110 protein-coding genes, 7 tRNA genes, 1 other RNA gene and 2 pseudogenes (1 of these 120 only partly in view) are annotated in these 115,343 nt (G+C 39.3%); 62 read left to right on the top strand and 58 right to left on the bottom strand.

Annotation, left to right across the window (positions count from 1 at the left end):
- The first annotated feature begins 18 nt into the window (after nucleotides 1-18).
- The gene (fhuF, locus tag EXH44_RS04150; protein WP_162856397.1) at nucleotides 19-807 is read left to right on the top strand and encodes a siderophore-iron reductase FhuF; all 789 of its coding nucleotides are present in this window, start codon (nucleotides 19-21) and stop codon (nucleotides 805-807) included.
- Here the strand turns inward: fhuF and EXH44_RS04145 are convergent.
- On the bottom strand, nucleotides 804-1,292 hold the full coding sequence (locus EXH44_RS04145; protein ID WP_162856396.1) for a SprT family zinc-dependent metalloprotease: 489 nt from the start codon (nucleotides 1,290-1,292) through the stop codon (nucleotides 804-806). The two genes, fhuF and EXH44_RS04145, sit on opposite strands and share 4 nt — an antisense overlap.
- Entirely contained in the window at nucleotides 1,292-2,065 is a 774-nt protein-coding gene (locus tag EXH44_RS04140) for a ribonuclease T2 family protein (protein ID WP_162856395.1), read from the bottom strand. The genes EXH44_RS04145 and EXH44_RS04140 overlap by 1 nt, the downstream gene beginning before the upstream one ends.
- Nucleotides 2,066-2,262: 197 nt before the next feature.
- On the opposite strand from EXH44_RS04140, the gene cysK reads away from it, so the two are divergent.
- Complete coding sequence (cysK, locus tag EXH44_RS04135; protein ID WP_162856394.1) at nucleotides 2,263-3,213, top strand: cysteine synthase A; 951 nt, start codon at nucleotides 2,263-2,265, stop codon at nucleotides 3,211-3,213.
- A 27-nt stretch (nucleotides 3,214-3,240) separates the two neighbouring features.
- On the opposite strand, the gene EXH44_RS04130 is transcribed toward cysK, so the two are convergent.
- The 3 genes from EXH44_RS04130 to hemG all read right to left on the bottom strand — a co-directional run bounded on the left by EXH44_RS04130 (nucleotide 3,241) and on the right by hemG (nucleotide 5,033).
- Complete coding sequence (locus tag EXH44_RS04130) at nucleotides 3,241-3,894, bottom strand: IS1595 family transposase (protein ID WP_162856388.1); 654 nt, start codon at nucleotides 3,892-3,894, stop codon at nucleotides 3,241-3,243.
- A gap of 103 nt (nucleotides 3,895-3,997) precedes the next feature.
- Nucleotides 3,998-4,399 (bottom strand): large-conductance mechanosensitive channel protein MscL, encoded by a 402-nt coding sequence (gene mscL, locus EXH44_RS04125; RefSeq protein WP_162856393.1) that lies wholly within the window; start codon nucleotides 4,397-4,399, stop codon nucleotides 3,998-4,000.
- Between the two features lie 106 nt (nucleotides 4,400-4,505).
- Nucleotides 4,506-5,033: a menaquinone-dependent protoporphyrinogen IX dehydrogenase gene (gene hemG / locus EXH44_RS04120; RefSeq protein WP_162856392.1), complete on the bottom strand. Its 528-nt coding sequence runs from the start codon at nucleotides 5,031-5,033 to the stop codon at nucleotides 4,506-4,508.
- Nucleotides 5,034-5,149: 116 nt separating this feature from the next.
- On the opposite strand from hemG, the gene ubiE reads away from it, so the two are divergent.
- Genes ubiE through ubiB form a run of 3 tightly spaced genes read left to right on the top strand, consistent with a single transcriptional unit; the run spans nucleotide 5,150 to nucleotide 8,177 of the window.
- The gene (gene ubiE, locus EXH44_RS04115) at nucleotides 5,150-5,923 is read left to right on the top strand and encodes a bifunctional demethylmenaquinone methyltransferase/2-methoxy-6-polyprenyl-1,4-benzoquinol methylase UbiE (RefSeq protein WP_005713906.1); all 774 of its coding nucleotides are present in this window, start codon (nucleotides 5,150-5,152) and stop codon (nucleotides 5,921-5,923) included.
- A 2-nt stretch (nucleotides 5,924-5,925) separates the two neighbouring features.
- A complete protein-coding gene (locus EXH44_RS04110; protein WP_162856391.1) occupies nucleotides 5,926-6,549 on the top strand; it encodes a ubiquinone biosynthesis accessory factor UbiJ in 624 nt (207 codons plus the stop codon).
- Nucleotides 6,549-8,177, top strand: coding sequence for a ubiquinone biosynthesis regulatory protein kinase UbiB (gene ubiB, locus EXH44_RS04105; protein WP_162856390.1), 1,629 nt, complete (start codon nucleotides 6,549-6,551; stop codon nucleotides 8,175-8,177). Before EXH44_RS04110 ends, ubiB begins: the two co-directional genes overlap by 1 nt.
- A 32-nt stretch (nucleotides 8,178-8,209) precedes the next feature.
- Here ubiB and EXH44_RS04100 read toward each other — a convergent pair whose 3' ends face one another.
- A complete protein-coding gene (locus EXH44_RS04100; protein ID WP_162856389.1) occupies nucleotides 8,210-8,725 on the bottom strand; it encodes a protein disulfide oxidoreductase in 516 nt (171 codons plus the stop codon).
- A pseudogene (locus tag EXH44_RS04095) lies at nucleotides 8,722-8,904 on the bottom strand (HTH-type transcriptional repressor FabR); the annotation flags it as partial. The gene EXH44_RS04100 and the pseudogene EXH44_RS04095, both read right to left, overlap by 4 nt.
- A gap of 49 nt (nucleotides 8,905-8,953) precedes the next feature.
- On the opposite strand from EXH44_RS04095, the gene EXH44_RS04090 reads away from it, so the two are divergent.
- Nucleotides 8,954-9,607, top strand: a complete 654-nt coding sequence (locus tag EXH44_RS04090; RefSeq protein ID WP_162856388.1) for an IS1595 family transposase — start codon at nucleotides 8,954-8,956, stop codon at nucleotides 9,605-9,607.
- 27 nt (nucleotides 9,608-9,634) lie between these two features.
- Here the strand turns inward: EXH44_RS04090 and fabR are convergent.
- A pseudogene (fabR, locus tag EXH44_RS04085) lies at nucleotides 9,635-10,072 on the bottom strand (HTH-type transcriptional repressor FabR); the annotation flags it as partial.
- Entirely contained in the window at nucleotides 10,069-10,959 is an 891-nt protein-coding gene (gene oxyR / locus EXH44_RS04080; RefSeq protein WP_162856387.1) for a DNA-binding transcriptional regulator OxyR, read from the bottom strand. The gene oxyR and the pseudogene fabR, both read right to left, overlap by 4 nt.
- Nucleotides 10,960-11,049: 90 nt before the next feature.
- Between oxyR and EXH44_RS04075 the strand changes: the two genes are divergently transcribed.
- Nucleotides 11,050-11,790, top strand: coding sequence for a glutathione peroxidase (locus EXH44_RS04075; RefSeq protein ID WP_162856386.1), 741 nt, complete (start codon nucleotides 11,050-11,052; stop codon nucleotides 11,788-11,790).
- A gap of 55 nt (nucleotides 11,791-11,845) precedes the next feature.
- Here EXH44_RS04075 and EXH44_RS04070 read toward each other — a convergent pair whose 3' ends face one another.
- From EXH44_RS04070 to EXH44_RS04060, 3 genes are read right to left on the bottom strand one after another with little or no spacing between them, the layout of a single operon-like run.
- Nucleotides 11,846-12,595 (bottom strand): amino acid ABC transporter ATP-binding protein, encoded by a 750-nt coding sequence (locus EXH44_RS04070; RefSeq protein WP_162856385.1) that lies wholly within the window; start codon nucleotides 12,593-12,595, stop codon nucleotides 11,846-11,848.
- A gap of 2 nt (nucleotides 12,596-12,597) precedes the next feature.
- Nucleotides 12,598-13,314 (bottom strand): amino acid ABC transporter permease, encoded by a 717-nt coding sequence (locus EXH44_RS04065; RefSeq protein ID WP_005711498.1) that lies wholly within the window; start codon nucleotides 13,312-13,314, stop codon nucleotides 12,598-12,600.
- Nucleotides 13,304-14,086, bottom strand: a complete 783-nt coding sequence (locus EXH44_RS04060) for an amino acid ABC transporter substrate-binding protein (RefSeq protein ID WP_162856384.1) — start codon at nucleotides 14,084-14,086, stop codon at nucleotides 13,304-13,306. Before EXH44_RS04060 ends, EXH44_RS04065 begins: the two co-directional genes overlap by 11 nt.
- 174 nt (nucleotides 14,087-14,260) lie before the next feature.
- Between EXH44_RS04060 and EXH44_RS04055 the strand changes: the two genes are divergently transcribed.
- Nucleotides 14,261-14,953: an AzlC family ABC transporter permease gene (locus tag EXH44_RS04055; protein ID WP_135673968.1), complete on the top strand. Its 693-nt coding sequence runs from the start codon at nucleotides 14,261-14,263 to the stop codon at nucleotides 14,951-14,953.
- On the top strand, nucleotides 14,953-15,279 hold the full coding sequence (locus EXH44_RS04050) for an AzlD domain-containing protein (protein WP_162856383.1): 327 nt from the start codon (nucleotides 14,953-14,955) through the stop codon (nucleotides 15,277-15,279). The genes EXH44_RS04055 and EXH44_RS04050 overlap by 1 nt, the downstream gene beginning before the upstream one ends.
- A 128-nt stretch (nucleotides 15,280-15,407) precedes the next feature.
- Here EXH44_RS04050 and rlmB read toward each other — a convergent pair whose 3' ends face one another.
- The 4 genes from rlmB to nadR all read right to left on the bottom strand — a co-directional run bounded on the left by rlmB (nucleotide 15,408) and on the right by nadR (nucleotide 19,875).
- Nucleotides 15,408-16,142 carry a 23S rRNA (guanosine(2251)-2'-O)-methyltransferase RlmB gene (gene rlmB / locus EXH44_RS04045; RefSeq protein WP_162856382.1) on the bottom strand — a complete coding sequence of 245 codons (735 nt, stop codon included), beginning with the start codon at nucleotides 16,140-16,142 and terminating at the stop codon, nucleotides 15,408-15,410.
- A 72-nt stretch (nucleotides 16,143-16,214) separates the two neighbouring features.
- Nucleotides 16,215-17,804 (bottom strand): peptide chain release factor 3, encoded by a 1,590-nt coding sequence (gene prfC, locus EXH44_RS04040; protein WP_162856381.1) that lies wholly within the window; start codon nucleotides 17,802-17,804, stop codon nucleotides 16,215-16,217.
- 128 nt (nucleotides 17,805-17,932) lie between these two features.
- Complete coding sequence (locus EXH44_RS04035) at nucleotides 17,933-18,622, bottom strand: metallophosphoesterase family protein (protein ID WP_162856380.1); 690 nt, start codon at nucleotides 18,620-18,622, stop codon at nucleotides 17,933-17,935.
- Entirely contained in the window at nucleotides 18,619-19,875 is a 1,257-nt protein-coding gene (gene nadR / locus EXH44_RS04030; protein ID WP_162856379.1) for a multifunctional transcriptional regulator/nicotinamide-nucleotide adenylyltransferase/ribosylnicotinamide kinase NadR, read from the bottom strand. Before nadR ends, EXH44_RS04035 begins: the two co-directional genes overlap by 4 nt.
- Nucleotides 19,876-20,055: 180 nt before the next feature.
- On the opposite strand from nadR, the gene EXH44_RS04025 reads away from it, so the two are divergent.
- Nucleotides 20,056-20,316 (top strand): YfhL family 4Fe-4S dicluster ferredoxin, encoded by a 261-nt coding sequence (locus tag EXH44_RS04025; protein WP_111749894.1) that lies wholly within the window; start codon nucleotides 20,056-20,058, stop codon nucleotides 20,314-20,316.
- A gap of 8 nt (nucleotides 20,317-20,324) precedes the next feature.
- Here the strand turns inward: EXH44_RS04025 and xerC are convergent, their stop codons facing one another.
- From xerC to EXH44_RS03965, 12 genes are all read right to left on the bottom strand, one after another.
- Nucleotides 20,325-21,224, bottom strand: a complete 900-nt coding sequence (gene xerC / locus EXH44_RS04020) for a tyrosine recombinase XerC (protein ID WP_162856378.1) — start codon at nucleotides 21,222-21,224, stop codon at nucleotides 20,325-20,327.
- A 6-nt stretch (nucleotides 21,225-21,230) separates the two neighbouring features.
- The gene (locus EXH44_RS04015; RefSeq protein ID WP_162856377.1) at nucleotides 21,231-21,521 is read right to left on the bottom strand and encodes a DUF5377 domain-containing protein; all 291 of its coding nucleotides are present in this window, start codon (nucleotides 21,519-21,521) and stop codon (nucleotides 21,231-21,233) included.
- A 72-nt stretch (nucleotides 21,522-21,593) separates the two neighbouring features.
- Entirely contained in the window at nucleotides 21,594-23,660 is a 2,067-nt protein-coding gene (glyS, locus tag EXH44_RS04010; protein WP_162856376.1) for a glycine--tRNA ligase subunit beta, read from the bottom strand.
- Nucleotides 23,661-23,674: 14 nt separating this feature from the next.
- Nucleotides 23,675-24,154, bottom strand: a complete 480-nt coding sequence (locus EXH44_RS04005; RefSeq protein WP_162856375.1) for a hypothetical protein — start codon at nucleotides 24,152-24,154, stop codon at nucleotides 23,675-23,677.
- Between the two features lie 17 nt (nucleotides 24,155-24,171).
- Complete coding sequence (locus EXH44_RS04000) at nucleotides 24,172-24,576, bottom strand: hypothetical protein (RefSeq protein WP_162856374.1); 405 nt, start codon at nucleotides 24,574-24,576, stop codon at nucleotides 24,172-24,174.
- A gap of 141 nt (nucleotides 24,577-24,717) precedes the next feature.
- A complete protein-coding gene (locus EXH44_RS03995; protein WP_208717167.1) occupies nucleotides 24,718-25,179 on the bottom strand; it encodes a hypothetical protein in 462 nt (153 codons plus the stop codon).
- A 12-nt stretch (nucleotides 25,180-25,191) separates the two neighbouring features.
- Nucleotides 25,192-25,806: a GNAT family N-acetyltransferase gene (locus EXH44_RS03990; protein ID WP_162856373.1), complete on the bottom strand. Its 615-nt coding sequence runs from the start codon at nucleotides 25,804-25,806 to the stop codon at nucleotides 25,192-25,194.
- Between the two features lie 196 nt (nucleotides 25,807-26,002).
- The gene (locus tag EXH44_RS03985; protein WP_162856372.1) at nucleotides 26,003-26,635 is read right to left on the bottom strand and encodes a PIN domain-containing protein; all 633 of its coding nucleotides are present in this window, start codon (nucleotides 26,633-26,635) and stop codon (nucleotides 26,003-26,005) included.
- Nucleotides 26,636-26,755: 120 nt separating this feature from the next.
- Nucleotides 26,756-27,022, bottom strand: coding sequence for a hypothetical protein (locus EXH44_RS03980; protein WP_162856371.1), 267 nt, complete (start codon nucleotides 27,020-27,022; stop codon nucleotides 26,756-26,758).
- Nucleotides 27,023-27,034: 12 nt separating this feature from the next.
- Nucleotides 27,035-27,652 carry a glutathione S-transferase family protein gene (locus EXH44_RS03975; protein ID WP_162856370.1) on the bottom strand — a complete coding sequence of 206 codons (618 nt, stop codon included), beginning with the start codon at nucleotides 27,650-27,652 and terminating at the stop codon, nucleotides 27,035-27,037.
- A gap of 15 nt (nucleotides 27,653-27,667) precedes the next feature.
- The gene (gene glyQ / locus EXH44_RS03970) at nucleotides 27,668-28,576 is read right to left on the bottom strand and encodes a glycine--tRNA ligase subunit alpha (RefSeq protein WP_162856369.1); all 909 of its coding nucleotides are present in this window, start codon (nucleotides 28,574-28,576) and stop codon (nucleotides 27,668-27,670) included.
- A 134-nt stretch (nucleotides 28,577-28,710) separates the two neighbouring features.
- Nucleotides 28,711-30,270 carry an AbgT family transporter gene (locus EXH44_RS03965; RefSeq protein WP_162856368.1) on the bottom strand — a complete coding sequence of 520 codons (1,560 nt, stop codon included), beginning with the start codon at nucleotides 30,268-30,270 and terminating at the stop codon, nucleotides 28,711-28,713.
- 216 nt (nucleotides 30,271-30,486) lie between these two features.
- Here EXH44_RS03965 and EXH44_RS03960 point away from each other — a divergent pair, with 216 nt between their 5' ends.
- Complete coding sequence (locus EXH44_RS03960) at nucleotides 30,487-31,692, top strand: ribosomal protein uL16 3-hydroxylase (protein ID WP_162856367.1); 1,206 nt, start codon at nucleotides 30,487-30,489, stop codon at nucleotides 31,690-31,692.
- Nucleotides 31,693-31,917: 225 nt separating this feature from the next.
- On the opposite strand, the gene ssrA is transcribed toward EXH44_RS03960, so the two are convergent.
- Nucleotides 31,918-32,283, bottom strand: a transfer-messenger RNA (tmRNA) gene (ssrA, locus tag EXH44_RS03955).
- A gap of 95 nt (nucleotides 32,284-32,378) precedes the next feature.
- On the opposite strand from ssrA, the gene rpoH reads away from it, so the two are divergent.
- Entirely contained in the window at nucleotides 32,379-33,335 is a 957-nt protein-coding gene (rpoH, locus tag EXH44_RS03950; RefSeq protein WP_162856366.1) for an RNA polymerase sigma factor RpoH, read from the top strand.
- Nucleotides 33,336-33,369: 34 nt separating this feature from the next.
- On the opposite strand, the gene argS is transcribed toward rpoH, so the two are convergent.
- The gene (gene argS / locus EXH44_RS03945; protein WP_162856365.1) at nucleotides 33,370-35,097 is read right to left on the bottom strand and encodes an arginine--tRNA ligase; all 1,728 of its coding nucleotides are present in this window, start codon (nucleotides 35,095-35,097) and stop codon (nucleotides 33,370-33,372) included.
- Between the two features lie 36 nt (nucleotides 35,098-35,133).
- Between argS and EXH44_RS03940 the strand changes: the two genes are divergently transcribed.
- The 4 genes from EXH44_RS03940 to yccS all read left to right on the top strand — a co-directional run bounded on the left by EXH44_RS03940 (nucleotide 35,134) and on the right by yccS (nucleotide 38,820).
- Nucleotides 35,134-35,751 (top strand): VOC family protein, encoded by a 618-nt coding sequence (locus tag EXH44_RS03940; protein WP_162856364.1) that lies wholly within the window; start codon nucleotides 35,134-35,136, stop codon nucleotides 35,749-35,751.
- 21 nt (nucleotides 35,752-35,772) lie between these two features.
- A complete protein-coding gene (locus EXH44_RS03935; protein ID WP_162856363.1) occupies nucleotides 35,773-36,237 on the top strand; it encodes an outer membrane lipoprotein in 465 nt (154 codons plus the stop codon).
- Between the two features lie 39 nt (nucleotides 36,238-36,276).
- Nucleotides 36,277-36,552, top strand: a complete 276-nt coding sequence (locus tag EXH44_RS03930) for a deoxyribose-phosphate aldolase (protein ID WP_162856362.1) — start codon at nucleotides 36,277-36,279, stop codon at nucleotides 36,550-36,552.
- Nucleotides 36,553-36,648: 96 nt separating this feature from the next.
- Nucleotides 36,649-38,820 (top strand): YccS family putative transporter, encoded by a 2,172-nt coding sequence (gene yccS, locus EXH44_RS03925; protein ID WP_162856361.1) that lies wholly within the window; start codon nucleotides 36,649-36,651, stop codon nucleotides 38,818-38,820.
- A gap of 26 nt (nucleotides 38,821-38,846) precedes the next feature.
- Here the strand turns inward: yccS and ubiD are convergent, their stop codons facing one another.
- Complete coding sequence (ubiD, locus tag EXH44_RS03920; RefSeq protein ID WP_162856360.1) at nucleotides 38,847-40,310, bottom strand: 4-hydroxy-3-polyprenylbenzoate decarboxylase; 1,464 nt, start codon at nucleotides 40,308-40,310, stop codon at nucleotides 38,847-38,849.
- A 172-nt stretch (nucleotides 40,311-40,482) separates the two neighbouring features.
- On the opposite strand from ubiD, the gene znuA reads away from it, so the two are divergent.
- The gene (gene znuA, locus EXH44_RS03915; protein WP_162856359.1) at nucleotides 40,483-41,436 is read left to right on the top strand and encodes a zinc ABC transporter substrate-binding protein ZnuA; all 954 of its coding nucleotides are present in this window, start codon (nucleotides 40,483-40,485) and stop codon (nucleotides 41,434-41,436) included.
- A gap of 33 nt (nucleotides 41,437-41,469) precedes the next feature.
- Here znuA and lpxB read toward each other — a convergent pair whose 3' ends face one another.
- Complete coding sequence (gene lpxB / locus EXH44_RS03910; protein WP_162856358.1) at nucleotides 41,470-42,630, bottom strand: lipid-A-disaccharide synthase; 1,161 nt, start codon at nucleotides 42,628-42,630, stop codon at nucleotides 41,470-41,472.
- Nucleotides 42,631-42,830: 200 nt separating this feature from the next.
- On the opposite strand from lpxB, the gene EXH44_RS03905 reads away from it, so the two are divergent.
- A complete protein-coding gene (locus EXH44_RS03905; protein WP_162856357.1) occupies nucleotides 42,831-43,928 on the top strand; it encodes a porin in 1,098 nt (365 codons plus the stop codon).
- A gap of 111 nt (nucleotides 43,929-44,039) precedes the next feature.
- Here the strand turns inward: EXH44_RS03905 and asd are convergent, their stop codons facing one another.
- Nucleotides 44,040-45,155: an aspartate-semialdehyde dehydrogenase gene (asd, locus tag EXH44_RS03900; protein ID WP_162856356.1), complete on the bottom strand. Its 1,116-nt coding sequence runs from the start codon at nucleotides 45,153-45,155 to the stop codon at nucleotides 44,040-44,042.
- Between the two features lie 332 nt (nucleotides 45,156-45,487).
- Between asd and ptsH the strand changes: the two genes are divergently transcribed.
- The 7 genes from ptsH (at nucleotide 45,488) to EXH44_RS03865 (ending at nucleotide 52,096) form a co-directional block, all read left to right on the top strand.
- Nucleotides 45,488-45,745 carry a phosphocarrier protein Hpr gene (gene ptsH, locus EXH44_RS03895; protein WP_132500377.1) on the top strand — a complete coding sequence of 86 codons (258 nt, stop codon included), beginning with the start codon at nucleotides 45,488-45,490 and terminating at the stop codon, nucleotides 45,743-45,745.
- 84 nt (nucleotides 45,746-45,829) lie between these two features.
- Nucleotides 45,830-47,551, top strand: coding sequence for a phosphoenolpyruvate-protein phosphotransferase PtsI (gene ptsI / locus EXH44_RS03890; RefSeq protein WP_162856355.1), 1,722 nt, complete (start codon nucleotides 45,830-45,832; stop codon nucleotides 47,549-47,551).
- A gap of 73 nt (nucleotides 47,552-47,624) precedes the next feature.
- The gene (gene crr / locus EXH44_RS03885; protein WP_162856354.1) at nucleotides 47,625-48,128 is read left to right on the top strand and encodes a PTS glucose transporter subunit IIA; all 504 of its coding nucleotides are present in this window, start codon (nucleotides 47,625-47,627) and stop codon (nucleotides 48,126-48,128) included.
- A gap of 208 nt (nucleotides 48,129-48,336) precedes the next feature.
- Nucleotides 48,337-49,764 (top strand): tRNA (N6-isopentenyl adenosine(37)-C2)-methylthiotransferase MiaB, encoded by a 1,428-nt coding sequence (gene miaB, locus EXH44_RS03880; protein WP_162856353.1) that lies wholly within the window; start codon nucleotides 48,337-48,339, stop codon nucleotides 49,762-49,764.
- A gap of 58 nt (nucleotides 49,765-49,822) precedes the next feature.
- Entirely contained in the window at nucleotides 49,823-50,281 is a 459-nt protein-coding gene (locus EXH44_RS03875; protein WP_162856352.1) for a DUF986 family protein, read from the top strand.
- On the top strand, nucleotides 50,278-51,486 hold the full coding sequence (gene manA, locus EXH44_RS03870) for a mannose-6-phosphate isomerase, class I (protein WP_162856351.1): 1,209 nt from the start codon (nucleotides 50,278-50,280) through the stop codon (nucleotides 51,484-51,486). Before EXH44_RS03875 ends, manA begins: the two co-directional genes overlap by 4 nt.
- A 97-nt stretch (nucleotides 51,487-51,583) precedes the next feature.
- Complete coding sequence (locus tag EXH44_RS03865) at nucleotides 51,584-52,096, top strand: hypothetical protein (RefSeq protein ID WP_162856350.1); 513 nt, start codon at nucleotides 51,584-51,586, stop codon at nucleotides 52,094-52,096.
- 75 nt (nucleotides 52,097-52,171) lie between these two features.
- Here the strand turns inward: EXH44_RS03865 and EXH44_RS03860 are convergent, their stop codons facing one another.
- From EXH44_RS03860 to EXH44_RS03850, 3 genes are all read right to left on the bottom strand, one after another.
- On the bottom strand, nucleotides 52,172-53,944 hold the full coding sequence (locus EXH44_RS03860) for an AMP-dependent synthetase/ligase (RefSeq protein WP_162856349.1): 1,773 nt from the start codon (nucleotides 53,942-53,944) through the stop codon (nucleotides 52,172-52,174).
- Between the two features lie 176 nt (nucleotides 53,945-54,120).
- The gene (gene bamJ, locus EXH44_RS03855; RefSeq protein ID WP_111749261.1) at nucleotides 54,121-54,750 is read right to left on the bottom strand and encodes a BamJ family beta-barrel-assembly machinery protein; all 630 of its coding nucleotides are present in this window, start codon (nucleotides 54,748-54,750) and stop codon (nucleotides 54,121-54,123) included.
- Nucleotides 54,751-55,252: 502 nt separating this feature from the next.
- Entirely contained in the window at nucleotides 55,253-55,633 is a 381-nt protein-coding gene (locus EXH44_RS03850) for a hypothetical protein (protein WP_162856348.1), read from the bottom strand.
- A 442-nt stretch (nucleotides 55,634-56,075) separates the two neighbouring features.
- On the opposite strand from EXH44_RS03850, the gene EXH44_RS03845 reads away from it, so the two are divergent.
- From EXH44_RS03845 to EXH44_RS03810, 8 genes are all read left to right on the top strand, one after another.
- A complete protein-coding gene (locus EXH44_RS03845; protein WP_162855752.1) occupies nucleotides 56,076-56,279 on the top strand; it encodes a hypothetical protein in 204 nt (67 codons plus the stop codon).
- Between the two features lie 34 nt (nucleotides 56,280-56,313).
- Nucleotides 56,314-57,171 carry a 1,4-dihydroxy-2-naphthoyl-CoA synthase gene (menB, locus tag EXH44_RS03840; protein ID WP_162856347.1) on the top strand — a complete coding sequence of 286 codons (858 nt, stop codon included), beginning with the start codon at nucleotides 56,314-56,316 and terminating at the stop codon, nucleotides 57,169-57,171.
- 357 nt (nucleotides 57,172-57,528) lie between these two features.
- Nucleotides 57,529-59,037, top strand: coding sequence for a sodium/proline symporter PutP (putP, locus tag EXH44_RS03835; protein WP_162856346.1), 1,509 nt, complete (start codon nucleotides 57,529-57,531; stop codon nucleotides 59,035-59,037).
- Between the two features lie 130 nt (nucleotides 59,038-59,167).
- On the top strand, nucleotides 59,168-62,779 hold the full coding sequence (gene putA / locus EXH44_RS03830; RefSeq protein ID WP_162856345.1) for a bifunctional proline dehydrogenase/L-glutamate gamma-semialdehyde dehydrogenase PutA: 3,612 nt from the start codon (nucleotides 59,168-59,170) through the stop codon (nucleotides 62,777-62,779).
- A 273-nt stretch (nucleotides 62,780-63,052) separates the two neighbouring features.
- Nucleotides 63,053-64,030, top strand: a complete 978-nt coding sequence (locus tag EXH44_RS03825; RefSeq protein ID WP_162856344.1) for a ribonucleotide-diphosphate reductase subunit beta — start codon at nucleotides 63,053-63,055, stop codon at nucleotides 64,028-64,030.
- Nucleotides 64,017-65,726: a ribonucleoside-diphosphate reductase subunit alpha gene (locus EXH44_RS03820; protein ID WP_162856343.1), complete on the top strand. Its 1,710-nt coding sequence runs from the start codon at nucleotides 64,017-64,019 to the stop codon at nucleotides 65,724-65,726. Before EXH44_RS03825 ends, EXH44_RS03820 begins: the two co-directional genes overlap by 14 nt.
- Before the next feature lie 240 nt (nucleotides 65,727-65,966).
- Nucleotides 65,967-66,974: an extracellular solute-binding protein gene (locus tag EXH44_RS03815; protein ID WP_162856342.1), complete on the top strand. Its 1,008-nt coding sequence runs from the start codon at nucleotides 65,967-65,969 to the stop codon at nucleotides 66,972-66,974.
- A gap of 13 nt (nucleotides 66,975-66,987) precedes the next feature.
- On the top strand, nucleotides 66,988-67,557 hold the full coding sequence (locus tag EXH44_RS03810) for an acetate uptake transporter (protein ID WP_162856341.1): 570 nt from the start codon (nucleotides 66,988-66,990) through the stop codon (nucleotides 67,555-67,557).
- Between the two features lie 292 nt (nucleotides 67,558-67,849).
- Here EXH44_RS03810 and rpoD read toward each other — a convergent pair whose 3' ends face one another.
- The 3 genes from rpoD to rpsU form a co-directional block, all read right to left on the bottom strand.
- Complete coding sequence (rpoD, locus tag EXH44_RS03805; RefSeq protein ID WP_162856340.1) at nucleotides 67,850-69,718, bottom strand: RNA polymerase sigma factor RpoD; 1,869 nt, start codon at nucleotides 69,716-69,718, stop codon at nucleotides 67,850-67,852.
- 98 nt (nucleotides 69,719-69,816) lie between these two features.
- The gene (gene dnaG, locus EXH44_RS03800; protein ID WP_162856339.1) at nucleotides 69,817-71,565 is read right to left on the bottom strand and encodes a DNA primase; all 1,749 of its coding nucleotides are present in this window, start codon (nucleotides 71,563-71,565) and stop codon (nucleotides 69,817-69,819) included.
- Nucleotides 71,566-71,711: 146 nt separating this feature from the next.
- Nucleotides 71,712-71,927, bottom strand: coding sequence for a 30S ribosomal protein S21 (gene rpsU / locus EXH44_RS03795; RefSeq protein ID WP_005712190.1), 216 nt, complete (start codon nucleotides 71,925-71,927; stop codon nucleotides 71,712-71,714).
- A gap of 207 nt (nucleotides 71,928-72,134) precedes the next feature.
- Here rpsU and EXH44_RS03790 point away from each other — a divergent pair, with 207 nt between their 5' ends.
- A complete protein-coding gene (locus EXH44_RS03790) occupies nucleotides 72,135-73,394 on the top strand; it encodes an O-antigen ligase family protein (protein ID WP_162856338.1) in 1,260 nt (419 codons plus the stop codon).
- Between the two features lie 58 nt (nucleotides 73,395-73,452).
- Here the strand turns inward: EXH44_RS03790 and rfbC are convergent, their stop codons facing one another.
- From rfbC to EXH44_RS03725, 13 genes are all read right to left on the bottom strand, one after another.
- A complete protein-coding gene (rfbC, locus tag EXH44_RS03785) occupies nucleotides 73,453-73,995 on the bottom strand; it encodes a dTDP-4-dehydrorhamnose 3,5-epimerase (RefSeq protein WP_162856337.1) in 543 nt (180 codons plus the stop codon).
- The gene (rfbD, locus tag EXH44_RS03780) at nucleotides 73,992-74,870 is read right to left on the bottom strand and encodes a dTDP-4-dehydrorhamnose reductase (RefSeq protein ID WP_162856336.1); all 879 of its coding nucleotides are present in this window, start codon (nucleotides 74,868-74,870) and stop codon (nucleotides 73,992-73,994) included. Before rfbD ends, rfbC begins: the two co-directional genes overlap by 4 nt.
- Complete coding sequence (gene rfbA / locus EXH44_RS03775; RefSeq protein WP_162856335.1) at nucleotides 74,870-75,748, bottom strand: glucose-1-phosphate thymidylyltransferase RfbA; 879 nt, start codon at nucleotides 75,746-75,748, stop codon at nucleotides 74,870-74,872. The genes rfbD and rfbA overlap by 1 nt, the downstream gene beginning before the upstream one ends.
- Before the next feature lie 3 nt (nucleotides 75,749-75,751).
- Nucleotides 75,752-76,816, bottom strand: coding sequence for a dTDP-glucose 4,6-dehydratase (rfbB, locus tag EXH44_RS03770; RefSeq protein ID WP_162856334.1), 1,065 nt, complete (start codon nucleotides 76,814-76,816; stop codon nucleotides 75,752-75,754).
- 69 nt (nucleotides 76,817-76,885) lie between these two features.
- On the bottom strand, nucleotides 76,886-78,304 hold the full coding sequence (gene wbaP, locus EXH44_RS03765) for an undecaprenyl-phosphate galactose phosphotransferase WbaP (RefSeq protein ID WP_162857522.1): 1,419 nt from the start codon (nucleotides 78,302-78,304) through the stop codon (nucleotides 76,886-76,888).
- A gap of 5 nt (nucleotides 78,305-78,309) precedes the next feature.
- A complete protein-coding gene (locus tag EXH44_RS03760) occupies nucleotides 78,310-79,074 on the bottom strand; it encodes a DUF4422 domain-containing protein (protein ID WP_162856333.1) in 765 nt (254 codons plus the stop codon).
- The gene (locus tag EXH44_RS03755; RefSeq protein WP_162856332.1) at nucleotides 79,071-79,991 is read right to left on the bottom strand and encodes a glycosyltransferase family 2 protein; all 921 of its coding nucleotides are present in this window, start codon (nucleotides 79,989-79,991) and stop codon (nucleotides 79,071-79,073) included. The genes EXH44_RS03760 and EXH44_RS03755 overlap by 4 nt, the downstream gene beginning before the upstream one ends.
- A 4-nt stretch (nucleotides 79,992-79,995) precedes the next feature.
- Nucleotides 79,996-80,562: a nucleotidyltransferase family protein gene (locus tag EXH44_RS03750; RefSeq protein ID WP_162856331.1), complete on the bottom strand. Its 567-nt coding sequence runs from the start codon at nucleotides 80,560-80,562 to the stop codon at nucleotides 79,996-79,998.
- A gap of 57 nt (nucleotides 80,563-80,619) precedes the next feature.
- A complete protein-coding gene (glf, locus tag EXH44_RS03745) occupies nucleotides 80,620-81,771 on the bottom strand; it encodes a UDP-galactopyranose mutase (RefSeq protein WP_162856330.1) in 1,152 nt (383 codons plus the stop codon).
- The gene (locus EXH44_RS03740; protein WP_162856329.1) at nucleotides 81,771-83,684 is read right to left on the bottom strand and encodes an HAD family hydrolase; all 1,914 of its coding nucleotides are present in this window, start codon (nucleotides 83,682-83,684) and stop codon (nucleotides 81,771-81,773) included. Before EXH44_RS03740 ends, glf begins: the two co-directional genes overlap by 1 nt.
- Before the next feature lies 1 nt (nucleotide 83,685).
- Nucleotides 83,686-85,221 (bottom strand): glycosyltransferase, encoded by a 1,536-nt coding sequence (locus EXH44_RS03735; RefSeq protein WP_162856328.1) that lies wholly within the window; start codon nucleotides 85,219-85,221, stop codon nucleotides 83,686-83,688.
- A 24-nt stretch (nucleotides 85,222-85,245) separates the two neighbouring features.
- Nucleotides 85,246-85,974, bottom strand: coding sequence for an ABC transporter ATP-binding protein (locus EXH44_RS03730; RefSeq protein ID WP_162856327.1), 729 nt, complete (start codon nucleotides 85,972-85,974; stop codon nucleotides 85,246-85,248).
- A gap of 5 nt (nucleotides 85,975-85,979) precedes the next feature.
- Nucleotides 85,980-86,768 carry an ABC transporter permease gene (locus tag EXH44_RS03725; RefSeq protein ID WP_162856326.1) on the bottom strand — a complete coding sequence of 263 codons (789 nt, stop codon included), beginning with the start codon at nucleotides 86,766-86,768 and terminating at the stop codon, nucleotides 85,980-85,982.
- 158 nt (nucleotides 86,769-86,926) lie between these two features.
- Here EXH44_RS03725 and erpA point away from each other — a divergent pair, with 158 nt between their 5' ends.
- Nucleotides 86,927-87,268 (top strand): iron-sulfur cluster insertion protein ErpA, encoded by a 342-nt coding sequence (erpA, locus tag EXH44_RS03720; RefSeq protein WP_162856325.1) that lies wholly within the window; start codon nucleotides 86,927-86,929, stop codon nucleotides 87,266-87,268.
- Nucleotides 87,269-87,330: 62 nt separating this feature from the next.
- Here erpA and EXH44_RS03715 read toward each other — a convergent pair whose 3' ends face one another.
- Nucleotides 87,331-88,236, bottom strand: a complete 906-nt coding sequence (locus EXH44_RS03715) for a 1,4-dihydroxy-2-naphthoate polyprenyltransferase (RefSeq protein ID WP_162856324.1) — start codon at nucleotides 88,234-88,236, stop codon at nucleotides 87,331-87,333.
- A gap of 100 nt (nucleotides 88,237-88,336) precedes the next feature.
- Between EXH44_RS03715 and tsaA the strand changes: the two genes are divergently transcribed.
- The 9 genes from tsaA to serA all read left to right on the top strand — a co-directional run bounded on the left by tsaA (nucleotide 88,337) and on the right by serA (nucleotide 96,805).
- A complete protein-coding gene (tsaA, locus tag EXH44_RS03710) occupies nucleotides 88,337-89,071 on the top strand; it encodes a tRNA (N6-threonylcarbamoyladenosine(37)-N6)-methyltransferase TrmO (protein WP_162856323.1) in 735 nt (244 codons plus the stop codon).
- Between the two features lie 282 nt (nucleotides 89,072-89,353).
- Nucleotides 89,354-90,079, top strand: coding sequence for an SIMPL domain-containing protein (locus EXH44_RS03705; protein ID WP_162856322.1), 726 nt, complete (start codon nucleotides 89,354-89,356; stop codon nucleotides 90,077-90,079).
- 99 nt (nucleotides 90,080-90,178) lie between these two features.
- Complete coding sequence (gene aqpZ / locus EXH44_RS03700) at nucleotides 90,179-90,865, top strand: aquaporin Z (RefSeq protein WP_162856321.1); 687 nt, start codon at nucleotides 90,179-90,181, stop codon at nucleotides 90,863-90,865.
- A gap of 54 nt (nucleotides 90,866-90,919) precedes the next feature.
- Nucleotides 90,920-91,081 carry a hypothetical protein gene (locus EXH44_RS03695; protein WP_162856320.1) on the top strand — a complete coding sequence of 54 codons (162 nt, stop codon included), beginning with the start codon at nucleotides 90,920-90,922 and terminating at the stop codon, nucleotides 91,079-91,081.
- A gap of 118 nt (nucleotides 91,082-91,199) precedes the next feature.
- Nucleotides 91,200-91,778, top strand: a complete 579-nt coding sequence (gene slyD / locus EXH44_RS03690; protein WP_162856319.1) for a peptidylprolyl isomerase — start codon at nucleotides 91,200-91,202, stop codon at nucleotides 91,776-91,778.
- An 18-nt stretch (nucleotides 91,779-91,796) separates the two neighbouring features.
- Nucleotides 91,797-93,323 carry a threonine ammonia-lyase, biosynthetic gene (ilvA, locus tag EXH44_RS03685; RefSeq protein WP_162856318.1) on the top strand — a complete coding sequence of 509 codons (1,527 nt, stop codon included), beginning with the start codon at nucleotides 91,797-91,799 and terminating at the stop codon, nucleotides 93,321-93,323.
- A gap of 73 nt (nucleotides 93,324-93,396) precedes the next feature.
- Entirely contained in the window at nucleotides 93,397-94,731 is a 1,335-nt protein-coding gene (gene glmM / locus EXH44_RS03680; RefSeq protein ID WP_162856317.1) for a phosphoglucosamine mutase, read from the top strand.
- A 98-nt stretch (nucleotides 94,732-94,829) separates the two neighbouring features.
- Nucleotides 94,830-95,489, top strand: a complete 660-nt coding sequence (rpiA, locus tag EXH44_RS03675; protein ID WP_162856316.1) for a ribose-5-phosphate isomerase RpiA — start codon at nucleotides 94,830-94,832, stop codon at nucleotides 95,487-95,489.
- A gap of 83 nt (nucleotides 95,490-95,572) precedes the next feature.
- Entirely contained in the window at nucleotides 95,573-96,805 is a 1,233-nt protein-coding gene (serA, locus tag EXH44_RS03670) for a phosphoglycerate dehydrogenase (RefSeq protein ID WP_162856315.1), read from the top strand.
- Between the two features lie 103 nt (nucleotides 96,806-96,908).
- Here the strand turns inward: serA and infA are convergent, their stop codons facing one another.
- A complete protein-coding gene (infA, locus tag EXH44_RS03665; RefSeq protein ID WP_005712424.1) occupies nucleotides 96,909-97,127 on the bottom strand; it encodes a translation initiation factor IF-1 in 219 nt (72 codons plus the stop codon).
- Between the two features lie 97 nt (nucleotides 97,128-97,224).
- Nucleotides 97,225-97,893 carry a YtjB family periplasmic protein gene (locus EXH44_RS03660; protein WP_162856314.1) on the bottom strand — a complete coding sequence of 223 codons (669 nt, stop codon included), beginning with the start codon at nucleotides 97,891-97,893 and terminating at the stop codon, nucleotides 97,225-97,227.
- A gap of 83 nt (nucleotides 97,894-97,976) precedes the next feature.
- On the opposite strand from EXH44_RS03660, the gene serB reads away from it, so the two are divergent.
- The 6 genes from serB to pepT all read left to right on the top strand — a co-directional run bounded on the left by serB (nucleotide 97,977) and on the right by pepT (nucleotide 104,616).
- The gene (serB, locus tag EXH44_RS03655; protein ID WP_162856313.1) at nucleotides 97,977-98,837 is read left to right on the top strand and encodes a phosphoserine phosphatase SerB; all 861 of its coding nucleotides are present in this window, start codon (nucleotides 97,977-97,979) and stop codon (nucleotides 98,835-98,837) included.
- Between the two features lie 11 nt (nucleotides 98,838-98,848).
- The gene (locus EXH44_RS03650) at nucleotides 98,849-99,340 is read left to right on the top strand and encodes a YajQ family cyclic di-GMP-binding protein (RefSeq protein WP_108923497.1); all 492 of its coding nucleotides are present in this window, start codon (nucleotides 98,849-98,851) and stop codon (nucleotides 99,338-99,340) included.
- A gap of 206 nt (nucleotides 99,341-99,546) precedes the next feature.
- Nucleotides 99,547-100,899: a chromosomal replication initiator protein DnaA gene (gene dnaA / locus EXH44_RS03645; protein WP_208717165.1), complete on the top strand. Its 1,353-nt coding sequence runs from the start codon at nucleotides 99,547-99,549 to the stop codon at nucleotides 100,897-100,899.
- 9 nt (nucleotides 100,900-100,908) lie between these two features.
- Complete coding sequence (dnaN, locus tag EXH44_RS03640; protein WP_005711096.1) at nucleotides 100,909-102,012, top strand: DNA polymerase III subunit beta; 1,104 nt, start codon at nucleotides 100,909-100,911, stop codon at nucleotides 102,010-102,012.
- A gap of 243 nt (nucleotides 102,013-102,255) precedes the next feature.
- Nucleotides 102,256-103,347 (top strand): DNA replication/repair protein RecF, encoded by a 1,092-nt coding sequence (recF, locus tag EXH44_RS03635; protein WP_162856311.1) that lies wholly within the window; start codon nucleotides 102,256-102,258, stop codon nucleotides 103,345-103,347.
- Nucleotides 103,348-103,371: 24 nt separating this feature from the next.
- Nucleotides 103,372-104,616, top strand: coding sequence for a peptidase T (pepT, locus tag EXH44_RS03630; RefSeq protein WP_162856310.1), 1,245 nt, complete (start codon nucleotides 103,372-103,374; stop codon nucleotides 104,614-104,616).
- Between the two features lie 73 nt (nucleotides 104,617-104,689).
- Here the strand turns inward: pepT and EXH44_RS03625 are convergent, their stop codons facing one another.
- Nucleotides 104,690-105,760, bottom strand: a complete 1,071-nt coding sequence (locus EXH44_RS03625) for an MFS transporter (RefSeq protein ID WP_162856309.1) — start codon at nucleotides 105,758-105,760, stop codon at nucleotides 104,690-104,692.
- A 67-nt stretch (nucleotides 105,761-105,827) separates the two neighbouring features.
- Here EXH44_RS03625 and EXH44_RS03620 point away from each other — a divergent pair, with 67 nt between their 5' ends.
- The 12 genes from EXH44_RS03620 (at nucleotide 105,828) to nrfD (ending at nucleotide 114,598) form a co-directional block, all read left to right on the top strand.
- Complete coding sequence (locus EXH44_RS03620) at nucleotides 105,828-106,292, top strand: nuclear transport factor 2 family protein (RefSeq protein ID WP_162856308.1); 465 nt, start codon at nucleotides 105,828-105,830, stop codon at nucleotides 106,290-106,292.
- A gap of 105 nt (nucleotides 106,293-106,397) precedes the next feature.
- On the top strand, nucleotides 106,398-109,853 hold the full coding sequence (mfd, locus tag EXH44_RS03615; RefSeq protein ID WP_162856307.1) for a transcription-repair coupling factor: 3,456 nt from the start codon (nucleotides 106,398-106,400) through the stop codon (nucleotides 109,851-109,853).
- 180 nt (nucleotides 109,854-110,033) lie between these two features.
- Nucleotides 110,034-110,109 (top strand) — tRNA-Gly (locus EXH44_RS03610).
- 17 nt (nucleotides 110,110-110,126) lie between these two features.
- Nucleotides 110,127-110,213: transfer RNA gene (locus EXH44_RS03605), tRNA-Leu, on the top strand.
- A 29-nt stretch (nucleotides 110,214-110,242) separates the two neighbouring features.
- Nucleotides 110,243-110,318 (top strand) — tRNA-Gly (locus EXH44_RS03600).
- Nucleotides 110,319-110,336: 18 nt separating this feature from the next.
- Nucleotides 110,337-110,423 (top strand) — tRNA-Leu (locus EXH44_RS03595).
- Between the two features lie 29 nt (nucleotides 110,424-110,452).
- Nucleotides 110,453-110,528: transfer RNA gene (locus EXH44_RS03590), tRNA-Gly, on the top strand.
- A 17-nt stretch (nucleotides 110,529-110,545) separates the two neighbouring features.
- A tRNA-Leu gene (locus EXH44_RS03585) sits at nucleotides 110,546-110,632 on the top strand.
- 243 nt (nucleotides 110,633-110,875) lie between these two features.
- Nucleotides 110,876-112,315 carry an ammonia-forming nitrite reductase cytochrome c552 subunit gene (nrfA, locus tag EXH44_RS03580; RefSeq protein ID WP_244238754.1) on the top strand — a complete coding sequence of 480 codons (1,440 nt, stop codon included), beginning with the start codon at nucleotides 110,876-110,878 and terminating at the stop codon, nucleotides 112,313-112,315.
- Nucleotides 112,316-112,335: 20 nt separating this feature from the next.
- Nucleotides 112,336-112,971, top strand: coding sequence for a cytochrome c nitrite reductase pentaheme subunit (nrfB, locus tag EXH44_RS03575; protein ID WP_162856305.1), 636 nt, complete (start codon nucleotides 112,336-112,338; stop codon nucleotides 112,969-112,971).
- Entirely contained in the window at nucleotides 112,968-113,642 is a 675-nt protein-coding gene (gene nrfC / locus EXH44_RS03570; RefSeq protein ID WP_162856304.1) for a cytochrome c nitrite reductase Fe-S protein, read from the top strand. Before nrfB ends, nrfC begins: the two co-directional genes overlap by 4 nt.
- Before the next feature lie 2 nt (nucleotides 113,643-113,644).
- Complete coding sequence (gene nrfD / locus EXH44_RS03565) at nucleotides 113,645-114,598, top strand: cytochrome c nitrite reductase subunit NrfD (protein WP_162856303.1); 954 nt, start codon at nucleotides 113,645-113,647, stop codon at nucleotides 114,596-114,598.
- 294 nt (nucleotides 114,599-114,892) lie between these two features.
- On the opposite strand, the gene EXH44_RS03560 is transcribed toward nrfD, so the two are convergent.
- A tRNA-Asp gene (locus EXH44_RS03560) sits at nucleotides 114,893-114,969 on the bottom strand.
- A 101-nt stretch (nucleotides 114,970-115,070) separates the two neighbouring features.
- Nucleotides 115,071-115,343, bottom strand: the final stretch of a protein-coding gene (gene dnaQ, locus EXH44_RS03555) for a DNA polymerase III subunit epsilon (RefSeq protein WP_162856302.1). Its footprint extends 498 nt past the window's final position; the window shows 273 of its 771 coding nt (coding positions 499-771); the start codon falls outside the window, past its right edge; the stop codon is at nucleotides 115,071-115,073.

Here is a 115,343-nt window from a genome sequence, read left to right as displayed (position 1 = left end):
CATTTCTTTATGCTATTTATGAATTTACTTTTTAGTTGCTCGGAACTGAACACACTTCGCCAGAACTTATTTTCAGAACGCCTGAAACATTGTCGCTACCTGCTGGCTTTTGTGGAAAAGCCCGAAAAAATCTCCAATGCAATGTTTTTTCAGCAGTTTTATCATTCTGCATTACCAACGCATTTTTCAGCACTGTTAGCCGAACCGCAAAAAGCCACCATTTCAATCTGGCAACGCTATTGGCTTAATGGTTTTATTATGCACTGGGTTTGGTTATTACATAAACACCAGATGCATCTTGTACTGAGCGAGCAAGGAACAGCTTTAGATCTAACAACAAGCGGTAAGATCAAGGGATTTCTTATCAACTTAAGCTACACGCCTGTGCGACAAGTACGCAATCAAAGCGACATTCTCCACGCTTATCAACAGTTAAAACAATTTCTTTCACCGATTTTTAACCGCTTAACTGCAGTCAGCCGTTTAAATGAAGCGGTATTTTGGCATAACTGTGCTAACTTGATTGAATTTAGCTTGAAAGAGTTAGAAGCGGAAGGCATTGATGTGAGTGAAACCTATCGCCAAATTCTGCTTGAAAAGAAATGGACGGAATATGAATGGTCGCCATTTTATAATGCTGTTGAATATATTTCTTTTCCTGAATTGCCTTTTCCACAGCCTGTCCGCTTACGAAAAGTCTGTTGCCACGCCCATTTAGACAGCAAAAATGATTACTGTGGCAACTGCCCGAAATTGAAAAAACTGTCGAAAGAGGAATTATCTGGGCTGGTGAAAAAGTGGGGTTAATCGCAGGCAATTAAAGTCTGTTTGCACTTTTTGCAAATGTAACTGCGACCATGTTTTACGATAGCGTTATGCCGACGTAAAGAGAGTTGATGAGTTTGACATCCGCAACGGTAGGGGAATTGTTGTCCGCTGACATTGGTGGTATCAAAGCAATGATAGGTTTCCGCTGGTACGCCAAGCACCTGTTCCATCATTATTTTCCACTCTTTTCCATGGGGTTGAACTCGCCCGAATCGTTGATAGACTAATAAGTGTGCTAACTCGTGGGGCACGACTTGCGAAACAAATTCAGCCCCATTTTCTTCTAATAAAATCGGATTAAGCCGAATTTCATTTTGTTGCAAATAAGCAACGCCTGCTTTTTGCCCACGTACTGTATAAGTTACCGTAGGCTCAACAAAACAGGTTTGGAAATAGTTATTCGCTTTTTCCAAATCCCGTTTTAGTTGACGTTGAACCTGCATTTTAAGCATTCGAAATTGCATTAACGTGGGCAATCCATCACATTCCAGCTTTTATCGTAACAAATATAGAGTTCGTTTTTACTCGCTCCAAGATAAGCATCTTTTAATTGCGGGTTGAATTTTTTCATCCACGCAAAGAGCTCTTTACGAGAAAGTTCTTGCCCCGGTAGGTTTAGGCTACGGAATAGCTGTTTTTGTTTGGCAAAATAATCGCTGGCGTTATTGAAAGCACAAGCACCGTGTTTTTCCCATTGCCCTTGCAACAGATTTGCCCCCGGTGATTCTGGCATATATTGTTTGATTAGATCTTCAGGCAATTTCGGTAAGTCGCCTTGACAGAATCGTGGGTGATCGGATGCTGAACGAGCATTGGCAGCTTGTGGCCATAATCCGTGAATCACCCAACCTAACTGTGCAGCCTGATTACATTGGAATGCCAGATGTTTCGGGACTTCGCCGTTATTTTTATTACGTTGCGTTTCGCAAAAACTCGGTGACCACGAGAGTGCAAGCATGTAGTAATCGACAGGTGCATTTTTATTTTGCCCCAAATTGTCATTCGCCATTTTGGTATCATAGTTGCCTAATTGATCTGGAATAGAGACATCTGATGATGGTGCAGACTTTGCCTGAGTTTCTGTGGTTTTTGTTGATGTATTTAAAGTCGTTGAAGCTGTGCTTTTATTGGCTTTTTCTTCATTATTTAGCCACGTAAAGACTGCAAAGATAGCAATAACAATTAGCGCAATCAGCTGTTGTAGCGTTCTATTTTTAGGTGAAGTTGTCTTTTTCATGTTTCCATTTTTATTCAGATTAAAAGATAAATCTATCTTAAACGAAGTTGATGACAAGCGGTATGATTTTGGCAAAAATTTGCAAATATATTCTTTTTGGTTATATCAAATAAATTTCTAATCGTTAACTTTCTATTAAAAATTGCTATGCTTAGCTCACTTTTCCAATACAGCTAAAACTAAGAAGGATGAACACAATGACTATCTATGCAGACAACTCAGAAACAATTGGCAACACTCCCCTTGTTCGTTTAAAAAATTTTGGGCAGAACGGAAACTTGTTAGTTAAAGTCGAATCTCGTAACCCAAGTTTTAGTGTGAAATGCCGTATCGGTGCGAACATGGTATGGCAAGCAGAGAAAGACGGTATTTTAACCAAAGATAAAGAAATAGTAGATGCAACCAGCGGTAACACAGGGATCGCTTTAGCTTATGTTGCCGCAGCGCGTGGTTATAAATTAACCTTAACTATGCCTGAGACCATGAGTATTGAACGTCGTCGTTTATTGCGTGGCTTAGGGGCGACCTTAGTGTTAACCGAAGGGGCTAAGGGAATGAAAGGGGCGATTGCAAAAGCGGAAGAAATTATTGCAAGCGATCCAAACCGTTACATTATGCTTAAACAGTTTGAAAACCCAGCAAACCCAGCGATTCACCAACAAACCACAGGCCCAGAAATTTGGAATGCGACGGAAGGCAATATTGATGTTTTCGTTGCAGGTGTGGGCACAGGCGGTACGATCACAGGGGTAAGCCGTTACATTAAACAAGATAAAGGTAAACAGATCATCAGTGTCGCGGTTGAGCCAGCGGAATCACCAGTGATTACCCAAACATTAAATGGCGAAGAAGTAAAACCAGGTCCACATAAAATTCAAGGTATCGGCGCAGGTTTTATCCCGAAAAATTTGGATCTCAGTTTAATTGACCGTGTTGAGCAGGTTGATAGTGAAACAGCTATTGCAACAGCACGTCGCTTACTTGCAGAAGAAGGTATTTTAGTGGGGATTTCTTCTGGTGCAGCGGTGGCGGCTGCCGATCGTTTAGCCAAACTCCCTGAGTTTGCAAATAAAACGATTGTCGCGATTTTACCTTCTGCTTCAGAGCGTTATTTAAGTACCTTACTATTTGAAGGTATTGAAGCTTAAAAATATAGGGGCTGTAGTAGATAAGGTCTAAATCCCACACCATTTTCTCAATATTTTAAGCTGATTAGATGGTGTGCTGTAGTTAAATCTAAACTCACATTCTTTGATAAAAAGATGGAAGTTTTTCTTGTCAATGCCATTGTATTTTCTAAGTACTCGTTTGGCTTGAGACCAGAAATTTTCAATGCCATTGATGTGGTTGTGATCTTTGACAAACTCTTTGGAATGATTGATGCGAAAGTGTTTAAACTCACTCACATCAAGAGCATTATAGCTTCTGTAACCATCTGTGTAAACGATGCTATCTGGCTTGATTTTGCTTGAGATGATAGGCATTAAGGTACTTTGCTTGGTATCTTTTACAACAACAGTATAAACCTTGCCATTACGCTTCAAAAGACCAAATACAGCTGTTTTGCCACCAGCTCCACGACCTCGCTTGCCTTTGCGAATGCCACCGAAGTAGCTTTCATCAAGCTCTACTTCGCCATCAAACAAAGTGTGAGCTTCAAGGTTGAGATTATATTCTATCACAAGTCTGATTTTGCGGTAAAATAAAGCTGCTGAATTGTGCTGAATGCCAAGCAAATCACTTGCTGTTCTAGCAGTAACTTGTGCAACAAAAAATTCAAGCAGTTTTATTTGAACTTTTTTACTTAATTTACAACGAGTTATCTTCATGTTTGTAGTATAGCATAAGTGCTAATCTACTACAGCCCCAAAATATAAACTAGCATATATAAAAAAACGGCATCTTTGGATGCCGTTTTTTTATGTATTAGAATTATTTATTTTTTAATAAATCACGAATTTCAGTTAACAATTTCTCTTCAGCACTTGGTTCTGCTGGTTTTTCTGGCTCTGGAGCAGGTGCTTTTTTCAAGTTGTTAATAATTTTAACCATTGCAAATACCGCCATTGCAATAATTAAGAAATCAAATACGTTTTGTAAAAATGCACCGTATTTTAAAGTTACCGCTTCAGCACCGTTTTGTGCTTCTTTTAATACGACTGCAAGGTCTTTAAAATCTACACCGCCAATTAATAAGCCAATTGGTGGCATAACGACATCGCTCACTAAAGATGAAACGATTTTACCGAAAGCACCACCGATGATCACACCGACAGCTAAATCAACAACGTTACCTTTTACCGCAAATTCACGGAACTCTTTTAAAATACTCATTGGTTTTCCTTAAAATAAAAATAGTATCAATAAAATAACAAACCACCCGATGCGGGGTGGTCTGATTGCGATTATAAACTAACCATTTCAGAAATTTGTAACATTTTTAACTTAATTTACGAATCTGTTCAGCAAATTGGCTAACTTTTTGCCAATCGGTATATTCATACTCTTTGCTGGTATCCGTATCGCCTTTAGTGATTTTCATAATAAAGCGGATCATAAAGCGGTCGAAAAAGGCATAGCGTGGATAGAACAACGCCCCTGCAATCACTTCCACTAAATTCGGTTTCCATTGAATACGGCTGAGTAATTTACGGGTATAAACATTGGTTTCTGGCGTATTGCGATTGGCTTTGCGAGCGGTCAGATTGACGCTAAAAAATGCAGATTTCTTTTGATTGAGTAGAGCATAGTGTTGCTGAATAAAGGGCTCTAAAATCGGATCAAAATGCCCATAACGAATAGAAGCCCCGATGATAATACAGTCAAACTGTGCAAGTTGTTCGGCTGATGGTTGCGGTACATCACGCAAAGAGATAAGCGTTGTGTCACCATTGAGTGCTTGAGCAAGATATTCCGCAATTTTTTTAGTTTGTCCGTCACGGGTAAGATAGAGAATTGCCGTTTTCATTTGAAGTCCTTACGATAAAATTTGTGGCTATATTAACAGATTTTGCAAAATTTTAAGGAAATCTCACCGCTTTTTTGCTATGGTACGCCTTAATTTTTTCTCATGAGAACGAAACAATGAACGACGCTCAACAATCTCAACAACCACAATCAGAAACCACCCATTTTGGCTTTAAAACCGTTGCCAAAGAAGAAAAACAGCAGTTAGTCGCCAATGTATTCCATAGTGTTGCAGGCAAATATGATTTAATGAACGATCTGCTCTCTTTTGGTATTCACCGTGTGTGGAAGCGTTTTACCATTGATTGCAGTGGGGTGCGAAAAGGGCAGAAAGTGTTGGATTTAGCAGGGGGAACGGGGGATTTTACCGCTAAATTTTCTCGTATTGTTGGCGAAACAGGCGAAGTCGTACTTGCCGATATTAACAGCTCAATGTTGGAAGTCGGGCGTGAAAAATTGCGGAATTTGGGCGTTGTCGGCAATGTGAATTATGTGCAAGCGAATGCAGAGTGCCTGCCGTTTGCGGATAACACCTTTGATTGCATTGTGATTAGCTTCGGTTTGCGTAATGTTACTGATAAAGATAAGGCGTTACGTTCAATGTTCCGTGTGTTGAAACCTGGCGGACGTTTGCTAGTGTTGGAATTTTCTAAGCCGATTATCGATCCGATTAGCCAAGTTTATAACTTCTATTCATTTAATATTCTGCCGAAAGTGGGCGAAGTGGTCGTTAATGATGCCGACAGCTATCGCTACCTTGCCGAGTCTATTCGTATGCACCCGAAACAAGACGAGTTAAAGGGAATGATGGAAAATGCAGGGTTTGAAAATGTCGGTTATTACAATTTAAGTGCTGGGATTGTGGCATTGCACCGTGGGTACAAATTTTAAAAATGAAAACGTTATTACAACAGTTGATGTTACCGCAATTTGCGTTAGGGGCATTGGAAACGGCGTTTAATCATTTGATTGAACGTTCACCCCAAACATCGCCGATGTTACGCAAACTTGCAGGGAAAATTCTTAAAATTCAGTTAAATCAACCGAATATTATACTTTTTGTGATTTTCAGTGAAAACCGTGCGGATTGGTTGGCGAATTATGAGGGTGAAGTTGATTGTGCCGTGAGCCTTGATGCGACAGTTCTCCCAAAACTGGCGGATAAAAGTAAACTGAGTGAGTTGATTAATAATAAAGCACTGATTTTGACGGGCGATATTCAAGTATTACAGCATTTTTCACAGTTACTTGACGAGTTGGAAAAAGATCCTGCGGAATTGCTCTCACGTTTTATCGGTGATGTACCGGCTCAGGCTTCAACGGATTTCGCCAAAGGTATTTTTACCAAGGTGAAAAATCAGTTTGTGCAAGACAGTCAGCACCTTGTCGATAACCTGACTACCGAACGCCCTGTGCTTGTTCATCGTTTGCAAGTAGTTGATTTTTGCGATCAGGTAAAAGAGTTGGAACAACAAGCGGTACGATTAGAGCAAAAATTTGCAAAATTGGGAATGTAATGAACATCAAAAACCTGCGTCGTCTTTATCACATTATTCACACTTTTCTCCGCTATGGTATTGATGAGGTGATACCAGATATTCCGCTAACACGGGGGATTCGTTGTGGGCGGAAATCCTTGTTTTGGGTAAAAAATCAATATCCGAACGAGCCTTTTGGCGTGCGTTTACGCCTTGCTTTGCAAGAGCTTGGGCCTGTGTGGATTAAGCTGGGGCAGATGCTTTCTACTCGTCGAGATCTGTTTGAACCTGAATTAGCAGATCAGCTTGCGTTGCTACAAGATTCTGTTGAAGCCTTTGATGGAAAACTAGCTCGTCGTTTAATTGAAGAGACTCTAGGTGATAAGCTGGAAAAATGGTTTGATGATTTTGATGAAACCGCATTGGCTTCTGCGTCTATTGCTCAAGTGCATACAGCAAAATTCAATCAAAACCAACCGCTTGCAGGTAAAGAAGTGGTATTAAAAGTCCTTCGCCCAGAGATTGATTGTGTAATTAAGGACGATTTAGCCTTGATGTACCGTTTGGCGAGTTGGATTCCACGTTTAAATAAAGAAGGCAGACGTTTACGTCCTATGGAAGTGGTGCGTGAGTATGAAAAAACGCTGTTAGACGAACTTGATCTTCGCAAAGAAATGGCGAATGCTATCCGCTTGCGTAATAATTTTGAAAACAGCGAAATGCTCTATGTGCCTGAAATGTATCAAGATTTTTGCCATAGAAATGTGATTGTGATGGAACGGATTTATGGTATTCCTGTGGCAAATATTGATGAACTCAAAGCCAACGGCACAGATATGAAACTGCTTGCCGAACGTGGTGTACAGGTGTTTTTTACGCAGGTTTTCCGTGATAGCTTTTTTCACGCCGATATGCACCCTGGTAACATTTTTGTGAACCCAAATCACCCCGAAAATCCACAATATATCGGGATTGATTGCGGTATTGTTGGCACTTTAAATCAGAACGATAAACGTTACCTTGCCGAAAGTTTTGTTGCTTTTTTCAATCGTGATTATCGCCGAGTTGCGTTGATGCACGTTGAGTCAGGTTGGACACCGTCGGATACCGATATTGATGCTTTTGAGGAAGCCTTCCGAGAAGTCTGTGAACCGATTTTTGCTAAACCCCTTTCGGAAATTTCGTTTGGACACGTTTTATTGAATTTGTTTACCGTTGCTCGTAAATTCAATATGGAAGTACAGCCACAATTGGTGTTATTGCAAAAAACATTGCTTTATATTGAAGGATTAGGCAGACAGGTTTATCCGCAGTTAGATTTATGGCAAACCGCTAAGCCGTTTTTGCAAGATTGGTTGAATGAACAGGTGGGCTTTAAAGCAATGTGGCGAGATCTAAAACAGCGAGCTCCGCAATTTAGAGAGCATTTTGCCGAGTTCCCTGAAGCGATGTTTCAGGCCTTACAACAACAAAAACAGATTAATTTCCGTTTAAATGAAATCAATCAAAGTCTGAAAGCGCAGCGTAATAACACGGGCTTTTCTCGTTTGATGATTTTAGGTGTGGCGATTGCTGGTACGTTTTGGAAGTTTGAAACGTTGCCGTTGTGGGTGAGTGTGCCGTTGCTTGTGGTAGAATTTGGATTATTGATTAAAATGCTTAAATAAGAAGAAAGGGGAGTATAAAAACTCCCCTTTGTTTATCTAACCCAATCCGCTAGCCATAGCCGAGTCTTTATTCCCCAATAGGTTGAGAACCCCGTAGTATGACTTATCATTTTTCCATCTTTTATGATGACTAAGGTTGGTGTAGCCTGAATATCCCAGCTTTTTGAAAATTCCCCTGTTGGATCATTGATAGTGGCGAAACTATATTGATGCTCTTCCATATATTGCTTTACTTCATCATCATTTCCTGATTTGAGTGCGATCGCTAATATATTGGCATTTTCTTGCGTAAGTTGAGAAACAGCGGGTGAGGTAAATTCACAGAACTTACACCAACTGCCCCAGAAATAAAGCAAAAGCGGTTTTTCATGGCTTAGTTGTGCAATAACTTTAGGTCGCTGATGAATATCATAAAGTACTTGTTCTGAAAATTGGGTTGGTGCGGTAGGTTTGCGATACCAATCCATAATCACACTTAAGATAATAAACATACTACCCAAAAGAAGAATATGTTTAATAAATCGGGCAATTAACGTCTGTTTTTTCATACGATTTCTCTATGTGAATTAACATAAGAGCTTGCACCACGAGCTAACATTCTCAGTTGCATAACAACCCGCTGTTTCAATTTTTCACGCTCTTGCATGTTCATGTCCAAAGCATGAGAGCCTGCAGTAAAAACGAGAGTAACTAGGCCTTCTGATTGAATGTAGGCGAGTTCTCGGCTAATTTGTTTAGGGGCTGTAGTAGATTAGCACTTATGCTATACTACAAACATGAAGATAACTCGTTGTAAATTAAGTAAAAAAGTTCAAATAAAACTGCTTGAATTTTTTGTTGCACAAGTTACTGCTAGAACAGCAAGTGATTTGCTTGGCATTCAGCACAATTCAGCAGCTTTATTTTACCGCAAAATCAGACTTGTGATAGAATATAATCTCAACCTTGAAGCTCACACTTTGTTTGATGGCGAAGTAGAGCTTGATGAAAGCTACTTCGGTGGCATTCGCAAAGGCAAGCGAGGTCGTGGAGCTGGTGGCAAAACAGCTGTATTTGGTCTTTTGAAGCGTAATGGCAAGGTTTATACTGTTGTTGTAAAAGATACCAAGCAAAGTACCTTAATGCCTATCATCTCAAGCAAAATCAAGCCAGATAGCATCGTTTACACAGATGGTTACAGAAGCTATAATGCTCTTGATGTGAGTGAGTTTAAACACTTTCGCATCAATCATTCCAAAGAGTTTGTCAAAGATCACAACCACATCAATGGCATTGAAAATTTCTGGTCTCAAGCCAAACGAGTACTTAGAAAATACAATGGCATTGACAAGAAAAACTTCCATCTTTTTATCAAAGAATGTGAGTTTAGATTTAACTACAGCACACCATCTAATCAGCTTAAAATATTGAGAAAATGGTGTGGGATTTAGACCTTATCTACTACAGCCCCTTTGTTTATCTTTCAGCTGTATGTATTCGGCAAGCTCTGCAACAAAATGTTGGATCTCTCTTGAGGCAGCAGTACGAAAAGCTTGGGATGTTCCTGAGCTTTCACGTAGCAGTAAACGAAACATATTTGGTCGATCTTCAATAAATTCGAAGAAAGTATCGACAGAAATTACGACTACACTCCCCCCTTTTTCAAGACGTTTGCGTGCTTGTCGCATAAGCTGACGAAGAATTAGGCCTGATTCATCTACCATTGCCAAACCAAGCTCATCCATATCTTTAAAATGACGATAAAATGAGGTAGGTGCAATACCCGCTTCTCTAGCAACTTCTCGTAAGCTCAAGTTAGAAAAACTTTTTTCTGCGGTTAATTGATTAAAAGCGGCATCAACTAATGCCCTACGTGTTTTTTCTTTTTGAACAGCTCTAACTCCCACTACACTCATTTTCTTTGTTCCACAAGTTGCTTAATTTCTTTTGCTAGACGCTCGTAACGTAGGCGCAATGGCGAACCAGGACGATAAATAAGACCTACTGCACGATATGGCTCAGGCTCACTGAAATGTAAATAGGTTAGATCATTACTACTTCCTGAATGTGCTGCTAACTCAGGTATAAATGCAATACCCACATTAGCTGCAACCATATTACGCAAGGTTTCTAAGCTACTCGCTTTAAAATGAGTATTTTCTGTTGCCCCACTTGAAAAGCAATAATCCATAGTTTGTGTTCTTAAACAATGACCATTATCTAACATAAGCATTTCTTTATCACGTAACTTAGATAACGGGATGATTTCTTCATTTGCCCATTCATGTTCATTAGAAACCGCTAATAACATTTTTTCATGGAACATAGGGACTTCGATAAATGGTTGACTGTCTTTATCAAAAGCTAAAATACCGCAATCTAATTGTCCTGATTCGAGTTGTTCGACCAATGTGGAGGTTTGTAATTCATAAATGTACAATTCCAGTTCAGGAAATAATGATTTGAAGTGCGGTAAAATAATAGGGGATAAATAAGGACCTAGGGTTGGAATAATGCCGATATGTAGCGGACCAGACATTTCCCGACCTTGATTGCTCGCCATTTCTTTAAGTACTTTTACTTCACGTAAGATCACTTTAGCTTGTTCTACTAGCATTAATCCTGCTTGAGTAAACAATACCTTACGGCTCGTTCTTTCTAATAGAATTGTACCTAATTCATCTTCTAATTTACGAATTTGTCCACTTAATGTTGGCTGACTGACATTACAAGCATCCGCTGCTTTTCTAAAATGTTTAAAATCAGCGAGGGCAATTAAATATTCTAAATCTCGAATGTTCATGTATTTTCACTCTATTAATATAATAGGCTGGATTATGTCACATTTATATGTAAAATGGTGAATTCTTTAAAACAGAAGTAGGAGAAAATAATGTCTTTAAAAGATATGACAGGGCAAAAAGTCCCTAGTGTGACTTTCAAAACTCGCCAAGGCGATGCTTGGGTTGATGTTACCACAGATGAGTTGTTTAACAATAAAACGGTAATTGTATTTTCATTACCAGGTGCATTTACGCCAACCTGTTCTTCAACACATCTACCACGCTATAACGAATTAGCAAAAGAGTTCTATGCATTAGGCGTAGATGAAATTGTATGTATGTCGGTTAACGATACATTCGTCATGAATGCGTGGAAAGCAGATCAAGAATCGGAGAATATCACTGTCATTCCAGATGGTAACGGTGAATTTACTGAAGGCATGGGTATGCTTGTTGGTAAAGAAGACCTTGGTTTTGGTAAACGTTCATGGCGTTACTCTATGCTTGTGAAAAACGGCGTAGTAGAAAAAATGTTCGTAGAGCCACAAGAGCCAGGCGATCCGTTCAAAGTGTCTGATGCAGATACGATGATCAAATATTTAGATCCAAATTGGACGGCAAAACCGTCGGTCGCAATCATCACTAAACCTGGCTGTTCATTCTGTGCTAAAGCCAAAGCACTATTAACAGAAAAAGGATTTGCATTTGAAGAGATCGTGTTAGGTCGTGATGCAAGCACTACCTCTGTTCGTGCAATTACAGGCAAAGCAACAGCACCACAAGTCTTTATTGGTGGTCAATACATTGGCGGTAGTGAAGATTTAGAAGCGTATTTTGCAAAAGCTGCATAATTTGCAAAAAAAATGAGAAAAACCGACCGCTTGCGGTCGGTTTTTTTGTTAGGGATTAATCAACTCTAATCTGATGCAAAAACCGCTTCGTCCGTTCGTGTTGAGGATTGCTGAAAAGTTGCTCAGGCGAGCCTTGTTCCACAATTTCACCGCCGTCCATCACGACCACAACATCTGCCACATCTAATGCAAATTTAATTTCGTGTGTAACCACAACCATTGTCCAGCCTTCGTTTGCCAGCTTTTTCATTGTGTTTAACACATCTTGCACTAATTCAGGGTCGAGAGCAGAAGTCGGCTCATCAAACAGCATTAATTCAGGTTGAATGGCTAAAGCACGGGCAATGCCGACACGCTGTTGCTGTCCGCCGGAAAGCTGGAATGGATAGAGATCGACTTTATCTGCTAATCCTACTTTGGCTAACAGTGCTAAGGCTTCTTCCCTAGCTTGTTCAGGCTTTTTACCTTGCACAAACACAGGGCCTTCCATCACATTTTCGATTGCCGTTTTATGTGGAAAGAGATTGTAGTTTTGGAAAACCATACCGGATTTACGGCGTAGGGTAAGGATCTCTTTTTTGGCTGATTTGGTTGCAAAGTCAATGTGCAACGGGGCATTGTTATCAAAGGTTATTGTGCCTTGTTCTGGCATTTCTAACGCATTTAAACAGCGAAGAAAGGTGGTTTTGCCTGAGCCGGATGGCCCTAAAATCACGACCACTTGCCCCTTTTGAATATCTAAATCAATCCCACGCAAAATGGTGTTATTGCCAAAAGTTTTATGAATGTTTCGTACTTTAATCATTGTTATTTCGCCACATATCGATCAAAACGTTTTTCTAAGCGTGCTTGAATAAAGAACAGCACCCAACAGAAACACCAGTAAATCAAACCAGCTTCAATATAGACTGGTAAGAAGTCATAGGACATATTTGCCACTTGTTGAGCCACACGGAACATCTCTGTGACCGTCACAACAGATGCCAAAGAGGTATCTTTGAATAGACCAATAAAGGTATTGCTCAATGGCGGTACGGCAACACGAAACGCTTGTGGTGCAATAATACGGCGGAATGTCTGCATATAGGTCATACCGATGGTATAACCTGCTTCCCATTGACCTTTCGGCACAGAAAGAATGGCAGCACGAATGGTTTCAGAGCCATAAGCTCCGATATTGATCGAAAAACCGATAATTGCCGCTGGGATCGGATCGATAAAAATACCAATCGCAGGCAAACCGTAGAATACAATACAGATTTGCACCAACATCGGCGTACCACGAATGATTGAGATATAGCCTTTGACGAACCAGAGTAATAGACGATGGAACGGGCCATTAACAGGGGTAACACGAACTAACGCGACCCCAACGGCAATCGCCATGCCAATAATAAAGGAAGCAATTGCCAAAGGGATAGAAACTAAAAAGGCCGCTTGTACCATCGGCCAGAAACCATTTATGACCAGCTCAACACGAGCTTCCGTCATAAATGGTAGAGAAAGTAATAAATTATTTAACACTGATGTCTTTACCAAAGAATTGTTCACCTAATTTCTTAAGTGTACCGTCTTTTTTCAATTCTTCAACTGCTTGACTGATTTTTGCAAGGGCTTCGGTGTTGCCTTTGTTCACAATAAAACCAGCTCCCACTTTATCTGTTGCTTCCCAAACTGGTTTTAAGCCTGAATTTGGGTTTTTCTTCAAGTAATCTAACAATGCTAGCGAGTCATTGAAAGTGACATCCGCACGTTTTTGCTGAATTAACAATAACGCTTGAGCCATACCATCAACGGCAACGATTTCTGCGCCATTTTTCTGTGCCAGTTCGCCATAGTTAGAGCTTAAGGTTTGAGCGGCTTTTAAGCCTTTCACATCTTCTGCTTTGCTTACACGGGTTTCATCATTACGAGCTAATAACATTGCACCAGACCAGCTATAAGGCTCAGATTTATCAAAGGTTGCCTGACGTTCTGGGGTCGTTAAGCCTACTTGGTTTGCCACAATATCAAAACGTTCACCTTTTAAACCCGCTAACATTGCGTCCCATTGAGTCTCTTTAAAATCAACTTTTACACCTAATTTTTCAGCCACTGCACGAGTAACTTCCACATCGTAGCCTGTTAATTTACCGCTTGCATCGTGGTAAGTGAAAGGTGCATAAGTCCCTTCCGTCCCCACAGTGATAGTGCCTTTATTGTTGATACGATCGAGTAAAGATTCTTTTGCCAATGTCGTTGTAGAAGTGAAAACAGCAGCTAAAGATAATGCAACAATTGATAATTTTTTAAACATAATAAGTTCCTTTTGATAGGTAAGATTAATTGTTTGCAAATTTAAAGGCAAATCTAACCGCTTGCAAATAACCAAATGGAATATTAAACAACAAAAAGTTTGGATTGATAAAGAGATTGCTAACACTGCAACCTTTTGTATAATCAGGCTTTTCTCAATTTACGTTGGAGCTTTATGTCATTTAATACGGAAAATAGTTGGAAAAGTGCGTTCAAACTCACTATACCAATATTTATGGGATACCTTGCGGCAGGTATTGCCTATGGAATGTTAGCAACTAATGCGGGAATGCCTGCGTGGTTTACTATTGTGATGTGTTTCACCGTTTTTTCCGGCACAGCACAGTATGCAGCAATTCCCTTTTTTGTTTCTGGAGCGGGGGTAGTTTCCGTTTTTCTCAGCACTTTATTGATGAGCTTACGTTTTATTTTTTATACACTTAATATGCATTCATCATTACCCAAAGAAAAACTCAACCGCTTTTTTGCATTAAGCTATCTGACAGATGAAAACTTTGGCGTATTAACCACCTTACCACAAGAAACTCGTCAGGCAATGATGTTCAAAATCAGTATCTTAGGAATGAGTTATTGGACATTTGCAACTATTGTTGGCATTTTACTAGGCGATTCTGTTTCCCAATATATTCCCAATTTAGATTTCGCACTGCCTTGCTTATTCGCCATTTTAGCTTATGAACAATACAGTAGCCAAAAGCAGTGGAAGCCGATTTTTATTGCATTGATTGGATTTTTACTTGCAGGGCAAATCACACAAACAAGCGTCTTGCTTGTGGCAATCATCATCGCCATTATCATTGTCGCTTTCTTGCCCCAATCATTCACTGAGAAAAAAGGACAAGTTTAATGGAAACGCAAAATATTATTTATATGTTGATTGCATTGGCACTAGGTACTCAACTTTGTCGCTTTTTGCCGTTATTTTTGCCAAAAACTGTACTATCTTCGCCAATTTTGCAAAAATTAAATAAAATGTTACCGCTTGTGATTATGGTATTACTGGTACTCACCAGCTTAAGTTTGCCGAAAAGTAATGAAGGTTATACCTTATTTATCGCTCAACTGATCGCACTTATTTTGGTGATCGCTAGCTATAAATGGTTAAAGAATATTTTATTTAGTGTTGGTTTGGGGATTCTGAGTTTAAATTTGATTTTATGGGGTTTAAATTAAAAAGAAGCTAAATAACATAATCGGTTGAATAGCAACGGTATTGACATGGAAAAACGCAGTACAGTTGCTATTAAATATTGATATTTGTGTTATGAATCAATGGGTTAGTTATAGCATTATTGGATATTCTAGGCGAGTTTTTGTCTCACAATCTCAAACAGACAAACCCCTGTTGCCACGGATACATTTAACGACGATACCGATCCTGCCATTGGAATACTCACCAGTTGATCACAATGTTCACGAGTAAGACGACGCATTCCGTCCCCTTCTGCCCCCATCACTAACGCAATCGATCCAGTTAATTTCACTTGATACAGGCTTTTTGTCGCTTCACCTGCTGTGCCGACGATCCAAATATTGCGTTCCTGTAACTCACGCATAGTACGAGCAAGATTGGTTACGCGAATAAGTGGCACGGTTTCCGCTGCACCACAAGCCACTTTGCGAGCCGTTGAGGTGAGCTGTGCTGATTTGTCTTTTGGCACAATCACTGCATCAACCCCTGCCGCATCGGCAGTACGCAAACAAGCCCCTAAGTTATGGGGATCGGTCACACCGTCTAAGATCAATAAGAACGGATTTGCTTTGCGATCTAAAATTTGGTCAAGATCGCCTTCATTTAACTCTTTAGCTGGAATGACTTTGGCGATAATCCCTTGATGTACTTCGCCTTGAGCTTTGTTATCAAGGGCTTGGCGGTTGACCTGTTGAACTTGAATGCCTAAACGTTGTAATTCGTTGAGTAATGGGGTTAATCGTTTATCTTCACGACCTTTTAGTACAAACACTTCGATTAATCGTTCGGGTGCGACATCTAAAAAGGATTTAACGGCGTGAATACCGTAGATTTGTTCGCTCATAATGTAATCTTTTGATTTGAATATGAATTTAATTGTAGGGGCGGACCGGCGTGTCCGCCCCTACGATTTTTTTTAATGTTCTCTCGTTTTAAAGAACTCCACATCAGGATAACGCTCTTGAGCCAAGTTGAGATTTACCATTGTCGGAGCAATATAGGTTAAGTTATCGCCACCGTCTAAGGCTAAATTCTGCTCGTTTTTGCGTTTAAATTCTTCAAACTTTTTCGCATCTTTGCATTCCACCCAACGGGCTGTCGCCACATTGACGGTTTCATAGATCGCTTCGACGTTATATTCGGTTTTCAGGCGTGAAACCACCACATCAAACTGAAGTACACCGACTGCACCAACGATTAAGTCGTTATTCATCAATGGGCGGAACACTTGCACCGCACCTTCCTCCGACAGTTGCACCAAGCCCTTAAGCAACTGTTTCTGCTTGAGCGGATCTTTGAGGCGGATACGGCGGAACAATTCAGGGGCGAAGTTCGGAATACCGGTAAATTTCAAGTTTTCCCCTTGGGTAAAGGTATCGCCGATTTGGATCGTGCCGTGATTATGTAAACCTATAATATCACCTGCATAGGCTTCTTCAGCGTGGGAGCGGTCGCCAGCCATAAAGGTCAAGGCATCGGAAATGATCACATCTTTACCGATACGAACGTGCTTGAGCTTCATTCCTTTCTCATATTTGCCCGATACCACACGCATAAAGGCAACACGGTCGCGGTGTTTTGGATCCATATTCGCTTGGATTTTGAATACAAAACCACTGAATTTTTCTTCGCTCGCATCAACTTTGCGTAAATCAGCTTCACGGGCTTGTGGAGCTGGCGCCCATTCGGTTAAGCCATCTAAGAAGTGATCGACCCCAAAGTTACCCAATGCCGTACCGAAGAAAACAGGGGTTAATTCGCCGTTTAAGAAAGCGTCCAGTTCAAATTCGTGGCTTGCCCCTTGTACAAGTTCTAATTCGTCACGCAGTTGCTGAGCCAAATCATCGCCTACGGCTTGGTCTAACTCTGGATTATTTAGCCCTTTGACAATACGTACTTCCTGAATGGTATGTCCTTGCCCTGTTTGGTAGAGATAGGTTTCGTCTTTATAGAGATGATACACCCCTTTGAACAATTTACCGCAACCTATCGGCCACGTGATCGGCGCACAGTTGATCTTCAACACGTTCTCGACTTCGTCTAACAGTTCCATCGGATCTCGAATATCACGGTCGAGCTTGTTCATAAAGGTTAAAATCGGCGTATCACGCAAGCGGGTGACTTCCATCAATTTAATGGTACGTTCCTCAACCCCTTTAGCACTGTCGATCACCATCAAACAGCTATCCACCGCCGTTAAGGTACGATAGGTATCTTCCGAGAAGTCTTCGTGTCCTGGGGTGTCAAGGAGATTCACCAAGCAATCGTTGTAAGGGAACTGCATTACGGAGGTGGTAATCGAAATCCCACGTTGTTTTTCCATCTCCATCCAGTCGGATTTCGCGTGAGCTTGTGAGCCTTTGCCTTTCACCGAACCGGCGGTTTGAATAGCGTTTCCGTAAAGCAACACCTTTTCGGTGATGGTCGTTTTACCCGCATCGGGGTGAGAAATAATCGCAAAAGTTCGGCGTTTATTGACTTCTTGAGGGTAGTTATTTAATGACATTCTATTCTCGTTTTCTGTTTCAAAAATGGCGGGTATTTTCCCCGATTTACGATGAGATCACAACCAGCAACGGCTGGCTATATTAAGATTTGCAAAATGTTGATACAAACTGACCGCTTGTCAGGTTGTTACTTATCACGATCATCCACGCCAACTAGCAAATAGTTTCCATTAATGTCTGCAAGGCTTCTAAAACCAATATTAAAAATCTCACAGGCTTTATTTCGGTTGATCGGGCGATAATCAAAATTATCATGGTGGTGACCATGAAATATTTTTCTTACTCCCATTTTACGTGCCAGTTGATTAATGACTGCAAAACCTTGTGGGTGTGGTCTTGGGGCTTCGTGAGTAATCAAAATATCTGCTTTTTGCGTTTCTAAGCCTTCAACATCTGACGGAAAAATTGATGAGCGGTGGCGCAGTGGCACTCCACCACGCCAGATACGTTCTTGTGGGCTATATTGGCAATAATGGATAGGATCAAAGAACATAGGGCGATGTGGCGGCATCCAGATATGTCCGCGAAAAACACCGCCTAAGCCTGCAATTCGTTTTCCTTGAATATTCACCACTCTTCCATGAATGTTACGTTCTTTCCACTCACTTCCCCAGATAGCATCAAACGCCGCGACAGTTTTGCTATCGTGGTTGCCATGGATAAACCAAATATCGCAGTGTTGGGCTAGTTTATCCAACTCTGCGGTGGTGGTGAGTTGTAGATCCCCTAAAATCACTAGAGCAACATTCTCTTGTGACTGTACAAAGGGATAAAGGTGGGCGTAGCTCCCGTGTGGATCGCCCGCAAAAAGTATCATTCGTTTTTCTCGTGTGTTAAATCTAGCTCTTCATTTAAAATCGCTTCAACCACTGCTTTGGTTTGATTGTAGCGATCTAAATAACTTGGTGATTCAATTTCAATATAAGGCACATTATATTTTTCTAACAGTTTTTTGAGTAACTGTTGGAAACGTTGGCGCTGTTTCTGTGAACCTAAACTGCGTAAGCCGTCATCGACCCATTTTGTATTGTTTGAGAGCAAAATCGTCACATCAAAAGGGTATTCTTTGATCATCGAATCTAAGAATGGATGTGGCTTGCCTTCATACTGAATACAGAATGCTTGCGTGGTGATGTAATCGGTATCAATAATCGCCACTTTATGTGCATGTTTCATCGCATAATCCACATAACGTTTATGACCTAATGCCATTTGTGGATAGTCTGAATATTGCATCGCCTGTTCATCACCGCCTAGCTGTTCAAAGACAAACTCTCGACCGTATTCCCACGCTGACGTGGTATTAAACACATTGGCTAATTTACTCACCAATACACTCTTACCGCTACTTTCACCACCTAAAATAGCGATAGTTTTCACAAAGAATGGACGCACCTCTTTTGGAATAAAACGCCAGTATTGGAATGGATTATTGCGAATTTTAGTGGCGGAAACATTAAAGGAATTACGCTCAGGATCGACTAAATGCACTTCCAAATTTAAGTATTTCTCGTAAGGTTCTTTATCTTGAATCTCACTACTAAAGACTAATGTTGGCTGAATATGCTTTTCGGCAAACAGCTCTTTCACTCGAGTTGCCCAGCCTTCCCAGCCATTTGGATAACTTGGGATTCCATCTTCTACTAAGTGGTGAATAAAGATCTGCTTTTGTTGATATTTAAAGATCTGTTGCATCCAACGCAGACGATCTTCATTCGTCGGCATACGCTTCATTTTACTGTCACGAAACAGCTGTAAATCACGTTCCGTATCGGTACAGACGATCACATGTAGCATATCAACTTTACTGAATGCTTCGTAGATCATATTAATATGACCCGTATGCACAGGGTAAAACTTCCCGAAAATCACGCCAACACGTTGATTATTTTCTTCAACGATATTCAACACTTTATGTAGTGCATTCAATTTTGTGGCACTTGGATTTTTGATCTTTCCCGTCACTAATTGATTGAAATAAGCCCTTGTTACATTGGCTTGTTCACATACATCATTGACTTTCAGTTTGAGCTGTTTACGTTTCTGTTGAAGATAAGCAAAATCGGTCATAAGTTCGTCCTCGGATTAATGGCAGAATGATAGGCGAAATATGACTTTTTGTCATTTAAAAATGTATAGTCAAGCGGTCAGATTTACACAAAAATTTGCAAAATTATGTATAAAGACTTTCTACTTTTAGCTCATTCTGTATAATCGTCGATCCAAATGATTTAGGAATGTATAAGAACTATGGCGTTATTGATTACTCACAAATGCACTAATTGTGATATGTGCGAACCGGAATGTCCAAACCAGGCCATCTCTATGGGTGATGAGATTTATGTCATCGACCCTGATTTGTGTACGGAATGTGTAGGGCATTATGAAACGCCAACCTGTCAGAAAGTCTGCCCGATTAATAATTGCATTATTACCGATCCTGAGCATATTGAAACCAACGAACAGCTATGGGAACGTTTTGTTCTCATTCATCATGCGGATAAGTTATAACTTATCGCTTATTTCTTTCTTCTTGCTCTTGGGTGAGCAGAATCATAAATTTTCGCAAGATGTTGGAAATCAAGGTGAGTATAAATTTGAGTTGTTGAAAGGCTGCTATGTCCAAGCAGTTCTTGCACTGCTCGCAAGTCTTGGCTTGCTTCTAGCATATGCGTGGCGAAAGAGTGGCGTAATTTATGGGGATGAAGGTGAGTATCTAGAGCTTGCTTTTGCCCCCATTTTTTCATTACTAACTGAATAGAGCGGTGGGAAAGTCGCCCACCTCGCTGATTAAGAAAAACAGCATTGTCTTTTGGTTGAAACTGCTCACGTACTGCAAGCCAATGTTCAATCGCATCTAAAGCTTTAGAACCAATCGGCACAATACGTTCTTTGTTTCCTTTACCAAGTAATCTCACTTCACGGTTAGATAAATCCATATCGCCTAAATCTAGCCCTTGTAATTCAGACAAGCGTAGTCCAGAGCTGTACATCAATTCCATCATTGCCACATCTCGCAGATCAAGCGGTTCGTTACTGTCTATATTTAGCAACTGTCCGATCTGCTCAGCATCAATATTTTTAGGAAGGTGCTTATTGGCTTTAGGCGATTTTATGCCTAAGGTTGGATTTACCTTTAATTCCCCTTGTTTCACCAAAAACGCCAAAAACTGACGTAGTGCCACCAACCGCAAACCAATACTTTTTGCACTTAGCCCTTGTTTATGGCTTTGTGACAAAATCCAACGTACTGTCGATGCATCAAGCTCTTGCCAACGAGTGACTTCTGCTTGCTGTAACATTTCGCAGACCGCTTGTAGCTGACGTTGATAATTGCTGAGCGTATGAGGGCTTGCTTGCTTTTCAATGCGAAGAAAGTCCCAATACGGTTGAGTTTGGTGGTAAAGGGGATGGGTCATAGACAATTACGCTAAGCCTAATTTACCGATTTTGACACCAATATTACCTAGTGCAACAGGCCCAAGATATTCCGCTAAGAATTTAAACAGCTCATCAACATCGTGGAAAATACAATGGGTTTGCACTTCATTTTCAACTTTACGGGTAAATTCGTAGCTGACTTTGTTCGCATCAATGTGAGCGGTTAGGTTCAAATAAACGGTTTCAAAATAATGGCTCATTGCCCCTTCTAACCCTGGATCGCTGATACGTACGTCCCACTGATTACTGAATAACACTTCGCTTTTGACTGACATTTTTTACCTCTTTGTGTTTGCAAATTTTTATTGAAAAAAGACCGCTTGTACAAGCGGTCTGATTGTCTTGTTTTATTGTAACAACGAAATATCCGCTACTTGTAAGAATAAGTTTTGTAGCGTATTTAAAATCGCTAAACGGTTTTGACGTAGTTTTTGATCTTCCGCATTCACCATCACGTTGTCGAAGAAGCTATCGACAGGTTGGCGTAAACTCGCCAATTTGTCGAGAACTGCCGTGTAGTCGCCTTGAGCGATCAACGGTTGCACTTCTTTTTCGAGTGCAATCACCGCTTCCGCCAACGCTTTTTCCGCAGGTTCAACACAAGCGGTAAGATCGATTGCACCAATTGCCACATCAGCTTTGGCAAGAATGTTACTCACACGCTTATTCGCTGCCGCCAATGCTTCTGCACTGTCTAAGGTACGGAAATGCGACACTGCACGCACGCGGGCATCAAAGTCTGCCGGTCGAGTTGGACGGCGAGCAAGAACCGCTTGGATAACGTCCACCGCAATGCCTTCATCTTGATACCACGCACGGAAACGACCGAGCATAAAGTCCACCACCTCTTCTACAACATTGCTGTTGGTGAGCTTGTCGCCAAACAATTTCGCTGAAGTTGCCACTAAATCGCTCAGATCAAGCGGTAAGTTTTTCTCTACAATAATGCGTAACGCACCAAGTGCTGCACGGCGTAAAGCGAATGGATCGGCACTGCCTTTTGGCGCTTGACCGATACCAAAAATACCCGTGAGCGTATCGAATTTATCCGCTAACGCAACAGAACTTGCCACCAACGATTTCGGCAACTCATCGCCTGCAAAACGTGGCATATATTGCTCGTTCAACGCCACCGCCACTTCTTCATCTTCGCCATCGTGACGAGCATAGTGCATACCCATTACGCCTTGCGTATCGGTAAATTCAAACACCATATTAGTCATTAAGTCACATTTCGACAACAAGCCTGCACGTTTCGCTTTGGTTTCATCGGCACCAATTTGTTTTGCAATTTCGCCTGCAAGCTGTTCAATGCGAGCGGTTTTGTCACGCAACGTTCCAAGTTGTTGTTGGAACAACACTGTTTCTAAACGTGGTAACTGATCTTCCAAACGCTGTTTTAAGTCGGTTTTGAAGAAGAATTCCGCATCGGTCAAACGTGGACGCACCACTTTTTCGTTCCCTTCGATGATTTTGCTTGGATCTTCAGGATTGATGTTCGACACAAAGATAAAGTGCGGTAACAATTTGCCCTCTTTATCGTAAATCGGGAAGTATTTTTGGTCGCCTTTCATTGTGTAAACCAAGGCTTCCGCAGGCACGGCAAGGAAACGCTCTTCAAATTTCGCTGCCAACACGTTCGGATATTCCACCAAAGACGTCACTTCGTCTAACAAGTCTTCTTCAATATCCGCCACGCCACCTAAAGCGGTCGCTTTTTCTTGGGCTTTTGCAAGAATTAACGCTTTACGCTCATTGAAGTCCGCAACCACTGAGCCTTTTTCTTTCAACAACGCAGGGTATTGATCCGCGTGGCTGATTTGGAACTCACGCTCGCCTAAGAAACGGTGACCACGAATAGTCTTACCGCTTGCAATACCTAAAATTTCGCCTTCGATCAGCTCATCGCCCAACAATAAGGTCACCGTGTGAACAGGACGCACGAACTGCTCGGTTTTATCGCCCCAACGCATTGTTTTTGGGATAGGCAATTTCGCCAACGCATTGCTAATCATACCAACTAACAAGTTTTTGGTCGGCTGACCTTCAATCACCGCACGGTGAACCAGCCATTCGCCTTTATCGGTAGCAATACGCTCCGCCTGCTCAACGGTAATGCCACAGCCTTTCGCCCAGCCTTCCGCTGCTTTGGTCGGTTTACCTTCCGCATCAAACGCTGCCGACACCGCCGGACCACGTTTTTCCACTTCTTTGCTTGGCTGACTAGTCGCAAGCCCCAATACTTTCACCGCTAAACGGCGTGGTGCCGCAAACCATTCCACTTTGTCAAAGCTCAAACCCGCTTGGTTTAATTCCGCTTCAACATTCTCCGCAAACGCGGTCGCTAATTTTTTGAGTGCCTTCGGTGGCAGCTCTTCTGTGCCGATCTCGGCGAGGAAGTTTTGTGTTGTCATTTTTTCTTTTCTCATTAAAGCTGTCTTATTAAAAAATTTTTTAAATTCTTTAAGTTTAAAGGATATAAATTTATTTTATATTTTTTCTTTTTCTGGAATATTCCATTTTTAAAGAATAATTCATACTTCGGTTCAATAGATAGCTCGTCAGATACATCTATTGTTCCTGTAAAATCTAGTTTGAGATTCAAATTAAAATACCCACACTGGTCGCCAATATCTAAGCCTATCCAATCATATTGATGTATTAAGAAAGACTCTTTAGCTACCACATTATTAAGAGTTGGATAATTCTCTGAATCAATAATCAAATGTCTAAGATAAAGTTGATCATTTAATACGGCATAAAAGCAGAAAAAACTATCAATTTTACTACGGTGTTGAGATAGAATAAATCCATAATTCTCTGGATTAAATATATGACGATTCCATATTCTATATTCATATGTATCATCAACACCAAAAGTAAGTTTTCCGTATGAGTGAATGACCATTTTGATATTTATAATACCTAATTTTCAATGTAAGTTTTTTCGGCGCCGTGACCAAAGTTCAAATCATAGATTTTCTTTTGATATATTCCTAACTCTTTTAACAATGAATCACTATTAGAGATAGAATGGAAACGATATCTCCATCTACCATTCTTTATTTGAAACCTTTCATAGTGAGTAACTTTGTAGGCAGATACAACCAAATTCTCTCCGCCTGTATTTACGCCGATAATATATTGAATTTTATCTGCTTTCTCTTTCGCTAAGATCCAATTTCCTAATGTTCTCGATTTTAAGTTAGTGTCATCAAAATTTTGCAATGTAAAATTAAGGCTATCATTTTTGGATAATTCTAAAGCATTTTTAATTTTAACGACTAAAATTAAACCTGTTGCATTAATTTTGTTTTTAGAAATTTGCATTTTATTTTCTCCACTATTCCCCATACTAACGTATGGGGTTACGCATAGTGCGGTTGCTCCGCAACCTATTTTGTTTGTCGCAGAGCGACAACACTATGCTTAACCTAGTACGTCAGTGCTAAGGTATACTTAAATATAAACTTATAAAATTAAAGCATCTTGCCCTTTAAGAATATATTTTTGTAACTCAGGTAAAATTCCTTTAGGTGCTTTTGATGAGTTATATATTCCATCTTTAATCCAACTTGTTGTATTTAACCAAGGTAATTTATTAGCTATTAATTCCATCAAAATATCGTGTTTTATTAAACACCAGTCAGAATTTACATCTTTTTCATCTAAAGGGAAAAGCATATATAGATCTTTCGAGATATATTTTTTAGCTATTGTAGTTCTTGATTTTAGCTGTACTTTCAAAGTAATTTCATTACTATGAGCTAAAAAATCTGCACCTTCCCAATCATCACTTAACTTAATACAATTAAATCCATAATCAGCTAAAACCGCAGCCTGTTTGTGAAAATTATAGTTTTCTTTCTGTTTAGAAGATAAATTTTTAGGATTTATACGCTTAACCATATTTAATTGTACATTTGAGATCATTTATATTATCCCTTATTCGCGAAATTCCCATCGAAAAGTAAAAAGACTTATCTGTCTTCCATTAACTTCTTCAATTTGTCCTATAAATGGATTAAAACCAAAGTCAGAGAAAAAGTCTGAGATTTCTATATCTATCCAAACTGCAATATCTTTTGCGGGATAAGTTCTATCACAAAAAGCTATAGTTTGAGCTAATAGATGTGTTGCAACTCCTTGTAGCCTTAATGCTTTTTTTACTGAAAGATAATTAATGTTAATCATACCCAAATCATTGCTATCTTCTATAACTTGAATATAAGCAATAACCTCATTATTTTGTATAAAGAATAGACTATATCCATTTTCTTCAATTTCTAAGTTATGCTCCCATATAAATATGTTTTTGTTATCTTCTTGCTTCAAGAATTTTACAATAGAAGATCTTTCAATCTCATTTAATTCACTATTTTTCTTAATCTCAAAAACATAATTCAAATTGAAATTATTAACTATCTCTTTGTAGTTATATTTCAATCTAAACCCTTCCATAAGTGAAGTAGAAAACTCACTCATAGTCTCTGTTTTTTCTTCATATTTTTTCTTAAAAAAGAAGATAAAATATTTCTTAAATATATCTTTAAGTAACATACTTATTTTTTATTAGGCAATCCGCAATTGTGAAATTTCTTAAATTATGTAAAAGTTATTGCTAGATTATATCATTTGTTACTTCCCCCATACTAACGTATGAGGTTACGCATAGTGAGGTTGCTCCGCAACCTATTTTACTTGTCGCAGAGCAACAATACTATGCTTAACCTAGTACGTCAGTGCTAGGGGTAACTCAAAGATAACTCACTTTATTTTCATTTACCTTAATCAACTTTTTCTGAGCTAATTGCTCAATAATTTTAGGGAGCAATTTTTCTGCTTCTTTTTTATCAACGCCTCTCAGACAGGTTTGACTACGAATATGATTTTTTAGTTTTTCTATTGTTGCCGGTAAATGACGCTTTTCAATTTTTACCACAAATGACTTAAATTCTTGAGCTACCTGAATAATCTTTTCTTTTTCTGCATTATTGACATTCGTTACTTGGCTAGGCAATAACGGCAAAGCGATCTTTTCTTCAGTTTGGTTAATCGCTTTTCTAAAACAAATTCTCGGTTCTCGTTGGTGTTGAATAAATTGGCAAATACCATCAAAACCTTTGTCATTCGATAAAATATGAAACTCAATATTTTTATCGGTGCTTATATCTAACTTGCCTAAATAATAAGTAAGATGAAAATCTACATTATTTTTTGAAATATCTTTTACAGTAATTAAGGTAATGTTTATTTCATCATTAAATTTTTCGGTTAAACGCAATTGGTTATTTACCGAACCGATAAATAAAAAAGTGCGGTCATATTCTTGTAAATTTAAACCGTCTAATGAATTTACATTTTCATAATCAATAAAAGCGTATTTCATTAGATTTACTCCTTTACTTTATTATTCATCCATCAAATCAATTATGCACGCAGTGCGTGCACAATTAAAAATTGCCATAACCTATTTTACTTGTCGCAGAGCGACAACACTATATTTAACCTAGTACGTCAGTGCTAGGGGTAACTCAGCTAAATCCAACACCACTCTCTCACCTTCCAACACCAACGCAGGAATGCCGATATAGCCATTGGCTTTGGCGTTATCAAACGCAGGGTGACGGTCACGCAATCTGAGAAATGGTTTGAAATTTGCACCACTTTGGGTAATATCCACCGCTTCGTAATCCACACCTAGACGTTGTAACTCAGCGACAAACGGTGCAGTATCAGGACACCAGTGGGCGAAATATAAAATCGGTTTGCTCATTATTATTCCTTGTTATAAAGTCGGTTTAGTGGCTTGCAACACAGGATATTTCTCATTCATCATTTCTGCCCAAGCGGTCAGATTTGGGAAATCTTTTGCTAAATCATAGCCTGTATTATCTGGGCGGAACTGCCACCAATCAATTAAGCAAACGGCGGTTAATGTGCCGATATTTAATTCATCGCCAAATTCTGCCAGCTTCTCTTCAAGTTGTTTAAAGCTACGAATATTTCGATCCATCAACTGCTGATGACGTGCTTTCCACCACTCATTTTCTGGGCGAAAACGGCGTTCGGTAACAATAGTTGGCGTGGTATTTTCTAAAATACCTTCAACCAATGCGTGCAAACTTAATACACGCCAACGCTTTTCGTCTTTTGGAAATAACGTTGGTTGTGAACCCATTTCATCTAAATACTGGCTGATTAGAAAACTGCCAAACAGCCATTCACCGTTTTCCATTTGTAACGCAGGAATACGCCCTAACGGATTATCTTTGTTATGTGGCGAGTCGGGGTCAAATGAGTTGGTAATACGCAATAGCTCAACTTGATTTTCCAGTTGATGATATTTCAATGTCGCCACCGCTTTGCGAGCAAACGAGCTAGTTGTTGAGTACCAAAGTTTCATTTTCTCCCTCCTTCCTTATTTTTTACAACCCGGGAACCCTAATGCTTCACGACTTGCATAGTAGGCTTCCGCTACGCCTTTGGTTAAGGTGCGAATGCGTAAAATGTAGCGTTGGCGTTCGGTGACAGAGATCGCTTTGCGAGCGTCAAGTAAGTTAAAGCTGTGTGCTGCTTTTAAGATACGCTCATAGGCTGGTAACGGTAACGGCTTTTCTAATGCTAATAACTCTTGCGCTTCTTTTTCGTATTGATCGAAACAGTAGAATAAGAAATCGGTATTTGCATATTCAAAGTTGTAAGTCGATTGTTCCACTTCATTTTGGTGGAATACATCGCCGTAGGTGGTTTTGCCAAGCGGACCGTCAGACCAAACAAGATCGTACACGCTATCCACGCCTTGAATGTACATTGCTAAACGCTCTAAGCCGTAAGTAATTTCGCCAGTTACTGGTTTACACTCTAAGCCGCCCACTTGTTGGAAATAGGTAAATTGGGTCACTTCCATACCGTTTAGCCACACTTCCCAACCTAAGCCCCACGCACCTAGTGTTGGGTTTTCCCAGTTGTCTTCCACAAAACGAATATCGTTTTGCGTTGGGTCGAAGCCTAACATTTTTAAGCTGTCGAGATAGAGTTCTTGAATATTATCTGGTGACGGTTTGATTACCACTTGGAACTGATAATAGTGTTGTAAACGGTTCGGGTTTTCGCCATAGCGACCGTCAGTCGGACGGCGTGAAGGCTGAACGTAAGCAAACGCCATCGGCTCAGGGCCAAGCGCACGCAAACAAGTCATTGGGTGAGATGTTCCTGCACCGACTTCCATATCGAATGGTTGAACCACAGTACAACCTTGGCTTGCCCAGTAATCTTGTAGGGCTAAAATCATACCTTGGAAAGTTTTAACGTTAAATTTCGCTGTCATTGTCTTTTTCCTAAAAATTCATTCAAAAATGTTGGCTATTATAGCTGACAAGCGGTGAGATGTTGGGAATTTTTTGCAAATTTATCGAGAAAAAGAGCAAGGTTTTTTTACCTTGCTCTTAAATAGACATGAAATTATGGCGCTGGATAGAAGGTATTTGAACCTGGACCGACCGGTAAACCTAACACAAATACCCAAACAAAGAAGAGTAATGTCCATCCGACGATAAAGATGAATGAATATGGAATCATCATCGCCATCAATGTTCCCACGCCAGTATCTTTCTTATAACGTACCGCAACTGCCATAATTAAACCGAAATAGCTCATCATTGGTGTAATGATGTTCGTCGTTGAATCTCCAATACGATAGGCTGTTTGAATGATTTCAGGCGCATAGCCGACAAGCATTAGCATTGGTACAAAAATAGGTGCGGTTAATGCCCATTGTGCAGAGGCAGATGAAATCATTAGGTTGATAAAGGCACAAATTAGAATAAAGCCCACAAAGAGTAATGGCCCTGTTAATCCTAAATCTGTTAACAGTTGAGCGCCTTTTACCGCAACGATAGATCCTAAGTTTGTCCAACCAAAGAATGCAACAAATTGTGCAGCAAAGAAGACAAGCACAATATACATTCCCATTGAACCCATACTGGTTGACATTGCTTTTACCACATCTTGACTGCCTTTCATGGTGCCAGCCACTCGACCGTAGATATAGCCTGGAATTGCAAAGAAAATAAAGATAAAGACCACGATACCATGTAGGAATGGAGAACCTGCGACTAATCCTGTTTTAGGATTACGTAAAATACCATCGGCAGGTACGATTGACCAAGCCAATAAAATTGAGAAAATTAACATGGCAAAGCTGGCCCACATAAGCCCTTTTTTCTCTTGTGCAGTAAGTTTCTCAATTTTATTCTCAAGCACAGAAGTATCGGAGGCATCAGAGGCATTATATTTGCCTAATTGTGGTTCAACGATTTTTTCTGTAACAAAATAACCTAAACCAGCGACTAGGAAGGTACTAATAAACATAAAGTACCAGTTTGCTTCAGGTCCAACGACATAGTTTGGGTCGATCAATTTAGCGGCTTCTTGTGTAATCCCTGAAAGTAATGGGTCAACCGTACCTAATAATAAGTTTGCACTATAGCCACCAGAAACCCCTGCAAATGCAGCAGCAAGTCCTGCTAATGGATGGCGACCTAACGCATGGAAAATCATTGCTGCTAATGGAATTAAGACGACATAACCTAATTCTGCCGCTGTATTTGATAAAACCCCTGCTAAAACAACGGTAAATGTCACTAATTTTTTAGGTGCACCAATCACTAACCCACGAAGAGCTGCAGATATCATGCCTGAGGCTTCCGCAATACCTACACCAAGCATTGCCACAAGTACAGTCCCTAAAGGTGCAAAACCAGTAAAGTTTTTCACAAGACTACTTACCATGTAAGCAACCCCTTCGGCACTTAATAGATTTCGCACTTCAATCGCGCCTTTAGCCGCAGGACGAGGGTCTTGAACACTCACCCCCATAGAAGACAAAATAGCTGAAACGATGATTAAGATACAGCACATAATCATAAAGAGAATAATTGGATGTGGCAGTAGATTACCTAGCCACTCAACTCCTTTTAAAAATCGCTGAATGCGACCTTCTTTTTGTAGTTTTTCTGACATAAATTTTCCTTCTTTAATTTATTTGACATTTTGAGCGACGGCGATTATTTCACATTTTTTTAACTTAAATCAAAAAAGAACCAAAAATACATTAAAATTTACACAAAAATGTGATCTAGGTAACAAAATTTATGGATCCATCTCTTCTCTGATTTGGCAATAGGAAAGGGGATTGATAGAATAAGCCTTTAAATCATGCCAAAGAAGGAGCTGACTATGAATATCCCGTTCTGCTTACCTGAAAATATTACCTCTGAAGATTTTTTGCAAAATTATTGGCAAAAACGACCGCTTGTGATCCGTAACGGGTTACCACAAATTGTGGGGCTATTTGAGCCACAAGATATTATTGAATTGGCTCAGGAAGAAGAGGTAACTTCTCGTTTGATCCAAACACATCAAACGGCAGAAGGTGAGAAATGGTCGCTCAAACGTAGTCCTTTATCAGCTAAAGATTTTGAAAATTTGCCTGAGCAGTGGTCTGTGTTAGTGCAAAATCTTGAACAGTGGTCGCCAGAGCTAGGCGCTTTATGGCAGGCATTTGGCTATATTCCACAATGGCAACGTGACGATATTATGGTCTCTTATGCCCCAGCTGGTGGTTCTGTTGGCAGACACTATGATGAATATGATGTTTTCCTTGTGCAAGGCTACGGTCATCGTCGTTGGCAGCTAGGCAAATGGTGTGACCCAAGCACTGAATTTAAAGCAAACCAACCGATCCGTATTTTTGATGATATGGGTGAATTGATTTTTGATGAGGTGCTTGCACCTGGTGATGTGCTTTATGTACCTTCACGTCTTTCTCATTATGGCGTAGCACAAGATGATTGCTTAACCTTCTCTTTTGGTTTACGTTTCCCAAATGCCACAGATTTACTCGAAAATCTATGTAAAACCATTGAACACCAAGGAGAAATCATTCCAAATTCACAATTTGCAATCCCATTCCGTTTATCGCCAAATGTGCAACCAAATGCACTACTTGATCCACGAATGGTTAGTACATTAAAAGCACGCTTGATCGATTTACTGCAAAATTCAACGCAATTTGATGAAATCTTCACGCATAGCGTTGCTACTGCCGTTAGTACTCGTCGTTATGAACAATTAACAGAAGATAACGAGTTTTATCCTGATGAAGTGCAGGAAGTGCTAGAAGCGGGTGGTTGGGTTCAACAAGATGCAAATGTTAAAATTCTTTATACTGAGAACCCGTTACGCGTTTATGTCAATGGTGAATGGATTGATGAACTGAACGAAGCAGAAGCAAATCTATTAATCCGCATTGCGAATGGTGATGCAATTTCATGGAATAAACTGGCATCTAAAACAGAAAATCAAGATGAACTTGAACTCTTGCTTGATACACTCTGTGACTGGTTAGACAGTGGATGGGTGGTTTTAGAGGATGGTGAATAAGAATAAAACATAGTCCCCAAAGATTTTACTGAATATCTAGAGATGCATTTAAAAAATAGCCAAGCAATTTCGAGATACTTTGTAATTTTTGCTTTGTATCATCTAGGTACTTATTTAGGTATCTAAATCGTGTGATATTGAGTTATGTTGATAAATAAAAAAGCCTTGAAAACGTTTGTTTTCAAGGCTTTGTCGGTCTCGATTGAACCGTATCGGATTAGAATTTGGTGGAGCTGGGGGGATTTGAACCCCCGTCCGAAATTACTCCATCTTCAGCACTACACGTTTAGTCTAGTCTTTGATTTCGCTTACCCCCAGCGGACAGACACGCAAAGAATAAGCTAGTTTGATTTAATTTAGTGTTTCGATCCTCAAACGGCGGCGTCCACACGATCTCGTTTTGGGTGACTTATCGAACTCCTCGTCTTACGAGCGGAAGCTGAGGCGATAAGGCTATGAGCAGGTTATTAAGCTGCTAAAGCGTATTGTTCGTCGTTTGCGACTATTTTTTTGCGGTTTGTTTACGAGGCCTACCGCACCTCGACGTGCACCTTGGACTTCGCTAATCCCGTCGAATCCAAGATCAGCCCCAAAAAGTTTGGCGATTTTAGCAGAAAGCGGTAAGATCTGTAAACTTTTTTGCAATTTAGTTTTCAAACTAATTGTATGACTAATGAGAGAAAAATATGACTATACAGCCTAAAATGGATATTGATGATACAGAGATCGAAGATGCGGAAATTATAGAGCCAGATGAGGTTGAGCTAATCGAAGATAATGATGATAACTCCCATCCTGCTCTTGCGAATAATATGCTTGTGCCACAAGGTGGAAGTCTTGATAGCTATATTCGTATGGCGAATCAATATCCTATTTTAACCGCAGAGCAAGAAAAAGAACTCGCAGAACGTTTTTACTACGATGAGGACTTGGATGCGGCAAAACAGTTGATTATGTCGCATTTACGTTTTGTGGTGCACATTGCACGAGGTTATATGGGCTATGGTTTGCCGTTAGCTGACTTAATTCAGGAAGGTAATATTGGCTTAATGAAAGCGGTAAAACGCTTTAATCCTGAAGTTGGCGTTCGTTTAGTCTCGTTTGCGGTACATTGGGTGAAAGCAGAAATTCATGAGTATGTGCTGAAAAACTGGCGTATTGTGAAAGTGGCAACCACCAAAGCTCAACGCAAGTTATTCTTTAACCTACGTAAAAATAAACAACGTCTTGCATGGTTTAGTGAAGATGAAATTCAAAAAGTCGCTGAAGACTTAGGCGTATCTCCCGAAGATGTAAAAGAGATGGAATCACGAATGACGGGGCAAGATATGGGCTTTGATTTACCTGTCGGTGATGATAGTGACGAAGCTTATGTCCCATCCATGTATATTGAAGATGATCGTTCTAACTTTGCTGATGAATTGGAGGATGAAGAGCATAATGGCCAAGCTACAGCGCAACTTGCATATGCTCTGGCGCAACTTGATGAACGTAGCCAAGATATTATCAAAACGCGTTGGTTAGATGAAAATAAAGCTACTTTGCATGATTTAGCTGCAAAATATAATATTTCCGCAGAGCGTGTTCGACAGCTAGAAAATCAAGCGCTTAAGAAAATTAAAGACGCGATTACCTTTGAATAAGAAAATGCCCTTTCGATAGAAAGGGCATTTAAAATTACATTTTCTCTACGGTTTTAATACCTAATAAATCCAACCCTTGTTTTAAGGTTTTTGCTGTTAAGTGAGCCAGTTTTAAGCGACTTTGTTTAATGCTTTCTTCGGCATTAAGTATTGGGCAGGCTTCGTAGAAGCTAGAGAAAATGCCTGCTAATTCATAGAGATATTGACAGAGAACGTGCGGTGTACCGTCTTTAGCAACGACAGTCACGGCTTCTTCAAACTGCAATAATTTAATCGCAAGGTTGCGTTCTTTTTCGTCAGTTAAAACGATATTGCCTGTTAAGCTGTTCGGGTCGATCCCCGCACGACTGAAGATCGAACGCACACGGGTATAGGCATATTGCATATAAGGTGCGGTGTTGCCTTCAAAGCTCAACATATTATCCCAGTCAAATACATAGTCTGTGGTGCGGTTTTTGCTGAGATCGGAATACTTCACCGCCCCGATTGCTACCGCTTCCACCACAGCTTGTTTTTCGCAAGCGGTCAGATCTGGATTTTTTTCTGCAATTAATTTTTCTGCACGCTCAACGGCTTCGTCAAGTAAATCGGCTAATTTAACCGTGCCACCCGTACGGGTTTTAAACGGTTTGCCATCTTTGCCTAACATCATTCCGAAGTTGTGATGTTCAAGGCTGAAGCAGTCTGGCACATAACCTGCTTTACGAGTGATTAACCACGCTTGTTGCATATGTTGGCTTTGGCGAGTGTCGGAAAAGACTAACGCACGATCTGCTTTTAAGGTTTCGTAGCGATATTTGGCAGCTGCAATGTCTGTGGTGGTATAAAGGAAACCGCCATCTTTTTTCTGCACGATCACGCCCATTGGGTCGCCGTCTTTATTTTTAAATTCCTCAAGGAAAACCACTAACGCCCCATCATCTTCAACGGCTAAACCTTGAGCTTTTAGATCCGCCACAATTTCAGGTAGCATTGGGTTGTAAAGGCTCTCGCCCATTACATCGTTTTCAGTAAGCGTCACGTTTAAGCGGTTGTAGTTTTGTTGGCATTGATCCATGGTGATATGGACTAACTTTTTCCACATTGCTAAACAATATTCATCGCCACTTTGCAATTTCACTACGTAATTACGTGATTTTTCAGCGAATGCCTCATCTTCATCATAATGGCGTTTTGCTTCACGATAGAAAGCCTCAATATCACTTAACTCCATTTCAGAAGCGTGTTCGTTTTCCATTTTTTCTAGGTAAGCAATCAGCATACCGAATTGCGTTCCCCAGTCACCAACGTGGTTGGCACGAATAACTTTGTTGCCTAAAAATTCTAAGGCGCGCACCACACCATCGCCGATAATCGTTGAACGTAAATGCCCAACGTGCATTTCTTTAGCGACATTGGGTGACGAATAATCGACCACCACAGTTTGAGCTTGATTTAAGTGAATGCCTAATTTATCGTCACTGAATGCGTTTTCTGTTTGTTGAGCTAACCAAGTTGGGTCTAAGAAAATGTTGATAAAACCTGGACCTGCGATTTCTAATTTTTCTGCAATGCCGTTTAAATCAACGTTATCCACCACTTTTTGAGCAAATTCACGTGGGTTTAAGCCTAATTTTTTTGCTACTCCCATGATGCCGTTTGCTTGATAATCACCGAATTGAACTTTGCCTGATTGACGCACCAACGGCTCAACATTTTGTTCTGCCCCTGCAACAATCATTGCTTGCTTGATTTTTTCCGATAGAATGTGTTGAATATTCACGCTTATACCTATTTTCAATACTAAAAAATGTGTGCAATGATACTAAAAAATACTGATAAATGCTCCGAATTTGCAAACTTTTTCACAAATTTGACCGCTTGTTTTGGTGATCTTGCTGAATTTGAGCGAAAAATAGTACAGATCGCTGGGATTGCTCAGATTGATTTAAGCCAATTTCAGATCGACCATCTGGCGGTGCGAATGAATAGCGATGAAATCGCTCACCAATGGAAAATAATGTTACTGACGGGTTCAACCTTATTAAAAGAGAGCGAAGTTAATGGTCGCCCGATAGGTTTGTTTACCCTAAATCAGTCTGTGCGTTTTTGCGGACAGGTGGTTTCCGTGATTGAGTTGCCGTTCCCTAAAGGAAAAACTTACCCAGAAGAAGGCTGGGAGCATATTGAGATTGTTATTCCAATGCAGGAAAACGAGAGCGTTGAGCAATGGTGTAAGCGGGTAGATGAGCAATTTGCTTTGCAAAATAATCCCGAATTAAAGATTAAAATCAGCCAACCACAAGTCGAGGGTGAGCGTTTGCCAAATCCAAGTGTGTCAATTTCGTTAAAAAATGCAACTTATCGTAATTTTTGCTGTCTTAAATTGCATCCTTATGATATAAATACAGTCGTTTGTTCAGAGTATAGCCTTTGAACTTTTTTATTGGAGAACAATATGAAAAAATTTGGATTAGCGGCAGCATTGATGGCTGGTTTAACACTTGTGGGTTGTGCAAATACAGATGTCTATAGCGGTAGCGTTTACCGTGGTGAACAAGCCAAAGAAGCTCGTTCAATCAGCTATGGTACCATTTTATCTGTACGCGATGTTAAAATCCAAGCTGACAACCAAGGCGTAATTGGAACTGTTGGTGGTGGCGTACTCGGTGGTATTGCAGGTTCAACAATTGGTGGTGGTTCAGGTCAGGCAGTTGCAACGGCAATTGGAGCAATTGCAGGTTCAATGATCGGAAGCACTGTTGAAGAAAAAGCGAGTCAAGTTTCTTCATTAGAAATGGTGATTCATAAAGATGATGGGAAAGAAATCGTCGTAGTTCAGAAGAAAGAAGACGGTTTTGTACCAGGTAAACGTGTAAGAATCGTGGGTTCTAGCTCAGATCTAAACGTTTCACTTTTATAATTTTTTAATTTATTTTGTTTATATCTTAAGGACATAAAAATGAAAAAATTTTCACTTATCGTATTAATGAGTGCAGTGTTAGCAGCTTGTACTGCTGATGTTTACTCTGATAAAGGTAATGCAACTGTGGTAAGTAGCAAATATTTATCTGAGAATGTTGTTGAACTTGTTGTTAAAAAGGACAACGGTGAATTAGTCACAATGACTCGTGAGTACGATGCTCATGCAGCAGTTGGTGCAAGAGTAAATGTCACTGACAGCTACAACCACGAAGATCCTGATTTAAAAACAATTCGTCGTTACGAATTCAAATAATTTAGGCTAAAAGTAAAACCTCGATATTTATCGAGGTTTTTTTATGTCTAAAATTGGCATAAAATGTAAAAAATTCACCAAATCTACCCGCTTGTTATGCGTAATTTCTTTAAAAAAATCTCATCTAGTTGGTTGAATGCAAATATTGTTGGCGCATTGCCGATATTTTTTGCGACGAATATCGCTGTATTATTGGTTTGGAAATTTAATATCTCCGAACAAACCATGCCGTTAGTCTTAGGGATTATTGCTGCAGGCTTGTCTGATTTGGATAATCGTTTAACTGGGCGTTTAACCAATCTCTTTTTTACCTTAATTGCATTTGCTATTTCAGCGTTAAGCTCTCAGCTTGCATTAAGCCACGGTTGGCTATTTATTCCGTTAATTACCATTATTACCTTTATTGTGATTATGTTAGGTGCCATCGGGCAGCGGTATAGCACGATAGCTTTTGGTACGCTATTAGTTTCCGTTTATACCACCTTAACTTATACAGAAAGCGCATCTTGGTATGGCAATACGCTGATGATTCTTGCTGGAACCTTGCTTTACGGAACGGTGGCGGTAGTAGTGTACCTGCTTTTCCCAAATCGTACGGTGCAAGAAAATATGGCGTTGTATTTCGAAGCCTTGGGAAAATATCTGCAAGCCAAATCTGATTTTTTTGATCCTGATGATACGGAGTGCTTACCTGCAAAACAATTTGCGTTAGCCAAAGCGAATATTGATGTCATGACGACGTTTGATAAAGCACGTGTTTCCTTGTTCTATCGTTTACGAGGGCAACATCGTCATTTACGTACTCAAAAAATGTTGCGCTATTATTTTACAGGGCAAGATATTTGGGAAAGAGCGAGTTCAAGCCATACTCAATACGAAAGCTTATTTCAAAGCCTGAAAAATACCGATTTGATTTTCCGTTTCCAACGATTATTAGAATTACAAGCAATGGCTTGTCAGCAAATTGCCCACAGTTTGCGCCATAACGAATCTTATCAACATAATAATCGTGGTGAGCGTGTATTAACTGGACTTGCTTCATCCTTATCTTATCATCAAGCGCAAGGTGTTTCTCATTTTTCTACGTTGCAGTCTATAACTGAAAATCTACGCAATATTGAAGGTCAATTAGCGCAATTATCAGATGAAAAAAGAGAAACGGAACATCGTAAAACTCAGCCCAAAACTGCCCGCTTGATCGCAGAGAATGTCTCTGGATTGAGTAATATGTTGAAAGCGGTTAAAAGCCAATGCCATTTTGGCTCACAGCTTTTCCGCCATGCGGTGCGTTTGTCGATTGTGGTCTGCTTGTGTAGTACTTTGGTTGAAATATTTCAGATCAAAGAAGGTTATTGGATTTTATTAACCGCCGTTTTAGTTTGCCAACCCAACTATTCTGCGACCAAAAAACGTTTAGTTCAGCGTGTTATTGGTACAGTATTAGGTGTGATCGTAGGGATGTCTTTTCGCTATCTTTCCCCAACCCTTGAAGCACAATTAGGGATCATTGTCGCATCAAGTAGTTTGTTCTTTTTCTTTAGAACGAATAATTACAGTTTTTCTACCTTTTTTATTACGATTCAAGTACTGGTGAGCTTTGATGTCGTTGGCTTTGGGGCGGATAGCGCGATGTTACCTCGTATTTTAGACACATTACTGGGTGTTGGCATTGCGTGGTTTGGGGTGTCTTATTTATGGCCAGATTGGCGTTATATTAATTTGCACAATAGTTTGAAAGAGACATTAAAAGCAAGTTCAACGTATCTACGTCATATCGTGGCACAATTACAATTTGGCTATCGAGATCAGTTTTCTTATCGTATTGCTCGGCGCTCTGCACAAAATGCAGTAGCAAGTCTAAGTACTGCGGTTTCTAATATGACGGGAGAGCCTAAAAAATACCGTAAAGAGTTAGACTTTGCCCCCAAATTATTAGGGCTAAGTTATACCTTAATGAGCTATATTTCAGCCTTAGGCGCACATAGAATAGATAGTCACCACTTAAGTAACGACATTGATTTTTCCGCGGTCTTTTTTAAACAAGCTAAACAAGTTGCCATGTTGTTGGAACAAATGGCACAAGGCGTAGCCTGTACCGAACAGACGATTCATACGATGGATCAACAGCTCCAGCAATTTGAAACCGACTTCCAGTCGCAGATTGATGGGCGTAGTTTAATTTTATTACAGCAATTACGCCTTATCGTGCAGTTATTACCGCAGTTATGGGGATTGGTTGGCATAGAGAAAAGTCATCATGAAAAATAAAGGGTATCCACAGATACCCTTCATGGTTATATTCCCAAACTTTCCCAGATTTCATCAACACGTTTGACGACATCGGGATTTTTGGTAATCGGCGTTCCCCATTCTCGTTGGGTTTCGCCAGCCCATTTATTTGTGGCATCAATCCCCATTTTTGAGCCTAATCCTGCGATAGGGGACGCAAAATCAAGGTAATCAATCGGTGTGCTTTCGATTAATGTTGTATCTCTTGCAGGATCGCAACGGGTGGTAATCGCCCAGATCACATCTTTCCAATCTCTCGCATTGACATCATCATCACACACAATCACAAATTTGGTGTACATAAACTGCCGTAAAAACGACCAAACCCCCATCATGACTCGTTTGGCGTGTCCTGCGTATTGCTTTTTGATGGTCACTACCGCTAGGCGATAAGAACAGCCTTCGGGCGGTAAGTAGAAATCAACGATTTCAGGGAACTGCTTCTGTAAAATCGGGATAAACACCTCATTCAAGGCTTCGCCTAAGACCGCTGGTTCATCAGGCGGTCTGCCCGTGTAGGTGGAATGATAGATGGCATCTTTTCGCATTGTGATATGCGTCACGGTAAATACAGGGAAATACTCTTGTTCATTGTAATATCCCGTATGATCGCCGTAAGGCCCTTCCAACGCCGTTTCGTTAAGATCGATATAGCCTTCAAGCACAATCTCCGCACTGGCAGGCACTTCCAAATCATTGCTAATGGATTTCACCACTTCGGTTTTATGTCCACGCAATAACCCTGCAAAGGCATATTCCGATAAGGTATCGGGGATCGGCGTGACGGCAGCTAAAATCGTGGCGGGGTCTGCCCCTAATGCGACGGAAACAGGAAACGGCTTATCAGGGTTAGCTTCTTTCCACTCTTGGAAATCCAACGCACCGCCACGATGTGACAGCCAACGCATAATCAGCTTATTTTTGCCGATTAACTGCTGGCGATAAATCCCCAAATTTAACCGCTTTTTATAAGGCCCTTGCGTAATGGTTAAACCCCAAGTGACAAGCGGTGCGACATCACCTTGCCAGCAGTGCATAATCGGCAGTTGATACAGATCGACATCATCACCCGAGATCACCACTTGCTGACAATCTGCTTTACTCAGCACCTTACTTGGCATATTCAGCACTTGCTTCCACTGTGGCAACTGCCCGATCAGATCTTTAAAACCTTTTGGCGGTTCGGGTTCTTTTAGGAACGCCAACAACTTACCTAGCTCTCGCAAGGCTTTGGTATCCTCTTGCCCCATACCCATTGCTACACGTTCCGGCGTACCGAACAGGTTGCACAGCACAGGCATTTTGTAGCCTTTCGGGTTTTCAAATAAGAGAGCCGGACCGCCTTTACGCAAAGTGCGATCTGCAATCTCGGTCATTTCCAAATAAGGATCGATCTCTTGAGTAATACGCTTCAGTTCGCCTTTTTGCTCAAGCAGATCGAGAAATTCTCGCAGGTTTTTGTATTTCATTGGATTCTCCACATCATTGGCAGAAGTATAGCAAAATTTTAACGAAATCTGACCGCTTGCAAGCGGTCACTTTTCATAAAAAATTTGCAAATGCAAATAACCATAAAAAAATTATAGAAATTTAATGCAGTTCTGCTAAGATCTCGCCACTTTGATTGAAAGGAGATAAGTTATGTTTAAGAAAAGTGTATTAAGCCTTGCCTTATTAGGTGCAACTGCCGTATCAAATGCCGATGTATTAACCACCGTTAAGCCACTTGGCTTTATTGCGAATGCGATTACTGATGGTGTGACTGAAACGAAAGTGCTCTTGCCAACCAGTGCTTCACCACACGATTACAGCCTAAAACCGTCTGATGTTGAACAACTTCAATCAGCACAGCTTGTGGTATGGATTGGCGAAGAGATGGAATCTTTTTTAGAGAAAAGCATTGATAAATTACCGAAAGAGAAAGTATTAACCCTTGAAGATGTGCCTGCAATTAAAGAGCTTGTAGAACATTCGGGTGAAGAAAAAGAAGACAAACACGATCATAAAGATGATCATAAACACGATCACAAGCACGAACATAAACATTCCCATAACCACTCTCACGAAGGACATAGCCACGATGAAGATTGGCATATTTGGCTTTCACCAAAAGCAGGTGAGCAGATCGCAGAGCAAATCGCCGAGCGTTTAAGCCAGCAACTACCTGAACAAAAAGCAAAAATTGCAGAGAATTTAGCGAATTTTAAAGCCACATTGGCAACGAAAAATAGCGAAATTGCGAAACAGCTAGAGCCTGTAAAATCAAAAGGTTACTACACTTTCCACGATGCCTACGGCTACTTTGAAGATGCCTATGGATTGAAATCATTAGGTTCATTCACTATCAACCCGACCGTTGCACCAGGGGCGAAAACCTTAAATGCGATTAAGAAAAGCATTGCTCAGAAACAAGCACAATGTCTATTTGCCGAGCCACAATTTACGCCTAAAGTGATTGAAAGCTTAAGCAAAGGCACATCAGCAAAAGTAGGGCAATTAGATCCATTAGGGGCGAAAATTGAATTAAGTAAAAATGCTTACCCTGAATTTTTACAATCTTTGGCGGATCAATTTACGGATTGTTTGGCTAAATAATCGGAAAACGGGCAACTTGATTGCCCGTTTTTACTATCCGTTTAACACATCGACCACCGCTTGTGCTGCTTGAGCATCGGCATCGCACTGGATCTGTTGATGTAATTCCATAAAGCGTCGCTTCAAAGCATTTTTCTGAGCCACATCTTCAGGCGTTTGGGATAAGTAAATGCTCAGATGTTTTGCTAAATTTTCAGGGGAACAATCCGCTTGAATAAGCTCTGGAACAAGCGGTTCGTTTGCTAATAAATTTGGCAAAGAGATATAATCGGTTTTCACCAATCTTTTTGCAAGCCAATAGGTTAATGGCTTCATTTTATATCCCACAACCATCGGCGATTTACACAACATTGCTTCAAGTGCGGCGGTGCCAGATGCTAATAATGTCGCTTCGGCCACCATCATCGCAGCTCGAGCATTGCCTGCTAAGGTGATTACCTCTAATTCTGGAGCAACTTGTGCTTTGATCGCTTCAAATTGTTCACGGCGTTTTTCATTAACCAAAGGCACTAAAAATTGAACATCAGGGTATTGAGCTTTCAGTAATTGTGCGGTTTTTAAAAACGGCTCTGTCAGGAAATTCACTTCACTTCCACGACTTCCCACTAGAATCGCTACATAACGTTGATTTTCATCTAATTGCAATAAACGGCAAGCCTCTTGGCGATTTGGTTTTAACGCAATCGCATCGGCCATGGTATGTCCGATAAAACGACAAGGGGCATTAAAACGGTCGTAAAAGGCTTTTTCAAAAGGTAAAAAGGCTAAAACAAGATTTGTTGCACGCGCAATTTTATGGACACGATTTTGTCGCCACGCCCATACTGATGGACTCACATAGTGAATGGTTTTGATTCCTTGTGCTTTGAGTTTTTCTTCTACGCCAAGATTAAAATCAGGAGCATCAATCCCAATAAAAATATCAGGTTTTAAGGCTAACATGGTGTCAATGACTTGCTTACGGCGTTTCAGCAAACGAGGCAAATGTTTGACGACTTCAGCCAATCCCATTACCGCAAGTTCTTCCATATCAAATAACGTTTCACAGCCTTCTTTGAGCATCCGCTCTCCTGCAACACCGATAAAACGTGCATTAGGGTAATGGATTTTTAATGCACGGATTAAGCCCGCACCCAAAATATCGCCTGAAATTTCACCTGCAACAATGGCAATAAGAGGAGATGTTGTTGTCATATCTTGCCCATTTAGATTAATAATGAAGTTTATTATAGGAGAATTAGCATTTTTCACCTAAATTTTTTATTAGACAATTTTTTATGCCTTTTATTTCTATGAAATAAAAAAATATCTCGTTACAGTTATATCTTGTTAGGTATAATGGAGCGGTAAATTTAGTTTACACTCCATTTTTTATATACTCGGAATGACACATTATGAAAAAAACACTCTTTACTCTTTCTGCATTAGCTATGGCAGCGAGTTCTGCACAGGCTTATACTCTAGTAGATAATCAAGAAACTGGAACTAAATTAGATTTTAGCGGTTCTCTTCGTCTTAAATGGAACAGTACATCAGATAAAACGGAGTACACAAATGGTACAACAGAGCGTGAACATGTGAATCACGCAGTTGCTAACAATGGCTCACGTTTTGGCTTCAAATTAACCCAACAACTTGGTAATGGTTTCTATGGTTTAGGCCGTGTTGAATGGCGTTTCCGTGGTACATCAAGCTCACAACATGACTTTGATGACCTTTATACACGCCAACTTTATGCAGGTATTGGTCATAAACAGTATGGTGAATTAACCTACGGCCACATGACAACCATTACTGATGAAGTAAAACGTACAGACTTACCAAATACATTAAGCTTAAGTGATGGTTTATTAAATAGCGCATCACGTAAAGTTGTTCAATATACTTATAGCGGTATTGAAGGCTTAAAATTAGGTGCTTTCTACGGCGGTCATAGCCAACGTGGTAATGATGCTCGTGATCTTGCTAATGAGCGTAAAGATGTATGGGGTGCTGGAGCTATCTATAATCACAAAATTGATGATTTACAAAGCATCAAATTTGGTACAGGTATCTCTAGTGAACGTTTCAAACAAAGTAACACAGGACACACCTATGATTATACTGCCTATGCGTTTGGTACAGCGTATACTTACGATAAAACCACGTTTGGTGTAGACTTAGAGCGTGGTGTAACACGCGATCAAGGCACTATTGGTAATAAACGCATACGTAAAGAAATTCGTACCGTACTTTATCAGAAATTAACGGATGATTGGTCTGCTTATACGATGTATGCCTATAAAACAAACCGTTTAGATAATGTTGCAGGTGCTGATACCAACAAGAAAACTCACGAGTTTATGTTAGGAACAGAATACTATATCGTACCTAAATACTTAAAAACCTTTGTTGAGTGGAAAACAGCTAAATCGAATAACTATACAAATGGTGTGAAATCATCAAAAGTACGTAATAACGAAACTGTTATCGGTGTACGTGCTTACTGGTAATCTGTAATGACAAGGTGTGTCATCGTGACACACTTTTTCTACAAAATACAAGCGGTCAGATCGTTGCAAAATTTTGCAATCATCTGACCGCTTGATCATTAGATGAAAAGATTATTTAACTAACTGTACCAAAATACGACGCACAGGCTCTGCTGCACCCCATAATAATTGGTCACCGACTGTAAATGCCGCTAAGTATTCAGGCCCCATTGCTAGTTTGCGTAACCGACCCACCGGAACAGTTAATGTACCAGTTACTTTCGCCGGTGTTAATTCACGTAATGTGGTTTCTTTATCATTTGGAATGACTTTCACCCACTCATTGTGAGCTGCAATGATTTGTTCAATTTCTGCTAATGGTAAATCTTTTTTGAGTTTGATAGTGAACGCTTGGCTATGGCAACGTAATGCACCGATACGTACGCATAAACCATCAACTGGAATTGGATTTGCACTTAAACCTAAAATTTTGTTGGTTTCTGCGTAGCCTTTCCACTCTTCTTTGGTTTGCCCTGTTTCTGGTAATAATTTGTCAATCCAAGGAATTAAGCTACCTGCAAGCGGTGCTCCAAAGTTTGCTGTTGGGAAATCTTCTGAACGCATTTCTGCAGTCACTTTACGCTCGATCTCTAAAATTGATGAAGCTGGATCAGCCAATTCTGCTTTTACTGAATCTTCGAGTTCACCCATTTGAACTAACAATTCACGCATGTTTTTCGCACCCGCACCAGAAGCCGCTTGGTAAGTCGCGACAGATACCCATTCTACGAGATCTTTCTCAAATAAACCGCCGATTGCCATTAACATTAAGCTTACGGTACAGTTTCCACCCACGAAAGTTTTAATGCCTTTTTGTAAACCTTCGGTGATCACGTGTTGGTTTACTGGGTCTAACACAATGATTGCATCATCTTGCATACGTAATGCAGAGGCTGCATCGATCCAATAACCGTTCCAACCTGTTGCTTTTAATTTTGGATAGACTTCGTTGGTGTAATCACCGCCTTGACAGGTCACGATGATGTCTAATTTTTGTAATTCATCAATGTCAAAAGCATTTTTTAAGGTGCCAGCATCTTTACCTGCAAAAACAGGGGCTTTTTGACCCGCTTGTGATGTAGTAAAGAATACTGGGTTAATATTAGCGAAGTCATTTTCTTGTACCATACGATCCATTAATACAGATCCCACCATACCACGCCATCCGATAAAACCAACGTTTTGCATTTTTTTCTCCTAATTTCGATAGTGAAGTTGTGTTTGAATTGAAAGATTGATAAATACAAGATTTTTTCAAGAAAAGCAATGACTATTCTGATTTACTTCAAAAAATAAATTAATCAAAGAAAATCTTAATCGTTCAAAAATTGACTAGACACAAACGATTTTCTTCAATGATTAAAATAAATACGGATAATTCATATTTAATCACTTATTTGACCTGTTTTATCGTGTTTTTATTTAAATTTTGTAGTAAAGTGTCGCTAGCTTTTCGAAAGGGCTTTTTATACCTTTCAATCTACTTTTATTATTTTTACTCCATTTAAGAGGAACCTACTATGTACTCAAAAGATGTCACAATTACTGCGCCAAATGGCTTACATACACGTCCAGCAGCAGAATTCGTTAAAGCAGCAAAAGGCTTTGCGTCAGATGTTACAGTCACTTCAGGTGGTAAAAGTGCAAGTGCAAAAAGCTTATTTAAACTTCAAACATTAGGTTTAACTCAGGGTACAGTAATTACTATCTCTGCCGAAGGTGAAGATGAGCAAAAAGCTGTTGATTTCTTAGTAGATTTAATTCCTACATTAGAATAGTTTCCCTTTTAATTATTCGGCCTTACCACTCAACTACTGAGTGGCAAGGTCGTTTTGTGCTATTTATTCACCCGAGGATTCATTATGATCACAGGTATCGCAGCTTCACCAGGTATTGTATTTGGTAAAGCGCTTGTACTAAAAGAAGAACCGATTGTTCTTAATACACAAAAAATTACTGAAGCTCAGATCGATGCTGAGAAAGCTAAGTTCTTTGCAGGTCGTGAAAAAGCTGTAGCGCAACTTACCGCAATTAAAGAAAAAGCAAGACGTACTCTTGGCGAAGAGAAAGAAGCGATCTTTGAAGGTCACTTAATGATCTTAGAAGATGAAGAGCTTGAAGAAGAAATTCTAGGCTATGTTGAAGAAAATTTAGTGACCGCAGATGTTGCCGCTAGCAAAATTATTGATATGCAAGCAACGATGCTCGCAGAAATTGACGATGAGTATCTGAAAGAGCGTGCTGGCGATATCCGTGATATTGGAAACCGTTTAATTCGCAATATTCTAGGTATGAATATTGTGGACCTTGGTGATATTCAAGAAGAAGCTATCCTCGTTGCCTACGATTTAACCCCATCAGAAACAGCTCAATTAAATTTAGATAAAGTACTTGGCTTTGTGACGGATATTGGTGGACGTACTTCACATACCTCAATCATGGCTCGTTCATTAGAGCTTCCAGCGGTGGTGGGTACCAATAACGTTACATCGCTAGTCAATACAGGTGATATCTTAATCCTTGATGCGATTAACAACGAAGTGCATATCAATCCTTCTGCAGAACAACTTGAAAAAGCGAAAGCATTGCAAACTAAAATTGCAGAAGAAAAAGCTGAGCTTGCTAAATTAAAAGATTTACCAGCGGAAACCTTAGATGGTCACCGTATTGAAGTGGTTGGAAACATCGGAACTATCCGTGATGTGGATGGCGTATTACGTAACGGTGGTGAAGGTGTTGGTTTGTATCGTACTGAATTCTTATTCATGGATCGTAACCAATTACCAGGTGAAGAAGAGCAGTTCCAAGCGTATAAAGAAATTGTTGAAGCAATGAACGGCAAACTTGTGGTGCTTCGCACCATGGATATTGGTGGCGATAAAGAGTTACCATACTTAGAATTACCAAAAGAGATGAACCCGTTCTTAGGCTGGCGTGCTGTGCGTATCGGCTTAGTTCGTCGTGAAATTTTAGATACACAATTACGTGCTGTATTACGTGCATCTGCCTTTGGTAAATTAGCGGTCATGTTCCCAATGATTATTTCTGTGGAAGAGATTCGCGAATTAAAAGGTATTATTACCGAGCTTAAAGCTCAACTTCATACGGAAGGCAAAGCCTTTGATAATAACTTACAAATTGGTGTGATGGTAGAAACACCATCCGCAGCGGTAAATGCTCGTCACCTTGCAAAAGAAGTTGATTTCTTTAGTATTGGTACCAATGATTTAACCCAATATACCCTAGCGGTTGACCGTGGTAATGAATTGATTGCTCACTTATATAATCCATTAACACCGTCAGTTTTGAACTTAATCAAACAAGTAATTGATGCCTCTCATGCAGAAGGTAAATGGACGGGTATGTGTGGTGAGTTAGCGGGTGATGTGCGTGCAACTGCACTATTACTTGGTATGGGCTTAGACGAGTTCAGTATGAGTGCGATTTCTGTACCTCACGTGAAGAAATTAGTTCGCAGTATTAATTATGCAGATGCGAAAGCGTTAGCGGATAAAGCACTTGCTCAGCCAACAGCAGCTGATATTGAACATTTAGTTGAAGAGTTTTACCAAAAGCTTAACTAAAAATGAATACAAATATAAAATTCTCGTATAAAATGTGCGAGAATTTTGTTCATTTAATAATGGAGATTTGAATATGGGATTTTTTGATAAACTTTTCGGTGGCAAAAAAGAAGTTGCTACGAAAGAGGTAAAAATCTATGCACCGCTTTCAGGTGAGATTGTCAATATTGAAGATGTACCAGATGTTGTATTTTCTGAAAAAATCGTAGGCGATGGTGTCGCAATTCGTCCTAATGGCGATACAATCGTTGCACCTGTAAACGGTACTATTGGTAAAATTTTTGAAACTAACCATGCGTTTTCAATCGAATCAGACGAAGGTATTGAGTTATTCGTTCACTTCGGTATTGATACCGTAGAATTAAAAGGTGAAGGCTTTACTCGCCTTGCAGAAGAAGGTCAAAAGGTCAAAGTGGGTGAGCCAATCATCAAATTTGATCTTGCGCTACTTGAAGCAAAAGCGAAGTCAGTCTTAACCCCTGTTGTGATTTCAAACATGGATGAAATTACGAACTTACAAAAATTATCAGGTGAAGTGGTTAAAGGCGAAAGCGTTGTTTTAACCTTAACTAAATAATTCTTCACGAAGAAGTACCAAACCACAGGTTGCCCTGTGGTTTTTTTATGGCATTTTTTGCAAAATTTTCAGCAAATCTGACCGCTTGTAAAATGAATTTGTTATAGCCATAAAATACACAACAAGGTAAAATAGCCAAGTTTTTTGCGTAAAGGATCATCCTTTACGCTTTTATTTTCTCACTTATTGATTTATCTATTATTTAACAATGGCAAAATTACATATTACGACTTGGGGATGCCAAATGAACGAGTATGACTCGTCGAAAATGGCAGATCTTTTAAATAGCACCCACGGTTTAGAACTGACAGAGAATCCTGAAGATGCAGATGTATTACTATTGAATACTTGCTCTATCCGTGAAAAAGCGCAGGAAAAAGTCTTCTCTCAACTTGGGCGTTGGAAAAACTGGAAAAAGGATAAACCAGACTTAATTATTGGCGTAGGTGGCTGTGTGGCTTCACAAGAAGGTGAACATATCCGTGAACGCGCACCTTTTGTGGATATCGTCTTTGGACCACAAACCTTACATCGCTTACCTGAGATGATTAACCAAATTCGTGGCGGTAAAAGTTCAGTGGTGGATATTAGTTTCCCTGAAATCGAGAAATTTGACCGCTTACCTGAGCCACGTGCAGAAGGCCCAACAGCCTTTGTCTCTATCATGGAAGGGTGTAACAAATATTGTTCATTCTGTGTCGTACCTTATACCCGTGGTGAAGAAGTCAGTCGCCCTGTGGATGATGTGTTATTTGAAATCGCACAACTGGCAGAGCAAGGGGTTCGCGAAGTGAACTTACTGGGGCAGAACGTGAATGCCTATCGTGGTGAAACCTTTGACGGTGGAATTTGTACCTTTGCTGAGTTATTGCGTTTAGTCGCATCTATTGATGGCATTGACCGTTTACGTTATACCACAAGTCACCCGATTGAATTTACCGATGATATTATCGAAGTATATAAAGATACCCCTGAATTGGTCAGTTTCTTACACTTACCAATTCAAAGTGGTTCAGATCGCGTGTTAACCATGATGAAACGTAATCACACGGCGTTAGAGTATAAAGCGACAATCCGTAAATTACGTGAAGCTCGTCCGGATATTCAAATCAGTTCCGATTTTATTGTGGGCTTCCCAGGTGAAACGGCAGAAGATTTTGAGCAGACGATGAAAGTGATTGAGCAGGTCAACTTTGATATGAGCTTCAGCTTTATCTATTCTGCACGTCCTGGTACGCCTGCGGCAGATTTACCAGATGATGTGAGCGAAGATGAGAAAAAAGAGCGTTTATATCGCTTACAGCAACGTATTAACAACCAAGCCTTACAGTTTAGCCGTGCGATGTTAGGCACAGAACAACGTATTTTGGTGGAAGGTCCGTCGAAAAAAGACATCATGGAATTAACGGGACGTACGGAAAATAACCGTATTGTTAATTTCCAGGGTACACCGGATATGATCGGTAAATTTGTCGATGTCAAAATCACGGATGTTTATACCAACTCGCTACGTGGCGAAGTGGTGAGAACTGAAGATCAAATGGGGCTTCGTGTTGTAGAGTCGGCGGCCAGTGTGATCGCTCGAACGCGTAAAGAAGACGAACTTGGCGTGGGCAAATTTGTCGTTAATTTGTAAAATTTCATGAAAAACAGACCGCTTGTAGTAAACTGCAAGCGGTTTTAGATTTTAAAGTATGACAAATATTCTTCTTATCATTGCAATAATCTTAAGTCTAATCTATATCGTCTATGATCAGATCATCATGGATAAACTTAAAGGCAAAACAAAATTAATGATTCGTTTAGTTCGGCAAGCGAATATTGATACAGGAATTTTGATTGCATTGATTGCTCTTATTCTGTTTCAAGGTGTACAGAATGGTATTGAGCCATTAACGGTTTTTCTGCTTTTTGGTTGTATTGTCCTTGCCGTTTATTCTGCATTTATCTGTTATCCAAGGCTATTATTGAAGGAGCAAGGTTTCTTTTTTGGAAATATTTATTTCCTTTATAGCAACATTGAGCAAATAAATTTGTCTGAGCAAAGTGTACTTGTCATTGATTTAAAAAGTAAAAAACGTTTATTCGTTCGTATTCAGCATGCAGAAGATATTGAAAAGGTCGTTACTTTTTTTGGAGGATACAAATCATGATCTTTAAGCTAGAAGGTCAATACCAGCATTATGATTGGGGTGGCGAAAGTTTCATTCCTAATTGGCTTAAATTAAAACAACGAGAAAATAAGCCTTATGCAGAATATTGGTTAGGCGCTCATCGATCTGCGCCATCTATGATCGAGTTTGAAGGGAAATGGTTACCATTAGATCGTGTGATTGATAAAGCACCCAAACTCTTAGGAGAAAAATCCCGAGAGCAATTTGGGGATGAGTTACCTTTCTTATTGAAAATTTTGGATGTAAAGTTACCGCTTTCAATTCAATTACACCCGACCAAAAAAGAAGCAGAATACGGTTTTGAGCGAGAGAACGAAGAAGGTATTCCTCTGAATGCGCCAAATCGTACTTACAAAGATCGCAATCATAAACCTGAGATGATGATTGCTTTATCAGACTTTTGGTTACTGCATGGTTTTAAATCGGAAGATGCAATCAAAGAGAGTTTAGAAAAACATCCGTCATTATCTAGATTAGCAAAAGCGATTGAAACACAAAGCTTGCCTACGGTGTATGCCCAAATTATGCAAGCCGATCAAGCACAGTTAGCGGAATGGCTTTTGCCGATTATTGATGAAAAGCGTGAGGCTTATCAACAAGATAAACTGAAATTAGATGATCCTGATTATTGGCTATTATTTACCCTTGATGCTATGAATATCAGCCTAGACAAATTAGATGCAGGCTTACTCTGTTTTTATCTCTTTAACATTGTTAATGTGAAAAAAGGCGAAGGGATCTATCAAGGCTCAGGTTTACCCCATGCCTATTTGCGTGGACAAAATATTGAACTCATGGCAGCATCGGATAACGTAATTCGTGGCGGTTTGACCCCAAAATATGTTGATATTCCTGCGTTGTTACATACCATTGATTATCGAGCAATTAATCCCAAGATCATTCCTAAAGCAGAAGAAAATGAAGAATCGCCAATTCATCATTATCCAACGCCAGAAGCACAAGATTTTGCGATGCAACATTTGGCATTTAAGCCATTTGATGAAGAAACTTTCTATGCAGATAGTGCATCTATTCTTTTGGTAATGTCTGGGAGCTTATATATTGATTTAGGCGAAGATGCGATTCATTTACAGCAAGGTGAATCTGTTTTCATTGCATCGGGAAGCCAAGTTGATTTAATTGGTGAAACGGATGGTTATGCAATGATTGCAACATTGCCGTAATTTTATCATTGTTTAAAAGATATTTGGATTATTACGAAATAAACCTTTAAAATAGCTAATATAATTTCATAACGTTATCAAATATGAGGAGTAAAAAATGAAATTAATTAAATCTTTACTTGTTTTTTCTTTAACGACACTTTTTGCTTTTTCTGCTCAAGCGGAAGCAACTAAAATTGCTCCAAAAGTAGAAGAAAAGAATGTTCAAAAAAATGCTGCTCAAACAAAATTAGAGCAAAATTTAAAACGTTTTTCAGATGCAATTACTGTAAAGTTTTTAGGTATTAATGTAACGCGTGATAATAAAAATCAGGTAATCCTGAATTTTAAATATTCAGTAGAGAATAAAAGTAAACGCAATATTCGAACAGTTCATTGGGCCACAAATTATATGGCTGGGAATAAAGTTATTTTAGTTCAAGATATGCCTGTTTCGTTTAAAAATAATTTGAAACGAGGAACGACAAGTGAGTTAGTGTTCTCTGTTCCATTTAATAATTTACCGAAGGAAACACAAGATATCTTAAGTCAGCCAAATGTATCTATTAGTGCAAATTACCAAGCAAAAAGTATTGTATTCTCTAATGGTGCGAAAATTATTGTTCAATAATTTGGTTGAGCAGTAATACAAGTAGAGCAACTATGTTGAATAAAAGAGAGCAAGTTACACACTTGCTCTCTTTTATTAATGATACATCTTTTCAATCTGTTCTTTATAACGCTGTAAAATCACTTTACGACGTAGTTTCAGTGTCGGCGTAATTTCTTCCATTTTGGCACTGAAGGCTTGCGGAAGTAGCGTGAATTTTTTAATTTGCTCAAAGCTCGCAAGCTCTTTTTGCAATTCATGGATACGCTTTTCAAACATCTGAATAATTTCGGAATGTTTGATCAGCTCCATGCGGTCATGATATTTAATGTTTAACTGCTTCGCATACTCTTCCAAACTGTCGAAACACGGCACAATCAAGGCTGACACATATTTTTTCGCATCTGCAATCACCGCAATTTGCTCAATAAATTTATCTTTACCAATTTTGCCTTCGATATACTGTGGTGCGATATATTTACCGTTAGATGTTTTCATCAACTCTTTAATGCGATCTGTAATAAATAGATTGCCCTGTGCATCCATTTCCCCTGCGTCGCCAGTTTTTAAAAATCCATCTTCCGTAAAGGCTCTTGCTGTTTCTTCAGGCTTTTTGTAATAACCACGCATCACCATACCACCACGCACAAGAATTTCGTTTTCTTCCCCAATTTTGACTTCGGCATTTGGCATTAATGTGCCGATTGAATTCGGGTTAAACCCTTTATCCGCCCAACAAGAAACCGTTGCTGTCGTTTCAGTCATTCCATAACCGAGTTTGATATTCACCCCAATACTGTGGAAAAACAGCCCAATGGTTGGTTCTAATTTTGCACCGCCACAAGGCATCATTCGGATATTTCCGCCTAGTAATGCACGTAATTTTGAAAAGACCAGTTTATTCGCTAAGCGGTACTGTAACGTTAATAAAGCCGACGGTTGAGAAGCTAGTAAGTAACGCTCTCCCACATTAATTGCCCATTTAAACAAGGTTCGACGATGAACTGGCGCTTTTTCCACTTTATCCCATACCGCCGTATAAATTTTTTCATAAAAACGGGGAACTGCGCACATCACCGTTGGCTTAACCGCAACTAAGGCTTCAGGCACATGGTTTGTATCTTCCAAGTAGCAATTTGTTGCACCACTATGAAACACATAAGCAACCCAAGCACGCTCAAAAATATGCGACAAAGGTAAGAAAGATAAAGAAACATCTTTATCACTAATATCAAGAGCCTGATCGTGTGAGATTAATTGATGAGCAAGATTCGCATAATCTAACATCACCCCTTTAGGTTCACCTGTGGTTCCTGATGTATAAATTAAGGTGAATAAATCCGATAGCTGTTTATCTGCTAAACGTTGAGCCAATCTATCCGCTTGTGGCTCAACTTGAATAAAGTCATCCCAATGGCATGCAAGGGGGTGATTATTAATATTTATGCTACTTTTCATTGCCACAATTTTGGCTAATTGTGGACAGTTGTTCGCTATTTCAGCAACGTAATCAAACTGTTCCTGATCGCTGACAAAGAGAATTTTAACATCCGCATCATTCACAATATATTCCACTTGCTTTGCCGTATTGGTGGCATAAATTGGTACAGCGACAGCACGAATTTGCATCGCTGCAAAATCTGCCACTGTCCAACGGGGCATATTATTGGCAAAGATTCCAATTTTATCTTGTACATCAAGCCCTTGGGCTAAAAGGGCATAAGAGAGTTGATCGATATTTTGTTGAAACTCAGACCATGAAAGTTCTTGCCATTGCTGGTTTTCAACAAAGCGAATAGCGGTGCGATCTGCAAAATTTTTTGCTTGTAAACGAAGGCGATTAACAAAATGAAAATCTAAAGTAGCCATGAATTTATATCCTGTTATTTCAGCTAACAACTGTGCGCTAATATACTTGGTTCAAACAGAAAAAGCTATAAAAAAATGAACAGCTGTAAGCTGAAAATAAGGAAATGTGATACATATCACAACATAAAAAGAAAACGCCCAAACTAGCGTTGGGCGTTTAGAAAGAAAAAAGAGGATTAAACGATATCTAAAAGTTCCACTTCAAAAATTAACGTGCTAAATGGCGGAATAGACGCACCTGCACCACGCTCACCGTAAGCAAGGTTATGTGGAATGGTTAAACGCCATTTTGAACCCACAGGCATCATTTGCAACGCTTCAACCCAACCTGCAATCACGCCTGTCACTGGGAACTCTGCTGGTGTACCACGTTTTACGGAGCTATCAAATACTGTGCCATCAATTAATGAACCCGTATAGTGAACACGCACTTTATCTGTTTTCGCAGGCACTTTACCTGTACCTTCCACTAACACTTCATACTGCAAACCACTTTCTGTTTCTTTCACAGATGGATGTTTTTTATTCTCTTCTAAAAACGCTTTACCTTCTGCTGCTAATGCTTCAAAGGCTTTTGCTTGCTCTGCTTCAGCACGTTGAGATAACTCTTGTAACGCTTTTGTCACTTCATTTAAATCTAATGCAGGTGGATTTTGATTTAATACATCAAAAATCCCTTTTACCACTGCTTCTGGTTCCACGTCTAAACCACTACCTAATAATTGCTGACCGATTTGTAAACCGATACCGTAACCGCCTTTTGCTTCAACGCTTTCTAATTTCACTTGTTCTAAATTTAAAGACATAATTTTTCCTATTTGTTAAAAAGACTTGCCTTATATGGAGCTAAATTCACAGATTACAAGTACAAGCGGTCGGATTTTGGCAAAAATTTGTAAATTTTAGAGATTATGTAGTTGTGAATATGTAGGGATACACTGCGTGTATCCGTCTTTAAGTTATTTAAATATATAAATGACCATAACGGACACACGCAGTGTGTCCCTACTTTTTCAAATTAAAGGTTATATAATGTCGGGCAATTTACAAATTTCTGAGTTTATTTATCCGCTTGTTATTCGCCACGATATTCCACCATACTGATCGTGGTATCGTATACAATGATGAAATTAAAAATGTGGTTGGTCACTACCATAGGAAGAAAGAAAATGACAGATGAAATATGTAAAGCACAAGCATTTAAACTATTGTTAATGGGATATTTATGAGCTCGATATAGCCAAAATACTACCAGTAAGGCGTTAGTAGAAAGTATTTTGGTTCAAGCAAAAATAATTGATAAAGAAGTCAGCGCTTTAATTGATGAATAGCTAATTCCTGTTGAATATAAAGCCTAACCTTCTCTAACTCCATAGCAAGAGAAGAGCCCTTTCTCTGCTTATTACGAGACTCTTCAGCTATAAAGATTGCATCAGCAAACTCTTGCAGAATGCTTAGATGACGGCAATACATTGCAGGGTTCTCTTCTTTGCTACTAATCCAGCTATAAGGCGAGTGTTTGTAATCGAGAAGTTTGGTAACTAGAAATTCAGGATTGAATTTATCTTGCTTGATTGCGGAATAAATGAGATCAGAAAGAATAGCTCGAAGATACATTGTTTCATCTCTTAACCCCTTAATTTCAGTTTCTAGCTTTGCTAAACGGTTTTCAATTTGAGATTCGGACATAAAAGCTCATTTAATTTTAAAGTAATTTAAAATTCTATTTTACGAGACGAAAAATAAAAAACCAAGAACTAAAGCCTTTATGGGTACGAATAATTTAGATCAAAGAGATACCAAAGCTGATTACCCGTGATTAGCCTTTACTTGAAAAGTAAATATAAAGGAGTGGTGGAAGATATTGATAAACGAGTTGAAGAGATGAGCGCCATGGGGCGACTACAGCTTATAGCCCTAAGTTTGTCAAAGCATCACAGGCAAAAAAGCTGGCATTAATTTGTACTGATCATATTGAAAGACGAATGGAAGTATTATTTGAGCAAGGGGGGTTAGGTAAGGCTACTTGATGCCAATCCAATCTGTGGATGAAAGTGCTATTACGCCGTGCGGGCTACGGCATTAGGAACACATAATGAGTTGTTTAACGACGTAGTAGCAAGACTTTAAATTGCTAGATGTTGATGTCCGCAAGTTAGTTTCAGAAGTAAAAGCCTATCAAGTAGCTAAGGTAGAAAAACAGAAAGAACCAAGTAAGCATATTTGGGAAAGTGGTCAGAGAAGTGATTATGGCAATGCACAAGGCATATCGGACGGAGAAACAGTAAATACAAGCTGTCAGATTTTGGCAAAAATTTGCAAATTTCAGGTATAATCTGCCCGCTTGTTTAAACTAAAAGGAATACAAAATGCAAAACCCAAAAGATGATGTACTTTATGCCCCTGTTGAATGGCACGATTGTAGCGAAGGTTATACGGATATTCTGTATCATAAATCGACTGACGGTATCGCTAAAATCACCATCAATCGCCCTGAAGTGCGTAATGCCTTCCGTCCGCAAACGGTGAAAGAGATGATCCAAGCCTTTTCTGATGCACGTTTTGATGAAAAAATCGGTGTGATTGTCTTAACAGGTCAAGGCGAAAAAGCGTTCTGTTCCGGTGGCGATCAAAAAGTACGTGGCGACTACGGCGGTTATAAAGACGAAAGTGGTGTGCATCACTTAAACGTATTGGATTTCCAACGTGATATTCGTAGCTGTCCGAAGCCTGTGGTAGCAATGGTGGCGGGTTATGCGATTGGTGGCGGTCACGTTTTACATATGCTTTGTGATTTAACCATTGCTGCAGAAAATGCGATCTTCGGTCAAACTGGTCCGAAAGTGGGTTCATTTGATGGCGGTTGGGGTGCAAGCTATATGGCGCGTATCGTTGGGCAGAAAAAAGCGCGTGAGATTTGGTTCTTATGCCGTCAATATGATGCGAAAGAAGCCTTAGAGATGGGCTTGGTGAATACAGTTGTGCCTTATGCAGATTTGGAAAAAGAAACAGTGCGTTGGTGTCGTGAAATGTTACGCAACAGCCCGATTGCATTACGTTGCTTAAAAGCAGCATTAAATGCGGACTGTGACGGACAAGCTGGTCTTCAAGAACTTGCAGGTAATGCAACAATGTTGTTCTATATGACGGAAGAAGGTCAAGAAGGTCGCAATGCGTTTAATGAAAAACGTGCGCCTGACTTTAGCAAGTTTAAGCGTAATCCTTAATAAGCAAAGTACCCATATTAACTACTGATATAGGTTAATGGTGGTCATGATTTTCAAAGAGCTGATACACAATATCGGCTCTTTTTCTTTTCTAACACTCATCAATTTACTCTTATGTATCATACTGAAAATCTGCAAAAATTTTGCAGAATCGAACCGCTTGTATCTATAAAGGAATTAATCTGTTACTCTTGTCGCAAATTTGTTAAAAATTTGTAACAAAAAAATCATAAGCTAATTTATACTTTCTTACTTAGTTAGGGATGCATAAAGAGTAACCATCTGGTTACATTTTGGAATATCGTCATCAGAAATTCTGATATAGTAAAGATCTTTTGATTTCATGAGGAGTAACCTATGTTTGGTTTCGAACCAACCACAACAACTTTTCTCATTTATATTATTGGGATGGTTTTAATTGGCTTTATTGCCTATCGTTTTACAAATAATTTATCCGACTATATTTTAGGTGGTCGTCGTTTAGGTAGCTTTGTTACAGGGCTATCTGCGGGTGCTTCTGATATGTCAGGTTGGTTATTAATGGGGTTACCTGGTGCAGTATATGCTGCAGGTTTAGTAGAGGGCTGGATTGCAATCGGTTTAACTGTTGGGGCGTATTTAAACTGGCTATTTGTCGCAGGACGTTTACGTATGCATACGGAGTATAATGCAAATGCTTTAACGCTACCGGAATACTTTCATCATCGTTTCGGCGATAAAACTAAAATTTTAAAAATTGTTTCAGCAACAATCATTCTATTTTTCTTTGCGATTTACTGTGCTTCAGGCGTGGTAGCTGGCGCGAGACTGTTTGAGAATCTCTTTGGTGTTCCTTATGCAACTGCCTTATGGTATGGCGCATTAGCCACGATTATTTATACCTTTATCGGAGGGTTCTTAGCGGTAAGTTGGACGGATACTATTCAAGCAAGTTTGATGTTATTTGCATTATTTTTAACACCTATTTTTGTTCTTATTCACCTAGGCGGATTTGCTGAGACTCATGCAGTGATTGTGGCTGCGGGTGAGGCGGTAAATAAAGATTTCACGGATCTCTTTACAGGCACAACTTTTATTGGTTTATTAAGTTTATCGGCATGGGGCTTGGGCTATTTTGGTCAGCCACATATTCTTGCTCGTTTTATGGCTGCAGACAGTGTGAAATCTATGCCAAATGCTCGTCGTATTAGTATGACTTGGATGATCATTTGCTTATTTGGTGCAGTTGGAATTGGTTTCTTTGGTCAAGCTTATTTCTTTGCAAATCCTGAGCAAGCGGCTACAGTGAATCAAAACAATGAGCAAGTCTTTATTGAACTTTCTAAGTTGTTATTTAATCCTTGGATTGCAGGGATTTTACTTTCTGCGATTTTAGCGGCGGTAATGAGCACCTTAAGTTGTCAATTATTGATCTGCTCTAGTGCAATTACAGAAGATTTTTATAAAGGGATGATTCGTCCTAATGCAAGTCAAAAAGAATTGGTTTGGTTAGGTCGAATAATGGTGCTTGTGATTTCTGTATTAGCTATCGTTCTAGCACAAGATCCGAATAGTAAAGTGCTTGGTTTGGTGTCTTACGCTTGGGCAGGATTTGGTTGTGCCTTTGGACCTGTTGTCATCTTATCTCTATTCTGGAAACGTATGAATGCGCAAGGTGCGATGGCTGGTATGTTAACAGGTGCTCTCGTTGTAGTTTTTTGGAATGATTTGGTTCCAAATAGCGGTATTTATGAAATGATTCCTGGCTTTATTCTAGCAACGATCGCAATTTTTGTGGTTTCATTGGTTACTCCTGCACCTCGAGCAGAGTTAGTTGAAACCTTTGAAAAAGCAGAAAAAGCTTACGAAGATGCAATGAAAAAATAATAGAAAGGACGGTACGCTGTTTCAGCTACCGTCTTTTTTGTGTTAACGGTGGATGCAAGCGGTAAGATTTCTTTGATTTTTTACTTATTGCATTTCTTGTTGATAACGATATTAAAAGTGAGAAATTATCATGTCAAACACTCAAACTTATCAATTATTCCCGCCGACGACGGCGATTCGCCCAACCTTAAGTGAACATTATCGCTATGATGAAGAAACATTAGTGAAGCAGTTAATGGCACAAGCACGTGTGGATGAACAGGCTAACGACATAAAAGCATTAACAAAAAAATTAGTCGAGAAAGTCCGTGTCGCACGTAAAAAAGCCAGCGGTGTGGATGCACTAATGCATGAGTTTTCTTTATCGAGTGAAGAAGGCGTGGCGTTAATGTGTTTGGCGGAAGCCTTATTGCGTATTCCAGACAAAGCAACAGCCGATAAATTAATCCGTGACAAAATTGCCAAGGGAGATTGGCGTTCCCATGTTGGTAACAGCCCTTCTTTATTTGTTAATGCGGCGGCATGGGGATTGGTTGTGACGGGCAAATTAGTTTCAACCCACAGTGAAAGCTCACTGTCTTCTTCTCTTTCCCGTCTCATTTCCAAAGGCGGTGAGCCGTTAATCCGTAAAGGTGTCGATGTGGCAATGCGTTTACTTGGAAAACAGTTTGTTACAGGGGAAACGATTCAAGAAGCGATTAAAAACGGTGAAAAACGTTTCGCTATGGGCTATCGTTATAGTTACGATATGTTAGGTGAAGCAGCGTTTACCGAAGAAGATGCTAAACGTTATTATGATGATTATGTTGCATCCATTCATGCGGTCGGTGCAACTTCACGTGGTTTCGGCGTTTATAAGTCATCGGGGGTGTCCGTTAAACTTTCCGCTATTCACCCTCGTTATAGCCTTGCTCAGCACAAACGAGTCATTGATGAACTCTACCCACGTTTAAAACAGCTCTTTTTATTAGCCAAACAGTATGATATTGGTTTAAATATTGATGCGGAGGAAGCTGATCGTTTAGAGATTTCTTTAGACTTAATGGATAGATTGTTAACCGATCCTGATTTAGCGGGTTTTAACGGCGTAGGCTTTGTTGTTCAGGCTTATCAGAAACGTTGCCCCTATGTGATTGAGTATTTAATCGAAAAAGCCCGTGCGAATAATCGTAAGCTGATGATTCGTTTAGTAAAAGGTGCTTATTGGGATACAGAAATCAAACGTGCTCAAACTGATGGTGCAGAAGGTTACCCTGTATTCTCTCGTAAAGTACATACAGATTTAAACTACATTGTCTGTGCGAAAAAATTATTGTCGGCACAAGATGTAATTTATCCGCAATTTGCTACCCACAATGCACAAACGCTTTCAACGATTTATCACTTGGCACAAGGTAAGCACTTTGAATTCCAATGTTTACACGGTATGGGCGAAACCTTATACGACCAAGTGGTCGGTACGAATAACCTCAATGTACAGTGCCGTATTTATGCGCCAGTAGGTTCTTACCAAACGTTATTGGCGTACCTGGTTCGTCGCTTATTAGAAAATGGAGCAAACAGTTCGTTTGTGAACCAAATTGTCGATGAAAATCTGAGTATTGATGATCTAGCTCGAGATCCAGTCGATAAAGCCAAAGAGACCGACGGCACGATGCATCCTAAGATTCCGTTACCAGTCAAACTTTTTGGTGAGCAACGTCAAAACTCTAAAGGTTATGATTTAACCGATGCGATTCATTTAAAAGAATTAGAACATCAACTCAATCAACTAGCAACACAGCAATATCGTGCTGTTCCGCAAGTATCGGGTATCACCAAATTTAACGGAGAAGTAAGACATATTCATAATCCGGCAAATGTGTTTGAGATTGTTGGTGAAGTGGTAGATGCCACAGGCACAGATATTACGACCGCCTTTGATATGGCTGAGCAGTTTAAATCGGAGTGGCAAAACACCTCCCCGATTGTACGAGCGGAAGCGTTAGAGAAAATGGCAGATTTAATGGAAGCCAATATGCCGCAATTGTTTGACTTAGCGGTGAGAGAAGCTGGCAAAACCTTAAATAATGCCATTGCGGAAGTGCGTGAAGCGGTCGATTTCTGCCGTTATTATGCAAAAGAAGTACGTCAAAATCCGGAAGGGTATCGTAATCCACGTGGCATTGTAGTGGCGATTAGCCCGTGGAACTTCCCGTTGGCGATTTTTGTTGGCGAAGTCTCTTCAGCATTAGTCGCAGGTAATGTGGTGTTGGCAAAACCAGCAGAACAAACGTCATTGATGGCACATTATGCGGTCAGTTTATTCTATCAAGCAGGCATCCCAAGCCAAGCGCTACAATGTTTGCCAGGTAGTGGAAAAATGGTCGGTACTGCGTTAGTAACTGATCCGAGAGTCAATGGCGTGATTTTCACCGGCTCAACGGAGACGGCGAAAAATATCAATCGCAATTTGCAAAAAAATGAGACGATCGTACCGCTTGTGGCGGAAACGGGCGGACAAAATGCGATGATTGTCGATAGTTCTGCATTGGGTGAGCAAGTAGTTGCGGATGTCTTAAATTCTGCCTTTGATTCTGCGGGGCAACGTTGTTCTGCTTTACGTGTGCTTTATTTACAACGTGATGTCGCTGATCATATTCTTACAATGCTCAAAGGTGCGATGGCAGAATTAAAAGTCGGCAGACCGCAGAATCTCAATACGGATGTTGGGCCAGTGATCGACAAAGTGGCTCAAACACGTTTGCTGAATCATATTGCTGAAATCAAAAAAGTGGCGAAATCGTGCTATCAAGTTCCGATTGATGCGGAAATTGAAAGAACAGGTATTTTTGTTCCGCCGACGGTATTGGAAATTGACAATATCAGTCAATTAAAACACGAAGTGTTCGGACCAGTATTACACGTCATTCGTTTTGATGCGGACAGATTACCGCAAATCATGGCGGATATTAATTCGACCGGCTTCGGCTTAACCAGTGGTTTGCATAGCCGTATTGATGAGACCGTAGATTTATGGCTCGACAGCATTCATGCGGGTAACCTTTACGTAAATCGCAACACTGTCGGCGCAGTCGTCGGTGTTCAACCGTTCGGCGGTATGGGCTTATCGGGTACAGGGCCAAAAGCCGGTGGACCGCTTTATTTACAACGTCTAGTTAATCGAAGTGCATGGACTCTGCCGAATTTAGAAGGCGGTAAAACGGTGGATACTACAACATTGGTAAATGGCATTAATGTGGTGTTATTCGGGACAGAACAGCAAAATGCTCGTGATTTAGTGACGAGCTTATCTCGTCAATCGCCGTTAGGTAAAATCTTCAAAATGCAAGGCATTACGGGCGAGAGCAACTTTATGCGTTTAGAAGCCCGACCAGTGATTGCAATCGGTAAAGGCTCGCTCTATCAACAAGTACAAGCGTTGATTGCGATCACAGTTTGCGGAGCTAAAGCGGTAGTTGAACGTGAGAGCGAATTGGCAAAACACGCAGTGCATTTTGATGGATTGTTGATGGTTGTAGAAGATTTCAATAGTCTGGCAAATTTAAGTGTGTTGATTGCTTTAGACCCGATTTCAGTTGCTGAGAAACAGCGCCATGCGGAACGTTCAGGCGCAATTTTGACTTATATTGAAAATCTTGATTTAGCGTTATCGCTATTCCCATTAATCCATGAAAAAGCGATCAGCATTAACACCGCAGCTGCGGGCGGAAATGCAAGTTTGATGAGTGAAATGGATTAATTCTTGTCAGACAAGCGGTGAGATTTTGCTAATTTTTTGCAAAAAATAAGCGATTTTACTGTGGTAACCACTATATCTTGTGTTTTGAAATTATAAAAACACAAGATATAGTTTTTTAGCAATGTGAGATTTTTACAAAATTTTTTTCCTTTTAAAATCAATAACTACGACGGAACAACCTAGCATGGCTATTTGTCAAGATCTTGTACATTGAAAAAATATCACTAAAATACGTGCCCATTGAACAATAATAACGATACTTGCCTAATCACTATGTCTCGCAATCTTTTTGAAAAACGCATTCAAATTAAGCCGTACGAATATCCTGAACTTCTTGAATTTAAAGACGCTATTCGCCATTCATATTGGTTACATACTGAATTTAATTTTACGGGAGATATTCAAGATTATCGTACGAATATTAATGATCATGAACGCCACGTATTAACGCGTACCATGCTAGCCATTTCCCAAATTGAAGTGAATGTAAAACGCTTCTGGGGAGATCTTTATCGCTATTTCCCAAAACCAGAAATTGATGATGTAGGCGGTACATTTGCGGAAAGTGAAGTGCGTCATAAAGATGCCTATTCATTTTTGCTTGAAAAATTAGGCTTAAATGAAATGTTCTCTCAAATTACTGAAATTCAACCATTGATGAACCGTATTCGTTATATGGAAGATTTTATGAGAGAAAAAGATGATGGCAAAGATCGCTTTGTGTTATCTCTTGTGCTCTTTTCTTTATTTGTTGAGCATATTTCTCTCTTTGGACAATTTTTAGTGATGATGTCTTTTAATAAACATCGTAACTTGTTCAAAGGCATTTCAAATGCCGTAGAAGCAACCAGTAAAGAAGAAGAAATTCATGGACGCTTTGGGATTGCTTTATATGAAATTTTACGTGATGAACATGCAGATCTTTTTACACCTGCATTCTACGAAGAATTAAAAATCTTAGCAAATCAAGCACTTGACGCTGAAAGAAGTATTTTAGATTGGATTTTTGAAGAAGGGGATTTAAGTTTTATTTCACGTAAAACTGTCGAAAACTACATCATGAATCGTTATAACAATTCATTGATGGCTCTTGGTTTAGAACCTCCTTATAACGTAGATCCTGCGTTATTAAAAGAAACAGAGTGGTTTGATATTGAAATCTTATCGACGAAAGAAACGGATTTCTTTAACAAACGTAGTACAGATTACAGCAAAAAAATGAAACAGATTACTGCCGATGACTTATTCTAATGATTACTACCAACCTAAGTTATTCCAACTAGGTTATACCGATGTAAACCGCCCAGATTTTGAGTGGTTAAATGATGACAGCCGTCTTTTCTTACAACGTGGCTATTTACTTGAAGGCACAACCGCTTTAGAACGTATTCGTTTTATTGCGGAACACGCGGAACGTAAATTGGGTATTGAAGGCTATGCAGATAAATTTTACCACTATATGGCACGTGGCTATTTTTCTTTGTCATCGCCAATTTGGTCTAACTTTGGTTTAGATCGTGGTTTGCCGATTTCATGTTTTGGTAGCTATATTGGCGACTCTATTCACGAAATTATGGTGACAACGGCTGAAGTGGGTATGATGAGTAAAATCGGTGGCGGTACATCAGCCTATTTTGGTGATATTCGTCCACGTGGTAGTGCGATTAAGAATAATGGTAAATCGGACGGTTCATTTAACTTCAGTAAATTATTCGATACGGTGATTGATGTTATTTCTCAAGGAACATCACGTAAAGGACAATTTGCGGGTTACATTGATATTGAGCATGGCGACATTGATGAATGGCTAGATATTCATACGGAAGGCAATCCAATTCAGCTCATGTATTACGGCGTATGTGTTGGTCGTGAATGGTTAGAATCCATGAAAGCAGGCGATCCTTATAAACGTCAGCTTTGGGCAAAATTATTACAACGTAAAACTGAAACAGGTATCCCTTATTTATTCTTTAAAGATAACGCTAATGCAGGGCGTCCTGATGTGTATAAAGATAAAAACATGACGGTTCATGCGTCTAATCTTTGTACTGAAATTATGTTGCCATCTAGCAACGATGAGAGCTTTGTATGTTGTCTTTCTTCAATGAATTTATTACATTTCGATGAATGGAAAGATACAGATGCACCTGAAGTATTAACCTACTTCTTAGATGTAGTGATGACTGAATTTATTGAAAAAAGTGCAGATATTCCATTCCTAGATCGTGCAAATCGTTTTGCAAAACGTCACCGTGCATTAGGTATTGGTGTCTTAGGTTGGCATAGCTATTTACAAGCGAATAATATTGCCTTTGATAGTTTTGAAGCAATGCAAAAAAATAATTTGATCTTCAAGACCTTACAAGAGAAAACCTTACAAGCATCTAAAGAATTAGCACAACGTTTTGGTGAACCTGAATTATTAAAAGGTTATGGGCGTCGTAATACAACATTAATGAGTATTGCACCGACAAAATCAAGTAGTTTTATTTTAGGAAGTGTATCGCCATCGGTTGAGCCTTTTAAATCAAATTACTATGTTAAAGATTTAGCCAAAATCAAGACGGTTTATAAAAATCCGTTCTTAGAAAAACTGCTAAAAGAGAAAGGCATTGATACTGAAGAAATTTGGGAAAGTATTCTTTTAAATGATGGTTCTGTTCAACATTTAGCAGAACTTTCTGAACATGAAAAAGAGGTGTTTAAAACCTTCTCAGAAATTAGCCAATTAAGTGTGATTCAGCAAGCGGCTCAGCGTCAAAAATACATCGACCAAGGGCAGAGTATTAATATCATGGTTCATCCTGCAACACCTGCACGGGATTTGAACCAGCTTTATTTAACCGCAGAAGAGTTAGGCTTGAAATCAATTTATTATCAATACTCAATGAGTGCAGCACAAGTCTTTAACCGTAACTTGTTAAGTTGCAGTAGTTGTGAAGGCTAATATTCCTATTTTAGAAAGGCGATCATGAAGATCGCCTTTTTTGTTGATCGTTTTATGATTTTTATAGCAAAAATAGCGTGAAATCGTTATACTTCACCCCTTTTTAACAAGGGCTATTTGCAAACAAGCGGTGGTTTTTGGGCAAAAATTTGCAAATAGGAAATTCAGCTTTATTTTTCTTAAAAGGGTACTTGAAAATTGGCTAAATTCACTCAAGCAATTTTTTCTAAATTTACATGTATGGCAATGTTATGTTGTGCTGTAACAGCACAAGCTACAGAGAAACTGTATGTTTATAACTGGACTGAGTATGTTCCTTCATCGTTATTAACCCAATTTACGAAAGAAACGGGAATTGAGGTGATTTATTCTACCTTTGAAAGTAACGAAGAAATGTATTCAAAATTAAAGCTAACCCAAGGTGGTGGCTACGATCTTGTTTTCCCGTCTAGTTATTATGTAGGAAAAATGGCTAAGGAGGGAATGCTTGCTGAGATTGATAAAGGTAAACTAAGTAACCTTTCTAATGTAAGCAAAGCATTGATGGGGAAAGAATTTGACCCTGAAAATAAATATTCACTCCCTTATGTTTACGGTTTAACCGGTATTGGGATTAATACTTCTGAGATAAACCCAAGTCAAGTGACGAGTTGGGCTGATCTTTGGAAACCAGAATTCAAAGGCAAAGTCTTGCTGATGAATGATGCTCGAGAAGTCTTTCATATCGCCTTGTTGTTAGATGGGAAATCGCCAAATACAACCAATGCAAAAGATATTAAAGCTGCTTATGAGCGTCTAACAAAACTTGTGCCAAATGTCCTTGTATTTAACTCGGATTCTCCTGAAATGCCTTATTTACAAGGTGAAGTTGATATTGGAATGCAGTGGACAGGTTCGGCATATCGAGCGAAAGGTGAAAATCCAAACTTACAATTCGTTTTCCCTAAAGAAGGTGCGATTGTTTGGATGGATAATTACGCCATTCCTAAAAATGCAAAAAATAAGGATGCAGCACATAAATTTATTGATTTTTTGTTGCGCCCTGAAAGTGCAAAAACGGTGATTGAAACTATGGGATTCTCCATGCCGAATGAAAATGTGAAAGCATTACTTCCTTCGGAAACAGTGAATGATCCTCTCGTTTTTCCACCGGTTGAAGAGATTGAAAAAGGTATTTTACAAAGTGATGTCGGTGATGCCGTTGATACTTATGAAAAATACTGGAATTTACTTAGAACAAAACGTTAATTGAGGTTTTTAAATGTCTGCTCACAATTCAGCAACAGCAAATCCGGGTCCATTAGGCTTATGCGGTTTCGCATTAACTACATGGTTATTAAGTTTAATCAATAATGGAACCTTTGGTGGCGAAAACTTAGGTCTTGTACTTGCAATGGGTTTTGCATTTGGCGGTACCGCACAAATGATCGCAGGTATGTTTGAGTTTTCAAAAGGTAATACTTTTGGCTTCACCGCTTTTACTAGTTATGGAGCATTTTGGTGGTCATTTGCATTATTAAAAACATTCTTTGCAACAGGTGTTACCCTTGAGTTTATGGGATGGTATTTAGTTGTTTGGGGTACATTTACGTTAATGATGTTTATCGGCACATTAACAAAACCTCGTGCACTACAGGCGATCTTCCTTTCGTTAACAATTACTTTCTACTTGTTAGCAGCAGGTGATTTCACGGGTAACCATACCATTACCAATATTGGCGGTAACTTTGGTTTATTAACAGCATTGTTAGCATTCTATTTAGCTGCAGCTGAAATCATTAATGAGAGCTTTGGCCGTACTGTATTACCAATTGGTGCTCCAAAAGCCTAGTTTTTGCGTATACAAGCGGTAAGATCCTCTCAATATTTTACCAAAATTCTTATAGGATCTGTGATCTGCACTTTAATCGTTGGACTTAATGTCCTACTGGTTAGAGTGCAGATTTTTTTATAGCGAAATATAGCTAGGCTATATGAAAAACGATAGAAAGTTGAGTCAGCGATTTACGCCTCTATTAGTGATTAATGAATCGATACAAATAAAAAGGACCGCTTCCGATAACATTATTGGAGGCGATCCCTGAATACCGTTTAACTTTTAGATAAGTTTAACGCAGATTTGATTAATCGTCTAAGAAACTACGTAAGGTTTCTGAACGACTTGGGTGGCGAAGTTTACGTAAGGCTTTCGCTTCAATCTGACGAATACGTTCACGGGTAACATCAAACTGTTTGCCCACTTCTTCAAGAGTGTGGTCGGTATTCATATCAATACCAAAACGCATACGTAATACTTTTGCTTCACGTGGCGTTAAACCTTCCAATACTTCATTAGTCGCAATACGTAGACTTTCAGCAGTTGCAGAATCAAGAGGTAATTCTAATGAACTATCCTCAATGAAATCCCCTAAATGCGAATCGTCGTCGTCCCCGACAGGTGTTTCCATAGAGATTGGCTCTTTGGCAATTTTGAGAACTTTTCGAATTTTATCTTCAGGCATTCCCATTTTTTCTGCCAGTTCTTCAGGTGTTGCTTCACGTCCCATTTCTTGTAAGCATTGACGAGAAATACGGTTCAATTTATTTATCGTTTCAATCATGTGAACAGGGATACGAATAGTACGAGCCTGATCCGCAATAGAACGTGTAATTGCCTGACGAATCCACCAAGTTGCATAAGTTGAGAATTTATAACCACGACGATATTCAAACTTATCTACCGCTTTCATCAAGCCGATATTACCTTCCTGAATTAAATCAAGGAATTGCAAGCCACGGTTAGTGTATTTTTTCGCAATAGAGATAACAAGACGTAAGTTTGCCTCTACCATCTCTTTCTTCGCTTTGCGTGCTTTTAATTCACCCTCTGAAATACGTCCACCGATTTCACGAATTTGTGCAATCGTTAAGCCCGTACTTTCCTCTAATTTTTGTAGGTTTACGATATTAACGCGAATATTATCAACATAATTTGCTAATTTTGGTGCACCACCTTTTTTCGCATTAATCGCTTTTTCAATCCAAACTTCAGAAAGCTCATTACCTTGGAATGCCTTCACAAAATCAGATTTTTTCATTCCTGCATATTCAACAGCATAACGTTGAATTTGGCGCTCTTCTGCACGAACTTGTTTCATCATTTTTTGCATGGATTCAACCAATAAATCAAATTGTTTTGGCACTAAACGGAATTCACGGAAAATATCCGACAATGCTTGAATTTGATCTCTTGAGCGTTTGCTTGTTCGTCCATGCTTTTGAATAGCCTGTAATGCTTTTTGATGCTGTTCTTTCAATAAAGTGAATTTTTCATGCGCTAATTCTGGATCGATGGAATTATCATCTCCGCCATCGCCAGATGAATCACCATCTTCATCTTCACTTTCATCATCAAGATCTGCAACAGCTTCACTTTCCTCGTCTTCATCTAAATCTGCATCTAGATCTTCTACGGGTGCAGCTTCTTCTGCATTTGGGTCTACGAATGCCGTTACTAAATCAGATAAACGAACAGTGCCTTCTTCTACTTGATCATAGCGAGCAATCAAATCACTTAATGCTTCAGGATATTCTGCAATCGCACATTGAACTTCATTGATACCTTCTTCAATACGTTTTGCAATATCAATTTCACCTTCACGGGTCAGTAACTCTACCGTACCCATTTCACGCATATACATACGTACTGGGTCTGTGGTACGACCAAGTTCAGACTCAACGGTAGAAAGCACTTTTGTCGCTTCTTCCACTACGTCTTCATCGGCAATATTGCCCGCAAGCATTAAATCATCGGCATCCGGTGCTGTCTCAAGTACCTTAATGCCCATATCATTGATCATCTGAATGATATCTTCGATTTGATCCGCATCTACCAGCTCTTCAGGTAAATGGTCATGCACTTCTGAAATCGTTAAATATCCTTGCTCACGCCCTTGAGCGATAAGAAGTTCTAACTGAGATTGTTGTTCTTCTAATTGAGAGTGTTGTTCCATAGTTTTATCCATTCTTTAGAGCAAAAATAAGTAGTGGATTATACCACTGCTTTTCGTTTGATAACTAGTTTTGCAAAAAATTATAACAATCTGACCGCTTAACGCCCTGCAAGTAATAACATTAATTCCTGTTTTTCTTGCTGATTTAATCCTGTGGTACGGTCTTTAGCCATCAGGATTTCAATTTGTCGTTCGACAAGTTTTTTATAGAAAAAATCTAACGTATCAATGAACGTATTTTCCACATTTTCAGGTGAAACTAAATGATCCCAATTGGCGAGTGCAACTAAATGGCGATAATGTGGACTCTCTCTAAGATGTTCGAGTAGCCCTCCCATCGAAATCCCCAAATTATCGTGACAAATTTGCACAAGCGCTAAAAAAAGATCAAAGCCTTTTTCTTCTAAACTTTGCAGAAAGCTTACATCTTCAGGGACATGCTGTACTAATTGCGGATTTTGCAATAATAATGCAATTAACAAGCGCATTGGGGTTCGCTCAATTTTTGGCATATGGTGGCGAGTTTCTACTTTTTCAACTGACTTCTGTGGCAACATTGCTTCTAATTGCGTTGGATCAAGAATCCCCAATTTCTGTCCAAGCATATTTCTTAAATAGAGACGAAGCATTTCCCCAGGGATTCGCTTAATCAAAGGTATTGCCAAAGAAGCCAATTTTGATGCGCCTTCTTTGGTTGAAAGATCTACTTGAGATAATAAAGAATCAAACAGAAACTCACTTAAGGTTTGTGCTTTTTCAAGATAACGTTCAAAGCCCTCTTTCCCTTGTGAACGAATAAAGGTATCAGGGTCTTCCCCGTCGGGTAAAAAGATAAATTTCAGCTGTCTGCCATCATGTAAATAAGGTAGTGCATTTTCCAAGGCTCGCCATGCTGCGTCTCGTCCCGCACGGTCACCGTCGTAGCAACAAATCACTTGTTCTGTGGCTCTAAACATGAGCTGAATCTGTTCACCTGTTGTCGCAGTACCAAGCGAAGCAACGGCGTTATTGACTCCAAACTGTGCCAATGCCACCACATCCATATAGCCTTCTACCACAAATAAAAATTCAGGGTTTTCATTATGTTGAAGCGCTTGATATAAGCCGTAGAGTTCGTTACCTTTATGATAAGTGGCAGATTCAGGGGAATTCAGGTATTTCGGCTTTTCATCGCCTAACACTCGCCCACCAAATGCAATCACGCGACCACGCTTATCTCGAATCGGGAACATCACACGATTACGGAAGCGGTCATACACATTGCCACGATCATTTTTAGAGAGCATTCCCGTATCAAGTAGCTTTTGCACTTCTTCAGGATTATTTCCAAAACGGCGAAGTACAGCATCCATCGCATTCGGCGAAAAACCGATTTCAAAACGATCAATAATCTCTGGAGATAAACCACGTTGTTGTAAATAAGCTTGGCTAGCACTGTCTTGTGTTAATTGCTGTTGATAGAACTTGGCAACTAAATCTAACAATTCATAAAGGTTACGGCGAGTTTTATAACTGGCTTGTGGTTTGCCATCTCGATTGATTGCATTTTCACGGGGCACTTCTAACCCATGTAATGCGGCAAGTTCCTCAATCGCTTCAGGAAACTCTAACTTGTCATATTCCATTAAAAAGCTAATAACATTACCGTGTACGCCACAGCCAAAACAGTGATAAAACTGTTTAGATTGACTCACCGTAAAAGAAGGACTTTTTTCATGATGAAAAGGACAGCAGGCTTGGTAATCTCGCCCTGCTTTTTTGAGTTTAACACGACTATTGATCAGCTCGACAATATCGGTTCGAGCAACAAGATCATCAATAAACGAACGGGGAATAGAACCTTTCATTGATTATCTCCTTGCTGATACAAGCGGTCGGATTTGCAAATTTTTTTGCAAAAGTGACCGCTTGTTATGGGCTGTATAAACATTGAAACCGTGATTCCTTAAAGGTTTCACGGTCTCAATTTTAACTTCTATTACCTAATTAAAAATTAGTATAAACGAGTGTTACGTGCGTTCTCACGGAAGTTACGTTTAGCGTGACGTTTAGCTAAAGATGCTTTTTCACGTTTACGAATTGTTGTTGGTTTTTCATAGAACTCACGAGCACGAACTTCAGCTAAAAGACCTGCTTTTTCGCAAGAGCGTTTGAAACGACGTAATGCTACGTCAAATGATTCATTTTCACGAACTTTAATTACTGGCATAAGCCATCACCTCAGGAAATATATGTTTAAATGAAGCCGCACAAATGGGTGGCGGCATAGAACTAAAAAAGGTGGTGCATTTTAGCCTAGACTGATTAAGAAGTAAAGGGCGGATTTAGTGGAAATCAATTATCGATGAAAGAGAGCTACTGTTCACGATAAATTTCCGATAAAATGACCAAATAGATTACAGATAGGACACTTTGTATGCCAACTTTTCTAACCAGAATTGAGACGAAACACATCTCTTTCATGCTGAATATTTTAGTCTCACTCTTTTTTATCACCGTTTTAATGTTCAAAAAAGGCTATAGCTATGTGCCAATGACATTAGGCGGAATAAGCGTTATCTATCTTCTACTCTATATTTTCAAATTCAAGAAAAAATGGGTACTGGACAAAGATGACAAATGGCTGATCTTTGCTTTTTTAGCCTATTTTTCCACTTTTGTGATGTCGGCTATTGTACATGGGGATGGGTTTAGGGAAGTGGATAACCCAAGCAGAGTTTTGCTATTTATTCCGATTATCCTTTTACTAACCCACTTGTCTCAGCGTATTCATTTTATTTTTTATGCAATTCCAGTTGGTGCAATCACAACAGGTTTATTAGCGCTTATCCAAAAATTTTATTTAGGTTTACCGAAACCCTTTCCAGAAATCATGCATATCCAAGCAGGAAATGTATCTATTGCCTTAGCCTCTTTTAGTATTGCAATAGCAATATATTGGGGGATTCAAAAAAATTATAAGTGGATAATTATTTCTGTTCTTGGAGCGATCTTTGGCATGCTAGCTAGTGCATTGTCTGGCGCACGTGGCGGATGGGTAGGGTTTCCATTCGTTATTTTAGCGGTTTTATTTTTTTATCGACGCTACTTAAACATGAAATGGACAACTGCTGTATTAGGTATCTTTTTTATTTTTGCAGTAATCTTAAGTAGCGTACCTAAATTTGGTGTTATTCAACGCTATTATGATGCCAAATCAGATATTACTGAATATTTATCCCATAAAAATAAAGCGTCATCTCTCGGAGCAAGATTCGATATGTGGGAAAATGCACTACTTGGTATTAAAGAACAGCCATTTTTAGGTTGGGGGAGTAAAGGTTATATTGAATTAAAGAAAGATCAGATTGCCCAAGGGACTATGGCGTCATCTACTCTAGGATTTAACGACCCGCACAATCAATATCTAGATGCCTTTGTAAAACGTGGTATTTGGGGATTTCTAGGCTTGATGCTGATTATATTTTTTCCATTACATTATTTTTTCAGGAAAATGAATTCGGCTAACTTAGAAGTAAAATCTGTTGCAATGCTAGGATTTATACATATTTTTTCCACGATGTTCTATTTCCTAAGTCAAACTTTCTTAGCGCATAACTCAGGTTCTATATTTTATTTCTTTTTAGTGATTATATTTTATAGTCTGATTAAAATTAAAGAAAATTTAAAACCGTAAAAAATAAGCAGAAAGTCTAAAACTTTCTGCTTATTTTTTTCTATATCTAATTTATAAGTTACTCAAATACAACTGCTTCAGATAGAGACTTTCCTGCCAAATCTTTAGCTGACAAACTCGGTTCACCATCTAAAGGCCACTCAATCCCTACAGTCTCATCATTCCAAATTAAAGAATGTTCTGCTTTAGGATTATAGTAGTCAGTACACTTATAGGTAAATTCAGCAGTTTCAGTTAAAACATAGAAACCATGAGCAAAACCTTCAGGAACCCATAATTGACGCTTATTCTCTGCAGATAGAATTTCGCCCACCCATTGCCCAAATGTTGGCGAGTTTTTGCGTAAATCTACGGCAACATCAAATACCGCACCTTGCACTACGCGTACTAATTTGCCTTGTGTATTTTCAGTTTGATAATGAAGCCCACGTAAAACACCTTTCACTGATTTAGAATGGTTTTCTTGTACAAAAGTACGATCTGCGACGTTTTGTTTAAACCATTCATCACGAAAGGTTTCCATAAAAAAGCCTCGTTCGTCACCAAAGACTTGTGGTTCCAATAATTTTACGTCAGGAATTTTTGTTTCAATAATTTTCATGATGCGTATGCCTTAATATTTTTTAATGCTTTCTGCCAATCACTTGGTTCAATACCAAAAGTTTGCTTAATTTTCGTCAAATCCAAACGTGAATTTGCTGGGCGTTTGGCTGGCGTTGGGTAATCACTGGTTGCAATACTGTTTACAAGCGGTGACTTTTCAAGAATATTTTGTAGTTCTGCCTCGGCAAAGATGGATTTTGCAAATTCATACCAACTTACATAGGGTTTGCCTGTATAGTGATAAATACCAAAATTACCCTTTTTATCCACAAGAATTTGATTTGCAATTTCAATCAGTGTAGTTGCTACATTACTTGCATAGGTTGGACCACCAATTTGATCCCCTACAATATCTAGTGAATCACGCTCCTTAGCCAAACGTAACATGGTTTTCACAAAATTATGCCCATGTTCTCCAAATACCCAAGCGGTACGTAAAATAATAGAACGAGGGTTTGCTTGTTGAACTGCAATTTCGCCTTCTAATTTTGTACGCCCATAAACGCCTTGAGGATTGGTTTGGTCGTCTTCTTTATATTCCCCCGTGCCAGTACCTTCAAAAACATAATCGGTAGAAATATGTAAAATAACAGCATCAATTTCACTTGCAGCTTCAGAGAGATATTGTGGACCTTTTACATTGATTGCTTCTGATAACTCAACTTCACTTTCTGCACGGTCAACAGCTGTATGAGCAGCCGCATTAATAATGACATCAGGTCTAAATGTTTTAACTACATTAAAAACAGCATCCCTATCAGTAATATCTAACTCATCACGATCTACTGCTAAAATATCAGCTTTGCCTTTTAATTGCTCTGTTAGACAATGTCCAACTTGACCTTTTGCACCAGTAATTAGGAACTTAGCCATTATTTACCGCCTTTGACTAAACGTAATAAGTACTGACCGTATTCATTTTTAGCCATAGGTTTAGCTAGGGTTTCAAGTTGTTTAGAAGTAAGCCAGCCATTACGCCATGCAATTTCTTCTAAACAAGCAATTTGCATATTTTGAATATTTTGTACAGCTTGTACAAAAGCGGCCGCTTGGTGAAGGCTTTCATGAGTTCCTGTATCCAACCAAGCAAAACCACGTCCTAGTAATTGAACATTCAACGTTCCATCGTTTAAATACATTTCATTTAATGTAGTAATTTCTAACTCTCCACGCGCCGAAGGCTTCACTTGCTTAGCAAACTCTACAACACGATTATCATAGAAATATAAACCTGTTACAGCATAATTAGATTTTGGTTGAGCTGGCTTTTCTTCGATTGAAATCGCCTTAAAGTTTTCATCAAATTCAACTACACCGAAACGTTCAGGATCTTTTACTTGATAGCCAAACACTGATGCACCTTTATTATTTGCATGTCCAGCAGCTTCTTTGAGAGCCGTAGTAAAATGCTGACCATAGAAAATGTTATCACCAAGCACCAAGCAGACACTATCATTGCCAATAAACTCTTCACCAATTAAGAAAGCTTGTGCTAAACCATCCGGGCTTGGTTGAATTGCATATTGAAGATGGATACCAAAATCAGAACCATCGCCTAATAAGCGTTTAAATGCGTCATTATCTTCTGGCGTTGTGATAACCAAGACATCACGAATTCCCGCTAACATCAATACTGATAACGGATAGTAAATCATTGGCTTATCATAAACAGGGAGCAATTGCTTTGACACACCACGGGTAATTGGGTACAGACGAGTGCCTGAACCTCCTGCAAGAATAATACCTTTCATAACCTACTTATTTGTACCTAAACGTTCTAAATTATAAGAACCATCTAATACACGGCTCCACCATTTTTTATTATTTAAGTACCATTCCACCGTTTTACGAATACCAGTTTCAAAAGTTTCTTGCGGTTTCCAACCTAATTCATTACCAATTTTGGTTGCATCAATCGCATAACGCACATCATGACCTGGGCGGTCAGTCACATAAGTGATTAAATCTTCATATTTCACTACACCTGCAGGTTTATTTGGTACTAACTCTTCTAATAAACCACAAATTGTACGAACGACTTCAATATTGGCTTTCTCATTATACCCACCAATGTTGTAAGTTTCTCCTACCACACCTTCAGTCACAACTTTATATAATGCACGAGCGTGATCTTCGACAAATAACCAATCACGAATTTGCATACCATTTCCATAAACTGGTAATTTTTTCCCTTCTAGAGCATTTAAAATCATTAATGGAATCAATTTTTCAGGGAAATGGAAGGGACCATAGTTATTTGAACAGTTAGTGACAATGGTTGGTAGACCATAGGTACGTAACCAAGCTCGAACTAAGTGATCGCTTGATGCTTTTGAAGCGGAATAAGGGCTAGAAGGGGCATAAGGCGTAGTTTCAGTAAAAAGATCGTCTGTACCTTCTAAATCGCCATAAACTTCATCCGTTGAAATATGATGGAAACGGAAAGCTGATTTTCTTTCTTCAGGTAAGTTATTCCAATAACTACGAGCCACTTCTAATAAAGTGTAAGTACCGACAATATTGGTTTCAATAAAAGCTGCTGGACCATCAATAGAACGATCTACGTGACTTTCCGCCGCAAGATGCATTACCGCATCAGGCTGATACTGATTAAATACACGTTCTAATGCTGCTTTATCACAAATATCAACTTGTTCAAAAACATAACGTGGGTTATTTTCAACAGATTCGAGTGACTCTAAATTACCTGCATAGGTTAATTTATCTACGTTAATCACTGAATCTTGAGTGTCGTTAATTATATGGCGAACGACTGCTGAACCGATAAAGCCAGATCCGCCTGTGACTAAAATTCTCATAAACTACCTAGAAAAAAGCAGAAAAATGTCCTATTCATTTTTCTGCTTTAAATGTTAAATCTACTTACTTTAATAAGCGCCATCCCTTTTCAAAACAACATTCACCGTTTTAAACAAAATCGCAATATCATTCCAAAGAGACCAGTTTTTTACATACCAAGAATCAAAATAAACTCGAGTTTCATAATCCACATCATTACGACCACTCACTTGCCACAACCCAGTCATACCTGGTTTTGCCATCAAGTAGTAATCCACATTTTCTTTATAATAAGACAATTCATCAGCAATAATTGGCCTTGGTCCGACCAAACTCATTTGTCCGACCAAAACATTAAACAATTGAGGTAATTCATCAATACTTGTTCGACGTAAAAACTGACCAAGCGGTGTAATTCTCGGATCATTTTTCAATTTAAAATCTTTTTCCCACTCCGTCTTTGCTTCCGCATCGCGCTCTAACAATTCATCTAATACTTCTTGAGAGTTCAGCACCATTGAACGGAATTTTAAGCAACTAAACGGTTTACCATTTTGCCCGATTCGCTTATGCCCGAATACGGCACTTCCACCATCCCGCTTAATCAGAAAGTAGAATGTCAATAATAACGGCGACAATAAAATAATTAGCAGACTGGCACCGACAATATCCATTGTTCGTTTGATGATACGGGAAGATCGTTTTGCCAAGTTATTATTCACGCGAAGCAACATCACTTCATAACTGAAAATAAACGACATATCCGTACTGTACAGCGGCAATCCGCGTAGCGTCGGAATCACGGATACGGACCGATAGTGTTTTTTAGAAAAATAACGAAGCCATTGATCACGTTGTTCAATTTCATCTTCTTCTAGTGCAATAATAAATTGATCAGACGATTTGGTAACCAATCGCCAAATACCCTGACGGGTTTCATTAATGATTGGAATGCCTAAACCATCTAATTCATCGTTCTTATCTACAGCAATAAAATATTTTACTTTAAGCCCAAGATACGGTTCGCTGACCAATGCTTTATAAGCATCTATCGCATTTCTACCGCCACCAATAATTACCGTATTCTTTAAATATAAACCGGTCTTGATTAATAACTTTTTAATCAGAACTCGGCTAATAGGCACGATAACGAAGGTTAAACTCCAACTTAATACCCATAAATAGCGAGAAAAATAGAGCTTGGAAAAGGCTATGGTAGCTAGTTCAATAATCGCCAATACGAATAATGTACGAACAATTTCTTTTAATTCAAACCAAAACGGTTTTCGGTAAGTATAATGGCGGAGATTAATCCAAAACCAAATAACACAGCCACAGGCTAACCCTAAATGAATCAGGATCGCTTCTTGAAACTGCTCGTACGGTAAAAAACGATCCAAATCATTGGTAAAAAGGCTCAGTAAATAGATGCTTAAATAATAGGAAAATAGTAACGAAACAAAATCCGTTACCGCCAACATACCTTTACAAATTACCGATTTATCCATCATGCTCATTTTTTCTTCAAATATTTCCGTTTCAACAAACCAATTACTTTTTTCAATATATGTTCGCCTTCTAACGATACCACTTTGCGTTCTTTCAGTTTTAATTGATTTTTTACCAACCAAACATTAAAAAGGCGTTCTGCGATAAAACCGAAAACTCGTTTTTGGTAGTTATCATAACTTGATATATCAATTTGTTTTTCTAACTTAAATAAAATGCTAAATAACCATTCACAATATTGTACAAAGTGTTCCCTTGACATTACAAACATATTAAATAGATGCAATGTTTTTCTTTCCATCACCTGATGAAATGCTGACATATACTCAGGAAAGTATTGTTCTATAATCTGTTTAGTTATATCTAGATCTTTAATAAAATGAGCATTTTTATAGTGAGTATAAACAGACTCAATATAATAATTCCGTTTTTTAGCAACAATAACATCATAAATAGCTAAGTCCGCCAATAATTCAGATTGAGATGCTATCTTTTTACCTTTCAAATTTAATTCTAAACCTGAAAAATAGCGACGATAATGAACTAAACCAATATATTCATAATTCTCTAAATTTTTCCAACCCCAATAAAGCGCAGTTAATTCACAAAAGTTTGGATTTTTATCAGAAATATTTTCACCTGAATCATCTGATTCTACGCCTAAATCTAACGAACAATTTGCTTTTCCCACTTGAATAGGTAAGTAACAAACATCATTAGGAAAATCATAAGCTTTATGAGTAGCAATTAGAATTTTTATTTTAGTCATAAGTATTCTCTATGATGAGAAAAGTCTCCAATAAAGCCGTGCCACATCGCTCGCCAAGTAAAAAGAAGTTCTGAGATACTTGGCTTTGTAAACGTAAAAAACCATGTCGTTTTAGCCCAAAAAGAAAATACGTGAATTAATCCATAATGTTGCTTAAATGTGTCTATAGCATTACGACAAAAACAATATAATTTTAATCTAGATGGTGTGTAATTAAATCGTAGCTTACCAAAGAACATCGACGTGGAAGACGAACTTTCAGCTGGATGAAAGAAACAAGCATCTACTACAGTTAAAATGTTAGCATTAAACTTCCCTGCTCTTATTGTATATTCTTTATCATCACCCCAAATAAAATAATCTTTTTTTATTAACCCTATTCTTTTTACTAAAGGTGTAGCAATTAATGTGCCATTAAAAGGTAATACAATATTTGGGATAATATTTCTTTCTTTAAAATTTTCTGGGAGTTTTGAATAGAAATCAATAACTTGAAGAGTATTAGGAATACGCAATGCAAAACTTAATTTATCTTGCGTTTTCGTATCTAATACAATAGGACCAATATAGCAGTTATCAGAAGCATAAGCGGTTAGTTTTTCTAAACAATTTGTAGATGGATAACCATCATCATCCATCAACCAAATATAATCAAAGTTATTTTGACAAGTAAACTCAATACCCGCATAAAATCCGCCTGCGCCACCTTGATTATTTGGCAAGGTAATCAAGGTAAATTGTTCACTATCCCACCAGCCATTTTCACGCAAGTATTCTACCGTTCCATCTTGACTTGCATTGTTAATAACAACAATGTGATCCAATGGATAGGTTTGCGTTTGTAATGCTTTCAAGCAATTTAAGAGTAATTCTTTGCGGTTATAAGTAACCACAACAGCACAAATGGATTTATTCATCTAATTATCTTTTATTCACAAAATCTCGTTTATATTTTATATGGCTCTGAATATTTTTTTCTGCATCCTTTCTATCCCAAATTTGTAACTCCCAAGGATAGTAGAAATTACTTGAATTTTTAAAATAAATATGAATACCTACATATTCATCTTTATCCCGTAAATACCAATTTTTCAACCCATATTTTTCTTGCCAACTATCAAGCGATTCCATTACCTTTTCAATATCTTCAGTAGAAACAATAATACGTGCACCAAAAATGTCATTTAAAATACTATTTACTGGATAACCCTCACTGCGCTGTTTAAATCGCTCTATCTTATCTAAAATAGATTCCGAGGCTTTAACACGATAAAAATAAGGAATATCGTACAAATCAGCCCTAAATAAATAATCATTAATTGATTCATGTAAATTCAAACGATATGCCAAAATATGCTCAGTAGGCACTTTTGCCAAAGTATGCTTTAAATTAACCTTTTCAAGTTTACCTGTTTCAAAATAATCTTGGGAAAAAGCTAAATGTAATTTATTAATTTCATCAATTAAGCGTTCTATTTTTTCTAACATAGCATCTATATAAATGAACCGCTTGTATTACACAAGCGGCTTATTTCTCATTAAAATTTACACATCCATATTAACGTAAAACGGCTTTAACATCTTACCGCTTGCAAGAGCTTCCTTAATATCGTCCGCAGCTTCTAACGCTTCTTTAATCGTTACATCCATATCCAAATAACGATAGGTACCTAAACGTCCAACGAATGTAACTTGTGTTTCCTTATTCGCTTTTTCGACATATTGTTGCAACAACGCTTTATCTTTTACTAAACGAATAGGATAATATGGAATATCTTTTTCTTCGCATAAACGGCTAAATTCACGGTAGCAAATCGTTTTCTCGTGATTTTCCCATGGTGCAAAGTGTTTGTGTTCCGAAATACGGGTGTACGGTACTTCTTCATCGCCGTAGTTGATGACCGCATTACCTTGGAAATCTCCTTCCGCACGGAAGGCTTCAAAATCAAGTGTGCGATAGCCTAAGCGACCAAGCTCAAAACCAAAGTAAGCATCTAACGGACCAGACCAGAAAATATGGTCAAATTCCGCTTTCATTGATTCTACAAATGGCGTATTTAAACGCACTTCAATATTATCGTGTTTTAAAATATTTTCTACGATAACCGTATAACCGTCTTTTGGCATACCTTGGAATTTATGGGCAAAGTAGTTATCATCATAATTAAAACGTACTGGCAAACGTTTTAAAATACTTGCAGGCAACTCTTTAGGCTCAACACCCCATTGCTTTTTGGTATAACCATAGAAAAACGCTTTATATAAGTCTTTACCGACAAAACGCATAGCTTGCTCTTCAAAAGTTTGAGGATCGGTAATCGACATATCCGCTTGGCTTTCAATCAACGCTTTCGCTTCTGTTGGTGAACAAGTTTTACCAAAGAACTGGTTAATAGTATGTAAGTTAATTGGTAGAGAATATACTGCGCCTTGACTAATCGTTTTTACGCGATTAACAAACGGCATCCACTCACCAAAATGATTCACATAATTCCACACTCGCTCGTTATCTGTATGGAAAATATGCGGACCATAAATATGCACCATTACATTCGTTTCTGCATCACGCTCAGAGTGGCAGTTTCCCGCAACATGATTACGTTGATCGATAACAGTGACTTTGTAACCTTGTTCTGCCAATTCACGTGCAATTACAGCGTTAGAAAAGCCCGCACCGATTAGGAGAAATCTACGCATTACACTCTAAAAAATTTTTTTGCAAAATAAAATTTCCAACAGGCGATTCTAATTAAAAAAGATAAATTAGATTTTGCTAATGAGCCTCCAACCCAATAATCATTTTTAATTAGAGATATAACATCATTTTTTATATTAGCTAAAGAAACCTTTTTAACTAAGCTCTGTTCTGAACTATTATCGAAGCCTTTAATATGTGTCAAATGAGAGTATTTTTCCACTTGGCTTTTACTTGGCAACATGATATAGCTCTCTAAAGCATTTTGTAATTTATTAAGATCTAAGCTATCTATTTTATCAAAAAATGACTCTATTTTTTTATTTAATTCAAGCCTTTTATATACTGGCTGAATATTATATTCTTTTCTAATTGGTTCCAATGTGTCTTCATCATATCGTTCTAAAGCTCCCAATGATGTATCTAAAACAAAAGGTTCTAACCATGAGTGGTTTAATGTAGCGAAAAAATTCACTTTATGAAAAGGGAAAATTTTAACCAAATGTAAAAATACAGGTGCTGAAAATTTCACAGCATTCATGGTAAAAAATCTATTAGATGCAAAGAGTAAACAATCTAATCTACCTTGATTCTGATTTTTTAGCATACTATTTTTTTCAAAAAAATAACTAATTTCCCTCATTGAGGTTCCAGAATAGCCAATATCTACTAGAATTGAGTTTTTTTCTGAGAAAACACCTTTTTCAGTTAAATATCTGACGATATCCCTATGCTTTATTTTAATTATATTAAGTATGATTTCTTTCAAATGATTCGTAACTAAAGCCATTTTCAATGTAATATTTTTACTATTTTCAATGACATCAGGGTATTCCTTAACACAAAAATCCAAATACCCTATCTTCTCAAAGAATTCTATAACTGTAATTTCATTTGATTCTCCGAATAGCCAAAGGTTTTTTTCAAGCTCTTCTAATGTTGTTATATTTAAGAAAAAGCTATTTAACCTATCTAAATGTAAAACATCTAATTTGATATCATCAACCTTAAAATACTCTACATATTTTTTTGCTGACGATAATAAAAAATTAGCATCTCGCGTAAAAAAGTAAATATTTTTCGATTCATATATTTTTGCACAATAAAAAATTTGTTTTAAAAATAATGCAAACGATTTCCCAAGTAATTCAATTAAGTCTTCCCTAGCATTTATAAAACTTAGTTTTTCTTGTTTTGCAATTTTCTCATAAACTTTCTTTTTTCTATTCTCATTAGATTTATTTACATAATGCAAGCCAAAAATTAGGTTGTTCGCGGCCATTAGTTCATCTGAATGATAATTATCACCTGTATGTACAACATTGTCTTTTAATAAAGCTCCTTTAGCCAAAAGATCCGAATAGATCTTCCCGCTATGTTTTGTAAGCTTATTATCTGAAGAAACATAAACATTATCAAAGTAGCTTAATAACCCTACACCTTCTAAAATTGCACGAACTGATGAATTAGGCAGGTACATATCACTTACTGCAACAATATTCTTACCAGCATTTCTGAGAATTGGCAAAATACTAAGTGCCTCTGGATTTGCATAAGCCACAGAAATTTCATATTCTTCTTCAATTTTCCAGATCTTATTGGCTACATCCTCAATATGTTCCTTCGGTACTGATAATTCGGTTAAGATGTTATATAAGCTAGGAAAATAATCAATTTCATCTAATGTAATAATTTTAGATTTCTGGAATTCGATTTCCCTTAGAAGCATATAATCTTGGTAATCACAAGAAATATTGATAGATTGCAAATAATCTGAAACCAGCTTAGATATTCCTTTTTCTCGCTCATTATAATCTTCAACTTTTCTAAAAATTAATGTATCAAAAACATCAAAACTAAATTGTTCAAAATAGTCGATTTTAGATTCTAACTCAAGTAATGATTTAATATTCATATCATTTTCCTAAATAAACTTTTTCTAATAGTTGTTTAGCATGCTCTTTAGCCGATGGAGGCATTTCAATTTGACTCCAAAAATCATCTAATAATGTTGGGTTTGATAAATACTTGTTTAATAAATTAGCAAGCTCTTTATATTCACCTGATTTAAATATAAAGTCTTTTGTTTTATAAAAATCTTTAAATCCAACAGTATCAGATAAAATGACTGGTGTTCCAAAAGAAACTAATTCTGCTGCAACTTGACAATATGTCTCCATCCATAATGAAGGAACAATAGCTAATGTAATTGAATTCATTAATTCAGGAATCATACTACGTTCATATCCCTCAACAATATAGATAGATTTAAATTTATTATTCAACAACAAAAGTTTTTCTTTATGATGCCCATCTAATCTTGATGCTACTGTTAATTCTATATTTTTTAATAACTCTTTTGGTAATGTCCCTAATGCTTTTAAAAATAAATCAAAGCCTTTTGCAGGTGTTGGATAACCAAAAAAGCCTAATCTAATAGTAGATCTTTTTTTCATTTCCCAAAGTTTTTTAGCTTCATCCAATGTAGAAAAATGATCCATTCCATTATGAATAGTTATTAGCTTAGAATTATCTATGCCATATTCTGCAAATACATTTTCCGTTTGCCCCGAAACCGCAATTACTTGATCTATATATTGGTTAGTATTTTTTATACCCAAGTTTCGCCAAAATACATAAGGAGCTCCTTGAGATAAACCTCTTTTAGTTGGCTGGTTTGTTTCTAACTTATAAATATTAATTTGATCTTTATTAGGCTTCCCTTTTAAAACACCTTCCTTAAGAAGATTTTTGGCATCATGCAATACCCATTTAGCTGACTTGTATATATTCCAAGTATTGCGTGCTGTCATAAATACAAAATTGCCTAGAGGTCTAGAATCTAGCTTATATTGTTCTATCTTACTTCCCAATGCCTGATATTTTTTAAGCGTGTTCATGTTAGGGTGATGCCCTATGCAATTTACACAATCCATACCATTATTAAAATTTTTACAAATTTCTTTTCTATTTTTAAATAATTCAATTTGTGGACACATAATATGATAATTATGTGCTGTTAAAATAAATTTTGTTTCTGGAAAGTCTTTTTTCAGAGAAAATACATCTAAAGTTAAACCTTCAACATTATGTATATGAAAAACATCAAACTTCCCATTTTCTTTCAAGAAATCATGTAATGCTTTCTTTAACTCTTCATTTGAAAATGCCGTTTCCAATGAACAAAATGCATCATGAGCAGGTGCTTTTACTGGCGAATTAATTATTCTAAAAGACTTTACACCTAAATAATCATAATTATTTTTAGTTTCCTCAATTCTTATTTTCTTATTTAGCAAATCATAATGATGACCTGATGACAAAAAATAAATCTCAATATCTTTATTAATATTTTTTAATTCTCGCATTGTGTTTTGTAAATAAACAGTAACTCCACCGCCACGTAAATACCAATCATCAAATTGAACCCAGTTATAAAACAAAATACGCATAATAAATAATCCTTAGATAAAACTTTAATATTCATAAAGCGGAATTACATCTTCCGCCCTACCACAACCTTTTACAATACCTTTATCAATCCAAATTACATTCTGACAAAGCTCTTTAACTTGGTCGATAGAATGAGAAACGAACAATAATGTTGTTCCCCCTGACAACATCTCTTCCATTCGGCGTTTGCACTTTTCTTGAAATGCAGCATCTCCTACAGCCAAAACTTCATCCACAATGAGAATTTCAGGTTTTACAATAGTTGCAACAGCAAAGCCTAAACGCGCTGACATTCCTGATGAAAAGTTTTTTAGTGGAACATCCACAAAATCTTGAAGTTCTGCGAATGCAATAATTTCATCAAAATGCTGTTCCATAAAAGATTTTTTATGTCCTAGCAATGCACCATTGAGATAAATATTCTCACGAGCGGTGAGCTCACCATCAAAACCCGCACCTAATTCAATAAGCGGAGCAATATTACCATTGACCTCAACAGAGCCTTTATAAGGTTTTAGAATACCGCAAATCAATTTTAAAAGTGTCGATTTTCCTGAACCATTAGTCCCTATCAATCCCCAAGACTCGCCTTTTTTTACTTCAAGATTAACGTCTTTTAATGCTAAAAACTCCTGAAACATTAATTCACCTTTTAGCATTTTGATGACATACTCTTTTAAGCCATTATAGTTTTCTGTCGCTTTATTAAAACGAACAGTGGCATTTGTAACTTTAATTACTGTATCTGTCATAAGTATTAAATATATAAAATAAATTCATCTTGTTTTTTATTAAAATACCAAGCTCCTAAAATTAAAACCCCAATAGAAACCAATGAACCAACAAAAATAGAACTGCTTTCAGGGAATTTGGCGTATAGCACTATGTCTCTAAACTGTTCAATGTACCAATACATCGGGTTAGCTGTTTTATAGAGTGTTTGATATTCTTCAGGGATAATAGAGACTGGGTAAAATAGGGGGGTTAGGTACATCCACATTGATACAAAAACGCCCCAGAGGTATTGTATATCCCTAAAAAATACGGTAATTGCGGCCAGCCATAAACCTAACCCAAGACTAAAAATAAAGACTTGTAATATTACTACAGGGAAAAATAGGAGATTCCACGAAAAATCAGCCTGAGTAAACAACATTACTAATAATAATGCGCCTAATGAAAATAATAGGTTCACTAAAGAGCTACCAACTTTAGATAGAGTAAAAATATACTTAGGCACATAGGTTTTTTTTAGCAGAGCTGCATTGCCTGTAATAGACCATACAGACATATTCGTCGCCTCAACCATAAAGCTAAAGATCACTTGCCCAGATATGAGATAAAGAGGGAAATTTGGAATATCAAACCTAAATAAATTAGAAAAGACAACCACCATTACCATCATCAACATCAATGGGTTTAAGATGCTCCACAAATAGCCTAGGTAACTGCGCCTATATTTTAATTTTACATCGCGAATAATTAGCTGTTTGAGTAACTCATCAAAAGCAAATAATCGTTGTAGCTTTCCTTTGAATCTATTCATTTATTTCTGTACCATAAAATTCTAGTCAGTTGTTGATTATACCCAAAATCCTACAAGTTAAAAAGAAATTCATTCGCGAGGGTAGTTTCTCCCATTGCCCTCCCCTCATAATTGTTAGATAATGCACAACTTTCTGAAAATTTGATGTAGGACAAAAAATGAGTGAGATAAATGTGCCTTTAATCTTTACCGACGCGGCTGCGCGTAAGGTAAAGAGCTTAATTGAAGGGGAAGACAACCCAAACCTACGTTTACGCGTGTATATCACAGGTGGGGGATGTAGTGGTTTCCAATACGGATTTACTTTTGATGATCAAGTCAACGATGGGGATTTAACCATCGAAAATCAAAACGTGGGTTTAGTTGTTGACCCAATGAGTTTACAGTACTTAATTGGCGGTACGGTCGATTATGTTGAAGGGTTGGAAGGCTCTCGCTTTGTCGTTCAAAACCCAAATGCAAGTTCAACCTGTGGATGTGGTTCTTCGTTTAGCATTTGAAAATTTTTTCTCAAAAAAGACCGCTTGTATTGGCTTACAAGCGGTCTTTTTCTTTCTCTTTTTTACAAAATAACGCTCAAGCTAAATAAGATGTTTGTCACAAGCGCAATCCCTGCCATTTGTCCTAAGATAGGACGAAGTTCCGTAGGGTGCTGATGTCGATAAACGAATAAGCCATGTTTCACTAAAAGTGGTGTGGCAAGTAGGAACAGGAAGTTATACCAATGGCTAAAATTCGCTAACGCAAAAAGTAGGTAGGACAGTAAAGCTAAACTGAGCAAAGTGACATGATAAATTCGCCCATTTTGACTACCAATTCGGACAATCAAGGTATTTTTCCCTGCTTGTTTATCTTGTTCAATATCTCGTAAGTTATTGATATTTAATACTGCAACAGAGAGCAACCCGCAACCAAAGGCAGGCAGAAGTAAATTGAAATGTAATTCATGGGCTTGTAAATAGAATGTGCCTAGTACGGCTAAAAAACCAAAGAAAATGAGTACTGAAATATCGCCTAAGCCGAGATAACCGTAAGGTTTTTTACCGACTGTATAGGTGATCGCCGCGACAATAGCGAGAATACCTAAGCTAGCAAATACCACTAAATCTTGCCATGTTTGGTAAGCATATCCAATTAATAGACTTCCCGATAAAAATGAAAGCACAGCGACAGTGATTAAGGCTTTTTTTAACTGTTCCCCTGTGATTTTTCCATGTTGAATCGCACGAAGTGGTCCAATACGTTCTGCGGTATCAGAGCCTTTTACATGATCGCCATAGTCATTCGCAAAGTTAGAGAGAATTTGTAATAAAATTGTGGTGATAAATGCAAGCAACGTGGTGAGTAAATCAAATTTGCCTTGCCATCCTGCCAATGCTGCACCAACAAGAATAGATGCTAATGCTAAGGGCAACGTTTTAGGGCGAGCGGTAGAAAACCAAATCGAAAAAGTCGAATCTTTCTTCATATTAAATCTTTGCTTATCAGAATTTATGCTTTCAAAACTGTGCATATTATTACAAAATGCGCTCCTATGTTTTGATTTTTCGCAGAATTTTATAGATTTTATGGCAAATCCGATTTCTTCTCTTCTTGTTCATCCTGTTGGCATAGTCCATTCGCCTTATGGTGAAAAGTTTGCCGTGCCACGTCAGCCTAATCTTGTTAAAGAAGGCAAGGGGATTTTGCAACTGCTTCCACCTTACAATAGTGCAGATGCCGTGCGTGGATTGGAGCAATTTAGTCACCTTTGGCTTATTTTCCAATTTCACCAAATTCCTGAACGAGAATGGCACGCCACCGTACGTCCGCCACGTTTGGGGGGAAATGAGCGTATTGGCGTCTTTGCAAGCCGTGCAACACATCGCCCAAATCCAATCGGGCTCTCAAAAGTTGAGTTACATCGTGTTGAAATAAAAAATGGCGATGTGTTTCTGCATTTGGGAAGTGTGGATTTAGTGGATGGAACGCCGATTTTGGACATCAAACCTTATATCGCTTATGCAGATAGTGAACCGAATGCAGATTCAGGCTTTGCTCAAACGAAGCCCGAAGCTAAATTGCGTGTGGAATTTACCGAAAAGGCGTTACAAGCGGTCCAATCTTGTGAAAATTTTGCAAAATTTGAAATTGAAAATCCGATTGAATTTATTCGTGACATCATCGCTCAAGATCCGCGTCCAGCTTATCAGCAAGGAAAACAGAGCGAACGGATTTATGGGATGTTAATTGCGGGATATAACATCAAATGGCAAATCCACGAGCAGCATTTGAATCACGCCATTGTACTTTCAATTGAATAGGGAACTTCTTTGTTTAAAAGTACTCTAAGGCACATTGATGTTTTGAGGGTGTAAAATCATAAAGAGTTATTTGTTTAATATCCCAGCACGGCAGAGCCGTACTGGGTTACGTATAATTCAGCCCCTTTGGGGCTGAGAATTAGAGTGGCAAAGCCACTCAACTATGCGTAACCTAGTACGCATTTTGCGTGCTAGGTACAAAATAGTATTACAAGCAAAAAACATCAACCAGCCTTAATTTGCACATTTTTAAATATACGATTTAACTTAAGGATTCTTTCTATGAAATTGAAAAATTATTTAGCAATCTTACCGCTTGCATTAGTGACATTAGGGGTTTCTGCTGAAACCGCAAATACAACAGAACCTAAAGAAGAGAGTGGCTCTGTCTTCCATTTTTCAACACAGGTGACCCGTCATGTTGAAAAAGATTTAATGCATGCGGATGTTTATAGTCGTAAATCAGGTAAAAATTTAGCCGAGTTGAAAAAAACGGTATCGACTGATTTAAACAAGGTATTAGAACTTGCAAAACAAGATTCAAGTATCGAAGTCTCTGCAGACGGCATCAGTAACTATGCAGAATATGATAATAAAGGCAAAGTAATCGGTTGGGTGGCAGAAGGGCATATTCAACTGAAAGGTAAAAACTTTGAAGCGATTGCCAAAGTGCTTGAAAACTTAGGGGATAATGTCGCGATTGGTTCAGTAGATTTCAGTGTTTCTCCTGAAAAAGCCAAAGCCCTTGAAGATGAAATGACCTTAGAAATTATTCAACAATTCCAACATAAAGCGGAAGTTATCCAAAAAGGATTAAAAGCCAATAAATATGTTTTAAGCGATGTGCGTTTAGATACACCAAATGGAGCCAATAATGGCTATCCAGCACCACGTATGTATGCGATGGAAGCTGCATCAATGAAGATGAAATCCGCAGATGAGTTACCACTTGAAGCCGGCAAACAAATTATCAATGCGACAGCATCAGGTAAAGTGCGCTTTGAGTAAACTCTATTTAAAAAGTAGATAGGCTACTTTTTAAAATTTAGCGTTCTTACGAACGTTTTATTATGACATTTTGTCATTTTTTATTAAAGGAAAGCAAAAATGAAAAAATACTTCGCCGAGTTCTTTGGAACATTCTGGTTAGTTTTTGGTGGTTGTGGTAGTGCCGTTTTAGCAGCGGGTATCCCAGATTTAGGTATTGGTTATATGGGCGTTTCTCTTGCCTTTGGTTTAACCGTATTAACCATGGCTTATGCAGTAGGTCATATTTCTGGTGGACACTTCAATCCAGCGGTTTCTATTGGATTATTAGTTGGTGGCCGTTTCAATGCAAAAGATTTAGTACCTTATATTGCATCGCAAGTATTAGGTGCAGTAGCAGCAGCAGCGGTACTTTATACTATTGCATCTGGTGTAGCAGGATTTGATGCGTCAGCGGGCTTTGCAAGTAACGGTTATGGAGAACATTCTCCACATGGTTATAGCTTAGTTGCTGCATTATTAATCGAAGTCGTATTAACTGCCTTCTTCTTAATGATCATCATGGGTGCAACAGATAAACGTGCACCTGCAGGTTTTGCTCCTATTGCAATTGGTTTAGGATTAACCTTAATTCACTTAATCAGCATTCCAGTGACAAATACCTCGGTTAACCCGGCTCGTTCAACGGGCGTAGCGCTATTCCAAGGTAGCTGGGCAATTGAACAATTATGGATGTTCTGGGTTGCGCCAATTGTTGGTGCGATTATCGGTGCTTTAGCATATCGCTTTATTGCTGAAGAAAAATAATTTTGATTAGGATATAATGCAGTCTCTTTTATAGACTGCATTTTTTATATTGATATGAAACACTTAATTAAACTTTTCGGATTAATCTTTGTTTGTAGCACTTTAAGTGCTTGTTTAGTCACCTCTGTTGTTGGCGCTGCTGTGGGTGCTGCAACCACTGCAGTAGGCGCTGCAGTTGATGTGGTAGATGCTGTTACCCCTGATATTACAGATTAACGCTAATTTCAATGACCGCTGTATTGATACAAGCGGTCACTTTCTTACTAAAATTTGCAAATCCTTCATAACAAGCTACAATGCTTGGAATTTTTATCAATAAATAAGGAATCCTTATATGAAAATCGCAAAAAATGTTGTGCCAAGTATCGCATATCAAGTTCGCACTCAAGATGGTGTATTAGTTGATGAAGCACCCGTTGAGCAGCCATTAGAATATTTACACGGCCACAACAATCTTGTTATCGGTTTAGAAAATGCATTAGAAGGTAAAGCAGTTGGCGATACTTTTGAAGTGCGTGTTAAACCAGAAGAAGCGTACGGCGAATATAACGAAAATATGGTGCAACGTGTGCCAAAAGATGTGTTTATGGGCGTTGATGAATTAGAAGTGGGTATGCGTTTTATCGCAGATACTGACTTAGGTCCATTACCTGTAGTGATCACTGAAGTGGATGGTGACGAAGTGGTTGTTGATGGTAACCATATGTTAGCAGGTCAAGAATTATTATTCTCTGTGGAAGTGGTTGCAACTCGTGAAGCGACATTAGAAGAAATTGCTCACGGTCACATTCACCAAGAAGGCGGTTGCTGTGGTGGTCACGATCACGATGAAGATCACGGTTGCTGTGGCGGTCATCACGACCACGATCATCACCACCATCACGGACACGGCGGTTGTGGCTGCAATCACTAATTGAAGGTTGGTTGAACGATGAGTGATACCCCATTACAATCAGGCACGGATTACCTCCGTGCCATTTTAAGCTCTAAAATCTACGATCTTGCCCAAGTTACGCCATTGCAAAAAATGGAAAAGCTCTCAGAGCGTTTGGGTAATCATATTTCCATTAAACGTGAAGATCGCCAGCCTGTGCATAGTTTTAAACTGCGTGGGGCTTATGCGATGATTTCTAATCTCTCTCCAGCTCAGAAAAATGCGGGGGTGATTGCGGCTTCTGCTGGTAATCACGCTCAAGGGGTTGCTTTGTCTGCAAAACATCTCGGTTTGCGAGCGTTAATTGTGATGCCACAAAATACACCGTCGATCAAAGTCGATGCAGTGCGTGGTTTTGGTGGGGAAGTGTTGCTCTATGGGGCAAATTTTGATGAAGCCAAAGCCAAAGCCATTGAGCTTTCTCAAGAGCTGAATATGACCTTTGTTCACCCGTTCGATCACCCGTTAGTGATTGCAGGACAAGGCTCCATCGGTATGGAATTATTGCAACAAAATGCTGATCTGAACTATATTTTTGTGCCTGTTGGGGGCGGTGGTTTGATTGCAGGTATTGCCGTGCTGATTAAGCAATTAATGCCTGAAATTAAAGTCATTGGGGTGGAGTCTAAAGATTCCGCTTGTCTATTTTATGCTTTGCAAGCAGGGCAACCTGTTGATTTAGAACGTGTCGGTTTATTTGCTGATGGTGTTGCCGTTAAACGTATTGGCGATGAAACATTCCGTTTATGTCAGAAGTATGTTGATGATATTGTGTTAGTCGATAACGATGAAGTCTGTGCGGCATTGAAAGATGTGTTTGAGAATGTGCGTGCGGTAGCAGAGCCGTCGGGGGCATTATCTTTAGCTGGACTGAAAAAATATGTCGCTCAACACAATCTTGAAGGTAAAAATCTCGCCTGTATTTTATCGGGGGCAAATCTCAACTTCCATACGCTACGTTATGTGTCAGAGCGTTGTGAAATCGGTGAAAAACACGAAGCACTCTTAGCCGTTTCAATTCCTGAACAAAAAGGTGCATTTCTCAAGTTCTGTCAAATTATTGGTAATCGTGCTGTCACAGAATTTAACTACCGTCACGCAGACGATCAGCAAGCCTGTATCTTCGTTGGTGTGCGTATTAGTGGGAATGCTGAAAAATTAGAGATCATTAAAGATTTACAACAAAATGGCTATCCTGTCACAGATTTATCCGATGATGATATTGCGAAAACCCATATTCGTTATATGGTCGGTGGTCGCCCAAGTTCCATTCAGCAAGAAGAATTATACAGCTTTGAGTTCCCAGAGCAGAAAGGGGCGTTGTTGAAGTTCTTGCAAACGTTAATTGATTGGGATATTTCGCTGTTCCACTACCGCGCTCACGGTGCAGATTATGGTGACATTTTGGCGGCATTTGTTGTGAACAGTGGCGAAAAATACGCATTTCAACAAGATTTAGAAAAACTTGGCTATCGCTATCAAAATGTGAGCGACAGCCCTGCTTATCGTTATTTTTTAAAATAACAAGCGGTTAGATTAAATGAAAAATTTACAAATGTAGGGTTTTCTTACTCGCCCTACTAAATAAGGACAATTTATGGCAGAACGTAAATATTTTGGCACCGATGGGGTGCGTGGCAAAGTCGGTACCTATCCTATTACTCCTGATTTTGCATTAAAACTCGGTTGGGCAGCAGGTAAAGTCCTTGCAACCCAAGGTTCTAAAAAGGTATTAATCGGTAAAGATACCCGTATTTCAGGCTATATGTTGGAGTCCGCTTTAGAAGCGGGTTTAGCTGCCGCAGGTTTATCTGCAGCCTTTACGGGCCCGATGCCAACCCCTGCAATTGCTTATTTAACCCGTACATTCCGTGCAGAAGCAGGAATTGTGATTTCGGCATCTCATAACCCTTATGATGATAATGGGATCAAATTTTTCTCTGCAATCGGTGAAAAATTACCAGATGAAGTCGAAGAAGCGATTGAAGCAATGCTTGATCAACCGATGGACTGTGTCGAATCGGCAGAATTAGGTCGTGCAAGTCGTATTAATGATGCGGCAGGACGTTACATCGAATTTTGTAAAAGTACTTTCCCATCACATTTAAGCCTTGAAGGCTATAAGATCGTAGTAGATTGTGCGAATGGTGCAACTTACCACATCGCTCCAAGTGTTATGCGTGAATTGGGTGCAGAAGTGATCGAAATCGGCACACACCCGAATGGTTTGAATATCAATGAGAAATGTGGTGCAACGGACATTAAAGCCCTACAACAAGTGGTGGTTGAAGCGGGTGCAGATGTCGGCTTGGCTTATGATGGCGATGGCGACCGTTTAATTATGGTGGATCATTTAGGTAATAAGGTGGATGGTGACCAAATTCTCTTTATTATTGCACGTGAAGCATTGCGTTCAGGCAAATTACACGGTGGTGTCGTTGGTACATTAATGAGCAATATGAGCCTTGAACTTGCTTTAAAAGAGTTAGCGATTCCATTTGCACGAGCAAATGTGGGCGACCGCTATGTACTTGAAGTTTTAAAAGAAAAAGGCTGGAAACTAGGTGGTGAAAACTCAGGGCATATTATCGTGTTAGACAAAAATACCACAGGTGATGGTATTGTCGCATCACTTGAAGTATTGGCTGCAATGGCATCACATAAATTAAGCCTGAATGATCTCGCTAAAGCTGTGCCACTTTTCCCACAAGTGCTAATCAATGTTCGCTTTGCAGGTGGAGCAAATCCATTAGACAGTGAAGATGTTAAAGCTGTTGCAAAAGCAGTAGAACAACGCTTAGCAGGCAAAGGTCGTATCCTGTTACGTAAATCAGGTACAGAGCCATTGATTCGTGTGATGGTAGAATGCGAAGATGGTGCTTTAGCACAAAGTTGTGCGGAAGAAATTGCAGATGCAGTAAAACGTAACTAATCACAAGCGGTAAGATTTCTGCAAAATTTTGCAAGGATCTTACCGCTTGATCTTTTTTAAACTATAATAACGCAAACGTTTGCTTTAAGGGGAACGCTATGGATCAACTTGAAATGAAGAAAATTGCAGCGCGCGCAGCTTTGCAATATGTTAAACCTGACACTATCGTGGGTGTAGGAAGTGGCTCAACAGTTAACTGTTTTATTGATGCCTTAGGTGAAATGGCTGGCGATATTAAAGGAGCTGTTGCTGCCTCTAAAGCATCAGAAGAACGTTTAAGAGCACTCGGTATTGAAGTTTTCAATGCAAATGAAGTTAGTGCTCTTGATGTTTATATTGATGGTGCAGATGAAATCACCCCACAAGGCTATATGATTAAAGGCGGTGGCGCAGCGCTTACACGTGAAAAAATTGTGAGTTCATTAGCAAAAAAATTCATCTGTATTGTAGATTCCAGTAAACAAGTTGATGTGTTAGGCTCAACCTTCGCATTACCAGTGGAAGTGATTCCAATGGCACGTTCTTATGTTGCTCGTCAATTAGTTGCATTAGGTGGTTCACCGGAATACCGTGAAGGCGTTGTCACCGATAATGGCAATGTGATTTTAGATGTGTATAACTTCAAAATTCTTGAGCCATTAAAAATGGAACAAACTATTAATAATATCGCAGGCGTTGTGACCAACGGTATTTTTGCTCAACGTTATGCGAATGTGACCATCGTGGGTACGCCAGATGGGGCAAAAATCATTGAATAATAATTAAAGAACATAAAACGGAGAGCTGGATGTAAATAAAATTCAGCTCTCCATATTCCACTCTCCTTATAAGGAAGGCAAACATGACAACCAAAGTTTCTTTAGATAAATCTAAAATTAAATTTGTTCTGCTTGAAGGCGTACACCAAAATGCGGTTGATGTGCTAAAAAATGCAGGCTATACCAATATTGAGTACCATAAAAAAGCCCTTGATGGGCAAGAGCTGATTGATACGATCAAAGATGCACATTTTCTCGGCATTCGTTCTCGCACCTTCCTTACCGATGAAGTTTTACAACAAGCACAAAAACTGATTGCGGTAGGCTGTTTCTGTATTGGCACAAACCAAGTGGATTTAGAATCGGCAAAACGTCGTGGTATTCCTGTTTTTAATGCGCCATTCTCTAATACACGTTCTGTGGCGGAATTAGTGCTTGGGGAAATCATTGTGCTTATGCGCCAAGTGCCAAAAGCCAATGCCGAAGTGCATCGTGGCATTTGGAATAAATCTGCGGCAGGTTCAAATGAAGTGCGTGGTAAAAAATTAGGAATTATTGGCTACGGGCATATCGGTTCTCAGCTAAGTATTATTGCTGAATCTATTGGTATGCAAGTGTATTTTTATGATATTGAAAATAAACTACCGCTTGGAAATGCTCAACAAGTGGCAAGTTTGCAAGAGTTATTAGAGACTTGTGACGCTATCTCGTTACACGTGCCTGAAAACGCATCAACGAAAAATTTAATTAACGCAGAGCGTTTAGCTCAAATGAAAGATGGTGCAGTGCTTGTTAATGCTGCTCGTGGCACAGTGGTTGATATTGATGCCTTAGTGGAAGCCTTAAAAGCGGATAAATTACGTGGTGCGGCTTTAGATGTGTTCCCAGAAGAACCCGCTTCTGCAAGCGATCCGTTTGAGTCACCACTTTGCGAATTTGATAATGTGATCTTAACCCCTCACATTGGTGGTTCAACCTCGGAAGCTCAGGAAAATATTGGTACAGAAGTGGCTAATAAATTCGTGAAATATTCAGATAATGGCTCAACACTTTCAGCAGTTAACTTCCCTGAAGTCTCATTGCCAGAGCATAAAGGCACCAAGCGTTTGTTGCATATTCATGAAAACAAACCGGGTATTTTAAATAAAATTAACCAAGTCTTTGTGGATGCAAATGTGAATATCGCGGCTCAATTCTTACAAACTGATCCAAACATTGGCTATGTAGTGATTGATGTGGAATCAGAGAATACTGCGGATGCACTAAAACACTTAAAAGAGATTGAAGGCACAATTAAAGCACGTGTGCTTTATTAATGGCTCGGCATAGTAGAAAAGTTGGCTACTATGCCGTATAAAAAGGTCATAAAAAAATCCATATTTAAAAATTTAAATATGGATATATTTTATCTTGAATTAATTATCTCGCACGGAAGATAATACGACCTTTGCTTAAATCATACGGGGTCATTTCTACGGTAACTTTATCGCCCGTCAAAATACGAATGTAATTTTTACGCATTTTTCCTGAAATATGTGCAGTAACGACGTGTCCGTTTTCAAGTTCTACACGGAACATCGTATTAGGTAAGGTTTCTAAAATTGTACCTTGCATTTCAATGCAATCTTCTTTAGCCATTTATTCCTCTTTGAATTAGGTTTAAGTTTAGTTTATCAATAGTGCCAATTTCGGCAAAAAACGGGCGATATTATACTCTCCCTAGCCCGAATTACAATCATTTACGGCGAAAAGCCCGTCTGCGAGAGTGAAAACGTTGTGTTTGGCTTTTCAATGTTGCAATAGGCAATTTAATTGGTAATGGTGCAATGGCATGATTTCTACCTGAAAAATAGAAAAAACAGCTGACAAACAATCCACCCGCTAAAAATAATATAATCAATTCCCCGTAAAGTAGGTGAAACAGCTCATTGATTTTACTTTGAGTTGTTTGCCCATACTGAGAATTAAAGGTCACTCTCAAAAAACCGACTAAATCATCCTGGGCCAAAATGGGTTCGACAATTTGTTGTGTTGTTTTCAGCTCATTTTGCTCTTCATGACTTAATTTAGGTTTAAATTCCAATGCATTACTACTTTGTGCTAACAACGTACCAGAAGGTGAATAAAGATTTGCATCAATCACAAACTCTTCTTTGGCAAAGGTATCTAATGCTTCGACTAACTCTTCTGTTTTCGCATTTTTTACTAGCATTAACGAAAATAATTTTGCTTGCTGACGCACGAGCAAATGAGAAAGGTTTGTGACTTGATTAACACCTGCAAGTTGTGAACCGACTTTAAAATGATTTATTCCATTTAGAATCACGGAAACAATCGCACAACAAAGTACGACAATCACTGCGATAATGCTACTTTTTATCGCTTTTTCACGAGAAATATACATAGTTGCCCTCATAAATTGAGCGTGATTGTAACACGGAATTTTGCTAAATTAGCAAAAATTCAATACAACATCTTGGAAGCTTTATGCCACACACTTTTTTTATTTATAGCAAAACATTGACCGATGAACAGGTTGTACAATTTGCCGAAATAAGTTCTTCAACCTTGATCAAGCAAGCAGAGTATCTTGGCTACCGTATTGCATATTTTCAGGGAAATCTAACCATTTGCTTACGAGAAAAAGCACAAGCTGTACAAGCCGATTTAAGTACGCTCGACATCACGCCGAGCCTTTCGGAAAAAGGGCTGTTGGTGATGGATATGGATTCAACGGCAATCAAAATTGAATGCATTGATGAAATCGCAAAACTGGCTGGCACAGGGGAAATTGTGTCGGCAATTACTGCCAGTGCAATGCGTGGTGAGCTAGATTTTGAACAGAGTTTGCGTAAGCGTGTTGGCACGTTGGCAAATGCGCCGGAAAGTATTTTGCAAAAAGTGCGAGAAAACCTACCGCTTATGGATGGTTTTGAACAGATGGTTCAGATCCTAAAATCTCACGGCTGGACATTAGCCATTGCTTCTGGTGGATTTGATTATTTTGCGGATTACCTGAAAGAAACATACGGCTTAGATTATGCGGTATCTAACCAGCTTGAAATTGTGGAAGGAAAACTGACGGGGCAAGTATTAGGAAAAGTGGTTGATGCCCAATATAAAGCGGAAACGTTAAAATCGTTAGCGGAACGTTTTGCAATTCCAGCATCACAATGGGTTGCGGTAGGTGATGGGGCAAATGATCTGCCGATGTTAAAAACTGCCAGCCTTGGTGTTGCCTTGCACGCCAAACCAAAAGTACAAGAACAAGCGGAATTTGTGGTAAACTTCGGGGATTTGACAGCGTTGGTGTTGTTGTTGAATGCCAAAACGATTTTTAATAAATAAGGGGAATAAAAATGCCATCTTTTGATATTGTTTCAGAAATTACAATGCACGAAGTGCGTAATGCAGTTGAAAATGCGAACCGTGTGTTAAGCACTCGCTATGATTTCCGTGGTGTAGAAGCGGTGATTGAGCTTAATGAGAAAAATGAGAGTATCAAATTAACGACTGAGTCGGATTTCCAACTTGAGCAGTTGATTGAAATTTTAATCGGTTCTTGTGTAAAACGTGGAATCGAACACAGCTCGCTAGATATTCCGACTGAAAGTGAGCATCACGGCAAACTGTATAGCAAAGAGATCAAACTCAAACAAGGGATCGAGTCAGATATGGCGAAGAAAATCACGAAGCTGATTAAAGATTCCAAAATCAAAGTGCAAACCCAAATTCAAGGGGATTCTGTGCGTGTAACGGGTAAATCCCGTGATGATTTACAAGCGACCATTCAACTGGTGAAAACGGCAGAATTAGGACAGCCGTTCCAGTTCAATAACTTCCGTGACTAATTTAAGGTTACAAGCGGTCAGATTTGAGTGAAATTTTGCAAATCTAAAGAAGGTACAGTTGTTGAAACTGTACCTTTTATTTTTTAAATGAACAAGTTGGAGAAAATCAAGCTGTCTAATATGATATTTGAGCTCTGTGGATTCAAAAATTTACAAGATCTTAGCGACATTTTCGGATATCATATTATCCTTTTCACCTAGTTAATTTGGAGCTGATTGTGTCTTCCCTTTGGTCTGATTGTTTAAGTCATTTACAAGCGAAAGTTTCACCAACCGATTACAGTACTTGGCTACGCCCATTGCAAGCAAGTACGGTAAATGGCGATCTCGTTTTATATGCGCATAATCAATTCGTGGCTAATTGGGTGAAAGAAAAGTTTCTGAATGAAATTATCTTGTTGGCTCGTGGACTATCCAAAAATGATCATTTACAAGTTGAAGTCCGTGTGGGAATCAAACCTGCTGAGCAACAACAAGAAAGTACTCAAGCTATTCCCGCTAGCCCTCAAGTCAAAGAAAGTACATCGGCACCATTAAGAACAGGGCTTATTGAAACGTTAACCTTTGATAATTTTGTCCAAGGTAAATCAAACCAGTTAGCAAAAGCAGTTGCTCAACAAGTAGCGAATAATCCTGGAGAAAGTCACTGTAATCCATTTTCTCTTTATGGTGGAACAGGGCTTGGTAAAACACACTTGTTGCATGCAATTGGCAATGAAATTTTAAAGCAAAACCCGAATGCGAGAGTGGTTTATATTCACTCAGAACGTTTTGTTCAAGATATGGTAAAATCACTTCAAGCAAACACGATTGAGAACTTTAAGAAATTTTATCGTTCTCTTGATGTGTTAATGATCGACGATATTCAATTCTTTGCGAAGAAGGAAATTACTCAAGAAGAGTTCTTTCACACTTTCAACTCGTTATTTGAGCGAAGTAAGCAAATTATTGTGACTTCAGACGTCTTCCCTAAAAATATTGAAAAAATTGAAGAGCGTATCCGTTCTCGATTAAGCTGGGGCGTAAATGCCTCAATTGAACCGCCTGAGTTGGAAACGCGCGTTGCTATTTTAATGAAAAAGGCAGAAGAGCGGGGTATTGAATTAAGTGAAGAGGTGGCGTTTTTCTTAGGGCAAAAATTAAGAACAAACGTACGAGAATTAGAAGGGGCATTAAATCGAGCGATTGCATGGAGTAATTTTACTCACCGTCAAATTACTGTGGATGCGGTACGAGAAGCCTTAAAAGATCTGATCGCCTCTTACGATCACTTAATTACCATTGAGAATATTCAGAAAACCGTCGCTGAGTATTACAATATTAAAATGGCGGATTTAAAATCAAAAAGTCGTACACGTTCAGTGGCTCGTCCACGCCAAATAGCAATGGCATTAGCAAAAGAGCTGACTAACCACAGTTTGCCTGAAATCGGACGTGAATTTGGCGGACGTGATCACACAACGGTGATGCACGCCTGCAAAACCATTAATGAGCTGAGAGATACTGATAACAGTATCCAAGAAGATTACACCAATTTAACACGCAAATTATCGTCTTAAGGAATTGTTATGCAATTTACTATTACCCGTGAGCAGTTACTCAAGCCGTTACAACAGGTTTGTGGCGTATTAACCAGTCGCCCAACATTGCCTGTGATCAACAACATTTTGCTAGAAATTGAAGGAAGCCGTTTATCTTTAACGGGAACTGATTTAGAGGTAGAGCTTACTACCCAAGCGGAGCTGTTTGAAGCGGTCAGTTTCTCAGGAAAATTTACTATTCCTGCGAAAAAGTTTTTAGATATTTGTCGTAGCTTACCTGATGATAGCGTAATTTCGGTGCAGTTCGATGAAGATCGTGTCTTTATCCGTGCAGATCGCAGTAAATTCAATCTGGCGACCTTACCTGCTTCGGATTATCCAAGTTTAATGGACTGGAAACCTGAAGTCGATTTCACGATTGAACAAGCGACTTTAGCTCGTTTAATTGAAGCAACACAATTTTCAATGGCAAACCAAGATGCCCGTTACTTCTTAAATGGTATGAAGTTTGAAACCGAAGGCAACTTATTGCGTTCAGTGGCAACGGATGGACACCGCCTTGCAGTCTGCACAATGGCATTAAATCAAGAGCTTTTAACCCATTCTGTGATTGTGCCGCGCAAAGCCGTATTAGAATTAGTCCGCTTGGTAGGACATAATAACGAAAGCGTTCGCTTAGAAATCGGTACAAGCAACCTGCGTGTATCAATGAACGGCATTGTGTTTACATCAAAACTGATTGATGGACGTTTCCCTGATTACCGCCGAGTGTTGCCACGCAATGCAGATCGTATTTTAGAGGCAGATGCAGAAGTGTTAAAACGTGCTTTGGTGCGTGCGGCGATTTTGTCAAACGAACGTTTCCGTGGCGTGCGTTTAGCCCTAAATCAAAATCTGTTAAAAATTACGGCAAATAACCCAGAGCAAGAAGAAGCAGAAGAGATCATTGATGTCTCTTATCAAAGTGCAGAGATGGAAGTGGGCTTTAATGTGAGCTATTTGTTAGATGTGCTTAACACATTAAAATGCCAGCGTGTACGTATTAGCCTTGTAGATGCAAGTTCAAGCTGTTTAATTGAAGATTGCGATAATGCTACGGCGGAATATGTGATTATGCCGATGAGATTGTAGGGGTATTGTTACTTTCTTTGCTTGTGCAAAGAAAGTAACCAAAGAAACACACCCTAACTTCGCCACTAATCTTCGCTTAGTTTGAATTTGCTTAACGGAACATTTTAAATTCGCCAACTTTGTTGGCTCAGAGAAAAATGTTCCTACAAATTCAAACACGCTCAGGTGGCTCAGAAGGGAATAATTAAATCTAAACATCATTTTTTGTACAAAATAATTCTAACTGCTAGTTAAAACGATAACATGCCCCTATCCCGTTTAATCATCAACAATTTCCGAAATTTGACTGCCGTGGATCTGGAATTGAGCCACGGCTTTAACTTTTTAGTGGGTGAAAACGGCAGTGGAAAAACGAGCTTACTGGAAGCGATTTTCTATCTTGGACACGGCAGATCGTTTAAAAGTCACATCAGTAATCGCATTATCCATTACGATCAAGATCAATTCACCCTATTCGGCAAGGTCGAAGAAGCGAAACATCAATGGTCTGTCGGGCTACAAAAAAATCGCCAAGGTGATACCACCTTAAAAATTAATGGTGAAGATGGCAAAAAAATTTCCGATCTGGCTCACCTTCTCCCTATGCAAGTGATTACCCCTGAAGGCTTAACACTACTCAATGGCGGACCAACCTACCGCAGAGCTTTTCTTGACTGGGGATTGTTTCACCAACATCACGAATTTTATCAGTACTGGGCAAACTTAAAACGCCTACTGAAACAACGTAATTCAGCACTGGCACAAGTTCGCCACTATGGCGAGTTAAAACCGTGGGATATTGAGCTGGCTAAACTGGCGAAAATCGTCAGCGAACTTCGAGCAAACTATGCAGAAGCCCTCCGCCCAGAGATTGAACGAACTTGCCGATTTTTCTTGCCTGAATTAGAAATCAGCGTCAGCTTTCATCAAGGTTGGGAAAAAGAGAGCGATTATGCCGAGATTTTGGCACAAGGCTTTGAACGGGATCGCAGTGTCGGTTATACCATGGTTGGACCGCAAAAAGCCGATTTTCGTTTTCGAGCGAACGGTCTGCCTGTCGAAGATGTTCTCTCTCGTGGGCAACTCAAACTGCTGATGTGTGCGTTACGCCTTGCTCAAGGGGAATATCTGATCGCCCAAAAAAATCGCCAATGCCTGTTTTTAATTGACGATTTTGCCTCAGAACTTGACCCAACCAAACGTGAACTACTTGCTCACCGCCTACGCCAAAGCGGTTCGCAAGTCTTTGTAACCGCCATTACCCAAGACCAGTTACAGCAAATGCAGTGGCAAGAGCAGAGCAATGATCGCCTGTTTTCTGTCAAACAGGGGGGTATTCAGCCCATTTGTTCGTAATCCATTCACCAAAAGGAGAAAATAATGATCCCATTTAAAACTGCCTTACTTGAACGCCTATTACGTTACGTTCAAATTCACACCACATCAGATCCGAAAAGCCAAACTGTCCCTAGCTCACCGCAACAGTGGGATTTACTTCATCTACTCAAAACTGAAATGGAAACGATGGGATTAACCGAGATTTCCGTTGATCCTAACGGCTATGTTTTTGCAACATTGCCCGCCAATAGCGACAAAGCCATTCCCGTACTCGGCTTACTTGCTCACGTTGATACGTCCCCTGATTTCAACGGCGAAAATGTGAAGCCACAGGTTATTGAGCGGTATCAAGGCGGTGATATTTTGCTAAAAGGCAGTGGGCATACGTTATCGCCACAGGATTTTCCAAACTTAAACGGCTTAGTCGGACATACGCTTGTGACCACCGACGGCACAACTTTGCTTGGAGCGGACGATAAATCTGGGATTGCGATTATTCTGTCAGCGGTAGAATACTTGTTAGCACACCCTGAAATCAAATACGGCAAAATCCGTATCGGCTTTACTACTGATGAAGAGATCGGGCGTGGAGCGGATCATTTTGATGTCAAAGCCTTTGGTGCTGATGTTGCCTATACCTTAGACGGCGGACCGCTTGGGGAATTGCAGTACGAAAACTTTAATGCCGATGCGGCAACTGTCACCTTCTACGGACGCAGTGTTCACCCAGGCACAGCCAAAGGTAAGATGATCAACGCCTTAGAGCGAGCTTGTGAGTTCCAAAACAGCCTACCGCCACACTTAACTCCAGCAACAAGTGAAGGGCGTGAAGGCTTTATTATGTTGCACGACATTGAGGGCGATTTAAGCGAATGTAAAATCCACTATATTTTACGCAGTTTTGAGCGTGAAGAATTAGCAAAATTCGGCAATGATCTCACCGCTTGTATGGCACAAATGCAACAAAAATATGGCGAACAATGCGGTAAAGTCGAGATTGTCGAGCAATATCGCAATATGTACGAAGTCGTCAAAGATTATCGCTATCTGGTTGATATTGCTGAAAATGTGATGAAAGCACAGGGGATTACGCCAAACCTAGAGCCAATTCGTGGCGGTACCGACGGTTCACGCCTATCATATATGGGCTTACCAACGCCAAATATTTTTACGGGTGGCGAAAACTTCCACGGACGTTTTGAGTTTATTTCTGTTGATGTGATGGAACAGGCGACAAATGTGCTGGTAGGAATTGCAAAAGCTTTTGGTGAACATCACTTCGAGTAAGGGGTGATGACAAGCGGTCGGATCTTATCGTTTTTTTGCAAAAAAATGAGATGATCTGACCGCTTGTTAACGCTTAAATCAAAAATACAAACGGAAGTGCATTCATAATACCCGCAGTCGTTACGGCTAGAATCATTTTAGACATCCCAAACATCAGCCCTTGATTTTCACCCTTATCTAATTTCACCAATACATTTGCCAATGCCGTATTAGTAAACAGAATCACCAATGCAAAAATCACTAAGTAGGCAAAGGCAGAGATGACAGAAAGTGATTGCAGAGTATAGAACCATGGAAGGAACAGCAACATAATCAAAATCGGGCTAATATAGACCAGTTTGGTGATGCCAAGATTGAGTTTGCGTGAAAAGCGTGACTGCAATAAAACCGCAATCAGGTTATTCACAAAAAACGCAATAGAAACCAGCTCTTGCCGATCAAGTAAGTTAGTGAAAATATAAGGGAAAATCACATAAAAGGCACTGCCTAATCCGAGCGGAATAAAGAGCAATAAATGTACAAAAATAAAGCGTTTGGTTAAAACTGCTTTCACTTCACTGAATTTAAAGCGTCCACCTTTTGCGGTCTTACACTCATCTTTCGGTATGGCTTTGAGCATAAAGAGCAACATCGCCACTTCAATAAAGCAACTCACCCAAATCAGCCATTCGGCTTTGCGGTAGAAAATAAATGGCAATGAAAGTAGTGGTGCGACCATAGATGCCAAACTAGAAATTTTTAAAAATTTACCTTGTGCTTTTGCTTTTGAAGTATAGTTATCAGCCGTATTGGTGAGTAAAAAAGCTCTCGCATTTGTGCCAAATAGGGTGCTTCCTAAACCGAAACAGAAAGTCGCAAGCAATAAGAAAATATATTGATTTGTCAGCAATAACAACAAATAAGCCAAGGTATCTAGCAAACAGCCGAGCAACATAATATAAGAGCGCCCAAAGCGATCTCCCCAAGAGCCTGCAAATAATGAAAAGGCTTGGCTAGAGAACACCAATAATGAAAATGCGGTAGCAATTTGGCTGGCTTCAAACCCTTTATAATATTGTAAATAGATAAAGAAGACGCTTTGCATTGCGGTGTAAGCTAAACCTGAGAAGAATTTACGCCACAAAATCATATTTTGAACATTCATTACATAACCCGAGTATGCCAAAGGAAAAATCTGTGTATAATATACCCAAATTCTCGGAGAGATAAAAATGAAAAAAGTGAAGTTTTGGCAACCAGTGATTGCCGTTCTGCTCGGATTAAGTGCTTCTATTGCAGGGAGTTATCCTGCGATTCAATCGATTAAAGCGGAAAGAGAAATGACTCAAGCAGAGATTATTGAGCTTAATCATCAGCTTCATAATGCTTTGTTATATCGAGATTTTCCTGCTTTACAACTATTATTATCGGACGATTTTGAAGTTCACGTTGGTGCTGAGTTAGTGCTTACTAAGCAAGAATGGATTAAGAACATTCAAAAACAGAATGTGAAATATTCTGATATTGAAGAGCTCAAAACTTTTAATTTCCAAGGTAATCAGTTCTCTAGTTTATCGAATGTGTCTGGCGAGTTTTGTGGTGTTGAATCTGCTTCTTTAGTTGAGGCCACAATTACCACAGTAGAGCGTAAAGAAAAACGTCAAATTAAGCGATTAATCATCAAGAAAGTGGCTTAATACTTTTGATACAAGCGGTCAGATTTTCCTAATTTTTTGCAACAAGCTCCCATAGCGAGTACAATTCTTTCATTTGCAATATTTCGGATAAATCAAACCGCTTGTATGTCATTTGAACTTCAATTTCGTCTGCCGAAAGCGGACAGCACACATCAAGATCATCAAACTTTAGGTAACTTAATCGGGCATTCGGATACCCTTGCGATTGTGCAGGCAAGCCAGCAATTTCAAGGCTTGACGGTGGTGGTTACACCTGATACCCGTACGGCGTTGCGGTTGGAAAAAAGTTTGCCGAGCTTTACTAAACTGCCTGTACAGCTTTTTCCTGACTGGGAAACCTTGCCTTACGACAATTTCTCGCCACATCAAGATATTATTTCCGCCCGTTTATCTGCTTTATTTCAGTTGCAACAAGGGCAGAAGCAGATTTTCCTGTTGCCAATCAACACCTTATTACAAAAAGTCTGTCCGCCGAATTATTTGGCGAACAACGTATTGTTGATTAAAAAAGGCGACCGTTTTTCGATTGAGAAATTACGCTTACAGCTGGAAAATGCCGGTTATCGAGCGGTGGAACAAGTGCTGGAATATGGCGAATATGCAGTGCGTGGGGCATTGCTCGACCTTTATCCGATGGGGGCAAATTCCCCTTATCGCTTGGACTTTTTTGACGATGAAATCGATACGATCCGCACCTTTGATGTGGATAATCAACGTACCATTGAGCAGATTGACGAAATCAACTTATTGCCAGCCCACGAGTTCCCGACAGATAGCAACGGGATCGAGTATTTTCGTGGCAAATTCCGTGAACAATTTGGGGAAATCCGCCGTGAACCTGAGCATATTTATCAGCAGGTGAGCAAGGGCATTTTGAATGCAGGGATTGAGTACTGGCAACCGCTCTTTTTTGAGCAAATGGCGAGTTTGTTTGACTATCTGCCTGAACAGACGCTGTTTATTACCTTTGCCGATATTCAGCAAAAAGCCGAGCAATTTCAACAGGATACTGCAAGACGTTATGAAAGTCGCCGTGTCGATCCGATGCGACCGTTGCTCCCACCTGAACAGCTTTGGTTCAATATCGATCAGATTAACCAACAGCTAAAAGGCTATCCACGTTTAACTTTAACCAACGAGAAAGTACGAAGTTCGGCGGCGAAGCTGAACGCCAACCTTGAGCCGTTGCCTGACATTGCGGTGCAATCCAACCAAAAAGAACCTTTTGTCTCTTTTTTACAGTTTCAGCAGACATTCAAGGGGCAAATTCTCTTTTCGGTGGAAACGGAAGGCAGACGGGAAACCTTGCTGGAACTACTTGCACCGCTGAATATCAAGCCAAAGCAAGTGAAGCAACTGGCTGAGATCAATTCGCCAATTTCTTTGCTAATTTCACCGCTTGATCAAGGGTTTATTATTGAAACAAGCGGTCAAAAACTGGCGATAATTTGCGAAACAGATCTGTTAGGCGAAAAGGTTCAGCAAAGTCGCCGACAAGAAAAAAGCCGTAAAACTGTTAATCCTGATACCTTGATCCGCAACCTTGCCGAGCTGAAAATCGGGCAAGCGGTGGTGCATTTGGAAAATGGGGTAGGGCGTTATGGCGGTTTAACCACCCTTGACGCAGGCGGTATTAAGGCGGAATACCTTGTATTGCATTATGCCAACGATGCCAAACTTTATGTGCCGGTGGCTTCGCTCCATTTAATTAGCCGTTATATCGGTGGCACGGATGAAAATGCTCCGTTGCATAAGCTGGGATCGGAAGCGTGGGCGAAAACCCGTCAGAAAGCGGCGGAGAAAATTCGTGATGTGGCGGCGGAATTGCTTGATGTCTATGCGAAACGTGAATCGCAAAAAGGCTTTGCGTTCGAGTACGATCGTGATGCGTTCGTGCAATTTAGCAACACATTCCCGTTTGAAGAAACCGAAGATCAGAAAACGGCGATCAATGCAGTGATTAGCGATATGTGCTTGCCGAAAGCGATGGATCGCCTTGTGTGTGGTGATGTCGGCTTTGGTAAAACCGAAGTGGCAATGCGAGCTACCTTTTTGGCGGTGATGAACCATAAACAAGTGGCAATCCTTGCCCCGACAACCTTGTTGGCACAGCAACATTTTGAGAATTTTAAAGATCGTTTTGCTAATTATCCGATCAATGTCGAAGTGCTTTCCCGTTTTAAAACCGCCAAAGAGCAGAAAGAAATTTTGGCAAAAGTGGCGGACGGCAAGGTCGATATTTTGGTCGGTACGCATAAATTATTGCAAGAAGATGTGCAGTTCAAGGATCTTGGCTTGCTGGTGATTGACGAAGAACACCGTTTCGGCGTGCGTCAAAAAGAGCGAATTAAGCAACTGCGAGCTAACATTGATATTCTCACGCTCACGGCAACGCCAATTCCAAGAACGCTCAATATGGCGTTGAACGGAATGCGAGATCTGTCGATTATCGCCAGTCCGCCGGCTCGCCGTTTATCGATCAAAACCTTTGTACGACAAAGCGATGATACGGTGATCAAAGAAGCGATTTTGCGTGAAATTCTGCGTGGTGGACAAGTTTATTATCTGCATAACGATGTAGCGACCATTGAAAATACTGCTCAACAGCTTGCCGAACTCGTGCCGGAAGCCCGCATTGTGATCGGACACGGGCAGATGCGAGAGCGTGAGTTGGAACGGGTAATGTCTGATTTTTACCACCAACGCTTTAACCTGTTGGTTTGCTCAACCATTATTGAAACCGGGATTGACGTGCCGACCGCCAATACCATTATTATTGAGCGAGCGGATAAATTCGGCTTGGCACAGCTACACCAACTGCGTGGGCGTGTCGGACGCTCGCACCACCAAGCCTATGCCTATATGCTAACCCCACCGCCAAAAACGCTAACTAAAGACGCTCAACAACGGCTTGAAGCGATGAGTAGCATTGATAACCTTGGGGCAGGCTTTGTGCTGGCGACCCACGATCTTGAAATTCGTGGAGCGGGTGAACTGCTGGGGAGCGAACAGAGCGGACAGATTGAGAGCTTAGGCTTCTCCCTCTATATGGAACTGCTTGAAAATGCGGTCAAAGCCTTACAAGAAGGGCGTGAACCAACTTTAGATGAAATTACCCAACAGCAAGTGGAGATTGAATTACGCGTGCCTGCGTTACTGCCTGATGATTATCTGCCAGATGTGAATATGCGTTTGTCGTTCTATAAACGGATTGCCAGTGCAGAGAGTGACGAAGCCTTAAAAGATCTGAAAATTGAGCTGATTGACCGTTTCGGTTTACTGCCTGAAGCCACGAAAAACCTGTTCCAAATTACCCAGTTACGCCATTTGGCAAAAGGGTTGCAGTTGAAAAAAGTCGATGCAGGGATCAACGGCGGTTATCTTGAGTTTAAACCAACCGCAACGCCTGATCCGATGAAGTTTTTAAAACTGATCCAAGCGGATAAAAATGTCTATAAATTTGACGGCCCGTTGAAGTTCCGCTTTACCAAGCCAATGGAACGGGCGGAAGATCGTTTGACGTTTGTGTCAGAGTTGATCGAAGGTTTAATGAAAGATTAATATCACAAGTGGTCAGATCGATCTGATTTTTTGCAAAATCGGTGAACTGTCCGAAAATTTTCCAAGAAGTTTCTAAAATTTAGCCGAACAAATAAATTTTTAAGATTTGTATTTGACAAAAATTTAAAAATCACTAGAATGCTCCACACAAATTCGCTACGGTAACGTAGCGTTTTTATTGCGGGAATAGCTCAGTTGGTAGAGCACGACCTTGCCAAGGTCGGGGTCGCGAGTTCGAGCCTCGTTTCCCGCTCCATTTTTGTAATGCGTAGTGCCCGAGTGGCGGAATCGGTAGACGCAAGGGATTTAAAATCCCTCGCCTTTCGGGGCGTGCCAGTTCAAGTCTGGCCTCGGGCACCATTTACAGAAAAACAATTTGGCAAATCAATGCGGGAATAGCTCAGTTGGTAGAGCACGACCTTGCCAAGGTCGGGGTCGCGAGTTCGAGCCTCGTTTCCCGCTCCATTTTTATGATGCGTTTATGCCCGAGTGGCGGAATCGGTAGACGCAAGGGATTTAAAATCCCTCGCCTTTCGGGGCGTGCCAGTTCAAGTCTGGCCTCGGGCACCATTTACAGAAAAACAATTTGGCAAATCAATGCGGGAATAGCTCAGTTGGTAGAGCACGACCTTGCCAAGGTCGGGGTCGCGAGTTCGAGCCTCGTTTCCCGCTCCATTTTATAATGCGTTTATGCCCGAGTGGCGGAATCGGTAGACGCAAGGGATTTAAAATCCCTCGCCTTTCGGGGCGTGCCAGTTCAAGTCTGGCCTCGGGCACCATTTCAAAATAGAAGATAGCACCTTAAGGTGCTTTTTTTATATCTTTTTTTTATTTGGTTGTTTCGTCATCAATTAATTCTGATTATTTGATTTACTTCAAATAAACTGCAAAATTCTCTAGTAAATTCTTTTGTCTTTTTATACATTTCAAATATATCTTTTACTATCTTATTGTTTTTAAATAAGAAAAATTATCATTTTTAGCAAGTTATGTGGGAGGCTCGCGTGAAACGAGTAAGCAAAATGTTAAGAAACAGCCTTGTTGCAACAATGGCGATGATGGGGTGTATTCATTCTGCTTGGGCAGGGGAAGCCAAAGAATTTGAAGGTCCAAAGCCTGATGTGAAGATTGAGTCAGCAAATCATAAATTTGCGGAACTCTATCCTTTACAATATCAATCTTGGGCGGCGACCGCTGAATCTAAAGAGGTGGTGAGTGCATTAGAAGAAGATCCTCGTTTAGTGATTCTTTGGACGGGCTATGCCTTCTCAAAAGACTACAACAAACCGCGTGGTCACTTCTATGCGGTTACCGACGTGCGTAACATTTTGCGTACAGGCGCACCAATGGAACCAGATGCTGGTCCTCAACCAATGGCGTGTTGGGCGTGTAAAAGTCCAGATGTGCCACGTATGATCGCAGAAAAAGGCGAAGTGGGTTATTTTGATGCTAAATGGGCTAAATATGGTTCAGAAATCGTAAATCCTATCGGTTGTGCGGACTGTCACGATACTACTTCTCAAGAATTTAAAGATGGCAAAGCAGCATTACGTGTTGCTCGTCCACATGTTTTACGTGCATTAGAAGTGATTGGCTGGAAATTCGATACGTTAGACAAACATGGTAAACGTGCAGCGGTATGTTCAAACTGCCACGTAGAATACTACTTTGCGGGTAAAGAAAAAGCGGTGACATTCCCTTGGGATAAAGGTGTTGATGTCGATAGTATGGAAAAATACTACGATGAAATCAAATTTACTGACTGGGTTCACGGCTTGTCAAAAGCACCAATGTTAAAAGCGCAGCACCCAGACTTCGAAACTTGGGCATTAGGTACGCACGGTAAAAACGGTGTAACCTGTATTGATTGCCATATGCCAAAAGTGGAAACCAAAGACGGTAAAGTCTATACGGATCACAAAATCGGCAATCCATTTGATAACTTTGAACATACTTGTAAAACCTGTCACGAACAAAGCAAAGAGAGCTTACAAGCACGTGTGAAAGAGCATAAAAAACAGATCAAAGATGTCATGATCCGTTTAGAAGACCAAATTGTAAAAGCACACTTTGAAGCGAAAAAAGCATGGGAAGCGGGTGCAACTGAAGAAGAGATGAAAGATGCATTGCAAGCAATTCGTCATGCACAGTGGCGTTGGGACTACTCAGCAGCAGGTCACGGCGGTCATATGCACGCACCTGATGTAATTCTTCATGTGATCGGAACAGGCTTAGATCGAGCGGCAGATGCACGTACTAAACTTGCTGTCATCTTAACGAAACACGGTGTACAAACTCCGATTGAGTTCCCTGATATTTCAACAAAAGCGAAAGCACAACAAGTGGTCGGCATCGACTTTGATAAAGAGAAAGCAGCGAAAGAAGAATTCTTACGCACCGTAGTACCTCAATGGGAAAAAGAAGCGAAAGAGAAAGGCTTATTACCTGCGGACGCAAAATAATTTGCTAAGTGGAGGCTACTATGAAACATATTTTCTCAAAAGTCGGGCGAATGATCGCCTTACAAGCGGTCACTTTAGTGAGTTTTTTTGCAATTTCTTCGAATGTGTTGGCAGAAATGCCAGCACAGCCACAGCCTATTTGGACAAATCCATTGGATAATGTCGATGGTGCAACTATCGCTAAAGATTCTCGCCGTGATCCAAATACCTATTGTGTGAACTGTCACGGGCATCTTTCTCGCTTCAAACATGAAGGCAAACACTTTCAGCCAGAGACAGTGAGCCCAAATAACGGCAAACCGCTTAACTGTGTAAGCTGCCATGGCAATATTTCTGAAAATCACCGTAAAGGTGTGAAAGACGTAATGCGTTTTAACGCTCATGGTAAAGCGAGAAATCCAGCCTTAGAGCGTTCAGTCGAAGAGCAAAACCAAGTCTGTTTTGCTTGTCATAATCCTGACAAATTACGTGAAAAATTCTGGGCGCACGATACTCACGCTAACAAGATTGCATGTGTAAACTGTCACAAACTTCACCCAGAAAAAGAGCCGATGAAAGCGACTGAGTCAAAACAGCGTGTAAAACTCTGTGTGGATTGTCATACGGAAGTGCACAAAGGTACGTTCAAAAAAGCGGAAGCTAAGGATCAAAAATGAGTTGTTCCCGTCGAGATTTTATCTCAGGGGCGGGAGCAGTGATTGCCGTGGCAGGCACAGCGGGGCTTGCCACAAGTCAGCTCTCCCTTGCGACTGAGAAAGAAAGTAAAACCATTCGCTATGCGATGTTACACGATGAGCAAGCCTGTATCGGTTGTACTGCTTGTATGGACGCTTGTCGTGAAACAAATAAAGTGCCAGAGGGTGTATCTCGTTTAGAAATTATTCGTAGCCAACCTTATGGCGAATTTCCAAACGTAAAATATGAATTTTTCCGCCAATCTTGCCAACATTGTAGCAATGCCCCTTGTGTGAGCGTTTGCCCAACAGGCGCTTCCTTTGTGGATAAAACTACAGGGATTGTGGATGTGAATCCGAATTTATGTGTGGGTTGTTCTTATTGTATTGCGGTTTGCCCATATCGTGTTCGCTACATTGAGCCAGTGAAGAAAACCGCAGACAAATGTAACTTCTGTCGAGATACAAATCTTGCACAAGGTAAACAGCCTGCGTGTGTAGAAAGCTGTCCAACCAAAGCACTAACATTCGGCGACTTAAACGATCCTAATAGCGATATTTCCCGTTTAATTAAAGAGAAACCGACTTATCGTACTAAAGTTGAATTAGGCACAGATCCACAGCTCTATCATATCAAAAGAGAGGGGGTGTAACGATGAATGAATATGTTCCATTCCAAACCCCGAATCTAGTGTGGGATTCAACCATTGCAATCTATCTCTTTTTACTTGGGATATCTGCAGGTTCAACCTTGCTTACGGTGTTATATAAGCGTAAAGCGAATTTAGCTGATCCAAGCCAAAGTTGGATGATTCGCACAATGGCAATCATGTCACCGCTTGCGACAATCATTGGCTTAACGCTATTGATTTTCCACTTGGCTCGCCCGTGGACATTCTGGTACTTGATGTTTAACTATCAGTTTGATTCTGTTATGTCGATGGGGGTAATGCTATTCCAAGTCTTTATGGCGGTATTAGTTGTTTGGTTAGCGATTATCTTCAAAAACTGGCTAAGCGGTTTCAGTTTTATTCCCAAATTTGCTTTTGGATTAATTGATATTGCAGCGAAATTTACCTCGTTGATTGAAATCCTGTTGATTTTACTTTCCCTTGCTCTTGGGGCTTATACGGGTTTCCTATTATCTGAATTAATCAGTTACCCAATGTTAAATAACCCTGTCTTGCCAGTCTTATTCTTGGCTTCGGGAACATCATCGGGTATTGCAGCACTTCTTGTTGCAATCTTGGTAGTTGGCAAAGCCGCAACGGATAGCCATGAAGTACATTTCTTGCACAAGTTTGAAAAGCCTGTTGTACTTATTGAAATGTTACTTTTAGTGGGCTTCTTTGCGTACCTTTATTCCAATGGTGGACAAAGTGCGGTGGCAGCGGATAACGCTTTAACCTTTTCAGGCTATTGGGGCAAAATCTTCTGGATAGGCGTTGTGGCTATTGGTTTAGTCATTCCAATGTTACTTAACCTTGTTTCACCAGCAAAAGTGAAACACCAAAAAGGCTTTATCCTTTTCCTTGCGATATTAGGTTTAATCGGTGTCCTCTGTTTACGTTATTTTGTGCTTTATGCAGGGCAAATGACGATTGCATAGTGATTTAAGGATACAAGCGGGTAGATCTTGTCTATTTTTTGCAAAAGCTATTAGAAATAGACAGTGTCTAATAAAAAGTAGTTTTGGTACATAAAATAAAGCGGTTGCTAATATTTATTTTTATATTAGCAACCGTTTCTATTTAGAAATACCGTATTATGCTGAGTAGAGCAATGAAAATGTCTATTACAGTTTAGTGTATGACTCTTGGGAGATAAGAAAAAAGCCTCTGATTTTTTCAGAGGCTCTTTTCTATAACGTACTAAGGAGGTATATTATGACGTTTAAATTAGTTGGCGGAATGGACGGGACTCGAACCCGCGACCCCCTGCGTGACAGGCAGGTATTCTAACCAGCTGAACTACCACTCCGCAGCGAACGAGGCGTATATTAATGATTTCGCACTCTACCGTCAAACACTTTTTTGAAAAAATTTCTTAATTGGCTTTTTACTATACAAAATGTTCTCTTTTTAATTCACCGTCGTGTTTTCTGTCACCAGATCTCTCGTCCAAAGGCAATTTCCTTTTGATTTTTTATTTATCAACTCAAGATATTTAAGATGTTCTGCCAACTCTTCTTCATCGGGGGCTAATACAATCAAGTTAGAGGTGTCGATATTTAATGGCTGGTAAACTTGCTCTGCTGAAGATGTTTTTACTTGCTCGTGTTCGTCTTCACCAATAAGGGCAATTTGACCGCCTGTCATCATCAGGAACACATCAGCCAAGATCTCCGCATCCAG

The sequence above is a fragment of the Actinobacillus indolicus genome (genome assembly GCF_004519515.1).
Classification (GTDB): Bacteria; Pseudomonadota; Gammaproteobacteria; order Enterobacterales; family Pasteurellaceae; genus Glaesserella; species Glaesserella indolica_A.
Note: the sequence above shows the minus strand (reverse complement) of the source record. Positions and strands in the feature narration are given on the sequence as shown.

Coding starts and splice junctions, on each gene's coding strand:
- fhuF (WP_162856397.1), top strand. CDS start 19: ATGAATTTACTTTTTAGTTGCTCGGAACTGAACACACTTCGCCAGAAC.
- EXH44_RS04145 (WP_162856396.1), bottom strand. CDS start 1,292: ATGCAATTTCGAATGCTTAAAATGCAGGTTCAACGTCAACTAAAACGG.
- EXH44_RS04140 (WP_162856395.1), bottom strand. CDS start 2,065: ATGAAAAAGACAACTTCACCTAAAAATAGAACGCTACAACAGCTGATT.
- cysK (WP_162856394.1), top strand. CDS start 2,263: ATGACTATCTATGCAGACAACTCAGAAACAATTGGCAACACTCCCCTT.
- EXH44_RS04130 (WP_162856388.1), bottom strand. CDS start 3,894: ATGAAGATAACTCGTTGTAAATTAAGTAAAAAAGTTCAAATAAAACTG.
- mscL (WP_162856393.1), bottom strand. CDS start 4,399: ATGAGTATTTTAAAAGAGTTCCGTGAATTTGCGGTAAAAGGTAACGTT.
- hemG (WP_162856392.1), bottom strand. CDS start 5,033: ATGAAAACGGCAATTCTCTATCTTACCCGTGACGGACAAACTAAAAAA.
- ubiE (WP_005713906.1), top strand. CDS start 5,150: ATGAACGACGCTCAACAATCTCAACAACCACAATCAGAAACCACCCAT.
- EXH44_RS04110 (WP_162856391.1), top strand. CDS start 5,926: ATGAAAACGTTATTACAACAGTTGATGTTACCGCAATTTGCGTTAGGG.
- ubiB (WP_162856390.1), top strand. CDS start 6,549: ATGAACATCAAAAACCTGCGTCGTCTTTATCACATTATTCACACTTTT.
- EXH44_RS04100 (WP_162856389.1), bottom strand. CDS start 8,725: ATGAAAAAACAGACGTTAATTGCCCGATTTATTAAACATATTCTTCTT.
- EXH44_RS04090 (WP_162856388.1), top strand. CDS start 8,954: ATGAAGATAACTCGTTGTAAATTAAGTAAAAAAGTTCAAATAAAACTG.
- oxyR (WP_162856387.1), bottom strand. CDS start 10,959: ATGAACATTCGAGATTTAGAATATTTAATTGCCCTCGCTGATTTTAAA.
- EXH44_RS04075 (WP_162856386.1), top strand. CDS start 11,050: ATGTCTTTAAAAGATATGACAGGGCAAAAAGTCCCTAGTGTGACTTTC.
- EXH44_RS04070 (WP_162856385.1), bottom strand. CDS start 12,595: ATGATTAAAGTACGAAACATTCATAAAACTTTTGGCAATAACACCATT.
- EXH44_RS04060 (WP_162856384.1), bottom strand. CDS start 14,086: ATGTTTAAAAAATTATCAATTGTTGCATTATCTTTAGCTGCTGTTTTC.
- EXH44_RS04055 (WP_135673968.1), top strand. CDS start 14,261: ATGTCATTTAATACGGAAAATAGTTGGAAAAGTGCGTTCAAACTCACT.
- EXH44_RS04050 (WP_162856383.1), top strand. CDS start 14,953: ATGGAAACGCAAAATATTATTTATATGTTGATTGCATTGGCACTAGGT.
- rlmB (WP_162856382.1), bottom strand. CDS start 16,142: ATGAGCGAACAAATCTACGGTATTCACGCCGTTAAATCCTTTTTAGAT.
- prfC (WP_162856381.1), bottom strand. CDS start 17,804: ATGTCATTAAATAACTACCCTCAAGAAGTCAATAAACGCCGAACTTTT.
- EXH44_RS04035 (WP_162856380.1), bottom strand. CDS start 18,622: ATGATACTTTTTGCGGGCGATCCACACGGGAGCTACGCCCACCTTTAT.
- nadR (WP_162856379.1), bottom strand. CDS start 19,875: ATGACCGATTTTGCTTATCTTCAACAGAAACGTAAACAGCTCAAACTG.
- EXH44_RS04025 (WP_111749894.1), top strand. CDS start 20,056: ATGGCGTTATTGATTACTCACAAATGCACTAATTGTGATATGTGCGAA.
- xerC (WP_162856378.1), bottom strand. CDS start 21,224: ATGACCCATCCCCTTTACCACCAAACTCAACCGTATTGGGACTTTCTT.
- EXH44_RS04015 (WP_162856377.1), bottom strand. CDS start 21,521: ATGTCAGTCAAAAGCGAAGTGTTATTCAGTAATCAGTGGGACGTACGT.
- glyS (WP_162856376.1), bottom strand. CDS start 23,660: ATGACAACACAAAACTTCCTCGCCGAGATCGGCACAGAAGAGCTGCCA.
- EXH44_RS04005 (WP_162856375.1), bottom strand. CDS start 24,154: ATGGTCATTCACTCATACGGAAAACTTACTTTTGGTGTTGATGATACA.
- EXH44_RS04000 (WP_162856374.1), bottom strand. CDS start 24,576: ATGCAAATTTCTAAAAACAAAATTAATGCAACAGGTTTAATTTTAGTC.
- EXH44_RS03995 (WP_208717167.1), bottom strand. CDS start 25,179: ATGATCTCAAATGTACAATTAAATATGGTTAAGCGTATAAATCCTAAA.
- EXH44_RS03990 (WP_162856373.1), bottom strand. CDS start 25,806: ATGTTACTTAAAGATATATTTAAGAAATATTTTATCTTCTTTTTTAAG.
- EXH44_RS03985 (WP_162856372.1), bottom strand. CDS start 26,635: ATGAAATACGCTTTTATTGATTATGAAAATGTAAATTCATTAGACGGT.
- EXH44_RS03980 (WP_162856371.1), bottom strand. CDS start 27,022: ATGAGCAAACCGATTTTATATTTCGCCCACTGGTGTCCTGATACTGCA.
- EXH44_RS03975 (WP_162856370.1), bottom strand. CDS start 27,652: ATGAAACTTTGGTACTCAACAACTAGCTCGTTTGCTCGCAAAGCGGTG.
- glyQ (WP_162856369.1), bottom strand. CDS start 28,576: ATGACAGCGAAATTTAACGTTAAAACTTTCCAAGGTATGATTTTAGCC.
- EXH44_RS03965 (WP_162856368.1), bottom strand. CDS start 30,270: ATGTCAGAAAAACTACAAAAAGAAGGTCGCATTCAGCGATTTTTAAAA.
- EXH44_RS03960 (WP_162856367.1), top strand. CDS start 30,487: ATGAATATCCCGTTCTGCTTACCTGAAAATATTACCTCTGAAGATTTT.
- rpoH (WP_162856366.1), top strand. CDS start 32,379: ATGACTATACAGCCTAAAATGGATATTGATGATACAGAGATCGAAGAT.
- EXH44_RS03940 (WP_162856364.1), top strand. CDS start 35,134: ATGATACTAAAAAATACTGATAAATGCTCCGAATTTGCAAACTTTTTC.
- EXH44_RS03935 (WP_162856363.1), top strand. CDS start 35,773: ATGAAAAAATTTGGATTAGCGGCAGCATTGATGGCTGGTTTAACACTT.
- EXH44_RS03930 (WP_162856362.1), top strand. CDS start 36,277: ATGAAAAAATTTTCACTTATCGTATTAATGAGTGCAGTGTTAGCAGCT.
- yccS (WP_162856361.1), top strand. CDS start 36,649: ATGCGTAATTTCTTTAAAAAAATCTCATCTAGTTGGTTGAATGCAAAT.
- ubiD (WP_162856360.1), bottom strand. CDS start 40,310: ATGAAATACAAAAACCTGCGAGAATTTCTCGATCTGCTTGAGCAAAAA.
- znuA (WP_162856359.1), top strand. CDS start 40,483: ATGTTTAAGAAAAGTGTATTAAGCCTTGCCTTATTAGGTGCAACTGCC.
- lpxB (WP_162856358.1), bottom strand. CDS start 42,630: ATGACAACAACATCTCCTCTTATTGCCATTGTTGCAGGTGAAATTTCA.
- EXH44_RS03905 (WP_162856357.1), top strand. CDS start 42,831: ATGAAAAAAACACTCTTTACTCTTTCTGCATTAGCTATGGCAGCGAGT.
- asd (WP_162856356.1), bottom strand. CDS start 45,155: ATGCAAAACGTTGGTTTTATCGGATGGCGTGGTATGGTGGGATCTGTA.
- ptsH (WP_132500377.1), top strand. CDS start 45,488: ATGTACTCAAAAGATGTCACAATTACTGCGCCAAATGGCTTACATACA.
- ptsI (WP_162856355.1), top strand. CDS start 45,830: ATGATCACAGGTATCGCAGCTTCACCAGGTATTGTATTTGGTAAAGCG.
- crr (WP_162856354.1), top strand. CDS start 47,625: ATGGGATTTTTTGATAAACTTTTCGGTGGCAAAAAAGAAGTTGCTACG.
- miaB (WP_162856353.1), top strand. CDS start 48,337: ATGGCAAAATTACATATTACGACTTGGGGATGCCAAATGAACGAGTAT.
- EXH44_RS03875 (WP_162856352.1), top strand. CDS start 49,823: ATGACAAATATTCTTCTTATCATTGCAATAATCTTAAGTCTAATCTAT.
- manA (WP_162856351.1), top strand. CDS start 50,278: ATGATCTTTAAGCTAGAAGGTCAATACCAGCATTATGATTGGGGTGGC.
- EXH44_RS03865 (WP_162856350.1), top strand. CDS start 51,584: ATGAAATTAATTAAATCTTTACTTGTTTTTTCTTTAACGACACTTTTT.
- EXH44_RS03860 (WP_162856349.1), bottom strand. CDS start 53,944: ATGGCTACTTTAGATTTTCATTTTGTTAATCGCCTTCGTTTACAAGCA.
- bamJ (WP_111749261.1), bottom strand. CDS start 54,750: ATGTCTTTAAATTTAGAACAAGTGAAATTAGAAAGCGTTGAAGCAAAA.
- EXH44_RS03850 (WP_162856348.1), bottom strand. CDS start 55,633: ATGTCCGAATCTCAAATTGAAAACCGTTTAGCAAAGCTAGAAACTGAA.
- menB (WP_162856347.1), top strand. CDS start 56,314: ATGCAAAACCCAAAAGATGATGTACTTTATGCCCCTGTTGAATGGCAC.
- putP (WP_162856346.1), top strand. CDS start 57,529: ATGTTTGGTTTCGAACCAACCACAACAACTTTTCTCATTTATATTATT.
- putA (WP_162856345.1), top strand. CDS start 59,168: ATGTCAAACACTCAAACTTATCAATTATTCCCGCCGACGACGGCGATT.
- EXH44_RS03825 (WP_162856344.1), top strand. CDS start 63,053: ATGTCTCGCAATCTTTTTGAAAAACGCATTCAAATTAAGCCGTACGAA.
- EXH44_RS03820 (WP_162856343.1), top strand. CDS start 64,017: ATGACTTATTCTAATGATTACTACCAACCTAAGTTATTCCAACTAGGT.
- EXH44_RS03815 (WP_162856342.1), top strand. CDS start 65,967: ATGGCAATGTTATGTTGTGCTGTAACAGCACAAGCTACAGAGAAACTG.
- EXH44_RS03810 (WP_162856341.1), top strand. CDS start 66,988: ATGTCTGCTCACAATTCAGCAACAGCAAATCCGGGTCCATTAGGCTTA.
- rpoD (WP_162856340.1), bottom strand. CDS start 69,718: ATGGAACAACACTCTCAATTAGAAGAACAACAATCTCAGTTAGAACTT.
- dnaG (WP_162856339.1), bottom strand. CDS start 71,565: ATGAAAGGTTCTATTCCCCGTTCGTTTATTGATGATCTTGTTGCTCGA.
- rpsU (WP_005712190.1), bottom strand. CDS start 71,927: ATGCCAGTAATTAAAGTTCGTGAAAATGAATCATTTGACGTAGCATTA.
- EXH44_RS03790 (WP_162856338.1), top strand. CDS start 72,135: ATGCCAACTTTTCTAACCAGAATTGAGACGAAACACATCTCTTTCATG.
- rfbC (WP_162856337.1), bottom strand. CDS start 73,995: ATGAAAATTATTGAAACAAAAATTCCTGACGTAAAATTATTGGAACCA.
- rfbD (WP_162856336.1), bottom strand. CDS start 74,870: ATGGCTAAGTTCCTAATTACTGGTGCAAAAGGTCAAGTTGGACATTGT.
- rfbA (WP_162856335.1), bottom strand. CDS start 75,748: ATGAAAGGTATTATTCTTGCAGGAGGTTCAGGCACTCGTCTGTACCCA.
- rfbB (WP_162856334.1), bottom strand. CDS start 76,816: ATGAGAATTTTAGTCACAGGCGGATCTGGCTTTATCGGTTCAGCAGTC.
- wbaP (WP_162857522.1), bottom strand. CDS start 78,304: ATGGATAAATCGGTAATTTGTAAAGGTATGTTGGCGGTAACGGATTTT.
- EXH44_RS03760 (WP_162856333.1), bottom strand. CDS start 79,074: ATGACTAAAATAAAAATTCTAATTGCTACTCATAAAGCTTATGATTTT.
- EXH44_RS03755 (WP_162856332.1), bottom strand. CDS start 79,991: ATGAATAAATCCATTTGTGCTGTTGTGGTTACTTATAACCGCAAAGAA.
- EXH44_RS03750 (WP_162856331.1), bottom strand. CDS start 80,562: ATGTTAGAAAAAATAGAACGCTTAATTGATGAAATTAATAAATTACAT.
- glf (WP_162856330.1), bottom strand. CDS start 81,771: ATGCGTAGATTTCTCCTAATCGGTGCGGGCTTTTCTAACGCTGTAATT.
- EXH44_RS03740 (WP_162856329.1), bottom strand. CDS start 83,684: ATGAATATTAAATCATTACTTGAGTTAGAATCTAAAATCGACTATTTT.
- EXH44_RS03735 (WP_162856328.1), bottom strand. CDS start 85,221: ATGCGTATTTTGTTTTATAACTGGGTTCAATTTGATGATTGGTATTTA.
- EXH44_RS03730 (WP_162856327.1), bottom strand. CDS start 85,974: ATGACAGATACAGTAATTAAAGTTACAAATGCCACTGTTCGTTTTAAT.
- EXH44_RS03725 (WP_162856326.1), bottom strand. CDS start 86,768: ATGAATAGATTCAAAGGAAAGCTACAACGATTATTTGCTTTTGATGAG.
- erpA (WP_162856325.1), top strand. CDS start 86,927: ATGAGTGAGATAAATGTGCCTTTAATCTTTACCGACGCGGCTGCGCGT.
- EXH44_RS03715 (WP_162856324.1), bottom strand. CDS start 88,236: ATGAAGAAAGATTCGACTTTTTCGATTTGGTTTTCTACCGCTCGCCCT.
- tsaA (WP_162856323.1), top strand. CDS start 88,337: ATGGCAAATCCGATTTCTTCTCTTCTTGTTCATCCTGTTGGCATAGTC.
- EXH44_RS03705 (WP_162856322.1), top strand. CDS start 89,354: ATGAAATTGAAAAATTATTTAGCAATCTTACCGCTTGCATTAGTGACA.
- aqpZ (WP_162856321.1), top strand. CDS start 90,179: ATGAAAAAATACTTCGCCGAGTTCTTTGGAACATTCTGGTTAGTTTTT.
- EXH44_RS03695 (WP_162856320.1), top strand. CDS start 90,920: ATGAAACACTTAATTAAACTTTTCGGATTAATCTTTGTTTGTAGCACT.
- slyD (WP_162856319.1), top strand. CDS start 91,200: ATGAAAATCGCAAAAAATGTTGTGCCAAGTATCGCATATCAAGTTCGC.
- ilvA (WP_162856318.1), top strand. CDS start 91,797: ATGAGTGATACCCCATTACAATCAGGCACGGATTACCTCCGTGCCATT.
- glmM (WP_162856317.1), top strand. CDS start 93,397: ATGGCAGAACGTAAATATTTTGGCACCGATGGGGTGCGTGGCAAAGTC.
- rpiA (WP_162856316.1), top strand. CDS start 94,830: ATGGATCAACTTGAAATGAAGAAAATTGCAGCGCGCGCAGCTTTGCAA.
- serA (WP_162856315.1), top strand. CDS start 95,573: ATGACAACCAAAGTTTCTTTAGATAAATCTAAAATTAAATTTGTTCTG.
- infA (WP_005712424.1), bottom strand. CDS start 97,127: ATGGCTAAAGAAGATTGCATTGAAATGCAAGGTACAATTTTAGAAACC.
- EXH44_RS03660 (WP_162856314.1), bottom strand. CDS start 97,893: ATGTATATTTCTCGTGAAAAAGCGATAAAAAGTAGCATTATCGCAGTG.
- serB (WP_162856313.1), top strand. CDS start 97,977: ATGCCACACACTTTTTTTATTTATAGCAAAACATTGACCGATGAACAG.
- EXH44_RS03650 (WP_108923497.1), top strand. CDS start 98,849: ATGCCATCTTTTGATATTGTTTCAGAAATTACAATGCACGAAGTGCGT.
- dnaN (WP_005711096.1), top strand. CDS start 100,909: ATGCAATTTACTATTACCCGTGAGCAGTTACTCAAGCCGTTACAACAG.
- recF (WP_162856311.1), top strand. CDS start 102,256: ATGCCCCTATCCCGTTTAATCATCAACAATTTCCGAAATTTGACTGCC.
- pepT (WP_162856310.1), top strand. CDS start 103,372: ATGATCCCATTTAAAACTGCCTTACTTGAACGCCTATTACGTTACGTT.
- EXH44_RS03625 (WP_162856309.1), bottom strand. CDS start 105,760: ATGAATGTTCAAAATATGATTTTGTGGCGTAAATTCTTCTCAGGTTTA.
- EXH44_RS03620 (WP_162856308.1), top strand. CDS start 105,828: ATGAAAAAAGTGAAGTTTTGGCAACCAGTGATTGCCGTTCTGCTCGGA.
- mfd (WP_162856307.1), top strand. CDS start 106,398: ATGTCATTTGAACTTCAATTTCGTCTGCCGAAAGCGGACAGCACACAT.
- nrfA (WP_244238754.1), top strand. CDS start 110,876: ATGTTAAGAAACAGCCTTGTTGCAACAATGGCGATGATGGGGTGTATT.
- nrfB (WP_162856305.1), top strand. CDS start 112,336: ATGAAACATATTTTCTCAAAAGTCGGGCGAATGATCGCCTTACAAGCG.
- nrfC (WP_162856304.1), top strand. CDS start 112,968: ATGAGTTGTTCCCGTCGAGATTTTATCTCAGGGGCGGGAGCAGTGATT.
- nrfD (WP_162856303.1), top strand. CDS start 113,645: ATGAATGAATATGTTCCATTCCAAACCCCGAATCTAGTGTGGGATTCA.